Annotated in this window: 106 protein-coding genes and 3 tRNA genes (1 of these 109 cut by a window edge); 72 read left to right on the top strand and 37 right to left on the bottom strand. The window is 65.2% G+C overall.

From position 1 onward, the window contains the following. On the bottom strand, positions 1–687 hold a 687-nt coding region (locus HTS88_RS07275; protein WP_174176868.1), incomplete at its 3' end, for an ATP-binding cassette domain-containing protein. A gap of 129 nt (positions 688–816) precedes the next feature. Beyond that, the gene (locus HTS88_RS07270; RefSeq protein WP_174176866.1) at positions 817–1800 is read right to left on the bottom strand and encodes a DNA-3-methyladenine glycosylase family protein; all 984 of its coding nucleotides are present in this window, start codon (positions 1798–1800) and stop codon (positions 817–819) included. 160 nt (positions 1801–1960) lie between these two features. Here HTS88_RS07270 and HTS88_RS07265 point away from each other — a divergent pair, with 160 nt between their 5' ends. Next, entirely contained in the window at positions 1961–2368 is a 408-nt protein-coding gene (locus tag HTS88_RS07265) for a VOC family protein (protein WP_174176884.1), read from the top strand. A 2-nt stretch (positions 2369–2370) separates the two neighbouring features. On the opposite strand, the gene HTS88_RS07260 is transcribed toward HTS88_RS07265, so the two are convergent. After that, complete coding sequence (locus HTS88_RS07260) at positions 2371–3537, bottom strand: ArsB/NhaD family transporter (protein ID WP_174176882.1); 1167 nt, start codon at positions 3535–3537, stop codon at positions 2371–2373. A 144-nt stretch (positions 3538–3681) separates the two neighbouring features. Between HTS88_RS07260 and HTS88_RS07255 the strand changes: the two genes are divergently transcribed. After that, positions 3682–5067: a cystathionine beta-synthase gene (locus HTS88_RS07255; protein ID WP_174176864.1), complete on the top strand. Its 1386-nt coding sequence runs from the start codon at positions 3682–3684 to the stop codon at positions 5065–5067. 42 nt (positions 5068–5109) lie between these two features. After that, positions 5110–6273: a cystathionine gamma-synthase gene (locus tag HTS88_RS07250; protein ID WP_174176862.1), complete on the top strand. Its 1164-nt coding sequence runs from the start codon at positions 5110–5112 to the stop codon at positions 6271–6273. 104 nt (positions 6274–6377) lie between these two features. Here HTS88_RS07250 and HTS88_RS07245 read toward each other — a convergent pair whose 3' ends face one another. From HTS88_RS07245 to HTS88_RS07235, 3 genes are read right to left on the bottom strand one after another with little or no spacing between them, the layout of a single operon-like run. Beyond that, on the bottom strand, positions 6378–7295 hold the full coding sequence (locus HTS88_RS07245) for a carbohydrate ABC transporter permease (RefSeq protein WP_174176860.1): 918 nt from the start codon (positions 7293–7295) through the stop codon (positions 6378–6380). Next, positions 7292–8257 (bottom strand): carbohydrate ABC transporter permease, encoded by a 966-nt coding sequence (locus HTS88_RS07240; protein WP_174176858.1) that lies wholly within the window; start codon positions 8255–8257, stop codon positions 7292–7294. The genes HTS88_RS07245 and HTS88_RS07240 overlap by 4 nt, the downstream gene beginning before the upstream one ends. Then, positions 8254–9594: an ABC transporter substrate-binding protein gene (locus HTS88_RS07235; RefSeq protein WP_174176856.1), complete on the bottom strand. Its 1341-nt coding sequence runs from the start codon at positions 9592–9594 to the stop codon at positions 8254–8256. The genes HTS88_RS07240 and HTS88_RS07235 overlap by 4 nt, the downstream gene beginning before the upstream one ends. A 146-nt stretch (positions 9595–9740) precedes the next feature. Between HTS88_RS07235 and HTS88_RS07230 the strand changes: the two genes are divergently transcribed. Both HTS88_RS07230 and HTS88_RS07225 read left to right on the top strand, forming a co-directional pair. After that, complete coding sequence (locus tag HTS88_RS07230) at positions 9741–10403, top strand: TetR/AcrR family transcriptional regulator (RefSeq protein ID WP_174176848.1); 663 nt, start codon at positions 9741–9743, stop codon at positions 10401–10403. Between the two features lie 4 nt (positions 10404–10407). After that, positions 10408–11181 carry an SDR family oxidoreductase gene (locus HTS88_RS07225; RefSeq protein WP_174176846.1) on the top strand — a complete coding sequence of 258 codons (774 nt, stop codon included), beginning with the start codon at positions 10408–10410 and terminating at the stop codon, positions 11179–11181. On the opposite strand, the gene HTS88_RS07220 is transcribed toward HTS88_RS07225, so the two are convergent. Genes HTS88_RS07220 through HTS88_RS07205 form a run of 4 tightly spaced genes read right to left on the bottom strand, consistent with a single transcriptional unit; the run spans position 11182 to position 15683 of the window. Continuing rightward, positions 11182–12357, bottom strand: coding sequence for an acyl-CoA dehydrogenase family protein (locus HTS88_RS07220; protein WP_174176844.1), 1176 nt, complete (start codon positions 12355–12357; stop codon positions 11182–11184). Beyond that, entirely contained in the window at positions 12354–13859 is a 1506-nt protein-coding gene (locus HTS88_RS07215) for an APC family permease (RefSeq protein WP_174176842.1), read from the bottom strand. Before HTS88_RS07215 ends, HTS88_RS07220 begins: the two co-directional genes overlap by 4 nt. Before the next feature lie 13 nt (positions 13860–13872). Continuing rightward, positions 13873–15084, bottom strand: a complete 1212-nt coding sequence (locus HTS88_RS07210; protein ID WP_174176839.1) for a glutathionylspermidine synthase family protein — start codon at positions 15082–15084, stop codon at positions 13873–13875. 2 nt (positions 15085–15086) lie between these two features. Then, complete coding sequence (locus HTS88_RS07205) at positions 15087–15683, bottom strand: DUF1190 domain-containing protein (protein WP_174176837.1); 597 nt, start codon at positions 15681–15683, stop codon at positions 15087–15089. A 181-nt stretch (positions 15684–15864) separates the two neighbouring features. Here HTS88_RS07205 and HTS88_RS07200 point away from each other — a divergent pair, with 181 nt between their 5' ends. From HTS88_RS07200 to HTS88_RS07170, 7 genes are all read left to right on the top strand, one after another. Next, positions 15865–16533 carry an MOSC domain-containing protein gene (locus HTS88_RS07200; RefSeq protein ID WP_174176835.1) on the top strand — a complete coding sequence of 223 codons (669 nt, stop codon included), beginning with the start codon at positions 15865–15867 and terminating at the stop codon, positions 16531–16533. Positions 16534–16925: 392 nt separating this feature from the next. Further along, positions 16926–19073 carry a DEAD/DEAH box helicase gene (locus HTS88_RS07195; RefSeq protein ID WP_174176833.1) on the top strand — a complete coding sequence of 716 codons (2148 nt, stop codon included), beginning with the start codon at positions 16926–16928 and terminating at the stop codon, positions 19071–19073. Positions 19074–19387: 314 nt separating this feature from the next. Then, positions 19388–19459: transfer RNA gene (locus HTS88_RS07190), tRNA-Thr, on the top strand. A gap of 61 nt (positions 19460–19520) precedes the next feature. Then, positions 19521–19594: transfer RNA gene (locus HTS88_RS07185), tRNA-Met, on the top strand. A gap of 234 nt (positions 19595–19828) precedes the next feature. Further along, complete coding sequence (locus HTS88_RS07180) at positions 19829–21109, top strand: YjiH family protein (RefSeq protein WP_174176830.1); 1281 nt, start codon at positions 19829–19831, stop codon at positions 21107–21109. Between the two features lie 29 nt (positions 21110–21138). Beyond that, entirely contained in the window at positions 21139–21696 is a 558-nt protein-coding gene (locus HTS88_RS07175) for a dihydrofolate reductase family protein (protein ID WP_174176828.1), read from the top strand. Positions 21697–21789: 93 nt separating this feature from the next. After that, positions 21790–22446 carry an SDR family oxidoreductase gene (locus HTS88_RS07170; RefSeq protein ID WP_174176826.1) on the top strand — a complete coding sequence of 219 codons (657 nt, stop codon included), beginning with the start codon at positions 21790–21792 and terminating at the stop codon, positions 22444–22446. An 11-nt stretch (positions 22447–22457) separates the two neighbouring features. Here HTS88_RS07170 and HTS88_RS07165 read toward each other — a convergent pair whose 3' ends face one another. Further along, on the bottom strand, positions 22458–23684 hold the full coding sequence (locus tag HTS88_RS07165) for an ROK family protein (protein ID WP_174176824.1): 1227 nt from the start codon (positions 23682–23684) through the stop codon (positions 22458–22460). Positions 23685–23906: 222 nt separating this feature from the next. On the opposite strand from HTS88_RS07165, the gene HTS88_RS07160 reads away from it, so the two are divergent. The 9 genes from HTS88_RS07160 (at position 23907) to HTS88_RS07120 (ending at position 33821) form a co-directional block, all read left to right on the top strand. Then, positions 23907–25178, top strand: a complete 1272-nt coding sequence (locus HTS88_RS07160; protein ID WP_174176822.1) for an ABC transporter substrate-binding protein — start codon at positions 23907–23909, stop codon at positions 25176–25178. 23 nt (positions 25179–25201) lie between these two features. Further along, a complete protein-coding gene (locus HTS88_RS07155) occupies positions 25202–26113 on the top strand; it encodes a carbohydrate ABC transporter permease (protein WP_174176814.1) in 912 nt (303 codons plus the stop codon). Further along, positions 26113–27024, top strand: coding sequence for a carbohydrate ABC transporter permease (locus HTS88_RS07150; protein WP_174176813.1), 912 nt, complete (start codon positions 26113–26115; stop codon positions 27022–27024). The genes HTS88_RS07155 and HTS88_RS07150 overlap by 1 nt, the downstream gene beginning before the upstream one ends. 51 nt (positions 27025–27075) lie before the next feature. Further along, positions 27076–28755 (top strand): glycoside hydrolase family 13 protein, encoded by a 1680-nt coding sequence (locus HTS88_RS07145; RefSeq protein WP_174176811.1) that lies wholly within the window; start codon positions 27076–27078, stop codon positions 28753–28755. Positions 28756–28856: 101 nt separating this feature from the next. Beyond that, positions 28857–30569 (top strand): glycoside hydrolase family 13 protein, encoded by a 1713-nt coding sequence (locus HTS88_RS07140; protein WP_174176809.1) that lies wholly within the window; start codon positions 28857–28859, stop codon positions 30567–30569. 34 nt (positions 30570–30603) lie between these two features. Beyond that, positions 30604–31545: an aldo/keto reductase gene (locus HTS88_RS07135; RefSeq protein WP_174176808.1), complete on the top strand. Its 942-nt coding sequence runs from the start codon at positions 30604–30606 to the stop codon at positions 31543–31545. A gap of 167 nt (positions 31546–31712) precedes the next feature. Beyond that, positions 31713–32576 (top strand): HpcH/HpaI aldolase/citrate lyase family protein, encoded by an 864-nt coding sequence (locus HTS88_RS07130; RefSeq protein ID WP_066278004.1) that lies wholly within the window; start codon positions 31713–31715, stop codon positions 32574–32576. A 28-nt stretch (positions 32577–32604) separates the two neighbouring features. Continuing rightward, positions 32605–33549 (top strand): DUF2797 domain-containing protein, encoded by a 945-nt coding sequence (locus HTS88_RS07125; protein ID WP_174176806.1) that lies wholly within the window; start codon positions 32605–32607, stop codon positions 33547–33549. A gap of 47 nt (positions 33550–33596) precedes the next feature. Beyond that, entirely contained in the window at positions 33597–33821 is a 225-nt protein-coding gene (locus tag HTS88_RS07120; protein ID WP_174176805.1) for a DUF3188 domain-containing protein, read from the top strand. Here the strand turns inward: HTS88_RS07120 and HTS88_RS07115 are convergent. Both HTS88_RS07115 and HTS88_RS07110 read right to left on the bottom strand, forming a co-directional pair. After that, entirely contained in the window at positions 33809–35482 is a 1674-nt protein-coding gene (locus HTS88_RS07115) for a SulP family inorganic anion transporter (RefSeq protein WP_174176804.1), read from the bottom strand. The genes HTS88_RS07120 and HTS88_RS07115 overlap by 13 nt on opposite strands. Further along, on the bottom strand, positions 35479–35859 hold the full coding sequence (locus HTS88_RS07110) for an ArsR/SmtB family transcription factor (RefSeq protein ID WP_174176803.1): 381 nt from the start codon (positions 35857–35859) through the stop codon (positions 35479–35481). The genes HTS88_RS07115 and HTS88_RS07110 overlap by 4 nt, the downstream gene beginning before the upstream one ends. A 140-nt stretch (positions 35860–35999) precedes the next feature. On the opposite strand from HTS88_RS07110, the gene HTS88_RS07105 reads away from it, so the two are divergent. Genes HTS88_RS07105 through HTS88_RS07095 form a run of 3 tightly spaced genes read left to right on the top strand, consistent with a single transcriptional unit; the run spans position 36000 to position 38009 of the window. Next, the gene (locus HTS88_RS07105; RefSeq protein ID WP_174176802.1) at positions 36000–36461 is read left to right on the top strand and encodes an FAS1-like dehydratase domain-containing protein; all 462 of its coding nucleotides are present in this window, start codon (positions 36000–36002) and stop codon (positions 36459–36461) included. 2 nt (positions 36462–36463) lie between these two features. Next, entirely contained in the window at positions 36464–36901 is a 438-nt protein-coding gene (locus tag HTS88_RS07100; protein WP_174176801.1) for a MaoC family dehydratase, read from the top strand. Between the two features lie 40 nt (positions 36902–36941). Next, positions 36942–38009: a UDP-N-acetylmuramate dehydrogenase gene (locus tag HTS88_RS07095; protein WP_174176800.1), complete on the top strand. Its 1068-nt coding sequence runs from the start codon at positions 36942–36944 to the stop codon at positions 38007–38009. On the opposite strand, the gene HTS88_RS07090 is transcribed toward HTS88_RS07095, so the two are convergent. Continuing rightward, positions 37990–38487, bottom strand: coding sequence for a hypothetical protein (locus tag HTS88_RS07090; protein WP_174176799.1), 498 nt, complete (start codon positions 38485–38487; stop codon positions 37990–37992). The two genes, HTS88_RS07095 and HTS88_RS07090, sit on opposite strands and share 20 nt — an antisense overlap. A gap of 56 nt (positions 38488–38543) precedes the next feature. On the opposite strand from HTS88_RS07090, the gene HTS88_RS07085 reads away from it, so the two are divergent. Continuing rightward, positions 38544–39653 (top strand): winged helix DNA-binding domain-containing protein, encoded by a 1110-nt coding sequence (locus tag HTS88_RS07085; protein ID WP_174176797.1) that lies wholly within the window; start codon positions 38544–38546, stop codon positions 39651–39653. Positions 39654–39849: 196 nt separating this feature from the next. On the opposite strand, the gene asd is transcribed toward HTS88_RS07085, so the two are convergent. The 13 genes from asd to HTS88_RS07020 form a co-directional block, all read right to left on the bottom strand. Then, the gene (asd, locus tag HTS88_RS07080; protein WP_174176795.1) at positions 39850–40992 is read right to left on the bottom strand and encodes an aspartate-semialdehyde dehydrogenase; all 1143 of its coding nucleotides are present in this window, start codon (positions 40990–40992) and stop codon (positions 39850–39852) included. A gap of 134 nt (positions 40993–41126) precedes the next feature. Next, positions 41127–41528 (bottom strand): hypothetical protein, encoded by a 402-nt coding sequence (locus HTS88_RS07075; RefSeq protein ID WP_246256056.1) that lies wholly within the window; start codon positions 41526–41528, stop codon positions 41127–41129. A 34-nt stretch (positions 41529–41562) separates the two neighbouring features. Next, complete coding sequence (locus HTS88_RS07070) at positions 41563–42225, bottom strand: hypothetical protein (protein WP_246256054.1); 663 nt, start codon at positions 42223–42225, stop codon at positions 41563–41565. 19 nt (positions 42226–42244) lie between these two features. After that, positions 42245–43225, bottom strand: coding sequence for a WXG100 family type VII secretion target (locus tag HTS88_RS07065; RefSeq protein WP_174176790.1), 981 nt, complete (start codon positions 43223–43225; stop codon positions 42245–42247). Between the two features lie 106 nt (positions 43226–43331). Then, positions 43332–43550, bottom strand: coding sequence for an NF038396 family protein (locus HTS88_RS07060; protein WP_174176788.1), 219 nt, complete (start codon positions 43548–43550; stop codon positions 43332–43334). Positions 43551–43552: 2 nt separating this feature from the next. Continuing rightward, a complete protein-coding gene (locus HTS88_RS07055) occupies positions 43553–44137 on the bottom strand; it encodes a dihydrofolate reductase (RefSeq protein WP_174176786.1) in 585 nt (194 codons plus the stop codon). Next, positions 44134–44937 carry a thymidylate synthase gene (locus tag HTS88_RS07050; RefSeq protein WP_174176784.1) on the bottom strand — a complete coding sequence of 268 codons (804 nt, stop codon included), beginning with the start codon at positions 44935–44937 and terminating at the stop codon, positions 44134–44136. The genes HTS88_RS07055 and HTS88_RS07050 overlap by 4 nt, the downstream gene beginning before the upstream one ends. Before the next feature lie 44 nt (positions 44938–44981). Further along, on the bottom strand, positions 44982–45380 hold the full coding sequence (locus HTS88_RS07045) for a GntR family transcriptional regulator (RefSeq protein ID WP_174176782.1): 399 nt from the start codon (positions 45378–45380) through the stop codon (positions 44982–44984). Beyond that, positions 45377–47008, bottom strand: a complete 1632-nt coding sequence (locus HTS88_RS07040; protein ID WP_343044891.1) for a hypothetical protein — start codon at positions 47006–47008, stop codon at positions 45377–45379. Before HTS88_RS07040 ends, HTS88_RS07045 begins: the two co-directional genes overlap by 4 nt. Positions 47009–47104: 96 nt before the next feature. Continuing rightward, positions 47105–48073 carry an NUDIX hydrolase gene (locus HTS88_RS07035; RefSeq protein WP_174176779.1) on the bottom strand — a complete coding sequence of 323 codons (969 nt, stop codon included), beginning with the start codon at positions 48071–48073 and terminating at the stop codon, positions 47105–47107. An 11-nt stretch (positions 48074–48084) separates the two neighbouring features. After that, positions 48085–50334, bottom strand: a complete 2250-nt coding sequence (locus tag HTS88_RS07030; RefSeq protein ID WP_174176777.1) for an RNA degradosome polyphosphate kinase — start codon at positions 50332–50334, stop codon at positions 48085–48087. A 131-nt stretch (positions 50335–50465) separates the two neighbouring features. Further along, positions 50466–51437 (bottom strand): mycothiol synthase, encoded by a 972-nt coding sequence (mshD, locus tag HTS88_RS07025; RefSeq protein ID WP_174176775.1) that lies wholly within the window; start codon positions 51435–51437, stop codon positions 50466–50468. Positions 51438–51470: 33 nt separating this feature from the next. After that, positions 51471–52169 (bottom strand): winged helix-turn-helix transcriptional regulator, encoded by a 699-nt coding sequence (locus tag HTS88_RS07020; RefSeq protein WP_066277942.1) that lies wholly within the window; start codon positions 52167–52169, stop codon positions 51471–51473. Between the two features lie 339 nt (positions 52170–52508). Between HTS88_RS07020 and HTS88_RS07015 the strand changes: the two genes are divergently transcribed. The 5 genes from HTS88_RS07015 (at position 52509) to HTS88_RS06995 (ending at position 57215) form a co-directional block, all read left to right on the top strand. Continuing rightward, positions 52509–53276: a permease gene (locus tag HTS88_RS07015; protein ID WP_174176773.1), complete on the top strand. Its 768-nt coding sequence runs from the start codon at positions 52509–52511 to the stop codon at positions 53274–53276. 173 nt (positions 53277–53449) lie between these two features. Continuing rightward, the gene (locus HTS88_RS07010; RefSeq protein ID WP_104998656.1) at positions 53450–54058 is read left to right on the top strand and encodes a nitrobindin family protein; all 609 of its coding nucleotides are present in this window, start codon (positions 53450–53452) and stop codon (positions 54056–54058) included. A 98-nt stretch (positions 54059–54156) separates the two neighbouring features. Next, on the top strand, positions 54157–55242 hold the full coding sequence (ygfZ, locus tag HTS88_RS07005; protein ID WP_174176771.1) for a CAF17-like 4Fe-4S cluster assembly/insertion protein YgfZ: 1086 nt from the start codon (positions 54157–54159) through the stop codon (positions 55240–55242). Further along, on the top strand, positions 55239–55643 hold the full coding sequence (locus HTS88_RS07000; protein WP_174176769.1) for an ankyrin repeat domain-containing protein: 405 nt from the start codon (positions 55239–55241) through the stop codon (positions 55641–55643). The genes ygfZ and HTS88_RS07000 overlap by 4 nt, the downstream gene beginning before the upstream one ends. Positions 55644–55703: 60 nt before the next feature. Then, positions 55704–57215 (top strand): DHA2 family efflux MFS transporter permease subunit, encoded by a 1512-nt coding sequence (locus HTS88_RS06995; protein ID WP_174176767.1) that lies wholly within the window; start codon positions 55704–55706, stop codon positions 57213–57215. Here the strand turns inward: HTS88_RS06995 and HTS88_RS06990 are convergent. The 5 genes from HTS88_RS06990 to HTS88_RS06970 all read right to left on the bottom strand — a co-directional run bounded on the left by HTS88_RS06990 (position 57177) and on the right by HTS88_RS06970 (position 61353). Then, positions 57177–57893: a GNAT family N-acetyltransferase gene (locus HTS88_RS06990; protein ID WP_174176765.1), complete on the bottom strand. Its 717-nt coding sequence runs from the start codon at positions 57891–57893 to the stop codon at positions 57177–57179. The two genes, HTS88_RS06995 and HTS88_RS06990, sit on opposite strands and share 39 nt — an antisense overlap. Positions 57894–57973: 80 nt before the next feature. Then, positions 57974–58999 (bottom strand): ATP-dependent 6-phosphofructokinase, encoded by a 1026-nt coding sequence (locus HTS88_RS06985; RefSeq protein WP_104184350.1) that lies wholly within the window; start codon positions 58997–58999, stop codon positions 57974–57976. A gap of 151 nt (positions 59000–59150) precedes the next feature. Continuing rightward, positions 59151–59408: a PspC domain-containing protein gene (locus HTS88_RS06980; RefSeq protein ID WP_174176763.1), complete on the bottom strand. Its 258-nt coding sequence runs from the start codon at positions 59406–59408 to the stop codon at positions 59151–59153. A gap of 3 nt (positions 59409–59411) precedes the next feature. Beyond that, positions 59412–59696: a hypothetical protein gene (locus HTS88_RS06975; protein WP_217432282.1), complete on the bottom strand. Its 285-nt coding sequence runs from the start codon at positions 59694–59696 to the stop codon at positions 59412–59414. Position 59697: 1 nt separating this feature from the next. Further along, a complete protein-coding gene (locus tag HTS88_RS06970; RefSeq protein WP_174176761.1) occupies positions 59698–61353 on the bottom strand; it encodes a PspC domain-containing protein in 1656 nt (551 codons plus the stop codon). Positions 61354–61477: 124 nt separating this feature from the next. On the opposite strand from HTS88_RS06970, the gene HTS88_RS06965 reads away from it, so the two are divergent. Together HTS88_RS06965 and HTS88_RS06960 are read left to right on the top strand one after the other, a co-directional pair. Then, on the top strand, positions 61478–62908 hold the full coding sequence (locus HTS88_RS06965; RefSeq protein WP_174176759.1) for an ATP-binding protein: 1431 nt from the start codon (positions 61478–61480) through the stop codon (positions 62906–62908). Beyond that, a complete protein-coding gene (locus HTS88_RS06960; RefSeq protein WP_174176757.1) occupies positions 62905–63588 on the top strand; it encodes a LuxR C-terminal-related transcriptional regulator in 684 nt (227 codons plus the stop codon). The genes HTS88_RS06965 and HTS88_RS06960 overlap by 4 nt, the downstream gene beginning before the upstream one ends. Before the next feature lie 151 nt (positions 63589–63739). On the opposite strand, the gene HTS88_RS06955 is transcribed toward HTS88_RS06960, so the two are convergent. Beyond that, complete coding sequence (locus HTS88_RS06955; RefSeq protein ID WP_174176755.1) at positions 63740–64957, bottom strand: pyridoxal phosphate-dependent aminotransferase; 1218 nt, start codon at positions 64955–64957, stop codon at positions 63740–63742. A 278-nt stretch (positions 64958–65235) separates the two neighbouring features. Here HTS88_RS06955 and HTS88_RS06950 point away from each other — a divergent pair. The 9 genes from HTS88_RS06950 to rplL all read left to right on the top strand — a co-directional run bounded on the left by HTS88_RS06950 (position 65236) and on the right by rplL (position 71764). After that, positions 65236–65308: transfer RNA gene (locus HTS88_RS06950), tRNA-Trp, on the top strand. An 81-nt stretch (positions 65309–65389) separates the two neighbouring features. Next, complete coding sequence (gene secE / locus HTS88_RS06945; protein WP_104184345.1) at positions 65390–65674, top strand: preprotein translocase subunit SecE; 285 nt, start codon at positions 65390–65392, stop codon at positions 65672–65674. Positions 65675–65787: 113 nt separating this feature from the next. Next, the gene (gene nusG, locus HTS88_RS06940) at positions 65788–66591 is read left to right on the top strand and encodes a transcription termination/antitermination protein NusG (RefSeq protein WP_174176753.1); all 804 of its coding nucleotides are present in this window, start codon (positions 65788–65790) and stop codon (positions 66589–66591) included. Between the two features lie 128 nt (positions 66592–66719). Then, positions 66720–67151 carry a 50S ribosomal protein L11 gene (gene rplK / locus HTS88_RS06935; protein WP_003803853.1) on the top strand — a complete coding sequence of 144 codons (432 nt, stop codon included), beginning with the start codon at positions 66720–66722 and terminating at the stop codon, positions 67149–67151. A gap of 185 nt (positions 67152–67336) precedes the next feature. Further along, entirely contained in the window at positions 67337–68044 is a 708-nt protein-coding gene (rplA, locus tag HTS88_RS06930) for a 50S ribosomal protein L1 (protein WP_066277900.1), read from the top strand. Between the two features lie 211 nt (positions 68045–68255). Next, positions 68256–69305, top strand: a complete 1050-nt coding sequence (locus HTS88_RS06925) for a GNAT family N-acetyltransferase (protein ID WP_246256052.1) — start codon at positions 68256–68258, stop codon at positions 69303–69305. A gap of 7 nt (positions 69306–69312) precedes the next feature. Continuing rightward, positions 69313–70431 carry a GNAT family N-acetyltransferase gene (locus HTS88_RS06920; protein ID WP_174176749.1) on the top strand — a complete coding sequence of 373 codons (1119 nt, stop codon included), beginning with the start codon at positions 69313–69315 and terminating at the stop codon, positions 70429–70431. Positions 70432–70727: 296 nt separating this feature from the next. Further along, positions 70728–71312: a 50S ribosomal protein L10 gene (gene rplJ / locus HTS88_RS06915; protein ID WP_104184342.1), complete on the top strand. Its 585-nt coding sequence runs from the start codon at positions 70728–70730 to the stop codon at positions 71310–71312. Between the two features lie 77 nt (positions 71313–71389). Next, positions 71390–71764: a 50S ribosomal protein L7/L12 gene (gene rplL / locus HTS88_RS06910; RefSeq protein ID WP_066277893.1), complete on the top strand. Its 375-nt coding sequence runs from the start codon at positions 71390–71392 to the stop codon at positions 71762–71764. A 76-nt stretch (positions 71765–71840) separates the two neighbouring features. Here the strand turns inward: rplL and HTS88_RS06905 are convergent, their stop codons facing one another. Both HTS88_RS06905 and HTS88_RS06900 read right to left on the bottom strand, forming a co-directional pair. Next, the gene (locus HTS88_RS06905) at positions 71841–72338 is read right to left on the bottom strand and encodes an aminoacyl-tRNA deacylase (RefSeq protein WP_174176747.1); all 498 of its coding nucleotides are present in this window, start codon (positions 72336–72338) and stop codon (positions 71841–71843) included. Beyond that, positions 72338–73537 (bottom strand): acetyl-CoA C-acetyltransferase, encoded by a 1200-nt coding sequence (locus HTS88_RS06900; RefSeq protein ID WP_174176745.1) that lies wholly within the window; start codon positions 73535–73537, stop codon positions 72338–72340. The genes HTS88_RS06905 and HTS88_RS06900 overlap by 1 nt, the downstream gene beginning before the upstream one ends. Before the next feature lie 264 nt (positions 73538–73801). On the opposite strand from HTS88_RS06900, the gene HTS88_RS06895 reads away from it, so the two are divergent. From HTS88_RS06895 to HTS88_RS22350, 8 genes are all read left to right on the top strand, one after another. Next, positions 73802–74275 carry a hypothetical protein gene (locus tag HTS88_RS06895; protein ID WP_174176743.1) on the top strand — a complete coding sequence of 158 codons (474 nt, stop codon included), beginning with the start codon at positions 73802–73804 and terminating at the stop codon, positions 74273–74275. A gap of 293 nt (positions 74276–74568) precedes the next feature. Beyond that, the gene (gene rpoB, locus HTS88_RS06890) at positions 74569–78078 is read left to right on the top strand and encodes a DNA-directed RNA polymerase subunit beta (protein WP_079596667.1); all 3510 of its coding nucleotides are present in this window, start codon (positions 74569–74571) and stop codon (positions 78076–78078) included. Between the two features lie 118 nt (positions 78079–78196). Next, complete coding sequence (locus HTS88_RS06885; RefSeq protein ID WP_174176741.1) at positions 78197–82096, top strand: DNA-directed RNA polymerase subunit beta'; 3900 nt, start codon at positions 78197–78199, stop codon at positions 82094–82096. A 383-nt stretch (positions 82097–82479) separates the two neighbouring features. Beyond that, positions 82480–82854 carry a 30S ribosomal protein S12 gene (gene rpsL / locus HTS88_RS06880; RefSeq protein ID WP_009358312.1) on the top strand — a complete coding sequence of 125 codons (375 nt, stop codon included), beginning with the start codon at positions 82480–82482 and terminating at the stop codon, positions 82852–82854. Position 82855: 1 nt separating this feature from the next. Further along, complete coding sequence (gene rpsG / locus HTS88_RS06875) at positions 82856–83326, top strand: 30S ribosomal protein S7 (protein ID WP_026531948.1); 471 nt, start codon at positions 82856–82858, stop codon at positions 83324–83326. Between the two features lie 68 nt (positions 83327–83394). Beyond that, on the top strand, positions 83395–85509 hold the full coding sequence (fusA, locus tag HTS88_RS06870; protein WP_174176738.1) for an elongation factor G: 2115 nt from the start codon (positions 83395–83397) through the stop codon (positions 85507–85509). Between the two features lie 261 nt (positions 85510–85770). Continuing rightward, a complete protein-coding gene (tuf, locus tag HTS88_RS06865; RefSeq protein ID WP_056334246.1) occupies positions 85771–86961 on the top strand; it encodes an elongation factor Tu in 1191 nt (396 codons plus the stop codon). A gap of 101 nt (positions 86962–87062) precedes the next feature. Beyond that, positions 87063–87188, top strand: coding sequence for a protein BatD (locus HTS88_RS22350; protein WP_146072886.1), 126 nt, complete (start codon positions 87063–87065; stop codon positions 87186–87188). A gap of 30 nt (positions 87189–87218) precedes the next feature. On the opposite strand, the gene HTS88_RS06860 is transcribed toward HTS88_RS22350, so the two are convergent. Further along, entirely contained in the window at positions 87219–88655 is a 1437-nt protein-coding gene (locus tag HTS88_RS06860) for a GH1 family beta-glucosidase (protein WP_174176736.1), read from the bottom strand. 411 nt (positions 88656–89066) lie between these two features. Here HTS88_RS06860 and rpsJ point away from each other — a divergent pair, with 411 nt between their 5' ends. From rpsJ to map, 23 genes are all read left to right on the top strand, one after another. Beyond that, a complete protein-coding gene (gene rpsJ / locus HTS88_RS06855) occupies positions 89067–89375 on the top strand; it encodes a 30S ribosomal protein S10 (protein ID WP_003803825.1) in 309 nt (102 codons plus the stop codon). A 17-nt stretch (positions 89376–89392) separates the two neighbouring features. Then, entirely contained in the window at positions 89393–90043 is a 651-nt protein-coding gene (rplC, locus tag HTS88_RS06850) for a 50S ribosomal protein L3 (RefSeq protein ID WP_013601833.1), read from the top strand. Between the two features lie 4 nt (positions 90044–90047). Further along, positions 90048–90671 carry a 50S ribosomal protein L4 gene (rplD, locus tag HTS88_RS06845; RefSeq protein WP_174176734.1) on the top strand — a complete coding sequence of 208 codons (624 nt, stop codon included), beginning with the start codon at positions 90048–90050 and terminating at the stop codon, positions 90669–90671. Further along, positions 90668–90973 carry a 50S ribosomal protein L23 gene (rplW, locus tag HTS88_RS06840; protein WP_102975110.1) on the top strand — a complete coding sequence of 102 codons (306 nt, stop codon included), beginning with the start codon at positions 90668–90670 and terminating at the stop codon, positions 90971–90973. Before rplD ends, rplW begins: the two co-directional genes overlap by 4 nt. A gap of 29 nt (positions 90974–91002) precedes the next feature. Further along, on the top strand, positions 91003–91842 hold the full coding sequence (rplB, locus tag HTS88_RS06835; RefSeq protein WP_066277871.1) for a 50S ribosomal protein L2: 840 nt from the start codon (positions 91003–91005) through the stop codon (positions 91840–91842). A gap of 12 nt (positions 91843–91854) precedes the next feature. After that, positions 91855–92136 (top strand): 30S ribosomal protein S19, encoded by a 282-nt coding sequence (gene rpsS / locus HTS88_RS06830; protein WP_003803803.1) that lies wholly within the window; start codon positions 91855–91857, stop codon positions 92134–92136. 38 nt (positions 92137–92174) lie between these two features. Further along, on the top strand, positions 92175–92540 hold the full coding sequence (rplV, locus tag HTS88_RS06825) for a 50S ribosomal protein L22 (protein WP_009358304.1): 366 nt from the start codon (positions 92175–92177) through the stop codon (positions 92538–92540). Then, positions 92541–93374: a 30S ribosomal protein S3 gene (gene rpsC, locus HTS88_RS06820; RefSeq protein ID WP_013601830.1), complete on the top strand. Its 834-nt coding sequence runs from the start codon at positions 92541–92543 to the stop codon at positions 93372–93374. Beyond that, complete coding sequence (gene rplP, locus HTS88_RS06815) at positions 93375–93791, top strand: 50S ribosomal protein L16 (RefSeq protein WP_013601829.1); 417 nt, start codon at positions 93375–93377, stop codon at positions 93789–93791. It begins immediately after the preceding gene. A gap of 2 nt (positions 93792–93793) precedes the next feature. Beyond that, positions 93794–94123, top strand: coding sequence for a 50S ribosomal protein L29 (gene rpmC / locus HTS88_RS22345; protein WP_102975107.1), 330 nt, complete (start codon positions 93794–93796; stop codon positions 94121–94123). Further along, entirely contained in the window at positions 94120–94425 is a 306-nt protein-coding gene (rpsQ, locus tag HTS88_RS06805) for a 30S ribosomal protein S17 (RefSeq protein WP_013601827.1), read from the top strand. The genes rpmC and rpsQ overlap by 4 nt, the downstream gene beginning before the upstream one ends. Positions 94426–95093: 668 nt before the next feature. Next, positions 95094–95462 (top strand): 50S ribosomal protein L14, encoded by a 369-nt coding sequence (gene rplN, locus HTS88_RS06800; RefSeq protein WP_009358299.1) that lies wholly within the window; start codon positions 95094–95096, stop codon positions 95460–95462. A gap of 3 nt (positions 95463–95465) precedes the next feature. After that, a complete protein-coding gene (gene rplX / locus HTS88_RS06795; protein WP_102975106.1) occupies positions 95466–95828 on the top strand; it encodes a 50S ribosomal protein L24 in 363 nt (120 codons plus the stop codon). Beyond that, positions 95828–96409, top strand: a complete 582-nt coding sequence (rplE, locus tag HTS88_RS06790; protein ID WP_102975105.1) for a 50S ribosomal protein L5 — start codon at positions 95828–95830, stop codon at positions 96407–96409. Before rplX ends, rplE begins: the two co-directional genes overlap by 1 nt. Before the next feature lie 94 nt (positions 96410–96503). Further along, positions 96504–96902, top strand: coding sequence for a 30S ribosomal protein S8 (gene rpsH / locus HTS88_RS06785; RefSeq protein WP_041652213.1), 399 nt, complete (start codon positions 96504–96506; stop codon positions 96900–96902). 18 nt (positions 96903–96920) lie between these two features. Next, the gene (gene rplF / locus HTS88_RS06780; protein WP_104184331.1) at positions 96921–97457 is read left to right on the top strand and encodes a 50S ribosomal protein L6; all 537 of its coding nucleotides are present in this window, start codon (positions 96921–96923) and stop codon (positions 97455–97457) included. A 2-nt stretch (positions 97458–97459) separates the two neighbouring features. Continuing rightward, on the top strand, positions 97460–97843 hold the full coding sequence (gene rplR, locus HTS88_RS06775; RefSeq protein ID WP_079596676.1) for a 50S ribosomal protein L18: 384 nt from the start codon (positions 97460–97462) through the stop codon (positions 97841–97843). Next, entirely contained in the window at positions 97840–98562 is a 723-nt protein-coding gene (rpsE, locus tag HTS88_RS06770; protein WP_174176732.1) for a 30S ribosomal protein S5, read from the top strand. Before rplR ends, rpsE begins: the two co-directional genes overlap by 4 nt. Before the next feature lie 2 nt (positions 98563–98564). Further along, positions 98565–98771, top strand: a complete 207-nt coding sequence (gene rpmD, locus HTS88_RS06765) for a 50S ribosomal protein L30 (RefSeq protein WP_174176730.1) — start codon at positions 98565–98567, stop codon at positions 98769–98771. Further along, complete coding sequence (rplO, locus tag HTS88_RS06760; protein ID WP_174176728.1) at positions 98772–99260, top strand: 50S ribosomal protein L15; 489 nt, start codon at positions 98772–98774, stop codon at positions 99258–99260. Positions 99261–99474: 214 nt separating this feature from the next. Then, positions 99475–100785: a preprotein translocase subunit SecY gene (gene secY / locus HTS88_RS06755; protein WP_174176726.1), complete on the top strand. Its 1311-nt coding sequence runs from the start codon at positions 99475–99477 to the stop codon at positions 100783–100785. A gap of 5 nt (positions 100786–100790) precedes the next feature. Then, entirely contained in the window at positions 100791–101360 is a 570-nt protein-coding gene (locus tag HTS88_RS06750) for an adenylate kinase (protein WP_174176874.1), read from the top strand. A gap of 72 nt (positions 101361–101432) precedes the next feature. Further along, positions 101433–102260, top strand: coding sequence for a type I methionyl aminopeptidase (gene map / locus HTS88_RS06745; protein WP_174176724.1), 828 nt, complete (start codon positions 101433–101435; stop codon positions 102258–102260). A gap of 108 nt (positions 102261–102368) precedes the next feature. Here map and HTS88_RS06740 read toward each other — a convergent pair whose 3' ends face one another. Then, on the bottom strand, positions 102369–102371 hold the end of the coding sequence (locus HTS88_RS06740) for an ABC transporter substrate-binding protein (protein WP_174176722.1). Its footprint extends 1341 nt past the window's final position; the window shows 3 of its 1344 coding nt (coding positions 1342–1344); its start codon lies off the right edge, out of view; the stop codon is at positions 102369–102371.

Genomic DNA, 102371 nt, shown 5'->3' with positions numbered 1-102371 from the left:
CGCGAGGTTCGCCTTCAGCCGCGCGGCGGTGTCATCGGCAATGATCCTGCCGTGGTCGATGATGATGACCCGCTCGGACATGGAATCGGCCTCATCCATGTAGTGCGTGGTCAGCACAATCGTGGTGCCGTGTTCCTCGCGCATCCGCATGATGTGCTCCCACAGGTTGGCCCGGTTTTGCGGGTCCATCCCGGTGGACGGCTCGTCCAGGAAGAGCAGCCGCGGCGAGTGCATCAGCCCCAGCGCAACGTCCATTCTTCGCCGCTGCCCGCCGGAGAGCTTGAGGACTGTCCGCTTGGCGAGGTCCGCGAGGTCCAGGGAGTCCAGGAGTTCCCGGGCCCGGGCAAGGGCGTCCGCGGAGTTCATGCCGTAGAAGCGGCCCTGCATCACCAGCTCATCGATCACCCGGAAACTGTGGCCGCCGCCATTGCCCTGGCCGATGTAGCCGATCCTGGCCCGCACTCCCGCCGGATCCGCGGTGACGTCCACGCCGGCAACCCTGGCTGTCCCCGAGGTGGGCGTCAGCAGGGTGGTGAGCATCCGCAACGTGGTGGACTTGCCTGCCCCGTTCGGGCCGAGAAAGGCCACAAGCTCGCCCGGCGCGACGTCGATGTCGACGCCCTTGACGGCTTCCACTGTTTCTTTCCTGACCGTGAACGTCTTTGCCAGTTTGTCCGTGTGGATCATGCGTGACTCCAGAGGATGCGGCGTGCCGGGGCTCTGGAACGGGCTCCCTGGCGCCACGCTATACCCATCCCCGGCACGAGTCCACGGATGAATCGTGCACGTGCGTTGGGGCCGTGTCCCCGGCCGGCGTCAGTGCCGGCGGTGGTCCTGGATGGTCATCCGCGGACCGAACGTGGGTTTGCGGAAGCCGCTGCTTTGGATCATCCGCACCACCCGCTGGCGGTGCCCCGTCCAGGGTTCCAGCAGCCGGAGCATGCCGGCGTCATCCGTCCGGCGGCCGGTCAGCGCAGCCCCGACGTACGCGGCCAGGTGGTAATCGCCCACCGAGACGGAGTCGGGGCAGCCGTGCGTGCGCTGCACCACTTCGGCGGCCGTCCAGATGCCGATGCCGGGGATGGTCTGCATCCTGGCGGCCGCCTCCAGCGCCGGCAGTTCCGCCAGCCGTTCCAGCGCGACGGCAGAGCGCAGCGCCCGCATCACCGTCGCGGAGCGTTGCGGGCCCACCCCGGCCTTGTGCCACTCCCAGCTGGGGACCTGCAGCCACTGCGCCGCCGTGGGTGCCAGCACCAGGCCGGCGGGAGCCAGCGATCCAGCCATCGGCGCGGGGGATCCGTAGCGGTGGAGGAGGTACCGGTAGCCGCGGCGGGCCTCGATGACCGTGACTTTCTGTTCCAGGATGATGGGCACGAGCTGGTCCACCATGCGGCCGCTGGAGGGTAGCCGGACGGCCAGGCTTCTCCGCCGCGCTTCCCTGACCATGCGGGGGAGCGTGGCGTGGAACACCGGTTCGTCGAAGGCCGACCAATCGTCGTGCGCACCCAGGAGGCGCGGCACTGCCGCTGCCGCCGCGGCGGCACCCGGGCCCCAGGCCTGGACGTCCACCCGGTGCTCCATCTCCGCGCTGCCTGCCGGGCTGAGCCGGATGGTGGCGGGGCCCTCAGCTGTTGTGAAGGCGTTCCAGATGGCGCCGCCGTCCACCGCGAAGGACGGATCACTGTTGCCGCGCAGGAGCGGGCGGAGGGTCCGCACCAGGTCGTAGGGGCCACCCGGATACCACCGGAGGGAGGCGTCCGCGGCGGCCGCCAGCCGTGCGGGAACCTCTGCGATCGTCATTGAACCATCGTCCCACGGCACCCCGACAGTTTGCCCGCCGGCTCCGCCGTGCCGGTTCCCGGGCCCTTAACGGGCAGCGGACGGAGGACTAGAATCCCAGGTGTGGCGCGGGGCGTCCGCGCCCGTCCCTTCGAGATTCCAGAGATTCCAGGTGAGCGCAATGGGTGGAGTAGTACATTTCGAAATCCCCGCGGACGATCAGGAGCGGGCCAAGAAGTTTTACCAGCAGGCCCTGGGCTGGCGGATAGAACCTGTCCCTGGAATGGACTACAACATGGTGATCACCACCCCCATGGACGAGGCCACCGGGCAGCCGACAACCGCTGGTGCGATCAACGGCGGCATGATGGCCCGGGAGGAAAAGATCGCCAACCCCGTCATCACGGTGGACGTGCCGGATATCGATGCCACGCTGAAAACGGTCGAGGAGCTGGGCGGTTCTGTTGTTATGCCCAAGAACGAGATCCCCGGGATGGGCTATTTCGCCTACTTCAAGGATCCTGAGGACAACGTCATGGGCCTGTGGGAGAACCTGCCCGCTGACCAGCAGGCGCAGTCGGCCGGGTAGCGTCAGGGCATCCCGGACGCCACCCAGAGGGCCACCACCGCAAGCGGGACCGTCAGGGTTGCCACCACCAGACCGGCCAGGGCAAAACCGCTCCACTTGATCCGGACGTTCAGCGCCCGCAGCCGCTCATGCCAGAGCAGGGTGGCAAGGGACGCCCACGGGGTGACGAGCGGGCCAAGGTTGACACCGATCAGCAGGGCGGCCACCCGGGCAGGAGAGCCGGCCACCGGCTCAAGGGCCAGATAAGCGGGCAGGTTGTTGGCTGCGTTGGCCGCTCCGGCTCCCAGCGCGGCCAGGTGCAGGAGGGCGGGCAGGCTCTCGCCCTGGCCGGCCGCGCCGGCCAGGAGCGCCGTCAACCCGTTGGCATGCAGTGCCTCAACAACCATGAACAGTCCCACCGTGAGCATCAGCGGACGCCACGGAACCATGGACCACCGCAGCACGGAGGGTCGCCGCCGGAGGAAGACCACCAGCAGGAAGGCTGCGGCCAGCATGGCCGGATACTGCACGGGTATGCCGGACACCAGGGCGGGCAGCAGGACCAGGAGGGTGGCCGCGGCAATGACCAGCAACGGCCGGTCCCGCACTGCGGGGGACCGTTGCGGCCGGTACCGTCCCCGCAGGTCCTTGCGGAACGCCAGCCACAACAGGGCCAGCGGAACCACGACCCCCACCAGGGCGGGCGCCCAGACGGTCCCCGCAAAGCCCAGGGGGCTCAGCCCCAGCGCGTCCTGCGCCAGCAGGTTCGTCAGGTTTGACACGGGCAGCAGGAGCGAGGCGGTGTTGGCGAGCCAGATGGTGGTCAGGGCGAAGGGGAGCGGCTGGATGCCGGCATGGACTGCCAGGAGGACCACCACCGGCGTTACGAGCACGGCAGTGGTGTCGAGCGACAGGAAAACAGTGGAAACAGTTGCCAGGGCCACGACGAGGAGCCACAGCAGGAACACGCGGCCCCGGCCCAGCCCCGCGAGCCTGTCCGTGACAACCTTGAACAGCCCGGCCTCGTCCAGCAGTTCCGTCAGCAGGGACATCGCAAGCACGAAGGCGAGGATGGGAACGGCGCGGCCCGCCAGGGCGTCGAAAGCGGGCAGGGGCAGTGCCCCGGAGGCGAGGGATGCAACACCGGCCAGGAGCATCGCTCCGGGAAGGAGGTAGCTCCGGACTTTCATCGACCAGGCGAACTGCTGCACCGCCCCATGATCCCACCCGTGACTGCGCAGACCCTGTTGGAAACGGGCGCACCCGCGTGGCGTGCCGCCGCGGGCACAGGGCGCGGAAGGTGCCCGCGGCAGGGAAGCGGTAGCTTTATATCCATGAAGTACGCCCAGTCCATCCTGGACCTCATCGGCAATACCCCGCTCATCAAACTCAACCACGTGACGGAGGACATCAAAGCCACCGTCCTGGTCAAACTGGAGTACCTGAACCCCGGCGGGTCCATCAAGGACCGCATTGCGGTGAAGATGATCGAGGACGCCGAGCGGGACGGCAAGCTGCAGCCCGGCGGGACCATTGTTGAGCCCACGTCCGGCAATACCGGGGTGGGCCTGGCCCTGGTGGCCCAGCAAAAGGGCTACAAGTGCGTCTTCGTGGTTCCGGACAAGGTGGGTGAGGACAAGCGCGCCGTCCTGCAGGCGTACGGCGCCGAGGTGGTGGTGACGCCTACAGCCGTGCCGCCGGACAGCCCCCAAAGCTACTATGGCGTCTCGGACCGGATTGTCCGGGAGACCCCCGGTGCGTACAAGCCGGACCAGTTCTCCAACCCCGCGGCGCCCGGCAGCCACTACCAGACCACCGGCCCGGAGATCTGGCGCGATACGGACGGCAGGATCACCCATTGCGTCATCGGCGCGGGAACAGGCGGAACCATCACAGGCACCGGCCGCTACCTGAAGGAGGCATCGGCGGGCCGGCCGGCATCCGACGGCGGCGTGGTCAGGATCATCGCCGCCGACCCGGAAGGCTCGGTGTACTCCGGCGGCACCGGGCGCCCGTACTTCGTCGAAGGCGTCGGCGAGGACATGTGGCCGGCGAACTACGACAAGTCCATCCCGGACCAGGTGATCGCGGTCAGCGATGCCGATTCCTTCGCCATGACCAGGCGACTGGCCCGTGAGGAGGGCCTCCTGGTGGGCGGATCCTCGGGCATGGCCGTGGTGGCTGCGCTCAAGGCGGCGCGGGACCTCCCGGAGTCCGCGGTCGTCGTCGTGATCCTGCCGGACTCCGGCCGGGGATACCTGGCGAAGATCTTCAACGACCAGTGGATGCGCTCCTACGGTTTCCTCTCCGGCGGCGAGGAAACCTCCGTGGGGGAAGTCATCAGCTCCAAGAACGGCGAACTGCCGGACCTGGTGCACATCCATCCGAACGAGTCCGTGCGCGACGTCATCAACATCATGAACGAGTTCGGCGTCAGCCATATCCCGGTCCTGTCCCAGGAGCCGCCGGTGGTGATGGGCGAGGTGCTCGGCGCCGTGGACGAACGCACCCTGACCGCCAAACTGTTCCGCGGCGAAGCCAAGCTGACGGACAAGATCTCCGAGCACATGGGCCCCAAGCTGCCCGTCATCGGATCGCTGGAAACCATTTCCGCAGCCAGGGAACTGCTCTCGGACGTGGACACCGTGATGGTCACGTTCGTCGGCGCGCCGGTGGGCATCCTCACCCGGCACGACCTCCTGGCCTACCTCAGCAACTGACCTGCTTCACCCTGATACTGCTTCACCCAGACAAGGAGCATCATGTCCGTCCCCGAAAACCAAGGTTTCAACACCCGCGCCGTCCACGCCGGACAGGCCTTCGAGCCCCGCACCGGCGCGGTGGTTCCGCCCCTGCACTTCAGTTCCACGTACGCCCAGGACGGCATCGGCGGGCTCCGTGAGGGCTATGAGTACGGCCGCGGCGGCAACCCCACCAGGGACGCCCTGCAGGAACAGCTCGCCGCGCTGGAAGGCGGCACCCACGCCTACAGCTTCAGCTCCGGACTGGCCGCCGAGGATTCGCTCATCCGCGCCCTGACCCGCCCCGGCGACCACATAGTGCTGGGCAACGACGCCTACGGCGGCACCTACCGCCTCATCAGCAGGGTGCTGGGCGGCTGGGGGATCGGCAACACCCCGGTGGACATGGCAGACCTCGACGCCGTCCGGGCGGCAGTTGCCGCCAACAAGACCCGCTTCGTGTGGGTGGAGACGCCGTCCAACCCGCTGATGAAGATCACCGACATCGCGGCGCTCGCAGGGATAGCGCACGACGCCGGCGCCCTCCTCGTGGTGGACAACACCTTCGCTTCCCCCTACCTGCAGAACCCGCTCGCCCTGGGTGCCGACGTCGTGGTCCACTCCACCACCAAGTACATCGGCGGGCACTCGGACGTCGTGGGCGGCGCCGTGGTGGTCAATGATGCAGAGCTGGCGGAGAGGATCGGCTTCGTCCAGTTCGCCGTGGGTGCGGTTTCCGGACCCATGGACGCGTTCCTCACCACGCGCGGGCTGAAGACCCTGGGGGTCCGCATGGACCGGCACAGCCTCAACGGACAGGCCGTGGCCGAGTGGCTGCTCGAGCGGCCCGAGGTGGAGGCCGTCCTGTATCCGGGCCTGCCGTCCCACCCGGGCCACGAGCTTGCCAGGAAGCAGATGCGGAGCTTTGGCGGCATGGTTTCGGTGCAGTTCAAGGGCGGCGAGGCTGCTGCCCGGAAGGTGGCGGAATCGACGTCGGTGTTCACCCTGGCCGAGTCCCTGGGCGGCATCGAATCGCTGATGAACTACCCGTCCGAGATGACGCACGCCTCGGTCAAAGGCACCGAACTGGCGGTTCCGGTGAACCTCCTCCGCCTGTCCTGCGGCATCGAGGACGTCGAGGACCTGCTCGCGGACCTGGACCAGGCGTTCGCGGCCATCCCGTAGCCCCGCCGGTTAAACCCGGACGGCAGTTAAACCCGGACGGCACGTCGCGGCAGTCCCCGGAGCGAGGGGTTGCCGCGGCGTGCCGTCCTGCGTGAGGCAGGTTCCTACTTCACGGAACCCTCGGTGAGGCCGCCGCGCCAGAAGCGCTGAAGGACCACCATGGCGATGCTGAGCGGGATGATCGAGAGCAGCACGCCGCCGGTGGTCAGCTCGTAGAACTCAGGCAGCCGGTCCACCTGGCTCAGCCAGTTGTTCAGTCCGAGCGTGATCGGGTACAGCCCGGAGTCGGACAGCATCACGAGCGGCAGGAAGTAGTTGTTCCAGATTCCCACCAGCTGGAAGAGGAACACGGTGACCAGGGCGGGGGTGAGGACGCGCAGCCCGATGGTGTGGAAGATCCTCAGTTCGCCCGCGCCGTCCAGCCTGGCCGCCTCAATGAGTGACGTGTCCACCGTGGCCTGCGAATAGATCCGGCACAGGAACAGCCCAAACGGCGAGACGAGGGACGGCAGCAGCACGCTCCAGTACGTGTTGGCCAGGCCCAGCTGGCTGAAGAGCAGGAAAAGCGGCAAGGCGGTGGCCGTGCCGGGAACCAGTACTCCGCCCAGGATGGTTCCAAAGACCAGGTTCCGCCCGCGGAATTCGTACTTCGCCAGCGCGTAGCCGCCCGCCGCCGCAAAGTAGGTGGCCAGGAGGGCGCCGATGCCGGCGTACAGCACTGAGTTCAGGAACCACCGGATGAAGATGCCGTTGTCATAGCTGAGCACCTGCGCAAGGTTGTCCCACAGCGCAACGGTGGGGGCGAACCAGAATCCGTTGGTGGAGAACAGGTCCTCCGTGGATTTGGTGGCAGCGACCACCACCCAGTACACGGGGATGAGGAAGTACAGGGCAACCACCACGAGCACCGCTGTGACGATGATGGTGGACGGACGGCCTTTGCTGCCGGAACGCCTGGTCCCTGCAGCAGATGTGCGGGCCGGGGAAGCCGTTGTCGACGGCGGGGTCACGGTAGCGGTCATGATGACTTCCTGTTCGTGAATTTGAGGAAGGCGAAGGACAGGACGAAGGCGGCCACGGCTATCAGCACTGCCTGCGCCGCGGCCACGTTGTAGTCGTTGTAGGCGAACGCGGTGGTGTACGCGCTGAGGTTGGGCGTGTACTGGCTGTCGATGGCGGGGGCCACGGTCTTCAGGACCTGCGCCTCGGCGAAGAGTTGCAGCGTACCGATGATGGAGAACACTGTGGTGAGGACGAGGGCGGGCCGGATCAGCGGAAGCTGGATGCTGAGGGCCACCCGCCAGGTGGAGGCGCCGTCCACCTTCGCGGCTTCATACAGTTCCCCGGGTATGGCCTTCAGCTGGGCCACGATGATCAGCATGTTATAGCCGGTGTAGCTCCAGGTGACGATATTCGCAATCGACCACAGGACGGTGTTGGCACCCAGGAAATCGGGGGTCAGTCCCACCAGTGCCGCGACATCGAACAGCGGACTCAGCCCGGGGACGTAGAGGAACGACCAGAGGATTGTGGCGATGACCCCCGGTACGCCGTAGGGGAGGAAGTAAGCGGCACGGAAGAAGCCCGGCCACTTGGCGGACGCTGATTCGAGCATGAGGGCAAGCACCGTGCAGAGCAGGATCATCACAGGTACCTGCACCACGCCGAACAGGAGCATGCGTCCGATCGACGCCACGAAGCTGCCGTCAGCCAGGGCTTGTGCATAGTTGCTGAAACCGGCGAATTCACTCTTAACCCCGGCCTCGCCGAAAAGCCCGCTCCGGGTCACTTTGGTGAAGCTGGACAGGACTGCCACGAAAATCGGAAGGACGAACGTCAGGATGAACAGCGCCAGGAAGGGCGCCAGCAGGAGCCAGGGCGCGCGGGACGCAGCGCCTGTCCGGTCGCCGCGTTTGCCCGGCCGGGCGGGAGGCTGCGCTGACGGACCCCGCCCCGTCCGCGCGGTGGGTGATGTCGCTGTCATGACGCTTCCTTTCGAATGCTGAGGCCTTTGTTCCTGAAGACGGTCATGATCTGCTGTTCCGCCGCCGCCACCGAATCCACCAGGCTCGTTCCGGACGCCTTCTTCCGGAAGCCGTCGCTCAGAATGTTGAAGGACTGCTGGGTGACGGGCCACCAGGACCAGTCCTCATTCTGCTGCCGGGCCGCCGGCACGAAGATTTCCTGGTGGTAGCTTTGGCCGCCAAAGAATTCCGACGGCGCCTGCCGCGGAGTGCCGATGAAGTCCGGCGACGGCGACCAGCCGATGCCGCTGTTGGTGATTTCGGCGTCGATGCCTTCCCTTGACGTGGTCATCCACACCGCGAACTCGAGTGCTTCGCGGGGGTGCTTGCTGTTGGCCAGGATCGCTGCCGTGGATCCGCCAAGGTAGCTTGACCCGAATCCGCTGCCGTCCCAGGTGGGCATGGGCGCCACCCGCCATTTGCCGCTGCCGCCGCTGACGCCTTCAATAAGGGCATCTCCCCAGCTGCCGGACACCACGGAGGCAATGGTTCCCTTCGCGGCTGCAGCAAACCAGCCGGGAGAGTAGGCGCCGAACGCCGTCTGGACAAGGTCCTCGTCGATGGCCTGGTCGAAGAAGCGGGCAACCTTCATGGTGGCGTCGTCGGTCATGTTGATAACCCAGCCGTCCTCCTCAGGCCTGAGCCAGCTGGCACCGGCCTGGGCCGCGAACGCTGTGAACACGGAGGCGTCGCCCAGCGGGAAGCAGTCCAGGTAGACATCCTTTTTGCGCAGTTCGCGGGCAAGGGCCGCCCATTCGTCCCAGGTGCCGGGGTTCGTACCGCCCACCTGGTCCAGGACTGCCGGCTGGTAGAACATGGCCATGGGGCCGGAGTCCTGGGGGATGCCGTACACGCCGCCGGAGAAGCTGACTTGGCCCCACAGTGTCTGGTCGTACAGGTGCGCGTAGTCCTGGGCGCCGTACCGGGCCACGTCCACCAGGCCGTTGACCAGCATGAATTCGGGGAGGGACCGCATCTCCACCTGGGCAAGGTCGGGTCCGCCGCCAGCAGCCAGGGCCGAATAGAGCTTTTGGTACCCGCCGGCATTGCCGCCGGGAATCCATACGACCTCCACCTGGACCTGCGGATGGGAGGCGTTCCAGATGTCGGCCACTTTTTGTGCATCTTTGAGCCAGCACCAGTACGTCAGGGTGATCTTTTCCCCGCTGGCGGCCGGAGCGAGCACCGGTGCTGTGTTGACGGAGCGTATGCCTGGCGTGGCACAGCCGGACAAGAGCCCCATCGCTGCGGTGCCCAGGCCCGCACTCAGGAGTTGTCTTCGCGTGAATCGGGACATTTGCCTTCACCTCATCGTGTCGGATATGTGCCTAAAAGTGTGAAGCATGGCACTTTTTGTTCGGTTCGAGACAGGCTAACATGAAAACTCGAGTGCTCACTCGAGTTTTGGTTTATTGCGCATTACGGCGGGTACACTGGCTTGCCATGAGCACCAAGGATGGGCCGCAAGCTTCCCGCCGGGGACCCTACGCGAAGTCTGCGGAGCGGCGCCGGGCCATCCTGACCGCAGCCCACGCCGTGTTCGCCGCCCACGGGTATCGCGGCGGCTCGCTGCAGGACGTGGCCAACCACGCCGGCATGAGCCAGACGAGCCTCCTCCACTACTTCCCCTCGAAAAGCGATCTGCTCCTGGCAGTACTCAACTGGCGGGATTCCATCACAGGAGACGGTACCGCGCCGCCGGACCCGGAGGAATCACTTGCTGATGCCGTCCTCCGGCAGGCGCGCTTCAATGAAGATGTCCCGGGAGTCCTTGAGCTCTACACCGTCCTGTGCGGGGAAGCAGTCACGGAGGGGCATCCCGGGCGAGACTACTTTACGGAGCGCTTTGACCGGCTGCGGCGGAGCTACGCGCGCCAGCTTGCGCAGCTGGCCGGGGAAGGCCGGCTGCGCCCTGGTGTGGATCCGGACACTGCCGCCGCCTCATTGATCGCTCTGTGGGACGGCATCCAGACGCAATGGCTCCTGGCACCGGGGAGTGTGGACATGGCCGGCTGTCTCCGCGCGTACCTGGACCTGGTCCTGCTGCCTGAGGAGGACCAGGAGCGTGCATCGGCCGGGGCGCCTCCATTGGCGCCACTAGGCTGATCCCATGGAACCCGTGCCTTCAGCTACTCCTGCCCGCCCCGCCGCCCTCATCACCGGCGCAGGGAGGCTGGCCTCCATCGGCGCCGGCATCGCCCGGCACCTCGCCGCCGAGGGCTGGGACCTGGTGCTGGCCTACTGGCAGGACTACGACGCCCGGATGCCGTGGGGGACTCAACCGGACGACGTCGTGCGTTTGACTGCCGAGCTCGAAGCCATCGGCGCCCAGGTCCACGTGCTGTCCGCGGACCTCCAGGACCCCGCCGTGCCCGACCGGCTGGTGGCGGAGTCCGTGCAGCTGGCGGGCCCGCTGCAGGGCATGGTCCTGAGCCACGCCGAGTCCGTCGACTCGGGGATCCTGGACACCAGCGTGGAATCGTTTGAGCGGCACTTTGCCGTGAACACGCGGGCCAGCTGGCAGCTGATTGCCGCGTTCGCGCGGCAGGCAACGGACGACGGCGGCGCGATCGTTGCGCTGACCAGTGACCACACAGCGTTCAACCTTCCCTACGGTGCCTCGAAGGGGGCGCTGGACAGGATCGTCATTGCCGCCGCGCGGGAACTTGGACCGCTGGGCATTTCGGCGAACGTGCTGAACCCGGGCCCGGTGGACACGGGCTGGATGGACGATGAGGTCCGGGCAGCGCTGACGGCCCAGCAGCCCACGGGACGGCTGGGAACACCGGCCGACGTCGCAGGAACCGTGGGGTTCCTGCTCTCGCCCGCCGGCCGCTGGGTCTCCGGCCAGCTCATCAAGTCCGACGGCGGCTTCTCCGCCTGATCAGCGGAAAGCGTTGAAGCCGGTGATGTGCTGGCCAAGGACCAGGGTGTGGACTTCGTCCGTGCCCTCATAGGTGCGCACCGACTCCAGGTTGGCTGCGTGCCGCAGGGGCGGGTAGTCCAGCGTGATTCCGTTTCCGCCAAGGATGGACCGGGCTTCCCTGGCCACCGCGAGGGCTTCCCTGACATTGTTCAGCTTGCCCAGTGAGATTTGCTCGGGCCGCAGGGCGCCGGCGTCCTTGAGCCGTCCCAGGTGCAGTGCCAGCAGCGTGCCCTTCTGGATCTCCACCAGCATGTTGACCAGCTTTTCCTGGGTCAGCTGGTAGGCGGCCAGCGGCTTGCCGAACTGCAGCCGCTCCTGCGAGTAGGCCAGTGCTGCCTGGTAGGAATCCCGGGCGGCACCCATGGCGCCCCAGGCGATGCCGTACCGTGCCTCGTTCAGACAGGTAAAGGGGCCGCGCAGGCCACGCGCGGCCGGCAGCAGCGCCTCCGGACCCAGCCTGACGTCGTCGAACACCACATCACACTGGATGGAGGCCCGCATGGAGAGCTTCTGCCCGATGGGCGTGGCGGTGACGCCCGGCGTTCCCGCGGGAACCAGGAAACCGTGGACGCCGTCATCCGTCATGGCCCAGACCACCATCACGCCCGCCACCGAGGCGAGCCCTATCCATCGTTTGGCGCCGTTCAGCACCCAGCCGGCGTTGTCCCCGGCACCGTCACGGCGGGCGAACGTGGCCATGGAGGAAGGGTCGGAGCCGGCTGACGGTTCGGTCAGCGCAAAGCCCCCGATCACTTCCCCTGCGGCCATCCGGGGGAGCCACTCCTGTTTCTGGTCCTCGGAGCCCCACGTGTGGATGGCGGTCATGGCCAATGAGCCCTGCACCGAGACGAAGGTGCGGATCCCGGAATCGCCGGCCTCGAGTTCCATGGCGGCCAGGCCGTACTCGACGGCGGACCGGCCGGGGCAGCCATAACCTTCCAGGTGCATCCCCAGCACCCCGAGCTCGCCCAGTTCCGGCGCGAGTTCCAGGGGAAAGACGGCGTCGTCGTACCACCGGGCGATGTTTGGCCGGATCCGCTGGGCCGTGAAGTCCCGGACCTTCTGCTGGATTTCCTGCTCGCCGGGGGTCAGCAGGGCATCCAGGGCAAGGACGTCCGAGGGATCCGGGTTCACGGCTTCGCCAGGAAATAGCCGCGGGTGGCCGGCAGGAACCGGCAGGCCACAGCCAGCGCCACGCCCAGGGCCAGCAGCAGCACGCCACTGACGAAGGCCCCGCCGATCCCGAAGATCTGGGTGTCGCCGTAGGCTGGGTCCCACATCTGGACTGCCGAGATGAAGAACGCGGCCGTCAGGAGGAGCGCGCCCACGAGCGGCAGGATGCCCCGGAACCACAGGTTGCGTGCCGAATGCCGGAGGGTGCCGCGGAAGTACCAGAAGCACGCGAAACCGGTGAGCGCGTAGTAGAAGGCGATGAACAGGCTGATGGCGCTGATGGAATCGGAGAGCAGGTTCTCGCTCAGGAAACTCATGGCCACGTAGTAGGCGATGGCGGCCGCCCCCATGACCTGGGTGGAAAAACCCGGGGTCTGGTTCTTCGGGTGCACCTCGCCGAACCTGGCCGGCAGGGCACCGTGGACGCCCATAGACAGGGTGCCCCGTGCCGTGGGGAGGATGGTGGTCTGGGTGGAGGACAGGACGGAGGCAAGCACCGCGACGACAATCAGCCAGCCCCACGGGCCCAGCACCACGTCCCGCATGGCCAGGAAGACGTCGTCCTGGTTGGCCTCGTTGCCCAGGCCAATGCCTTCCGTGCCCACCGTGGCGTACATCATCACCAGGAGCGCCACGGAGACATAGATGGCCACCAGGATGAAGGCGGAGATCACCGCGCCGCGGCCGGGGGTGGTTGAAGGGTTCTCTGTTTCCTCATTGACTGCGAGGCAGGTGTCCCAGCCCCAATAGATGAAGAGCGCCAGGAGCGCGCCGTGCACCACGGCGCCGGGATCCGCAAAGGCACCCACCGGGTTGAACCATTCAAGATCGAAGGCCTGGATGGAGGTGTCGCCGGCGGCGGAACCCGCAACGATCCGCACCACAATGGCCAGGGCAAAGATGCCCAGGGAGATGTACTGCACATACGTCAGCACCCGCTGGACGTGTTCGCCCAGCCGGATGCCCCGGTAGTTGACCAGCGTCATCACGGCGATGAACAGGACCCCCGTTGCGGTCACCACTGCCTTGTTGTCCGCCAGGGAGCCGTCGCCCACCAGGAGCCACAGGTACTGGCCCGCCACCTGCGCCAGGTTGGCCAGGACCACGATGCCGGCGAGCGCCACGCCCCAGCCGCCCAGCCAGCCCGCCCAGGGGCCGAACGCACGCCGGGACCAGGTGAAGGTGGTGCCGCAGTCCGGAATGGCACTGTTCAGTTCGCGGAACGCATACGCGATGAAGAGCACGGGGATGAAGCCGAGCAGCAGGATCAGGGGAGTGTAGTTGCCGTTTACGGCCACGATGAGGCCCAGTGTCGCGGCCAGCGAGTACACCGGTGCCGTGGAGGCCAGACCCAGCATCACGGAGTCGCCGAGGTCGAGGATCCCGGCGCGGAGCCCCTTGGCCGGGACGGTGGCGCCCGGCGCGCCGCCCTGGCCGCCCGTCGTCGTAGTTCCTGTGCTCATGCTGTCACCGGGTTCATAGTGCGATACCTGCTTTGTTGGAGGAGGCCTCGGCCGAGAGCGGCGCCGGCGCGTCAATGGTGTTGGGCACAAAACGGCAGAAGTAGTCCGTGACCGGCCCATCCGATTCCCGGATGCCGCAGCCCACGGACTCGCCGTCCACCACCCACAGGCCCAGGACGGGATGGTTGCCGTCGAAGTCGGGCAGTTCCTGGTACTGCTGGTAGCACCAGCCCTCGCGGCCGTAGCCGCCGGGTTGCTCAAGGCTGATCCCCTGGGCATGGATTTTGATGTTGTCCCCTTCGCGGCCGTGCAGCGGCTTGGCCACCCATTCCTTGAGGGGACCCGGCTCGTTGAGGTAGGCCGGCAGCAGGTTGGGATGCTGCGGGTACAGATGCCAGAGGGCGGCGAGGAGCGCCTTGTTGGAGAGGAGCATTTTCCAGGCCGGTTCAACCCAGCGCGGATTGTGGGCGCGTTCCAGGAGCCGCTGCCCGAAGGGTTCCTTCATCATCAGCTCCCAGGGATAGAGCTTGAAGATGGTGCTGATCATGAAATTGTCCAGGTCCACGAACCGGTTCAGGTTGGGGTCCCAGCCGATGTCCGACATGTTGATGCCGATGGTGGTCCAACCTGCCTGGCTGGCCACGTCCCGCATGTAGGCAGCCGTCATCCAGTCCTCGCCGGATTCCTCGACTTCCGAGTGGGCAACGTGGAGGGTGCTCATGCCGGTGCGGTAGTGCACCTTTTTCCATTGCCGGATCAGGGCCTCGTGGATGCCGTTCCACTGGTCCTTTTCCGGGAAGACGTCCTGCAGCCAGAACCACTGCGCCACGGCCGCCTCGATCAGGCCGGTGGGGGTGTCCGCGTTGTATTCGAGCATCTTGGCGGGACCGCCCTGCCCGTCGTAGATGAAGTCGAAGCGGCCGTACACATCCACGTCCCCGGCCTGCAGGGACTCCGCGGCCAGCTCCAAAGCCTGCGGGCCAATGCCAATGTCTCCCATTGCGCCGGTGGCCAGGAACGTGGCCGCTTCCAGGCACATCCGGTGCATGTCCTCGGCCGCCACCTCGAGGGTCTCCACCTCGTCCGTGGTGAATTCGTAGTACGCGGATTCGTTCCAGTACTCGATCCGCCGCCCGTCGTCCATGGTGGTGGTGGAGAACACCAGGCCCTGTTCCTGGATCTTCTGCTTCCAGTCGGGCCTGGGCTCAGACAACAGCCGCTTCACGCTCAGCCCCCCACTTTGCTGCTGCCGCCGCTTGTGCCGCTCTTCGCGGTGGTACCGAAACCGCCGCGGCTGACGGTGCCGCCCTGGGTGCTGTACCCGGTGGACGCCTTGGCGCCTCTGGGAACGGTCCTGGTGTAGGTGGGGGCGGTTGAGCGGTTCTGCCCGACGGCGGGAACGAACGCGCCGCGGGAGAAAAAGTACCAGGCGTAGATGCCGCCGCTTCGGCCGGCAGAGCTGTTGCAGTTGGTGTCCTCCACGCGTTCGCCGGTTTCGTCGTTGAAACACACCTGGGCGTACTCGGGGTCATCCTGGTTGCTGGCCACCACAGCCGTGATGGTGCCGGCGAGCAGCGCCGTCACGCCCAGGCCCACCACCACGGTGCGCCGCTGCGAGCGTTTCTTCCTGGCCGCGGCCTCGTTGAGCTGCCTCTCCCGGTCGCGGGCAAACGGGTCCACCGGGGTAACAGGCTCGTTCAGCAGTTCAGGCCGGAGCTCCGGTTTGGGCACCTGCCAGGGGGGAGGCTTCGCGCCGGCCCGGCCGTCACCGTCAGGCTGGTTGCCGTTTGCCCGCCCGCGCTCCGGGTCCTTGTTCGGGTCCATGGCGTCCCCCTCAGTAGTCCACGTGAATTGGGCACAGCGCTGCACCCCCATTTGCAATCCTGAACTCAGCGTAGTCCCTGCCGGTGCCTGCTGCGAGTAGCGCAGCGGACAGCGGATGGGGGAGAAGTCCCCATCCCGGCAACTGCCGCCTGCCGGGGCTCGCGGACCCTACACTGGTGCCATGGAAACCGCCTCCGTTGTTGCCGTCTGCCGCGTCCATCAGCTCCTGCCGGACACGTCCAGCGTGGGCGTGACAGCCATCGACAAGCGTCCGGCAGAGGGGCCGGTCAAGGTTCACCGGCTGGGCCTCCAGGGCGACATCCAGGCGAACCGCGTCCACCACGGCGGTCCTGACCAGGCTTTGTACGCGTATTCGCAGGACGACGCCGATTACTGGGCCGGGGAGCTGCAGCGGGACCTGCCGCCGGGAATCTTTGGCGAGAACCTCAGGGTGGCTGGCATCGACGCCACGGGAGCGGTGATTGGTGAACGGTGGAAGATCGGCCTCAGCCTCGAAGTCGAAGTCACCTCGCCGCGGACGCCCTGCGCCACCTTCCAGCGCCGGATGCGGGAGCCGCACTTCGTCAAGAGGTTCACCGAGGAGGGCCGCGTGGGCACCTACCTGCGCGTCATCAGGACCGGCACCATCCAGGCCGGGGACCATATCCACCGGCTGTATGTGCCCAAGCACGGCATAACCGTGGGCAGGTGGTTCAGCGAACCTGACCTTGAGTCCATGGAGGCCCTGAAGGACGCCGACGCCGACGGCGAGATCCGCCTGCAGCAGCCGGAGTTCACGCAAAAGTTCGAGGCGCTCGAGCGGCAGTTGGGGCGGCAGCCGCGGCCCTGAGAGGCTGGAAGGCGGACTGTGTGCGCAAGCTCACCGCCGTCGTCGTACGTTCAATTTCCGCTGCGGCAGGTGCGTACCTTACACTTGAAACATCCCCCACTCCGGAAATCCCTTATTCCTGCCCAATTTTTGAGGCAGGACTGGCAAGTGTTGGGGCCCGCACAAGCGATGCGGGCATTTTCATAGGGAGAGCCGGCTAAAGAAAACGCTGTACAGACTGCTGGGATAGCAGCCAAGAGATGCAGCGGGAAGTCCTGCCACGGGATTGCGAAAGCGCCGGACTTCTGTGACCGGCCGGTCAATGTTTGCCCGGCATCCACGGCACACGTACTGCGGCTCCGCTCACCTCGGGTAGTGCCGCCTGGCCCCCTATGGATGAGGAACACTTCCCTATGCCCGAAAATCACAACGACGCCACCGCTGAAGCAGCAACTGCCAGCATCGAATTCACTGAGCCCGCTGCGCCCGCAGCCGAGGCCGCACCGGCACCTGCCGAAGCTCCCGCCGCCACGGCTGAAGAAGCCCCCGCCGCCCCCGCCGTCTCGGCTGAAGAAGCCCCTGCCGCCGCCGCTCCCGCCGCCAAGGCTGAGGAAGACGAAGAAGAAGGCATCAAGTTCGCCGACCTCGGCATCGACGGCCGCGTCCTCGCCGCCCTGCAGGATGTCGGCTACGAAAAGCCTTCCCCCATCCAGGCAGCAACCATCCCGCTGCTGCTCGAAGGCCGCGACGTCGTGGGCCTCGCCCAGACCGGCACCGGTAAGACTGCAGCATTCGCAGTACCGGCACTGTCCCGCCTGGCCGAGCTCCACGACCTCAATGGCCCGTCCCGCAAGACCCAGGCCCTGGTCCTGGCTCCCACCCGCGAGCTGGCCCTCCAGGTTGCCGAGGCCTTCACCTCGTACGCCAAGCACATCGACGACTTCACTGTCCTGCCCGTCTACGGCGGCTCCGCCTACGGCCCCCAGCTCGCCGGCCTGCGCCGCGGCGCCCAGGTTGTCGTCGGTACCCCCGGCCGCGTAATCGACCACATCTCCAAGGGTTCCCTGGACCTGTCCGAGCTCCAGTACCTGGTGCTGGACGAGGCCGACGAGATGCTGCGCATGGGTTTCGCCGAAGACGTGGAGCAGATCTTCCAGCAGACCCCGTCCGACCGCCAGGTTGCACTGTTCTCGGCCACCATGCCGAGCCAGATCCGCCGCATGTCCAAGCAGTACCTGAACAACCCGGCCGAGATCTCCGTCAAGTCCAAGACCACCACCGGCGCCAACACCCGCCAGCGGTACCTGCAGGTCATGGGCCCGCACAAGCTCGATGCCATGACCCGCATCCTTGAGGTTGAAGAGTTCGACGGCGTCATCGCCTTCGTACGCACCAAGATGGCTACCGAGGACCTGGCTGACAAGCTGAAGTCCCGCGGTTTCCAGGCCGCCGCGATCAACGGTGACATTCCGCAGCAGCAGCGTGAGCGCACCGTTGACGCGCTGAAGGAAGGCCGCATCGACATCCTCGTGGCCACCGACGTCGCGGCCCGCGGCCTTGACGTGGAGCGCATCAGCCACGTGATCAACTACGACATCCCGCACGACACCGAGTCCTACGTGCACCGCATCGGCCGCACCGGCCGTGCAGGCCGTTCAGGTGACGCCATCCTGTTCATGACGCCGCGGGAGAAGTACCTGCTGCGTTCCATCGAGAAGGCCACCCGCCAGCCCGTGGAACAGATGCACCTGCCGACGGCCGAGACCGTGAACACGCTCCGCCTGGGCAAGTTCGCGGAGCGCATCACGGAAACCCTCGCCTCCGAGGACGTCGCCCCGTTCCGCGACCTGATCGCCTCCTACGAGGAAGAGCACAACGTTCCGGCGTCGGAGATCGCCGCAGCCCTTGCCGTGATGGCACAGGGCGGGCAGCCCCTGCTGGTGAAGGAACTGCCTGCAGCTCCCGAGTTCCAGAAGCGCGAACGCTCCAAGGACGGCTTCGGCTCCCGCGGCCCCACCCGTGCGCTCACCGAGGGCAACGCCACCTACCGGATCGCCGTCGGACGCCGCCAGCGCGTCATGCCGGGCTCCATCGTGGGTGCCATTGCCAACGAGGGCGGCATTTCCTCGGCCCAGATCGGCGGCATCGACATCCGCTCGGACCACTCCCTCGTGGAGCTCCCGGCGGACCTGAGCCCCGAGCAGCTGCGTGCCCTGTCCCGCACCCGGATCGGCGGCGAGCTGATCCACCTCGAGCTGGACAACGGCCGCAAGCCGTCCGGCGACCGCGGTTCCTACCAGGGCAACCGCGGCGGTGACCGGGGAGGCAACTTCAAGGGCAACGGCGGGTTCAAGAAGGAATTCCGCAAGAACGACGGTGAGCGCTCCTCCGCTGACCGCGGCGGCCGCTCCTACAGCGAGCGTTCCTACAGCGCCGACAGCGGTGCCAACCGCGGCCAGGCCAGCGACTCGCGCTTCGGCGGCCACGGTGACGGCTCCCGCAAGCCCCGCCACGGCAACGAGGGCGGCCAGCGGGACTTCAACCGCAAGGGCAAGTGGTAAATCCGTCAGTTAGCTGACAAGGCGCCTGTGGGCCGGCTTTCGAGCCGGCCCACAGGCTTTTAAGGCGTGCGGCAGGTGAAAATCCGACGGCGGACGGCGGCGGGGAGTGTGGGGATCGACACATTCCCGCGACGGGGCCGCGGACAAGGGTCCCGCCCGGCCAGCCTGCGCTGGTCGCAGGGTTCCCGTTTCCCTGATTTTCCGGCATTTTTCGGCCGATAAGGCGCCCGTCGGACACCTGTTCCAGCCCCTCGCCGCCTGCCCGGACGCCGATTTGTTGGTGGGTAAATCTTCCGGTAGAGTATTTACTCGTTGCCCCCCTAGCTCAGTGGTAGAGCGCGTTCTTGGTAAGAACGAGGTCACCGGATCGATTCCGGTGGGGGGCTCTGGATGAGGGCCTGTGTCAAGGCGGTTTTGACCGGCTTGGCGCAGGTTTTTCTCATTCGTGGCGGTGTAGCTCAGTTGGTTAGAGCGCACGACTCATAATCGTGAGGTCGGGAGATCGAGCCTCCCCACCGCTACAGGCTAAGCCCCCGGAATCCCCGAGATTCCGGGGGCTTTCCTGGCTTAACCGAGGCCGTCCTGAACCGAGTCTCCTATCCAAGACTGCTTTGGCGTGCAGTCCATTGTTCCTGCCGGGGATTCACGGTGCGATGGTTCTGTCCACAAATTGCCGGTCCGGACAGGGCTGGCTGTAGTCAGGAGACAGACCTTTGGCCATCACCTCGCAAGCCCCGCGCACAGCCTCGCGGCACATGTGGAAGCTGTTTGTGTACAGCGGCATCGGCGCATTCATGTTCTTTGTGCCGGTGACGATCGCCGGCAAGAACACCATCATGCTGGACCACATCGTCTCATTCCTCCAGGCGGGCATCGCCCCGGTCCTGCCCTACTACGCGCTGGCCGTGATTATCGCCGGCGCCGCATACCCCTTCATCGCAGGAACCTGGAAAAGATCCGCGGTGGAGGTGGCCTTCTCCGTGCTGAAAGTGGTGGGGATGGTGGTGGGCTTCATGATGGTCTTCAAGGTCGGGCCCGCATGGTTGTTTGAACCGGGCATGGGGCCGTTCCTGTTTGAAAAGCTCGTCATTCCCGTAGGGCTGCTTGTCCCCATCGGCGCGGTGTTCCTGGCGCTCCTGGTCAGCTATGGCCTGCTGGAGTTCATCGGTGTCATGGTCCAGCGCGTGATGCGCCCCATCTGGCGAACCCCCGGGCGGTCCGCGATCGACGCCGTCGCCTCCTTTGTAGGCAGCTACTCTTTGGGCCTGCTCATCACCAACCGGGTCTACAAGGAAGGCAAGTACACCGCCCGCGAGTCTGCCATCATTGCCACCGGGTTCTCCACCGTGTCCGCCACGTTCATGGTGATCGTGGCAAAGACACTGGACCTGATGGGCCAGTGGACCGCCTACTTCTGGATCACGTTCCTGGTCACGTTCGTTGTCACCGCCATCACCGTCAGGATCTGGCCGTTGAACAGCATCCCGGACGAGTACCACCCCGAGGCCGTCCCGCAGCCGGAGGAGGACGTTACCGGGCGCCGGCTGTCCGTCGCCTGGCGTGAGGCCCGGCAGACTGTGGAGGCAGCGCCCCCGCTCGCCGTCAACGTGTGGACCAACGTCCGGGACGGCGTGCTGATGGCGATGGCCATTCTGCCCTCCATCCTCTCCATCGGCCTGCTGGGACTGGTCCTTGCCACCTACACTCCCGTGTTCGACTGGCTGGGCTTCCTCTTCTATCCCTTCACCTGGGCGCTGCAACTTCCGGAACCCATGCTGGTGGCCAAAGCCAGCGCCGTTGGCGTTGCAGAGATGTTCCTTCCCGCGCTCCTCGCCGCGGAGGCGGTCCCCGTGGTCAAGTTTGTTGTGGGTGTGGTGTCCGTATCAGGGATCATCTTCTTCTCCGCGCTGGTCCCGTGCATCATGGCCACGGACATCCCGATTCCGGTCTGGAAGCTGGTGGTCATCTGGTTCCAGCGGGTTGTCCTGACGCTGATCCTTGTGACCCCCCTGGCCTTCCTTTTGTTTCCCTCCTAAAAGCCCGGCGGGAGCGGCAGAATAGGCGCATGGCTGACCTCATCTACACCGGCATCACCTCACTGGACGGCTACCTGGCGGACAGCGACGGCAACTTCGACTGGAGTGCGCCCGATGAGGAGGTCCACGCCTTTGTCAACGATCTCGAGCGCGACGCCGGAACCTACCTTCTGGGGCGGCGCATGTACGAGGTCATGTCCGTGTGGGAAACGTTGGGAGGGCCGGACGACCCTCCCGTTATCCAGGACTACGGACAGATCTGGCGGGCGGCGGAGAAGATTGTCTTCTCGGAAACCCTGGAAGAACCATCCGCTCCGCGGACGACAGTCCGGCGCTCCTTCGATCCCGCCACGGTCAGGGACATAAAAGCGGATGCAAGGGGCAGTATCGGCGTGGGTGGCGCCACCCTTGCCGCGGCTGCGCTCCGGGCCGGGCTGGTGGACGAATGCCGGATCTTCCTCAACCCGGTGGCCGTGGGAGGCGGCCTGCGTTTCCTGCCGGACGGCCTGAACGTCCGGCTCGAACTCCTGGACGAGCGGCGGTTCGGAAACGGCGTTATGTACCTGCGCTACCACATCCGCGGCTGATACCGGCTGATACCGGCTGATACCGGCTGATACCGGCTGACGCCGACGCGCCGGTGGCGTGGCATCGGCGGGCCGGGGGAGCAGAATAGGGCCATGACCCGAATCGCAATCATCGGCGGCCACGGCAAAGTGGCCCTGCACCTGTCCAGCCTCCTCACGGACGAGGGGCACAGCGTCACCTCGTTCATCCGCAACCCGGACCATGCCGGCGACGTTGCGGAAACCGGCGCAACGCCGTCGGTCCTTGACGTGGAAAACGCGACGACGGCGGAGATCGCCGCTGCGCTGAAAGGCCACGACGCCGTGGTCTGGTCCGCAGGCGCGGGCGGCGGGGACCCGGCGCGCACCTATGCGGTGGACCGGGACGCCGCCATCCGGTCCATGGATGCCGCAGCGGAAGCCGGCGTGGCACGCTACGTGATGGTTTCCTACCTCGGAGCCGGCAAGAACCACGGCGTGCCGGAAAGCAACAGCTTCTTTGCCTACGCCGAAGCCAAGGCCGCTGCCGACGACTACCTGCGCAGCACGGGCCTGGAGTGGACCATCCTGGGCCCCGGAGCCTTGACTGACAAGCCGGGGAGCGGCCTGATTGACGTCGACCCGTCTCCGGAGGGCAGCCGCGAAACCTCCCGCAGCAACACTGCAAGTGTCGCCGTGGCTGTCCTGGAGATGCCGGAAACCGCTGGCAAAACCATTGGGTTCTCCGACGGCAGCCTGCCTATCGCCGCCGCCCTGGAGCCGCTGGCGTAACCTGGACCGCTTCAGGAAACGGGCTGGGCCGGTTTCCTGAAAGAAGCGGGATAAAGGTCCAGGGCGTGCTCTTCGACGTAGTCCAGTGCCAGGCGGATAGCGCCGATGGAAACGATGCCGTCTCCAAGGGAGGATGCCTCCACCCGGGGCGGAGTGAATGTGAACTTCGGCAGCTGCTCCTCGATGGCGGGAATGAGCGCGTGCGCAGAGGCCGCGACGCCTCCTGCGAGGACGACGAGCTCCGGGTTTGCCAGCGTGCTGACGGAACCGATGACACGGGCCATGCGCTGTGCCATCCGGTTGAGGACGTCCTGCGCCGCGTGGTCGCCGTTCCCGGCTGCGGCAAACACCATCCCGGCCGTGAGGCTGTCCGGGGCGTTGCCGCACAGCTCACGCAGCTGCGTGTCGGCGCCTGAGGCGAGCGCTTCCTGGCCCCAAAGCGACACATAATGCGCAATGCCGAGAGTGTCACCGACACCTTCGACATTGTCCAGGTATCCCAGCTCGCCAAAGCCGCCAAGCTGCCCGTGCAGCAGACGGCCCGATTCCAGGATGCCGGCGCCTAGACGGTCCCCCGTGAGCATCACGACCAGGTTGTCGACGCCCTGGGCCGTTCCCCGCCAGCGTTCAGCCAGTGCCGCCAGGTTGGCATCGTTCTCCAGGAGCACGTGCCAGCCGTGCCGCTCAGAGACAAGCCGGCGGACATCGAACGACTTCCAGAATTCCTGGACCGTGAGGACTTCGCCGTCGCGACTCACCGGGGCGGCGACGCCAACGGTTACAGCCAGGACAGAGTCCGCGGACACTCCCGCCTTCTCCAGGGCCTCCGCGGCGATCCGGTCCAGGACATCGGCGCGCTCGTCAGCGCCTACGTTGAACGCCCGGAAGGGCGTGGTTACCCTGGCGAGGGCGTTTCCCCCCATGTCGGCGACGATGGTGGTGATCTTGTTGGCCCCGATATCGATGCCCAGGACGCTGGCCGCGCGGTCGTCGAAAACGAACCTGCGCGCCGGCCTGCCTTTGATATATCCCTCGGCGCCCCGCTGGGTTTCCATTTCCCGGAGCCATCCGAGCCGCACCAGCTCATCGCAAATCGAGATCACCGTGGCCCGGGAAAGCCCGGTGGCGGCCATGAGGTCCGTGCCTGTCATGATGCCCGCCCCGCGCATTGCCTTGAGCATAGCGCTGGCGTTGACCCTCCGCACCAGCTGCGTTGACGGTGCAGTCTCAGTCCTCATCGGGCGCTCCCATTCTGGCCTGGTCACGGGACGTGAAGGCGATTCTAAATTTAGGTCATAAATATAGCCGAGGAAACATTCCCCTCAATGCTTGACGGTGCGCCCGCCGCCACCGCTATACTAACGATAGGAGCTAAATTTACGCCCTATATAAACTCTGCGGCACAGTCTCAGCCGTCCCCGCCGCCACGCGGCGTTCTGCCGCACCACGAAAGGACGAGGGTGTCTTTGAAATTGACGCGCACACTACGTACCGCAGCGCTGGGCTTGTGCCTGGCCCTGCTCGCCGGCCTCCTCTCAGGCTGCACCGGAGACTCTGGCAAGGAGACCATCCGGTTCACGTTTAGCAAGCGGGAAGCAATCGGCTTCATGACCAAGCTGGTGGCCGACTACAACGCCTCGCAGGACAATACAGAGGTCATCCTGGATACTTCCGGTGTCGACGTCGTTTCAGCGAGCTTTGTCCGGGGCAACCCGCCGGACATCGCGCTGGCGAACTACAACATGGAAACGGCCAGGTTCGTCCAGCGCGGTGCGCTGAGTGACCTGTCCGGAACCCAGGCTGCCACCCGGGTCCGGAAGGACCTGCAGCCACTGATGGACCAGTACGGCTCGTACCCGGGCCGGACCAGCGCCCTGCCGTACTCGGTCATGGCGTCGTCCGTGATCTACAACAAGGAAATCTTCGCCGCCCACGGCATCGAGGTTCCCAGGACCTGGAGTGAGTTGCTCGCGGCGTGCGACGCGCTGAAAGCCGCGGGAGTGACGCCGTTCTACGCCACGTGGAAGGACGACTGGACGGTGGCCCAGGGATGGTTTGACTACTCTGTGGGCGGCCAGCTGGACACCCTCGACTTCTTTGAAAAGCTTGCCGATGCCGGCACGGACGTCGGACCCGACTCGCCTGCGTCCTTCCAAAAAGACTTTGAACAGCCTGTAGAGAAGATGCTGAAACTGGCGGGCAGCTACGTGAACAAAGACGCCGCGAGCCGCGGCTACGGCGACGGGAACCTCGCGTTTTCCCAGGGCAAGGCAGCCATGTACCTGCAGGGCCCGTGGGCGTTCAGCGAGATCGCCAAGACTGCGCCCGATCTCCAGCTCGGAACCTTTCCACTGCCGATGACGGAAAATCCCGAGGACCTGCGCGTGCGGGTCAACGTCGATCTCGCGGCGTGGATTCCGGAGGAATCCAAGCACAAGGAGGCTGCGCGCGACTTCCTGGAGTATCTCTACCAGCCGGAAATCATTGAGGCGTACAACAAGTCGCAGCTGGGCTTCACGCCCACCATTGATGCGGACGCAGCCCCGGACCCGCGCATCGAGGGGATGGTGGAGTACTACGACAAGGGCTCTGTCTACCAGGGACCATCGGTGCTGGTACCCCGCACTATTCCCATCATGAACTACACCCAGGCGCTCGTGTTGGGCGCAGATCCTGCAGCCATGTTCCGCACACTCGACGCAGACTGGGCGCGCCTGGCCTTTCGCCAGTAGCCCAGAACAAGGGAGCCAGACACATGTCCACCACCACAGCAACCAGACGCGGGCAGGGACGCCCCGAAAGCCGCAGCCGGCGGAGGGTCGAACCGATCTTCTACTTCTTCCTCCTGCCTAGCCTTGTACTCTTTACGCTGGCGATCACGGTTCCAGGCCTCGTTGGCATCTTCTTCAGCTTCACGGACTCCATCGGAATCGGTGACTGGGAGTTCGCAGGCCTGACCAACTACATAGCAATTTTCAGCGATCCCGCCATCCTGCAGAGCTATCTGTTCACCTTCGGCTTCTCGATCGTCACCGTGCTTGTGGTGAACGTGATCGCCTTCCTCCTCGCCGTGGGGCTCACCTCGCAGATCCGCATGAAGACAGCGCTGCGAACCATCTTTGTTATCCCCATGGTGGTCTCCGGCATCATCATCGCCTACGTTTTCAATTTCCTGTTCTCCAACTCGCTGCCCTCTGCGGGTGCGGCGGCAGGCATCTCGTGGCTGGAGACGAGCCTCCTGGCAAACCCGGACCTTGCATGGATCGCCATTGTGGTGGTCACCGCCTGGCAGGCCGTGCCCGGGGCGCTGCTGATCTATATCGCCGGTCTCGTCTCAATCCCGGGGGACGTGTATGAGGCCGCGGAGATCGACGGCGCCAGCAAGTTCCAGCAGCTCCTGAAGATCACCGCTCCGCTTGTGGCCGGCTATGTGGTCATCAACATCATCCTCGGCTTCAAGGGCTTCCTGAATGCGTACGACATCATCGTCGGTCTCACGAACGGCGGCCCGGGAACCTCAACAAGAAGCATCGCGATGACCGTCATCGCCGGCTTCAACGGCGGCGACTATGCCTACCAGATGGCCAACGCCACGATCTTCTTCGTCGTCGCTGTCCTCATCTCTCTCCTGCAGCTTTCGCTGACTCGCGGACGGAACACACTCTAATGACCACACCAGCCACCCTCACCGCCGAGGAACTCCACCGCACCGAACCAGTTCCCGCCGGGAGCGGACGACGACGCCCAGGCATCAAGGTCGAGCGGGTGAACTGGCCGGGGACCATCATCCTGGTCCTTTGTGCCGTCACGGTTCTGCTCCCGCTCTACGTGACCGTGTCCATGGCTTTCAAAACCCAGGGGCAGGCTGTGGACGGCAACGCCTTCTCCTTCCCTGCGCCGTTCAGCATCGACGGCTTCGTCCAGGCGTGGACGTTGACGAACTTCCCCGTCGGCGCCGCGATGTCGCTGCTGGTCACGGCCGGGACCGTCGCAGCAACGATCGTGCTGGCCGCATTCGCCTCGTATGCGATTGTGCGCAACTGGGAACGCAGGCTGTTCCGGTACTCCTTCTACTACCTGCTCGCAGCGATGTTCATCCCGTTTCCGGTCGTAGCCCTGCCGCAAATCCAGTTGACCGGCCGCCTGGGCCTGGACAACCCGATGGGCGTCATCCTGCTCGCCACAATGTTCCAGTTGAGCTTCAGTGTGCTGCTGTTCACGGCGTTCCTGCGGTCCATCCCGCTCGAGTTGGAAGAGAGCGCCCGCATTGACGGCGCCACCACCTGGCAGACCTTCTGGCAGCTGATCTTCCCCCTGCTGGCGCCGATGAGCGCCACGGTCGGAATTTTCGCCTTCCTTTACGCCTGGAACGACTTCATGATGCCTTCCCTGATCATCTCCGACCCGGCACTGCAAACCCTTCCGGTCCGGCAGAACCTGTTCCAGACCCAGTTCAGCAACAACTACCACGTGTCCTTTGCGTCCTATCTGATGGCCATGGCACCGGCCATCGTGGCTTACCTCTTTACCCAGCGGTGGGTCATGGCCGGCGTCACGCAGGGAGCCGTCAAGGGCTAGGTGCAGCCGGCATGTAAACCATCACCAAAACCCCCGGAAAGGGGAAACCGCTTGTCCATCCTCGCCAGCCAGACTCACCATGCCGACAACGGACCCGCGGCCGCCACCACCTGGTGGCGCCAGGCCTCGGTGTACCAGATCTATCCGCGCAGCTTCGCCGATTCGAACGGCGACGGTATTGGGGACCTGAACGGCATCACCGCGAAGGTGCCGTACTTGAAGAGCCTGGGGATCGACGCCGTGTGGCTCAGCCCGTTTTACCCCTCGGCGCTCGCAGACGGCGGCTACGACGTGGACGACTACCGTAACGTCGATCCCAAAATCGGCAGCCTGGCAGATTTCGACGGGATGGCCGCGGCCCTGCACGCCGCCGGTATCAAAGTGATCGTGGACATTGTCCCGAACCACTCCTCCAACCGGCACGCCTGGTTCAAAGAAGCCCTGGCCTCGCCCAAGGGGTCAGCGGCCCGGCAGCGGTACCACTTCAGGGACGGGAAGGGCGGGAATGGCGAGCTGCCGCCGTCGGACTGGACAGCCGCGTTCGGCGGCCCGGCCTGGTCGCAGGTGGAAGACGGGCAATGGTATCTGCACACCTTCACTCCCGAACAGCCGGATTGGAACTGGGACAACCCCGAGGTCCGTGCGGACTTCCTCAGGACGTTGCGCTTCTGGGCCGACCGGGGCGTGGACGGCTTCCGCGTGGACGTGGCCAACCTCCTCGTCAAGGACCTGGGCTCCGACCTTCCGAGCAAGCAGGAACTTGAGGGCATGGACCGGACCTCCGGGACGCACCCGCTCATGGACCGCGACGAGGTCCATGAGATCTACGCCGAATGGCGCAAGGTCTTCAACGAATATGACCCGCCGCGCTTTGCCGTGGCGGAGGCGTGGGTGGAAACCGCCGAACGGCGCGCCAAGTACGCCTCCCCTGAAGGACTGGGCCAGGCTTTCAGCTTCGACCTGCTCCTGGCCGACTTCAACGCCACCCAATTCCGCACCATCATCACCGACAACGTCGCACAGGCACGCCTCACCGGCTCCACCACCACGTGGGTATTTTCGAACCACGACGTCACCCGCCACGCCACCCGTTACGGCCTCGAACCGCTCAACGGGCGGCCGGGGAAGCCGGGGGTGGACTGGGTCAAAGCGGGCGGCCCCCGCGAAGCGCTGGACGTGGAAGGAGGCCTGCGCCGCGCCAAGGCCGCCACACTGCTCATGCTCGCCCTTCCCGGCTCCGCATACCTTTACCAGGGGGAGGAACTGGGCCTGCACGAGGTGGCTGACATCCCCGCTGACCGGCGCCAGGACCCGTCATTCTTCCGGGGCGCAGAGTACGACGGCCTGGGCCGCGACGGCTGCCGCGTGCCCTTGCCCTGGACTCCCTCGGGACCATCCTTCGGCTTCGGTGCCAAGGGAGCCCACCTGCCCCAGCCGGACTGGTTCGCCGGCTATGCAGCCAGCACCCAGGAAACCGACAATCTCTCAACCCTGCAGTTCTACCGCCGGGCGCTGGCGCTGCGCCGTGAACTGCAAGGTGCGGAGACCCTGGAATGGCACCACAGCGGAGACGGCCAGGTGCTGCACTTCGTGCGCCCGGGCGGCTGGCACGTCGTGGCGAACTTCGGTCCTGCCGCCGTCGAACTTCCGGACGGCGAGGTCCTGATCTCCAGCAGCGGGATCGAGGCCGGCAGGCTTCCAGGAGAATCAACCGCCTGGCTCAGGGCCTGAGCCGGCGTCCTGCCGGAGCAGGCAGCGGGCTGTTGACCATGCCCGCCCGGTCGGCACATACTGGTCACTAGAAAATTTAGATACTAAATAAAAGGAGCGTTGTGAGCACCACCGCCACCCTGGCAACCCTGTCCGATTCCGACCGCCTGTCCGATCCGAACTGGTGGCGCCAGGCCGCTGTCTACCAGATCTACCCGCGCAGTTTTGCCGACTCCAACGGCGACGGCATTGGCGACCTCAAGGGCATCACCTCCAAGGTCCCGTACCTGAAGTCCCTGGGTATCGACGCCGTGTGGCTGAGCCCGTTCTACCCCTCGGCGCTCGCAGACGGCGGCTACGACGTGGATGACTACCGCGACGTCGATCCCAAGCTCGGCACCCTCGAGGACTTCGACGAGATGGCCAAGGCGCTGCACGGGGCCGGCATCAAGCTCATCGCGGACATCGTCCCCAACCACTCCTCGAACCGCCACGAGTGGTTCAAGGAAGCGCTGGCCTCGCCCAAGGGCTCGCCCGCCCGGGACCGGTACATCTTCCGTGACGGCAAGGGCCCCAACGGCGAGTTCCCGCCGTCGGACTGGGACTCCGTCTTCGGCGGCCCCGCCTGGGAGCGCATCACCGAACCGGACGGCACCCCCGGGCAGTGGTACATGCACATTTTCGCCAAGGAGCAGCCGGACCTGAACTGGTCCAACCGCGAGGTCCGCGACGACTTCCTCAAGACCCTGCGCTTCTGGTCCGACCGCGGCGTGGACGGCTTCCGGGTGGACGTGGCGCACGCCCTCACCAAGGACCTCACCGAGCCTCTGCTGTCCAAGCTGGAACTGAGCGCCGCCAACACCGGCGTGGACGGTTTCGACGACGGCACGCACCCCTTCTGGGACCGCGACGAGGTCCACGAGGTGTACGCCGAGTGGCGTGAGGTCTTCAACGAGTACAACCCGCCGCGCACCGCCGTGGCCGAGGCCTGGGTGCACGCCACCCGCCGCGCCCGCTACGCAAGCCCGCAGGGGCTCGGCCAGGCCTTCAACTTCGACCTCCTGCAGGCCGATTTCGACGCCGACGAATTCCGCGAGATCATCACCCGCAACCTGGCCGAGGCCACCGCAACCGGTGCCTCCTCCACCTGGGTGTTTTCCAACCACGACGTTGTCCGGCACGCCACCCGCTACGGCCTGCCGCAGGTCTCCAAGAGCAAGGCGGGCGCCAAGGGCCAGGACGGCAAGGAGTGGCTGCTTGCCGGCGGCCCCAAGGAACAGCTGGACGTGGAGCTCGGTGAACGCCGTGCCCGCGCCGCAACCCTCCTGATGCTGGCGGTTCCGGGCTCCGCCTACCTGTACCAGGGTGAAGAGCTGGGCCTGCAGGAAGTGGCGGAGATTCCCGAATCCGAACGCCAGGACCCCTCCTTCTTCCGGAACAGGGGAGTGGAGATCGGCCGGGACGGCTGCCGCGTGCCCCTTCCCTGGAAGGTGGAAGGCACCTCCTTCGGATTTGGCGACGGCGGCGCGCACCTGCCGCAGCCGGACTGGTTCAGCAAGTACGCCGTGGAGGCGCAGGACGGCACCGAAGGCTCCACCCTCGAGCTGTACCGCACCGCCCTGAAGCTGCGCCACGAGCTCCAGGCGGATGAGGACCTGGAATGGGTGGAGAACGCCAACCCTGAGATCCTGCACTTCCGCCGTCCGGGCGGCTGGCAGTCCGTGACCAACTTCGGGGACACCGCCGTCGACCTCCCCGAGGGGACCGTCCTTGTCAGCAGCGCACCGCTGGAAGACGGCAAGCTGCCCGGCAACACCACAGCATGGCTGCGCTGATGCCTGCACCCGTCCCGGACGGGCGGCCTGCCTGATGCAGGAACTCATTTATGGCTGCATGGGCCTGGGCGGCAGCTGGTCCGGCGAGCCGCACGGGACTGAACATGTGGACCAGGCCGCGGCAGCCGTCGAGGCCGCGCTGGATGCCGGGATCACCCTCTTCGACCACGCGGACATCTACCGCAGCGGCAAGTCTGAGGCCGTGTTTGGTGAGGTTCTGGCAGCTGAACCGGGGCTGCGCGGCCGGATCAGGCTGCAGACCAAATGCGGCATCCGGCTGAACGAGCGCGGGCTGCAGACGCACTACGACCTCAGCCGGGATGCCATCCTGGAACGGGTCAACGGCAGCCTGCAGCGGCTGCGGACGGACTATGTGGACATCCTCCTGCTCCACCGGCCGGACCCGTTGGCGGATCCGGCGGAGGTGGCCGCCGCCGTCGGGCAGCTGATGGCAGAAGGCAAGGTCCGGCAGCTGGGCGTGTCCAACATGTCCGCGGCGCAGATCGAGGCGCTGCAGGACCGGCTGGACACCCCGGTGGTGGCGAACCAGCTGGAGATGAGCCTGCTCAAGCGGGCCTGGCTGGAGAGCCAGGTGCTGGTCAACCACGCCGAGCACCTGGACTACAGCTTCCCGCACGGCACCCTTGAGTACTGCGTGCGCAACTCCATCACGCTGCAGGCCTACGGTTCGCTGGCGCGCGGCCTGTACACCGGGGCGGAACCGGAAAGTCTCGCGTCAGCAGATGCCGCCACCGCTGAGCTCGTGGCCCGGCTGGCGGGGGAGTACGGCAGCACCGGAGAAGCCGTCCTGCTGGGATGGCTGATGAAGCATCCGGCGGGTATCGCGCCGGTGATCGGGACGGTCAACCCGGAACGGATCCGTGCGTGTGCCGACGCTGCCCGCGTGGCCCGGGAGATGACCCGGGCTGACTGGTACGGGCTCTGGGTGACGGCACGGGGCAGCAACATCCCCTGACCCACCCCAACTAGGTAGCAGCAGGTGTCGTTTTGAGCGCTCAAAACGACACCTGCTGCTACCTGCTTTCCCGCAACTTCCGGTCATTTGGGGTTTAGTTCGTATTGATCCCCACAAGCAGGCCATTTTCTTCGGCGTCGGGGTTGCGGGGCGGATACGGTAGATACATGACGTCTACCATCGCCACCGAGACCGTAAGGCCGGAACGCAATATCCCAGCAGAAATCGCCCGTTCCTGGCTTCTGGTCAATGCCATGAAGACAGAGCTGTTCGACCAGTCCGCGGTGTCGCGAGCTGACTCGATCATCCTGGATATTGAAGATGCCGTGGACCCGTCGCAGAAGGACCACGCACGGAACAACGTGGTTGACTGGCTGACCGCCGGCGGCAAGGCCTGGGTCCGCATTAACGATGCCACCAGCCGCTTCTGGGCTGATGACCTGGCGGGCCTCCGCGGCACGCCGGGGCTCCTGGGTGTCATGCTGGCCAAGACCGAGTCCGCAGACCAGGTGACGGAGAGCTTCCACCGCATGGACGGCAAGACGCCGGTCATCCCGCTGGTGGAGTCCGCGCTGGGCATCGAGGAAGCGAACAACATCGCCAAGGCACAGGGCGCCTTCCGCCTGGCGTTCGGTTCCGGCGACTTCCGCCGCGACACAGGCATGGCAGCCACGCCCGAGGCCATGGCCTACCCCCGCGCCAAGCTCGTCGTCGCCAGCCGCGTCGGCAACCTTCCCGGCCCCATCGACGGGCCCACCGTGGGCACCAACCACCCCATCCTGCGTGAGCAGACCGGCATCACCGTGATGATGGGCATGACCGGCAAGCTCTGCCTGGCCATTGACCAGACCCCCGTCATCAACGAGGTCATCAGCCCCACGCCCTCGGACGTCGCCTGGGCCACGGACTTCATGGCGGACTTCGAGGCCAACGGCCGCGTCATCCGTGACGGCTCCGACCTGCCCCGCCTGGGACGCGCCGAAAAGATCATGAAGCTCGCGGTAGCCTTTGGGGTGCAGCCGGCGCTGTAGTCCACACGCTTTCACTTCAGGAGACCCCGTGACCGATACCCGTTATCTGGTCCACGGGGTCTTTTGGCCTGCGGCTCCTGGGGCGGCAGCGGGCGGAAGTGCCGGTCCTGGCCCGTACCTCCGCCTTCAGGCGCCGGACGGCACCTTCCGCGAGGTAACGCTCGACGCCGGGACGCGCCTGGGCTTCCGGCTCGCCGCCGAGGGGAAACACTGCCTCGGCCACCATGTGGTGCACGGCCCCGCCCACCGGGACCACGTCCTCTGCGCCAGGCGGGCCCCCGCCGTCCGGGGGCACCAGTGCGAGCGGTGTTTCGTGGTGGATGACTCCCGGCTTATCCATGACTTCCACCGGGACGGCCGGGTCCCGCCCGGGCTGCGCAGCTACCTGATGCAGCCGCACTGGCTCTACGTCGCCACCTTCGCCAACGGCGCCAGCAAGGTGGGCACGGCCGCGGAGCTCCGCAAATGGCAACGCCTCGCGGAGCAGGGAGCCGTGGCGGCGTGCTATGTTGCCCACGCCGCCGACGGCCGCGTGGTGCGGATCCTCGAGGACCTGGTCACGCGCGAGGCGGGGCTTCCGCAGCAGGTCCGGTCCGCAGCCAAGGCTGCGGCGCTGGCTTCCCCGGCCCCGGCAGGCTGGCTCAGGGGCCATAACGCAGCCCTCGCCGCTTCCGCCCGCGGAGTGGTCTCCCGGTCCGGCGCTGAAGGATTCCACGTGGTGGAGGAGGACTGGAGCAGGCCGGCGCTGGCCGGCCTGCTCTGCTCCGAGGGCCGCCGGCACCTGTATCCGCACGCCCTCGCGGCCGGCTCCCACGGCTTCACCATTACTTCACTGTGCGGCAGCTTCGCCCTGGCAGCCATCGATGGGACCGGGCTGGAATTCGTGGTGGATCTCGGCCGGCTCAAGGGCCGCAGCATCGAACTGGGACAGTACAGTTCCGAGGTGCCGGCCGTCCAGGAGGCGTTGTTCTGAGCCTGCGTTTCTGCAACCAGCGGCGTGGCCCCCGGTAGACTGTCCGGGTGCTGAACGAATTCTGGGCCACCGCGCCAACCCGCTATAAAGTCCTGGTTTTCAGTGCGATGGGACTGATCGCCGTCGGAATCATCCTCAACCTGGTGGGCAACACCAGCGGCAATTCCGGCCTTGCCACGGCATCCCTGCCGGTGATCGGCCTGGGCCTGGTCCTGCACATTGCAGGGATTGTGGTCCGCGGGCAGGCGATCCGGAAGGGCTACAAGCGGTAGGCGGCGTTCCGGCGAACGTGGCTGCGGGCGTGTTCCACGGCGTCCCCGAGGTGCTCGAAGAGGTGCTTGTGGTGCCGCAGGGACCGGATCACTCCCACGTTCGTTACCAGCTGCAGGTGGTCCGGCCGGACGCCCTTGAGTAAAACGGTGATGCCCCGGAGCTCCAGCGCGGAGACCACCTCCACCAGTGCATGCGCGCCCGTGGCGTCGAGCATCCGCAGCTGGGAAAGCCTGATGATGGCCACCTGGACATCCTTGACCTGGCTGATCTCCTGCAGGATCCGTTCGGCGGCGCCGAAGAACATGGCCCCGTCCAGCCGGAGGACGGCGATGTGCTCGTCACCCTCGGCGCGCGGACCGGGGATCTCCTCCCGCTGCACGCTGCTCAGCGAGGCGAACGTGCGCAGGGCAAAGAGGGCTGCCGCCGCGAGCCCTATCTGGATGGCAACGATCAGGTCGAACGCCACCGTGATAATTGCCGTCAGGATGAAGACGGCGGCGTCGGACCTGGTGGAGCGGAGGATCGCCGCCACGGTCCGCCGGGACACCATCCGAACGGCAGTGACCATCAGGACCCCGCCGAGGGCTGCCAGCGGAATCCGGCTGACCATGCCCGAGGCGAGGTAGACAATCGCCAGCAGGACCACGGCGTGGACAGCGGCGGCCAGCCGGGTCTTGGCACCGGACCGGACGTTCACGGCCGTCCGCGCGATGGCCCCCGTGGCGGGCATGCCGCCGAAGAGGCCCGCAGCGATTGACGCCAGGCCCTGGCCCGTCAGCTCCCGGTCCGGGCTGTACGGCCCACTCGGCCTGCCATCCGGCCCGGTCATTCCTGCCGCAACCCGGGCGGACAGCAACGACTCGATGGCCGCAAGGCAGGCGATGGCCACCGCGGGCATGGCCAGGCTGCCCAGCAGATCCAGGTCAAAGGCGGGAACCGCCGGAGCGGGCAGGGCATGCGGCAGGGGGCCGATCCTGGGGATCTCCAGCCGGAACAGCTCGGCGGCCGCCGTGGCGAGGAGCACCGCGATCAGGCTGGCCGGCAGTGCCCTGAGCAGCTTCTGCACCAGGACCATCACGACGGCGACTCCCGCCACGACTGCGAGGGTCAGCAGGGCAGTCGAGACGGTTGCGGCGGATGCGGCTTCCACTGCAGCGATGAGGGTGTTGTGTCCCGGGGCGGCGGACGTGCCGGTGGCGGGCGGAACCTGCTGGAGGAAGATAATGGCGGCGATCCCCAAGGTGAAGCCTTCCACCACCGGCCAGGGGATGAAAGCGACCGCCCGGCCCAGGCCGCTGAATCCCAGGACACAGACCAGGAGCCCCGCCATCAGTGACAACGGGGCCACGCTGCCTGGGCCGTGCAGTGCCACCACGGGCGCCAGCACCACAACCATGGCACCCGTGGGGCCGGAGACCTGGACGGGTGATCCGCCCATCACGGCTGCCACCAGGCCGGCGACGATCGCGGTGATGAGCCCGGCCTCCGCGCCCACTCCCGAGCTGACGCCGAACGCGAGGGCCAGCGGCAGGGCCACAATGCCCACCGTGATGCCGGCCAGCAGGTCGGTCCGCCACGATGTTCCGAGTCCCGCGTAGTCCAGTTTCGAGGGCAGGAACCGGCTGGTGTGCCGCCTGGCCGTGCCCGCGTCCGGTTTCACAGGGCGGCCCCGCCGGCGAGGTGTTCTGCAGGCAGCTGCTGCGCCAGCCGGAGCTGTTCGTTTGAATCGGCAAGGGTGTCCAGGAGGAACGTCCGCGCGATGGCAAGCAGCTGGGCAATCCCGGGGTGCGCCAGCCGGTAGGTCACGGCGTTGGCGGTACGCACAGAGGTCACCACCTTGTGCTTGCGCAGCGTGGCCAGGTGCTGGGAGAGGTGCGAGGCTTCAAGCCCGGTCTCCGCCAGGAGGTAACTCACCGCGGCGGTTTCCTGTGGCGCCGCTGCCAGCAGCTCAAGGATGCGGATCCTTGCAGGGTGCGCCAGCCCCTTGAAGAGGTTGGCCTTGATCTCGTACAGCGGAGCCTGGGCGGAAGGCAGCATGGGAAGCTCCTCAACGTGACAGTGATGGCAGCTGGCCGGTTGCAGATGACGGATGGCCGGTGAATTGATGGATTGATGAAATCATCATATCAACGTCATGCAAGCCCCCTGCCGGATGCGGCAACGATAGGCTTGAGGCCATGACTATCAATCCGGACCTGCAGGGCCGAAGCTACCCTGCCGCAGAGGTGTACGACGTTGGCCGTGAGAAGATCCGCGAGTTCGCCCGCGCCGTGAAGGCCACCCATCCCGCGCACTTCGACGTCGACGCTGCCAGGGCCCTGGGCCACGGCGACCTGGTGGCTCCACCGACCTTCGCCATCATCGTCGCCCAGCGTGCCGACGCCCAACTCATCGAGGATCCGGAAGCCGGCATCGACTTCTCCCGCGTGGTCCACGCGGACCAGCGCTTCACCCACCACCGGCCGATTTTCGCCGGAGACCGCCTCGTCGCGGAGCTCCACGTGGACGGTGTCCGGGCCATGGGCGGTGGTGCGATGATCACCACCCGGTCGGAAATCTTCGCTCTCGGCGCGGATGATTCCCGCGAACCCGTCACCACCACGTCGTCGTCCATCCTGGTCCGCGGAGAGGGACAGTAACCATGAGCCTCAGCATCCACGAACTCAGCGCCGGCCAGGAGATCGGAAGCCGCACCATCGAGGTCACGCGCACCGATTTGGTCAAGTACGCCGGTGCCTCCGGTGACTTCAACCCCATCCACTGGAACGAGGCCTTTGCCACCAGTGTGGAACTGCCCGGCGTCATCGCCCACGGCATGTTCACCATGGGCTCCGCCGTCCAGCTGGTGACCGACTGGGCGGGCGACCCGGCCGCCGTCGTCGACTTCCAGACGAGGTTCACCAAGCCCGTCCTGGTCACCGACACCACGGGCACGCCCGACGCCGGCGCCACCATCGAGGTCAGCGGCATCATTGGAAAGCTCGACGCCGAGGCGAACACCGCGCGGGTGGACCTCACCGTCACAGCCGCCGGCCAGAAAGTCCTGATGAAGGCCCAGGCGGTCGTCAAACTGGCTTAGCCCGGGGGAGGCGGGAACACTTTCCCGATAGGGTGGACAGGTGACTTCCACCCTGCTCTCCCAGCTGACCACGGCCGCCGTCGGGGGCCCTGCCCACAAGTTCATCAAGGCCGGAACCGAAGCTGAGATCATCGACGCCGTCCGTGCCGCGGACGCCGCGGGGGAGCAGCTGCTGATCATCGCCGGCGGCTCCAACCTGCTGATTTCCGACGACGGGTTCCCCGGAACCGTGGTCCAGGTCGCCTCGCAGGGGTTCACCGTCAACGCGGAGGACTCCTGCGGCGGCGTGGCAGTGGTGGTGCAGGCCGGGCACAACTGGGACAAGCTGGTGGAGCACGCGGTCCGCCACGCCTGGTCCGGGGTTGAGGCCCTGGCCGGCATTCCCGGGTCAACGGGTGCGACGCCGGTGCAGAACGTGGGTGCCTACGGTGCCGACGTGTCCCAGACCATCGCGGCAGTGCGCACGTGGGACCGGGAACGGAACGCGGTAAAGACCTTCACGAACTCGGAGCTGCAGTTCGGCTACCGGGACTCCATCCTCAAGCAGACCACCGTCAACGGCTCACCCCGGTACGTAGTGCTGACCGTGGAGTTCCAGCTGCCCCTGGGCCGGATGAGCGCGCCGATCCGTTACGCGGAACTTGCCCGTGCCCTTGGCGTCGAGGTGGGCAAGCGCGCGTACTCGAACGATGTGCGCCGCGAGGTGCTCCGGCTGCGTGCCTCCAAGGGTATGGTGTGGGACCCGCAGGACCGGGACACGTACTCCACGGGCTCCTTCTTCACCAACCCCATCGTTCCGGCCGAGGTGGCGGCCGCCCTCCCCGAAGGCGCGCCCCGGTACCCTGCAGGGCAGGACGGGCTGGTAAAGCTGTCCGCCGCGTGGCTGATCGACCAGGCCGGCTTTGCCAAGGGGTTCGGGCTGGAACCGGGCAGCGTCAGCGGTGGACGGGCCTCCCTGTCCACCAAGCACACGCTCGCCATCACCAACCGCGGCTCAGCCACTGCCCAGGACGTGGTGGCCGTGGCGCGCGAGGTGCGTGCCGGCGTCGAACAGCGCTTTGGCATCCAGCTGCACCCGGAACCGCTGCTTATCGGCCTGGAGCTGTAGCACCCGCAGGATCGCCCGCCACGCCGGGGGCGTTGGCCCGGACCACCGCCGCCTGGCCCAGCAGGGCGGACGACCAGCCGGCGAGCACCAGGTAAATTCCCGTGAAAAGCCACACCAGTTGGCCCGGCAACAGCGGATTTGCGAGGCCTGACAGGATGCAGGCCACCAGTCCGCCGAGGGCGACGGCGAGGGACAGGACCCAGAGGACCTTCGCCGCGGGCGGGTGGTGCCGCCAGTCCCGGTATAGCCTGACGCCCTGGCGGCTGACGCTGATGCCCGGGAAAAGTACCGCATAGCCGCCGCCGAGGCTCAGGACGAGTGAGGGGAGCAGCAGCAGGGGATCGGACCGGCCGTCTCCGAGGAAGGTGGAGAACTGGAGCAGCCCCAGGCAGGATCCTGCCAGGACGCAGACCGTGCCGCCGGCCATCCACCACCTCGTTTTAAGCGCGAGCAACTGCCACAAACTCCCCAAAGTCATGCTTCTACCCTAGCGGTCCGTGACGGGCGGGCGGTGGCGCGTCCTAAGATAGGGCCATGGCTGCTGGCATGGGCCGTCCCGACGGCAGGATCGTGGGCAGGCTGCGGCTTGCCTCCCAAAGGCTTGCGGGTGGCGCGGACGGCGTCGGCTCGGTTGCGGACGCCGTGCGATGGATGACGGCGATGCAGGCCCAGGACCTGCAGGCCGCCATGTGGGCCGTGGGCGTGCGGGTGCCGGGATGCGGCCTCAGCGATGTCCGGTCCGCCCTGGACACCGGTGCCGTGGTCCGGTCGTGGCCAATGCGCGGCACGCTGCATCTCGTGGCCCCCGAGGACCTGCGCTGGATGCTGGACCTCACGGCTGAACGGCTCACCAAAAGCATCGCGGCCCGCCACCGGGAGCTGGGCATCACCTGGGCTGACGTTGAGAAGTGCCGGGATATTGCGCTGGAACACATCGCCGCCGGCGGTCCCGCCAGCCGTGCCGGACTGTTCCGGGTGTTCGACGCCGCCGGGCAGCCGACGCAGGGACAGCGGGGCATCCACCTCCTGGGGACACTGTGCCGGCACGCGTGGCTGGTGCAGGGGCCGCTGGCCAAGAACCAACAGCTGCTGGTGGCCTTCGATGACTGGATCCCGGTGTCGCGGAATCCGGAGCGGCAGGAGGCCCTGGGGGAGTTCGCGTTGCGGTACTTCCGCAGCCACGGGCCGGCAACCCTGGCGGATTTCGCGTGGTGGACGCAGCTGCCGCTGACGGAGGTGCGGGCGGCGTTTGAACCGGTCCGCGGGCAGCTGGTGGAACGGCAGTTCGGGGATGCTGTGCATTGGATGTCACCCGGGGCTGCCGCCCTGCTGGAGGCCGGGGGTCCGGGAGCGCGGTCCGTCCTGCTGCTGCCCGGCTTTGATGAGTTCCTGCTGGGATACAAGGACCGGACAGCCGTCCTGCCCCCGGAGTACTCCGACAGCATCGTGCCCGGCGGGAACGGCGTTTTCAAGAAGACCCTGGTGGCCGGGGGAGAAGTGATCGGCACCTGGGCGCGGGGCGGCACCAGCCGGGATGCCGCCGTCGTGCCCGAACTTTTCGACCACACCAGGCGCCTTGGCCCCGCCGCGCAGGCCGCCTTCGCCCGGGCAGCCAAGCGCTACCTCAGCTTCCTGGAGAGCTGACAGGGACGCTCTCTCACTTAATGTCGGTTCTTCACGAACGCTCTTTCACTTTCGCTGCTCAAGTGAGAGAGCGTCCCGGATTAACCCGCATCAAATGAGAGAGCGTCCGGGCCACGCAGAACGGCCCTGCCCCGCACGAACGGCTGGGCAGGACCGTTCGAGCGGGGCAGAGCCGCGGAAGCGCTGCCGAAACGGGTTACAGGTTCCCGGTGGCGATGTTGAGCATGCGGCGCAGCGGCTCGGCAGCGCCCCAGAGGAGCTGGTCGCCTACGGTGAAGGCGCTGATGTACTCCGGACCCATCTCCATCTTGCGGATGCGGCCCACGGGGATGTCCAGCGTGCCGGAGGCCGCCACCGGGGTCAGGTCCGCCATGGACGCTTCCTTGGTGTTGGGGACCACCTTGGCCCACTGGTTGTCCTCGGCCAGGAGCTTCTCGATCTCGGCGACCGGGAGGTCCTCGCGCAGCTTTAGCGTCAGGGCCTGGGAGTGCGACCGCATGGCGCCGATGCGGACGCAGAGGCCGTCCATGACCACGTGGTTGTCCTCGGAGGTGCCCAGGATCTTGTTGGTTTCGACTCCGGCCTTCCATTCCTCCTTGGACTGCCCGTTGCCCAGGTCCGCGTCGATCCAGGGGATCAGCGACCCGGCCAGCGGAACGCCGAACTGGGTGGCGTCGATGTCGGTGCGCTGGTGGGCCAGGACCTTGCGGTCGATGTCAAGGATGGCCGACGCCGGATCGTCCAGTTCCGTGCTGACCTCGGCGTTGAGCGTGCCGAACTGGCTGAGCAGCTCGCGCATGTGCCGTGCCCCGCCGCCGGAGGCCGCCTGGTAGGTCATGGAGGTGCCCCACTCCACGAGGTTGTTCTTGAACAGGCCGCCGAGGCCCATGAGCATGCAGGAGACGGTGCAGTTGCCGCCGATGAAGTCCTTGGTCCCGTTGACCAGGCCCTTGTCGATGACGTCCCTGTTAATGGGGTCCAGCACAATGATGGAGTCGTCGTTCATGCGCAGGGTGGAGGCGGCGTCGATCCAGAGGCCGTCCCAGCCGCGGCTGCGAAGCTCGGTGTGCACGCGCTTGGTGTAGTCCCCGCCCTGGGCGGTAACGATAATGGGCAGCTTCGCCAGGGTATCGACGTCGAACGCGTCCTCGAGCTTGCCGGCGCTGCCTCCTGCTGTTCCAGCGAAAGACGGCGCGGCACCTCCCGCGTTGGAGGTGGAGAAGAACACCGGGTTGATGTTGGCGAAGTCGCCCTCATCCTGCATGCGCTGCATGAGGACGGAGCCGACCATGCCGCGCCATCCGACCAGGCCGACGGAAGGGGTAGCTGCTGTAGTCATTCGTACAGTTTAGACTTCCGTTCCGGCAGCGCGCAGTCGGTTACGTCACGTCGTGGGCGGCTGCGGGGGTCTGAACGTACGACGACGGCACGCGGCTCACTGCCTGCAGGCCGTTGCGGGCGGCAGACTGTCCGTTACCGGTCGAACTGCCTGGCCGTGGGTTCCGGTATTCCCCGTTCCACCCTCAGCCGTTTGGCCTTGGCGGCAACCCCCGCCATCCGTGCCGCGTAGAGGACGCCGGCGGCCCCGGCGGCTGTAAGGATCAAGGCTCCCCACAGGGGATCCTGGCCCCTGCTGGTGGGGCCGGCCACCAGCATGATCGAGAAAACCGCCAGGGCAGCGAAGAACACGGCCATCACGAGGAACCCTCCTGCGGACCGCACCTGCGGGTGGGAGCTGGCGGTGACCACGCCGAGTTCGTCCTTCGCATAGCTGTGGAGCGCGCCATCCACCGTACGGAGCAGCACGCGCTTTTCCCCGCGCGCCAGGGCCTGCTCATGAAAGGTACGGACCTGATCGTCGGGTGTGGGTGCCATGCCCGGAGTATTGCTCGGATTGCCGTTCTGCATGCTAGTCCTGTCGGATCGATCGGATGTGGTCCAACACCTGGTTGTCGGTGAGGCCCGGAAATTCCCGGATGGGTTCGGAAGGGGCATCAAGATGGCCGTAGCCCACGGTCCAGCCCTTTTCGCTGCGTTTGACCAGCAGTTGCTTGCCGTCGGAACTGTCGAGCAGGCGGATGGTGGCTCCGCCGTCGGGGTTGTCTTCCAGATGCTTGCGCACAATAAAGAAGTTGGCTTCTGCCGGTGTGGTGTCCGGCCGTTGCGCCATCGCGAACCAGCTGAGGTAGGCCCGCGGCTGCAGCAGGATCCGGTATTCGGGTGACTCGACGGACAGGACGTTGTCCACGGAACCGGGCGTGAGCAGATTGATCTGCACCAGCTTCTCCGCCTCCGTCAAGGCATGGGTGACTGCTGCCACCGGGCCCTCCACGGAAAGCTCCCTGTCCGCACCCACCGTCGCTGCACCGCGGGCCACCAGGGAGGACGCTCCCGCCGAAAGGAGGGAGGCGTCGTCGAGTTCGCCTTCCAGCCGGAGTGCCTTGGCAGAGGCTTCGGTGGCCGGTCCGCGCCGCAGGTTCAGGAGCACGAGGAGCTCGGCGAAGCCAAAACCGATCGCGTCCGGAAACCCTTGGCCGGCGCTTGAGGACCTGGCTGTGGTTGTTTCAGTCACTGGTTGTTCTCCTCAGTTCTCAGAAGCCAAAAAAGTCGCCGACGGCGTCCACGCCGTCACTGATCGCGCCGCCAACTGCCTCGGCCCCATCGGCGATCTTATCCCCGACGTAGTTCACGGAATCATGGACGATGGGGACGTTGTCGTAGAGGGCAAGGGCGCCGCTGGCTACCATGCACGCAGTGCCGGCCGGCGGCGGAAGGAACGAACCGGCGCCCAACAGGGCCTTGGTGGTGGAGTAGGCGGCGGAGCCGTAATCGCCTTCCTGGAAGTTGTTGAAGGCGTCCAGGCTGTCCAAACCAACGCCCACAACGCCCAAACCCTTGCTGAACCCGTCGAGGTACTTGAAGGCGTTGGAGCCCTCGGCGAGGTCCAGGACCTCGTGGAACTTGCCTTCGAACAGGCTGTTGGACATGTTGAAGAATTTGCTGAACTCGTTGGAGTTCTGGAAGGCCCGCCATGCTGCCGGATCAAGGAAATCAGAGATGCGGGACTTGTGCAGCATGGCGGCGATGTCGAAGAGGCCCGCGCGGAGGTTCGGGAACGCCTTGGTGAGGCCATAGATGTCCCAGCCGTCGCGGAACGGGGAATCAGGGTCCGCGAGCCAGTCCGGTCCCCACGGATTTTCTGCTCCGGGGCGGCCTGTGCCCGGGCCTCCAACGCTGCCCGGCACGCCCGTGCTTTGCCCCCCGGATCCGCCGGTCCCGCCAGGCCCGCCGGCCCCGCCGGTGCTGCTCGCCTTGTCCTGTTCCTCGGCATTGGTGAGCAGGAGCTTTGATTCCTGCTTTAGGCGCGCCGCAGTCTTCTGCAGGAGTGCCCGGTGGCTGCCGTTCCAGTCCGAACGGAAGTGCTCGGCATCCTGGCCCTTCCAGGCCGGGGTGTTGTTGATCTGGCCGCTCAGCTGCGTGGACTGCTGCAGCAGCAGGTCAGCCGTCTTGCTGAACTGCCGTGCCAGCGTGCGCAGCTGGTCAACATCGGCGCCCCATAAATTTCCTGCCACCAGGCATCCCCCAATCTTTTGAACAGCGGTCCCTGACGCTGCAGGCCCAGCCTAGTAACAAACCCGGGACGCGCGCGATGGGGTGGTCTCCCCATCGTCGCAGGCGCTACCTGCGGTCGGAGTCCTCCAGCACGGCGGCCCTGCGTGCACGCAGCGCGAAGAAGGCGCCGAACGCGAACACCTGCGTAACCACCACCAGCACGATGGCTCCTGCGATCTTGTTGCCGCCCAGGATCATGGTGAGCCCAACGATTGCGGATAGGAGGGCCAGGAGCGGGAGCAGCATGTAGCCCAGCACAAAGAGGGTTTCCGGTTTCTTCAACATTCCTAGCCCTCAGTCCTTGACCATTTGGTGAATCTGTAGCGCGTGCCGTTCCCTGCTGTCATCCAGCCGTCCGGAGGGACGGAGGCGGCCGCCTCCCAACTGGTGCCAAGCTCGGGGGCGAATGTGTCGCCGTCGGCCTCCACATCGATGGTGGTGACCACCGCGACGTTGGCCAGCTCCGTTGACTGGCGGAAAATCTCGCCGCCGCCCAGGATCCAGACAGTGTCGCCGCCGTCCACGAACTGCGATTCCAGCAGTGCGTCGTCCAGGGAAGGAACCACGACGGCGCCCTCCGCCTCAGGTGTGTCGGCCCAGCTTTTCTGCCGGGTAATGACGATGTTGGTGCGTCCCGGCAGGGGCCGATACTTGTCCGGGAAGGACAGCCAGGTCTTCCGGCCCATGATGACCGGGTGCCCAGTGGTCAGCCGGGTGAAGTGCCTGAGGTCCTCGGGAAGGTGCCAGGGCATGTCCCCGTCCTTGCCGATGACGCCGTCCGGGGTCTGCGCCCAAATGAGGCCCACCCCGGTGATCGAGGCGGCTAGCTCTTCGGTGAAGGACTGGGGGTCCGTGAAGTTTTCGGTGCTCATACGGCGATCGGAGCCTTGATCGTGGGGTGGTGCCGGTAGCCCACCACCTCGAAGTCCTCGAGCGTGTAGTCGAAGATCGAGCCGGGCTTGCGGGTGATTTTCAGCTGCGGGTACTCGTAGGGCTCGCGTTCCAGCTGCTTGAGGACCTGGTCCATGTGGTTTTCGTAGATGTGGACGTCCCCGCCGGTCCAGATGAACTCGCCGGGCTCCAGGCCCACCTGCTGCGCCACCATGCAAGTGAGCAGTGCGTAGGAGGCAATGTTGAACGGCACGCCCAGGAACATGTCCGCGGAGCGCTGGTACAGCTGGCAGGAGAGCTTGCCGTCCGCCACGTAGAACTGGAAGAAGGCGTGGCACGGGGGCAGTGCCATGTCCTGCAGTTCGGAGACATTCCAGGCGGACACCACGTGCCGGCGCGAGTCCGGGTTGGACCTGAGGTTCTCGATCAGCTCCGCGATCTGGTCTATGTGGCCGCCATCCGGGGTGGGCCAGCTGCGCCACTGGACGCCGTAGACCGGCCCGAGGTCGCCGTCGGCGTCGGCCCACTCGTTCCAGATGGTGACGCCCTGGTCCTGCATCCACTTCACGTTGGTCTCACCGCGCAGGAACCACAGGAGCTCCACGGCCACGGACTTGAAGTGGACCCGCTTGGTGGTGATCAGCGGGAAACCCTTGGCCAGGTCAAAGCGGATCTGGCGTCCAAAAACGCTGGTGGTTCCGGTGCCCGTGCGGTCCGATTTGTGCGTGCCGGAGGCCAGGACATCGCGCAGGAGGTCTTCATAAGGCGTTGGGATGCTCACGGCTCAAGTCTACTGGGACATCACCGGGCGGCTGCGTGCTTGCATTACGTTGCGCCCTTTCCCAGCTTGCCGCGCAACACATCCAGCAGGACTTCGTCGCTCAGGTGGGCTGCCCGGCCGGCGGCGATGTAATGGTCGACGGCGGCCTGCACCGCTGCGGGGACGGGCACAGTTCCCCGGCCGCCCGGCCTGCCGGTGGCCGGGGCGGCGACGACGGTCCCGCCCCGCCGCCGGGAATCCACCAGCCCGGCAGCCTCCAGTTCCTTGTAGGCCCGGGCAACGGTGCCCGCTGCGACGCCAAGGTCGGCCGCGAGGCTTCGAACCGTAGGCAGGCGGCTCCCGGGGGCGAGAGCACCCAACGCGATCAGGGAGCTGATTTGCGAGCGTATCTGTTCGTAGGGAGGGGTTGCGGAGCGCAGGTCCACGGTGATCCCGGCGCTCATGTGGCCGGTTCCCTGGCAGGGTTGCGGCCGGAGGCGGGGGTGCGGGCGAAGCTGCGCACGGGAATCACGGCAATGACGATCCCCGCGGTGCACAACAGCACGCCGGTGAAGGGGGCCGCGTCCCAGGCCCAGGCCCAGGAGGCAGGTTCCAGGTCGAGTCCCCGGCGTATGTCCGGCCCCGCTGACAGCAGCAGCACGCCGGCCTGCACCGTGAAACAGGCCGCGAGCGTCCGGACCACCCTGTGCACGGTGATGGCGCGGAGCGCGGCGTCCAGCCCGGGGACCGCCGTCGGAATGCCCTTCCGGCCTTTCGCGGCCGCCAGGGGGACAACTGCGAGGAGCGCCACTGCAGCACACGCCCACAGGGTGGGAGCCCACGTCGGCAGGATGCCAAGTTCCGGTTGGACGGAGGCAGTCACCACCACGGCTGCGGCCAGGACGGTGAGGGCTGCGATGCCGGTGGTGAGCAGGGCCGGGCTGACCGGCTGCCGCGGCCACTCCCGCGGCGCTTGGGGGGTTCCGTAGTTGCGCTGGATCAGCAGTTCCCCTGCGGCCGTGACCAGCAGGACGGGCGCTGCCGCCATCGCCACCACAAGGGCGGGATGCCCCGTCACGGCCGCTGGAATGACCACAGCCACCAGGACCGGGACGAATGCGGCAAGCCCCAGGGCTGCGCCGAGGGACATGGAAAGCCGGGCGGCGGGGTGGGAGGCCGCTGCCGGCTCACGGGGTTTAAGCCCGCTGCGGTCTGCCCGGACCGCGGGGAGCCTGGGCGGCGCCCACCGCCACATGGCCAGCAGGATTGCGAGGTTTACCGCCCCGGCCGCGTTGATCCACCCGCCGGCAACAAGGGAAGGGTCGGGCCTCGCTGCGTGGTTGCCCGCAATGGCCGCCAGGCCCGAGGCTATGGTGGCCACGGTCCGCAGCAACCTGTTCATGGCAATGGTCCTGAGGAGGTTGTTTTCCCCGGTGTCCAGCGCCTCCAGCCGGCGGCGCCGCGTGATCAGCACCAGCACCAGCCAGGTTCCCACTGCCAGGACAAGGAGGGCAGGGCCGAGGTAGGAAGCCAGTTCGATGCCGGGGACCCGGCCGTCGCCGCCATACGTCACATAGGTGTGGACGGGGTCGGGGCGGGAGCTGTAGGGGACCGGATCGTAGCCGGGAAGCGTCGCCATCCAGCCGATCTGCAGGGCGGTCCCTGCAAACACCGCAAGGACGGTCCAGGCGAGTGGCCGGGGCAGGAAGTCGCGGACACGCCGCACTTCCAGGTCCGCCTGGCGCCGCGGGAGCCGTGGGCCGGGATAACTCAGCTGGCCGATGGCGTGCACGGCAAGGCACCCGAGAACCGGCCAGGCCAGGGCGGGCACGATCGCTGCGCTGCTGATGAGTGGCTGGGAGTCCGGATTAGCGTGCAGGATGCCGGCGTTTCCGGCCGGTTGGAGGGAACTGGCCAGCCATCCCATGATCCCCACCCAGAGTGCGTGCTGGGAGGCAGTGGCAGCGGACCCGCTGCCGGGTCCCCAGATGACCCACCGAAGCAGGAGGTAGCTGCCGGCCGCCAGCAGGAAGGGCCACACCACGGCCATGGGCGGAACATTGCTGAAAAGAGCTGCATCGGTAAACGGCACGTCATCCCCCAGAAGTGTGCATCAATGTACTAAGTCTTTGATACAAAGCCCTGGGGGTCAAGCGCAGCGCCGCTCCTGGGGGTGTCCCCTTATTGGCTAGTCGTCAAACGGCTTGAACTGCTCCACCGCCACGATCCGCCGCTTACCGCCGGGAGCCACATGGCACACCACCAGTTCGCCGGGGGACAGGTAGGGCTCCTTCGCCGGCAGGAGTGCACGCAGGTGCTGCGGCATGTGCTCAGCGAGCTGCCCGAACACGGTGGGCAGTGCCGGGCGGTGCGTGCAGACCGCCACCGCACGCTGCTTGTCGAACAGGGCTTCAACGACAGCGGCCGTTTTCTTCGGGCTGCGGGCATGCCGGTGCTCGGTCAGCGCCTCCGCGAGCTTCACCTTGGCACCAACCACCTTGGCGTAGGGTGCGACCGTTGCGGCGCACCGCAGCCACGGGCTGGTCACTACCCGAAGCGGCTTCCAGGCGTGCAGGAGCCGGCTCACCGCCTGCGCCTGCCGTGTGCCCGTGGCGGCCAGCGGCCGCTCCCCTTCCGCCTTGCTCCAGGACGAGCGCGGCTTTGCCTTGGCATGGCGAAGCACCAGGAGCGGCCACGTGTCCAGGTGCCCGCGCCTGTGGGCCTCCTCCAGGTACTGCAACGGCACGACGTCGGAGGGGTTGGACAGCAGCGCAGCAGCCTTTTCGGGGGCACACCACATGACGCTGTCCACCTCCTTGCCGTCGGGCAGCAGCCTCGCCCCGTTGGCTTTGACAGCCCAGTAATAGACCACTTTGAGGCCGGATGCCACGTGGTAGTGGATGGGCGGCAGCGGAATGCCCAGCTGGGCGGTGAGGCCGATTTCCTCCTGGACCTCCCGGACCGCGCACTCGGGGATGGTTTCGCCGTCGTCGATCTTGCCCTTGGGCCAGGACCAGTCGTCGTAGCGCGGCCGGTGGATCAGCAGGACCTCAAGCTTGTCCTTGACCACGCGCCACGGCACGGCGCCGGCAGCCGTGACGGCTACTGGTTCCCCCGGGTGGTCTGTCTGGTCTGCTACGAGTGCATCGCTCGACAAAACAGGAGCCCTTAACGCCGGCTCAGGCTGCGCTGCCGGGGGCGCGATGCCAGCAGCCAGGACTGGACATCCTCAAGGGGCTTGCCGTCGTCGGCGAGGTGGTGCCGGGTCCAGACGCCCTCATTGTCCAGGTGCCAGCTGGAGGTTTCCGGGGCCATGTAGCGCCGCAGCAGGTCAAGGACGTAGGTGATGTCGTCGGTGCTGGACAGCTGGACCAGGGCCTCCACCCTGCGGTCAAGGTTGCGGTGCATCATGTCCGCCGAGCCGATGTACACCACGGGATCCCCACCGTTGGCGAAGGCGAACACCCGGGAGTGCTCCAGGAACCTGCCCAGGATGGACCGGACGGTGATGTTGTCGCTGAGCCCGGGCACCCCGGGGCGTAGCGAGCAGATACCCCGGACCACCACGTCAACCTTTACTCCCGCCTGCGACGCGCGGTAGAGGGAATCGATGATGGCCTCATCCACCATGGAGTTGACCTTGATCTGCACACGGCCGGGGATTCCCGCGCGGGCATTGCGGATTTCGGTCTCAATCCGGTCGATCAGCCCTGAACGGACGGAACGCGGAGCCACCAGCAGTCTCTTGAACGTGGACTTGGGGGCGTAACCGGAGAGCTGGTTGAAGAGCTTGGACAGGTCCTCGCCCACCTGCTCGTTGGCGGTCAGGAGGCCCAGGTCCTCGTAGTAGCGGGCGGTGCGGGGATGGTAGTTACCGGTGCCGATGTGGCAGTACCGCCGCAGCCCGTCAACCTCCTGGCGCACCACGAGCGAGAGCTTGCAGTGCGTCTTGAGGCCAACGATGCCGTACACCACGTGCACGCCGGCCTGTTCCAGCTTCCGGGCCCAGGAGATGTTCGCCTGCTCGTCGAACCGGGCCTTGATCTCCACCAGGGCCAGGACCTGCTTGCCGGCCTCGGCTGCGTCGATCAGGGCGTCGACGATGGGGGAGTCGCCGGAGGTGCGGTACAGGGTCTGCTTGATGGCCTGCACCTTGGGATCGGCGGCGGCCTGTTCCAGGAACGCCTGGACCGACGTGGAAAACGAGTCATAGGGATGGTGGAGCAGGATGTCCCGGCGGCGCATGGCGGCGAACACGTTGGCGGCCTTGGACGTCTCAGACTCGTTCAGGTACCGCGACGTGTGCGGAACGTGCTTTGGGTAGTGAAGGTCGGCGCGGTCGATGCCGGCGATCACGGAGAGTCCCCTGAGGTCCAGGGGGGCCGGGACGGAATAGACCTCGGATTCCTCGACGCCGAGCTCGCGGATCAGCAGCGCGCGGATGTTCGGGTTGATGTCGTTGGTGACCTCAAGCCGGACGGGCGGGCCGAAACGGCGCCGCAGGAGTTCCTTCTCGAGGGCTTGGAGGAGGTTTTCGGCGTCGTCCTCTTCCACCTCCACGTCCTCGTTCCGGGTGACGCGGAAGCTGTGGTGCTCCAGGACCTCCATCCCGGGGAACAGCTTGTCCAAGTGGACCGCGATGACTTCCTCAAGCGCAATAAAGCGCGCCACGCGTCCGGCCACCGCGCCGGCGCGCGGACCGTCGATGGACATCAGGCGCGGCAGCTGGTCCGGCACCTTGACGCGGGCAAAGAGCTCCTTGTCGCTCACAGGGTTGCGCACCACCACGGCAAGGTTCAGCGAGAGGCCGGAAATGTAGGGGAAGGGGTGCGCCGGGTCCACTGCCAGGGGCGTAAGGATGGGGAACACCTTCTCGCGGAAGATCACGCTCAGCTGTTCCTGCGCCGCGTCGTCCAGCTCGTCCCAGTGCATGAGGTGGATGTGTTCGTAGGCCAGCGCCGGACGGATCTGCTCGGCCCAGACCTGCGCATGACGCTGCTGGAGCCGGTGTGCTTCGCCGCTGATCCTCTCCAGCACCTCAACAGGGCTCAGGCCTGCGGGGGAGGGAACTGCGAGGCCGGTGGCGATGCGCCGCTTCAGGCCTGCCACCCGGACCATGAAGAACTCGTCCAGGTTCGAAGCAAAGATCGACAGGAAGCTGACACGCTCCAGCAGGTGCAGCGTGGGGTCCTCCGCCAGTTCCAGGACACGGGAGTTGAAGCTGAGCCAGCTCAGTTCACGGTCCAGGAACCGGTCGGGGCGGATGTCGCCCTCCGGCTGCAGGTTCGGCGCAAACTCCGGGATGTCGATGCGGTCCTGGGTGGCGCGCGAGGCGGGAACTTCCGAGGAGCCGAAGCGGGCGCGGACCGGCACTGCGACGTCCTGGGACGTGACTGCTCCGGAAGGTTCCGGGTTCATGGCATCTCCTTTACCTGGCGGTTGATGCTGGCGCTTCCGGCCTGCGCGGGTACTGCTTCAACCTTACAAGCAATCGGTGCGCTGAAGGCCGTGCATTTCCCGCCCGGGAACCCGTATGTCACCCTGCCGGACTAAACCGTTGCCACCTGTCCGTACATGACGTCCATGTCCCAGCGGGTGAAGCCCAGGCCCCGGTACAGCGCAACAGCAGCCGTGTTCTCCGCGTCGGTGTACAGCATGACCGCGTGCAGCCCCAGGTCCTGGAGGTACCGGATGCCGGCAACCGTCAGGGCCTTGCCCAGTCCGATGCCCTGCGCTTCCGGCGCCACGCCCACTGCGTAGACCTCGCCGATGGCCGGGTGCGGGCCGTGCTTCGGATGGACCTTGGTCCAGTGGAAGCCCAGCAGCCGGCCCTGGCCGTCCTCGGCCAGGAGGAAACCCGAGGGGTCGAACCAGTCCTCGGCCATCCGGGCTTCGAGGTCGGCCCGGGTGAGGCTTCCCTGTTCAGGGTGGTGCGCAAAAGCGGCCCGGTTCACCGCCAGCCAGGCGTCCTCATCCTGGCCGGGCACGAAGGTCCGGAGGGACACGCCCTCCGGCAGGACGGCCCCGGGAAGGTCCGCCCCCGCCGTCGTCATCCTCATCTTCCACAGTTCGCGGACCGGGCCGAACCCATACCGGGCAGCCAGGTCCGCGGCGGCCTCATGGTTGCCGTGGGACCACGCTTTCAGCCCCTCCAGCCCGCGGCTGCCCTTGAGCGTACCCACCAGGCGGTCAGCCACGCCCTGGTTCCGGTAGCTGGGATGGACAGCGATCTCCAGCACGCCGGTGCCGTCGGGCTCCTCCACCACCACGGCGAATCCGGCCAGGTCCTGGCCGGTGGCGGGGTCGGAGTCCTCGTCCGGGGCGTACAGGGCCAGGGTCAGGGGGGACTGCCCAGCCGATCCGCCGGTGCGCAAGGTCACCAGGGTCTGCTCCGAAATGGAGGGGTTGCCGTCGGATTCCTCCGCCGCGGCCAGGAGGTTCCGGCAGTCCTTCAGGAGTTGCTGGTCTACCGCGCCCCGTTCTGTATGGACGGGCCACTTTTCAGGATGCGCTGGAGTCATGAGGCAAGGCTATACGGGATGCCGCAAGGGCGCTCAGGCCTCGGTAAGCTCGTCTTCCTGCTGCCGCACCAGGGTAAGGCGGTAGCCCACGTTGCGCACGGTGCTGATGAGGTTCTCATGGTCGGCACCGAGCTTCGCCCGCAGGCGCCTGACATGGACGTCCACGGTGCGGGTGCCTCCGTAGTAGTCATAGCCCCACACCTCGGTAAGCAGCTGCTGCCGGGTGAAGACGCGGCCGGGGTGCTGCGCCAGGTACTTCAGCAGCTCGAATTCCTTGAAGGTCAGGTTCAGCGGTGCGCCGTTCACGCGGGCGGTGTAGCTTGCCTCGTCGATGACGACGCCGGCTGCGCGGATCTCCGTCGGCGCGTCCTCATGGTCCGGGACGGCCCGGGCAACGGACAGCCTGATGCGGGCCTCCACCTCGGCGGGGCCTGCCGAATCGAGCACGATGTCATCCACGGCCCAGGCGGAGGAAACGGCCGCCATACCGCCCTCGGTCAGGATCAGGACCAGGGGAGCGCTGAGGCCGGTGGCTTTGAGCAGCTGGGTGAGCGAACGGGCGCCCACCAGGTCTTTCCGGGCATCCAGCAGCACGATGTCGCACGGATCGGTCTCCAGCAGGGCAGTGGGCTCGGCGGGAAGAATGTGGACCCGGTGGTTCAGCAGTTCCAGGGCAGGCAGGATGTCCACCGAAGAGCCAGTGCTGTTCGTCAAGAGCAGGATGTGCGACATTGTTCCTCCATGGGCCGTCCGCGCATCATTGGGCGACTGAACCGGGTTTTCACCGGCCGGTACTGGCTTCCTGCCTCCGGCGCATGGCCAGCGGAAAAGGGCCGGCCTGCCACCTCAGCAGTGAGCTTAGCTGAGCTTTGAGTATACCCGCAGGCCTGTCCGGAGCCACGGATCCGGCCCGGATAAAGGGACGTTTTGCGACATATCCCGTTCATATAAGGCAGGATTGAGCCAGGGCCCCGACGCCCTCCGCGAAGGGCGGCCCCGCCCTTCCAGGTCGACGCCAGGATGGGATTGCAGCGCAGTGAGTGCAGAAACTAAATCCAGGCCGGGCTCCGCATGACCGCGGAGCTGCAGGCACCGGCGCGGTCGTTGGGCTCATGGACTATCGGCGTCGTGGGGATGGCCGGCCTCGCTGCAATCATCGCGGGCGTCTACACCTCCCGTGAAGTCCTCGTGGCCGTTGCTGTTGCCATGGCTGCCGCCGTCGGCATCGGGTGGCCGCACTTCCTTCGGATTCCCGCCAAGAAGACCCTGGCCGCCGTGATTGCCGTGCCAGGGGCCGGGGCAGCGGTTGCTGCCGGCCTGGCCCCTGCCCCCGGCTACCTGGACTGGACCCCGGCGTTCATTGCCCTGGGCATGATGGCCGTCTTCATCGTGCAGCTGCTCCGCGGAACAGGCCAGGCCCAGCGCCTGGAATCCACCTTGGGCTGCTGCGCAGGGGTTCTTCTCGCCTGCCTGGGTTCCGGCTGGATAGCCGGGGCACGGTTCAACGGCGTCCGGGAGATGCTCCTGGTGGCGGCCATCAGCGCCGCAGTTGCGCTGCTGGCAGGCCTGATCCGCTGGCCGGACAGCGTCGTGGCGCCCCTGGGCATTGTGATGGCTGGCCTTGCGGGACCGCTCGCCGGGCTGGTGCTCTCGGACATCGCCGTCCTCCCGGCCGCCATCTTCGGCGTGGTGGTGGGCGCTGTGCTGGCGAGCTTCCGGCGGCTGGCCACCCTGCGGGGTGCGCCCCTGAACGTCCCCGCTGCGCTTAGCATGGGCCTTGCCCCTGTCTCGGCGGTGGGTTCTCTTGCCTACTTCATAGACAAACTCCTCATCTACTAACGCGTTAGGATGGCATCATGTCCGTACTTGCTTTTGAAATCTTCTTCCTTGTCCTGCTCGGCATCGCCAGCCTCGCCATGGCCTGGTTTGCCGGATTCGTGGTCTACCGCCTCTTCAAGGGCCAGAAGTAGACGCCTTTTTCCGGAGCTAGCCGATTTCCAGAGGTAGTCGCTGTGCCCATTGAGATTCCTACAGACCTGACTCCAGAACTCGTTCCGCTTTCCTGGCTCATTGGTGAGTGGGAGGGCCGCGGCCGCCTTGGCAGCGGTGACGAGGACTCGGAGCACTTCCTGCAGCACGTGTCCTTCACGCACAACGGCCTGCCGTACCTTCAGTACCGTGCGGAAAGTTGGCTGACGGACGACGACGGCACGCGCCTGCGGCCGCTCACCGTCGAGACAGGCTTTTGGGCGCTGGAGCGCAAACAGCTTGATGCCGACGGCGGCCCCGGCCTGATCCCCGCGGACATCGTTCCGGCGCTCAAGAGTGCGGACGAGGTGGAGGCCCTGCGCAACAGCGAGGGCGGCTTCGACATCTCGGTGTCCATCTCCCACCCCGGAGGCATTTCCGAGCTCTACTACGGGCAGATCAAAGGCCCGCAGATCCAGCTCACCACGGATATGGTGATGCGGGGGAGCCATTCCAAGGACTACAGCGCCGCCACCCGTATCTTCGGCCTGGTGGACGGCAACCTCCTGTGGCGCTGGGATGTTGCTGTTGGCGGCAAGGAAGGCAAAGGCCTGGAAGCGCATGCCTCGGCCTTCCTGAAAAAGGTTTCCTGACTCCTCCCGGTCCTTCGGCATGAAAGACGCAGGCGGCCCGGATCCACTCCGGCCTGAAAATCCGGAATACCGCCGAGCCCCAAGGACTTCTACTACATATGACTACTCCCAGCCCCCTGCTGTCGCGCCCGGGCGCCGTTGAGGCGGCCGGCGCGGACGCCGGCGTTGCCGCCCACTATGGTGAGCCCCTGCGCGAGCAGCGCGCCCTTGCGGCCGGAACCGCCGTCGTCGACCTCTCCCACCGCGGCGTTGTCACGGTAACCGGCCCGGACCGCCTGAGCTGGCTCAACACCCTTTCCTCGCAGCAGGTCGCCGGCCTGCAGCCGAATGAATCCAGTGAACTCCTCCTCCTGAGCGTGCAGGGCAGGATTGATTTCGACGCGCGGGTCATTGACGACGGCGCCACAACGTGGCTGATCGTCGAAGCTGCCGAGGCCGCACCCCTCGCCGGGTTCCTCAACAGGATGAAGTTCATGCTGCGGGTGGACATTGCCGATGTTTCCGCGGACTGGGCCGTTGTCGGCAGCACGAAAGCGGTCCCGGAATGGTCCGGCCTGCTGGCCTGGCAGGACCCGTGGCCGCACGTGGGGGCCGGGGGCTACTCCTATGCGACCATCCCGGAGGCCAGCCACCCCGGGCTCGACCGCCCGTGGTTCGAATACCTCGTTCCGGCTGATGACCTGGAGAAGACGGTCGCGGGGCGTCCCCTTGCGGGCGTCCTTGCCGCCGAAGCGCTGCGCGTGGCAGCCTGGCGTCCCCGGATCGGGGCGGAAACGGATGACAAGACCATCCCGCACGAACTTGACCTGCTCCGTACCGCGGTGCACCTGGCCAAGGGCTGCTACAAGGGCCAGGAAACCATAGCGCGGGTGCACAACCTCGGCCACCCGCCGCGCCGCCTCGTGTTCCTCCAGCTTGACGGATCCCAGCACACCCTGCCGGAGGCCGGCAGCCCGGTCCTGGCGGGGGAACGCAAAGTGGGGACGGTGACGTCCGTGGCCCAGCATTACGAGATGGGCCCGGTTGCGCTGGCAGTCATAAAACGTTCGGTCGCCGCGGATGAAATACTGACGGTCCTGGACGGCGACGAGCCATACCCTGCCGCCCAGGAACTCATCGTTGCCCCCGACGCCGGCCAGGTGGTGGGGCGCCAGACCGGATTCCTTAGGGGGCCACGACCATGACGGACAACGTTCAGCCCGGCCCAGGGCCCGACGACGACGCGCTGGCTTTGGCGCACACGCTCTTCCAGGCTGCCAGGGAGGGGGACACGGCGCTGCTCCGTGCCTACCTGGACGCGGGCGCTCCCGCCGCCCTGACCAATTCGGCAGGGGATTCCCTCCTCATGCTGGCCGCCTACCATGGCCACGCGGAAACCGTGCAGCTCATCCTGGAACACGGCGCCGAGCCCGGCACCGCCAACGACCGCGGCCAGACTCCGCTCGCGGGAGCGGCGTTCAAGGGCTACACCGATGTGGCCAGGGTCCTGCTGGATGCCGGCGCCGACCCCGATGCCGGAGCGCCGTCGGCCCGCGCCGCCGCCCAAATGTTCGCCCGCCAGGAGATCCTGGACCTCCTGGCCTAGGCGGGACCCAGCCGTTCACCCCGGTCCCGCCCGGCAGTAACCACCTGACGAAGGATGACCGTGGAAAACGTAGCAAAACCCTGGCCGGCCCTGTGGTCCCTGGTGATCGGGTTCTTTATGATCCTGATCGACACCACCATCGTGTCCGTGGCGAACCCGCGGATCATGGAGGGCCTGGACGCGGACATCAACTCGGTCATCTGGGTTACCAGCGCCTACCTTTTGGCCTATGCGGTCCCGCTGCTCATCACGGGCAGGCTGGGTGACCGCTTCGGCCCGAAGAAGCTGTACCTCTCAGGCCTGGTGGTCTTTACCCTGGCGTCGCTGTGGTGCGGGCTGTCCGGCGACGTGGAGACACTCATCGCGGCCCGCGTGCTGCAGGGGCTCGGCGCCGCCATGATGACGCCGCAGACCATGGCGGTCATCACCCGCATTTTTCCGCCGGACCGGCGGGGCGCGGCCATGGCCATCTGGGGTGCCACCGCCGGCATGGCCACCCTCGTGGGCCCCATCCTGGGCGGGGTCCTGGTGGACGGTCTCGGCTGGGAATGGATCTTCTTCATCAATGTCCCCATCGGCGTTGCCGGTTTTATCCTCGCCCTGCGCAACGTACCGGCCCTCAGCACCCACCCGCACCGGTTCGACATCCCCGGCGTGGTGCTGAGCGCCGTCGGACTTTTCCTCCTGGTGTTCGGCATCCAGGAAGGCGAAACCTACAACTGGGGCACCATCGCCGGGCCCGTGACTGTGTGGGGGCTCATCATCGCAGGCCTTGCCGTGCTGGCACTTTTTGTGGTCTGGCAGCGGTTCAACAAAGGCGAGCCGCTGCTGCCCCTGGCCCTCTTCCGGGACCGTAACTTCTCCCTGGCCAACATCGGAATCACCACCGTCGGCTTCACCGTGACCGCGTTCAGCCTGCCGCTCATCTTCTACTACCAGCTGGTCCGCGGCCTCACGCCCACCCAGTCCGCGCTGATGATGGTGCCCATGGCACTGATCTCGGGCGGACTGGCGCCGGTGGTGGGGAAGGTCATCGACAGGGTCAACCCGAAATTCATCACCGCAGCGGGCCTGGTGCTGATGGCCGTTGCCCTTGTATGGAACTCGGCCCTGATGCAGCCGGACACCCCCATCCTGCTGTTCCTCCTGCCCAGCGCCGTCCTCGGATTCGCGAACGCAGGCATCTGGGCTCCGCTCAGCACTACCGCCACCCGCAACCTTCCCCCGCGGCAGGCCGGGGCCGGGTCCGGCGTGTACAACACCACGCGGCAGATCGGCGCCGTGCTGGGCAGCGCCGCCATTGCGGTGCTGATCCAGGCGCGGCTGGCCGCGGAGCTTCCGGCCGGTGGCCCCGGCGGGGGAGCGGGCGAGGGAATGGCCCTGTCCGGAGGCCTCCCCGAGGCCCTCCACAGCGGATTTTCGACGGCGATGGGCCAGTCCATCCTGCTGCCTGCCGGGGTCATCCTGGTAGGCGCGGCCGTGGCGCTGTTCTTCGCCAAGCCGCAGCCGGTTCAGGGCTGGGGCGTGCCGGGGTCAGCCAAGGTGGACGCTGGTCTGGATTCCGCCGGCTGACAAGCCGAGCTTCCGGGCCAGCGCCAGGGAACCTGTATTGCTGACGTCCGTCCGCCACTGGAGGGTCAGGCCCGCCGCGAGGGCCTCGTGGGCGGCAATCGAGGCTGCCAGGGAGCCCAGTCCGCGCCGGCGCCATTCAGGGTCCACCAGGACGCCAAGATGCGCCAGCAGCCCTTCCCACTCCGAGTAGGCTCCGCAAGCCAGGGGCACCCGGCGCCCCTCCAGTTCATGGACGATCGTGTAGCGGTTCTCCAGGTCTGAAAGGCCCACTTCGTTGACGTCGTCGGGCGGGCACCGGCCCTCAAGCTCGATCGCCTCGGCGTTGCCGTGCGAGACGGTCATTTCCTCCGGCGGCTGCCTGAGGGGCAGGTCGTCCGCAAAAAAGAGTGCGGCTGCCCCCAGCCCGTGCCCGCCGTGCGACCTGGTGAGGGTCAGCAGGGTGACGTGCTGCGCCATTTCCTCGTCGGGGATGTCCGCCGCGGTGTCGATGACCCACTGGGGACCCACCAGCGCCGAGCTGCCGAACAGCCGGACGAACTCGACGGTCCGCGCCGACTCGTCGGCGCGGACTATGCGTTCCCCGGAGGCCAGGGCGGAGCTGAAGGCGTCATCATCCAGCCCCAGGCGCCGGGCCCACGCAAGCTGGATGATGGCGGCCGAACCGGGGTCGAGTGTCATGCTCCCAGCCTAGGGCGGGCAACCGGTCCCGTTGGGGAGGACACATCGGCCGCAGCCACTCTTCAGGTATGCCGGACGGCTCAGCCGAACAGGACGGCAGCTTCGTCGTAGCGGTTCTGCGGGACGGTCTTCAGCTTGCCCAGGGCTTCCTGGAAGCCCACGTGCTCGATGTCCGTTCCCTTGAGCGCCACCATGGTGCCCCAGTAGCCCTCGACCACCGAGTCGATGGCCGCCATGCCCAGCCGGGTGGCCAGGACACGGTCGAAAGCGGACGGCACGCCGCCGCGCTGGATGTGGCCCAGGATGGTGGCACGGGTTTCAATGCCGGTCCGCGCTTCAAGCTCAGGGGCCAGCTGGTCCGCGATGCCGCCCAGGCGGGGCCGGCCGAAGGTATCCAGGCCGCGCTCGGAATGCGGGGTTTCCATGTGCTCGGGAACGAACCCCTCAGCCACGACCACCAGAGGCGCACGGCCACGGGCATGGGCCTCGTTCACCCACTCGGTGATCTGCTCGATGCTGACTTTCTGTTCCGGAATGAGGATGGCGTGGGCACCTGCAGCCATACCGGCGTGCAGGGCGATCCACCCGACGTGCCGGCCCATGACTTCGGCAATCATGCACCGGTGGTGCGACTCCCCGGTGGTCCGGAGCCGGTCGATGGCCTCGGTGGCGATCTGCACGGCGGTGTCGAAACCGAAGGTGTAGTCGGTGGCGTCGAGGTCGTTGTCAACAGTCTTGGGAACACCGACGATCTTCAGGCCGGCGTCGGTAAGCCGCTTGGCCGCTGCCAGCGTGCCCTCACCGCCGATCGCAATGATGGCATCGATGCCCAGGCGCTCCATGTGGGCCTTGATGACCTCGGGGCCGCCGCCGTTTTCGAACGGGTTGGTGCGGGAGGTACCCAGGATGGTGCCGCCCTGCTTGGCAATGCCGCGGACCATGGTCCGGGGGATGTCGATGATGTCGCCCTCAACAACGCCGCGCCAGCCGTCGAGGAAACCGACGAACTCGTGGCCGTGGATGGCAATTCCCTTGAGGACTGCTCCGCGGATCACCGCATTCAGTCCGGGGCAGTCGCCACCGCTGGTAAGGATTCCAATTTTCATGTCTCGCTCAAATCCTGGGGAGTGGGTTTACAGGCAGAGCGCCACGCTGAGCTCACATAGAGTCTAGTGCGGTGTGTGCGGTACGACACAAACTGGTTACACGAAGGGCCCCGCTCCAAGGTGGAGGAGCGGGGCCCTGTGTGGCGGTGTATCACGGGCGGTTCAGTGACCGCCTGTCGAGGAACGACTGCAGCGGGATGACGTTCCGCTGGTCCGGCAGGACAGCCCAGGCCACGAGGTAGAAAACGAAGGCGGGGCCGGGGAGGAGGGCAAAGAGGAGGAAGGCAATGCGGACGTAGGCCACATCCACGTTGAGTTTTGCCGCAATCCCTCCCAGGACGCCCCCCAGGATGCGCTGGGGTCCGCGTTTCAGGCCCAGGCCCCTGACGATGCTGAAGAATTTATCCATGGTTCAAGACTTCCGTGTTGTGGTGCCGTTGTCACTTTTCCTGGCGGAGAGGAGTCCTCCGACCACCAGGGCCGCACCCGCTCCGATCATGAGGCCGATCAGGACGTAGGTCCCATTGAGGGTGACGATTCCGAGCTGGGCGATGATGATCAGGGCTGCGAGGGCAACCACGATCAGGCCCCATACGATGGTTCCCACCCGCGCCCCGGAGGGAGGGGCGGAGTCGGTGCGTGCCGCCGCGGAGCTCCCCGGAATGTAGGGGTCCGGCGCCGGTGTTTGGCTGCTCATGTCAATTTCCTTCCTCGATGGTGACGTTGCTGACGGTGCCGTCGATCTCGATGACCAGGTGGCTGCCGGGCTTGTCGGTGTTGTAGCTGCTTTCGCGTGTGGTTGTCCCGCCGCGCTGGCTTCCGCCTTCCGCGAGGTTCCCCAGGGTCATATCTGCCCGGATGTCCACGGGCACGGAGTCAGGGATCACCACGGTGACATTGCTGGCGGTGAAGTCCAGGGGGACAAGCACCTCGGACTCAAGGGGGGCGTCCAGCGCGAGCCCGGTGAGGTCAACGGTTCCCCGTCCCGCCGTGATGTTCAGTCCTTCGCTTGCCTGCTGGATGCTCGTGGGGGCCCAGTCAACTTCCTGGAAGCGGACGCGCTCGCCGTTGTTGCCCACCACATTGAAGATTCCTCCCGTGATGAGGGCTGCCACCGCAAAGAACGACAGGATGCCCGAAGTGCGGCCGCGGAAGCCCAGAATGAGGATCCCGAGGCCCAGGACCGCCGCCGCGCTGGCCCATGCGATGGCGTTCGTAGAGTCACCGAGGTCGATGATGTTGGTGACGTCCAGGGCTTTCAGCCCCGCGCCGACGATCAGTGCGCTGCCGGCAGCGATGGCGACGGCGGGGGCCCCGGGGCCTGCGGGGCGCGCCTTGGGTGCCGGCGGAGGACCCTGCGGCTGCCAGGTGCTGCCCGCGCCTTTGTTGTCCCATCCGCCGCTTCCGGAGCCGCCGGCGCCGTAGGGGCTGCCGGTGAACGGGCCGGTCCCTGCAACGTCCGGGTACAGGGGCGCCGTTGCCGCCGAGGCTGCGGCAGAGTGCGTGGTGGTACCGGGGTATGGGGTGCCCGGGTAAGAGGTGGCGCCGGGTGCGGCTGCGCCCGCCGGTGTGCCCACCGCTGCTTTGTTGCGCTGCGCGAGGTAGTAGATCAGGTAGATGGCGCCGCCAACCCAGAAGAGGGTCCAGAGGAAGGCGCCGAAACCGTGGTTGCTCCAGCCCCAGAAGTCGCCGCCCAGCCCGCTGAAGCCGAGGATTACGGCGATCAGGGAACCGGTCATGCCGCTGGTCCACCGTCCGGCGCCGGCTTCCTGGACATGGATCCTTCCATCGGGCTCTGGCAGGAAGGCCCATGCCAGGCCGTAGAAAAGTACACCAATGCCCGCGAAAAGGGTCATCACGATGAAGACGCCCCGGACGATCAGCGGGTCGATACCCAGGCGCCGGGCGATGCCGCTGGAGACGCCGCCGATCCAGCGGTCCTGGCCGCGGGTGATCCCATGGCTGCGCACCCAGCCGAAGAAGTCGGTCTGCTGGGTGGGTGCACCGGCATACGGGTAGCTGCCGGCGCCCGGGCTTGCGCTGCCCGGGCTTGCGCTGCCCGGGCCGGAGCTGCCCTGGCCCGGGTACGCTCCGGCAGGCTGCCCGGCATAGGCCGCACCGGCGCCGTCGTACGCCGCGTCATCCCGCATGGACCGGTGAGAGGAGCCGTCCCCGTCGTCGTGCTCCGGTTCCTGCTCCGGGGCCGGACCCGACGCCGGCGGGGGAACAGGTGAGGGGGAAGGCACGGACTGGGAGCCAGCCGGCGGGAGGGGCTCGGTGGGGTTTTCGTTGTCCCGTTTGGGGAGGGGCTCCGTCGGGTGGCCGTCATCAGGGGTGGAGGTTTGCGAGTTCATGCTTCGATCCTTCCGCCTGCGGCGCTTCGGCTCTACTGGGGGACACCCTGAATGGTCCCTGAGAGGACCCCGGATCCGGCCGGATTGCGGGCCCGGGAACCCTGATCCGTGCTTGGATTGATCCATGACAACCGTGCCCGCCCGCCTCCCGCTGGTCCGCCGCAGCGACCGCTTCATCGCAGGCGTGTGCTCCGGCCTGGCCGCACACCTGGGCGTGCCCGTGGTCCACGTGCGGGTGGCAATGGTCCTTGCGTCGCTGGCCGGCGGTGCCGGCGTCGTCTTCTATGCCTGGTTGTGGATCATGGTCCCCACGGCTGACGAAAGCGCCCGGCGCCAGGCGCGCCGGCCGTCGTCGCCCATTGCACCGGCTGTCAGCCGGGAGACCGTGCCGGCCGCAGTTCCCTGGGCAGCGGCCCCGGCGGGTGGCGGCATTGACGGGATCGCGCCGCCCAGCAGGCCCGACGGCGGCCCACGGACGGATAATGCCTCTCCACGCGGCCTCGGATACCCCGCCCTGGGGGAAGCCGCAGCGTCCGCGTCCGAGCCCGTCCGGCCGCCCTGGTTCCGGTTCCGGGAGATGCGCTACGGCAAGGAAATCCTGCTCGGAACCGGGCTGCTGCTCGTGGCGGGCATCCTGATCGCCCAACTGCTGGGCGTGGATGTGCCACTGGGAACCCTGATACCCGCTGCGGCAGTGCTCGGCGGCGCCTCCATTGCCTGGATGCAGCTGGATGAGACCCGGCGGGCCGGGCTCGTGGACAAAACCAAGGCGGACCAGGCAGGGGGCTGGGCCCGGCTCGCGGCAGGGCTGGCGCTGGTGGTGGCCGGCGTCCTGGTGATGGTGTCCGGCTCCGGTTCCTGGGAGCAGACCTGGCTGGCGCTGCTGGCCTCGGTGGCTGTCCTCGGCGGGGTGGTGCTGGTCCTGCTGCCATGGGCGCTGAAGTTCTGGCGCGACCTGGAGGCGGAGCGGGCCGGCAGGATCCGGGAGACCGAACGGGCCGAGATTGCCGCCCACCTGCATGACTCGGTGCTGCAGACGCTGGCCCTGATCCAGCGTCGGGCGGCCAGCGAGCACGACGTCGTCCGGCTGGCCCGTGCCCAGGAACGCGAGCTGCGGGGCTGGCTTTTTGCGGATCCCGGCAAGGACGCCGGGCACCTGTCGGACCGGATCAAGGCCGTGGCAGCCGAAGTGGAGGACCTGCTGGGCAACGCCGTCGAGGTGGTCTGCGTGGGGGACACTGCCGTCACGGAGGGCCATGAAGCGCTGATCCAGGCCAGCCGGGAGGCCATGCTCAATGCCTCCCGCCACGGCGGCGGGACCGTTTCGGTCTACCTGGAGGCATCCGGCGGCCGTGCCGAGGTGTTTATCAAGGACCGCGGCCCCGGCTTCGACCTGCAGCATGTGCCGGAGGACAGGCTCGGGGTCAGGGAATCCATCATCGGCCGCATGAACCGCCACGGCGGTACAGCGGCAATCACCAGCAGCAGCGAAGGCACGGAGGTGCGGCTGGGCTTTCCCGCCGCCCCGCAGGACAGCACGGAAGGCAAGCCATGAACACAACGCAGGGACCGGGTTCGGATCCGGCCGCCAGGTCCGCCAGGGTGGTCATTGTCGACGACCACGCGATCTTCCGCTCGGGCCTGAAAGCGGACCTGGACCCCAGCATCCAGGTGGTGGGCGAGGCAGCCACGGTGGAACAGGCCATCGCCGTCATAGCACAGCAGCGCCCGGACGTGGTGCTGCTGGACGTCCACCTGCCCGGAGGCCTGGGCGGCGGGGGCCGTGAGGTTATCGCCGGTTCCGCAGCCCTGCTCCCTGCCACCAAGTTCCTTGCCCTCAGCGTCTCGGACGCGGCCGAGGACGTTGTGGCGGTAATCCGGGCGGGAGCACGCGGCTACGTCACCAAGACCATCTCGGGGGCGGAAATCACTGACGCCGTGTACCGGGTTGCCGGCGGTGACGCGGTCTTCTCGCCCCGGCTTGCAGGCTTTGTCCTGGACGCTTTTGGTACCGCCCCCGCGGACATCGCCGACGACGAACTGGACAGGCTGTCCGCGCGGGAACTCGAGGTCATGCGCCTCATCGCCCGCGGCTACAGCTACAAGGAAGTGGCCAAGGAGCTCTTCATCAGCATCAAGACGGTGGAAACCCACGTATCAGCGGTACTGCGGAAGCTGCAGCTCTCCAGCCGCCACGAGCTGACCAAGTGGGCCGCAGAGCGCCGCCTCCTCTAATCCCACGTCCCCAAACGCTCTCTCACTTGATGCGCCTTAACGCCAAACGCTCTCTCACTTGATGCGCCTTAACGCCAAACGCTCTATCACTCACCGGGAAGGGAGTGATAGAGCGTTTAGGGAATTCCTGCGTTAAGTGAGAGAGAGCGTCCTACTGGGCCTTGCCCAGGAAGTCCTGCAGCCGCTGCACGCCGGTGGCCAGGTCCTCGTCGCCGAGGGCGTAGGAAAGGCGCAGGTAGCCGGAAGGACCAAAGGCCTCACCCGGAACCACGGCCACTTCAACCTCGTCCAGGATCAGCGCTGCGAGCTCGGCAGAGGTCTGCGGGGTTGCGGTGCCGGAGGCGGTGGGAAACTCTTTGCCCAGCAGCCCACGGACATCGGCGTAGACGTAGAAGGCGCCCTTCGGCGTCGGGCATTCCACGCCGTCGATGGCGTTCAGGCCCGCAACGATCGCCTTGCGGCGGCGGTCGAATGCCACCTTCATCTCATCAACAGCCGTCAGCGGGCCGGAAACCGCGGCGAGGGCGGCGATCTGCATGATGTTGGAGACGTTGGAGGTGGCATGCGACTGCAGGTTGGTGGCGGCCTTGATGACGTCGGCCGGACCGATCATCCAGCCCACCCGCCAGCCGGTCATGGCATAGGTTTTGGCAACGCCGTTCAGGATCACCACTTTGTCGCCCAGTTCCGGCGCCGCGGTGGCGATCGAAGTGAAGGGAACGCCGTCGTAGGTCAGGTGCTCGTAGATCTCGTCCGTGACCACCCAAAGGCCCTTGGACGCTGCCCACTTGCCGATCTCCGCCACCTGCTCCGGCGAGTAGACAGAGCCGGTGGGGTTGGACGGCGACACGAACAACAGGATTTTCGTCCTGTCCGTAAGGGCTGCTTCGAGCTGTTCCACAGTGACCAGGTAGTCCTGCTCAGGACCCGCAAACACCTCCACGGGGACACCGCCGGCCAGGCGGATGGCCTCCGGGTAGGTAGTCCAGAACGGGGTGGGGACAATAACCTCATCTCCCGGATCAACCAGGGTGGCGAAGGTGTTGTACACGGCCTGCTTGCCGCCGTTGGTCACCAGGACCTGGGCGGCGTCCACTGCATAGCCGGAGTCGCGCAGCGTCTTGTCGGCTATGGCCTTCTTCAGCTCCGGCAATCCGCCGGCAGGGGAGTAGCGGTGGTACTTCGGCTGGCCGGCAGCTTCGATGGCGGCCTGGACGATGTAGTCCGGAGTGGGGAAGTCCGGTTCGCCCGCACCAAACCCAATAACCGGCCGGCCCGCTGCCTTCAGCGCCTTCGCCTTGGCGTCAACGGCGAGGGTTGCGGATTCGGCAATTGCGGAAATGCGCTGGGAAACGCGGGCGGCAGACATGGCAGGTCCGTTCTTCGCTTGCAGCCTGGGGGCTGGAATGTGGGATTCGACGAGTTCTACTCTATGCTGTTCACCGGACCCTCCGGGTTGCCGGTTTTGATTTGTGACTGTGTCCCGGTCACATGTCAGGCAGGCCGTCAGGCGGGGGCCGGAAATGGGCCGGTTCGACGAACACGAAGTTGTTGCGTAGACTGGTTCACCGGTGTTGAAACACGGATGATGACGTGCGCCCCAGCTCAGACTGGAGGCTCGTTGTCAGAGGGTGGAATTCACTCCATAGGGTAGTGGCGCAATTGGTAGCGCAGCGGTCTCCAAAACCGCAGGTTGCAGGTTCGAGTCCTGTCTGCCCTGCGCAAGCGCCCCGGGCGAAAATCCGGGGCAAGCGCAGCAACCATGGTTCTGTTCAGGGCCGGGTAATCCAACATTGCAAAGATGAGCGAGGACCAGGTGACCGAAACAGCTGCCAGCAGCTCCAAGGGCCGCCCAGCTAAGAAGGACGCCAAGGCAAACTTCTTCGCCCGCATTGCACTCTTCGTCCGCCAGATCATCGGCGAACTGAAGAAGGTTGTTGCACCCACCCGCAAGGAACTGATCAATTACACGCTCGTGGTGCTGGTGTTCGTGGGCATCATGATGGTCATCGTCAGCCTGCTGGACATCGGTTTTGGAACCGCCGTCGGCTGGGTCTTCGGCGGGACCGGCACCACGGACAGCTAACGCTGCACGGTCCGCAGGCCGCGTGTTCCTCCGGGATTCCCGGACGGAACGCCGGTGTGCGGAATTGAGCCATTTAAATAGGCATGTTAGGCAATGAGGAAGCAGGAGACCAAGTGTCTGAGCAGGAGCTCGAGGTAACCGAGACTGAGCTGGAAGAGTCCGCGGACGTCACGGCAGAAGCCGGTGACGAGTCTGAGGTTGATTCCTCCGCGCCCGAATCCGAGGACGCCGGTTCCGACTTTGACGCCGAGGCAGACGCCGGCTCCGAAGAGGAGTCCACTGACGCCCTCGCCGCTGCCGCCGCCAAAGCAGACGTTGACCCCGCCGAGGAGTTCAAGGCCAAGCTGCGCCGCCAGGAAGGTGACTGGTACGTCATCCACTCCTACGCCGGTTACGAAAACCGCGTGAAGGCCAACCTGGAAACCCGCATCCAGACCCTGGACATGGAAGATTACATCTTCGAGATCCAGGTGCCCATGGAAGAAGTCGTTGAGATCAAGAATGCTCAGCGCAAGGTCATCAACCGCGTCCGGATCCCCGGCTACGTGCTGGTCCGCATGGACCTCACGGACGCCTCGTGGGGCGCCGTCCGCCACACCCCGGGTGTCACCGGCTTCGTGGGTAACGCCCACAACCCCGTGCCGCTTCGCCTGGACGAGGTCTTCTCCATGCTTGCTCCCGTCTTCGAGGAAGAGCAGGCCGAGAAGGGCAAGCCGGTCAACAAGCAGAACCAGGCCCCCGTGGATGTTGACTTCGAGGTTGGCGAGTCCGTCATCGTCAAGGAAGGCCCGTTCGAGACCCTTCCCGCCACCATTTCCGAGATCAAGGTCGAATCCCAGACCCTCGTGGTGCTCGTATCCATCTTCGAGCGCGAAACGCCGGTTACCCTGGCGTTCAACCAGGTCACCAAGATCTGATCACCCAAGAATTCGTCCCGGGGCTGCCCGCTTAGCAGTACCGGAACGGCCGGCCGCCTTGCCATGGCGGCCACAAACCTGAGGCACGCTCCTGTGCCCCAGGACGTTATTGAGAGAAGGACCCTACATTGGCTCCCAAGAAGAAGGTCACCGGCCTCATCAAGCTGCAGATCCAGGCAGGTGCCGCTAACCCGGCCCCGCCGATCGGTCCTGCGCTTGGCCAGCACGGTGTCAACATCATGGAATTCTGCAAGGCGTACAACGCTGCGACGGAAGCCCAGCGCGGAAACGTCATTCCCGTGGAAATCACGGTCTACGAGGACCGTTCCTTCACGTTCATCACCAAGACCCCGCCGGCTGCAGAGCTCATCAAGAAGGCTGCAGGCGTCGCCAAGGGTTCAGCAACCCCGCACACCGTCAAGGTTGCCAAGCTGACCCAGGCACAGGTCAACGAGATCGCCTCCACCAAGATGGAAGACCTCAACGCCACCAGCCTCGAAGGCGCAGCGAAGATCATCGCCGGCACCGCCCGCTCCATGGGCATCACCGTCGAAGGCTAGCCGCTTCCGCCGCTTTGGTGTTGTGTCCCGCAATAAGGGCACGACGACGGGCGGCACCGCCGGGACACCGGCACCACCAAAACTGAAATGTTGGGAAACGGGCACGGATAACGAGCCCGCCCACCAACTGTGGCAGGGCCCAGCGCGGTCCGCAGACCACAACTGCACAAGGAGAAATAAGCAGCATGGCAAAGCGCAGCAAAGCATATGAGGCAGCAGCCGCCAAGATCGACGCGGAGAAGTTCTACGCGCCGTTCGAGGCAGTAACCCTCGCCAAGGACACCAACCCGTCCAAGTTCGACGCCACCGTTGAGGTTGCATTCCGCCTCGGCGTCGACCCCCGCAAGGCTGACCAGATGGTCCGCGGCACCGTCAACCTGCCCCACGGCACCGGTAAGGTTTCCCGCGTCCTCGTGTTCGCCACCGGTGACAAGGCTGAGGCAGCAATCGCCGCCGGCGCCGACTTCGTTGGTTCCGACGACCTGATCGAAAAGATCGCAGCCGGCTGGACCGACTTCGACGCCGCCGTCGCCACCCCTGACCTCATGGGCAAGGTTGGCCGCCTCGGTAAGGTCCTGGGCCCGCGTAACCTGATGCCGAACCCGAAGACGGGCACCGTGACCCCCGACGTCACCAAGGCCGTCAACGACATCAAGGGTGGAAAGATCGACTTCCGCGTCGACAAGCACTCCAACCTGCACTTCATCATCGGCAAGGTCTCCTTCGACGCCGTCAAGCTGGCCGAGAACTACGCAGCAGCGCTCGAAGAGGTGCTTCGCCTGAAGCCGTCCGCTTCCAAGGGCCGCTACATCCAGAAGGCCACGGTTGCCACCACCTTCGGTCCCGGCATCTCCGTCGACCCGAACGTCACCAAGGTTCTGACCGAGGCCTAAATCCTCGTCTGAAGCTCCTGCAGCGGAACCCGTCCGCCGCAACAAACCGCCCGGCACCTGTGCCGGGCGGTTTTGTTTAAGCTGCGAAACTATCCCGCCGCCGGTACCTTGTGCCTAAGCTGTAGGAATGGCTGACCCGGAGTCGGACACCTTCCCAGGGACCCCCACTGCACCCGTTATCACTGGCGTTAAGGTGCTTCCGGAACCCGGCATGAATGCCGCTTCTGCAGGACCCACAGCAGATCTCAGGGAATGCCAGGCCCTGCGGGTGGAGCACGAGCTCGCCCTGTGGGGCAACCTGGACCGCTGTCCCACCCTCCAGGAAGCTGCCGAGTTCTGGCAGGGCAACGAGTACGAGGAGCGGCAGCTCTTCCTGGCGAGGCTGAAGGGGGAGACCGTTGGCATGTGCTCGGTGGAACTGCCGCTCCGCGAGAACACCCACACCGCCGGCATCGACGTCCTGATTGCGCCCGTCCACCGGCGCCGGGGGCTGGGCAGGACGCTGCTGTTGCACGCCGAGTCGATAGCCCGGGAACGGGGCCGGACCTCCCTCTACGGATACCACGAGGTTCCGCTGGCCGCGGCGGACGGGAACCCCTTGCTCCCCGCAAAATCCGGTGCCGGGGGCCTGCCGGTCACCGAACCTGCAGTGGCCTTCGCCGCAGGTTCCGGCTACGAGCTGGAACAGGTGGAACGGTCCAGCCGGCTGGACCTTCCCGTTGCGCCGGAACTGCTGGACCGGCTGGAGTCGGAGGCAGCAGCGGGGGCAGGCGGCTACATCATCACGGGCTGGGACGACACCTGCCCCGAAGACCTGGTTCGGGCCTACGCGGTTCTCAAAGCCCGGATGAGCACGGACGTTCCCATTGCCGGGATGGACTGGGAGGGCGAGGACTGGGATGCAGCGAGGGTGCGGGAGGAGGAGCAAACGATGGCCCGCGGCGGCGTCCAGTCCGCGGTGACCGCCGCACTGCACAGCGCCACGGGGGAGCTGGTCGCCTACACGGTCCTCAACTGGCGGCCCGGTGTGCCGGCCTCCATTGCCCAGCAGGACACCCTGGTCACGGCCAAACACCGCGGCCGCCGCCTCGGCACGCTTATCAAGGTGGCGAATCTACGGCGTGCCCAGGGCAGATGGCCGTCGGCGCGTTCTGTGTTGACGTGGAACGCCAGTGAAAACCAACATATGCTGGCCATAAATATTGCCCTTGGATTCAGGCCGGCTGGTTATGAAGGTGAGTGGCAGAAACGGCTGGGATGATGCGCCTATGGCAAAAGACGTGAAGATCGAGCAGCTCTGGATCCCTGATTCACTCGAGGCGCCGGACGCTGCGGACTTCCTTGCCGCCGTCGAAGTGGGACGCAAAGTCCGCATGCAGACCTGGGGTAGCGACGACCTCGCCTACGGCCCCCTGGAAAAGCTGCTTGAGTTCGCGGATCCCTATGAGCGGCAGTTGATCCTGGTCGCCAAGGTCGACGGTGAGATCGTCGGCACCGTTGACATCGCCCTTCCCCTCACGGACAACCTGGACCTGGCGGAGTTCACCCTGGACATCCTGCCCGAGTTCCAGCGCCAGGGCGTCGGGAGGAAGCTGCTCCAGGCCGCCGAGCAGCTGGCCCGCAATGAAGGCCGCACCATGATCCTGGTGGACACCAACCATCCCGGGGCTTCCCTGCGCGAATTCGAACGTGCCCAGCTGGTCCCCGGATCGGGGCAGGGCTTCGTGCCGTTGGAGAGCCGCGAGGTGGAGTTCGCCCAACGCACCGGATACACCCTGCAGCACATTGAGCAGTTCAGTTCCTGCCTGCTGCCGCTGGACTCGAAGCTGGTGGCCGACCTGCAGGCCGAAGCGGAGGAAGCCAACAACGGCCGGTACCGGCTGCACCATTGGACGGACCGGTGCCCTGACCGCTGGCTGGAGGCCGTCGCCGTCCTGGAAAACCAGGCAGGCGCCGACGTCGACCCGTCGCTCCAGGTGCCGGTTGAGCAGGACATGGTGTTCGACGGCGCCATCCTCCGGGAGGCCGAAGACGTTGCCATTGCGCAGGGCCGGCGGACGGTGGTCACCGCCGTCGAGCATCTCGCCAGCGGGGCGCTGGTGGGCCTGACCACCATCACGGTGCTGGCCCACCGCGCTGACGTGGTTTTCCAGGACGATACCCTCGTCCTGCAGGAGCACCGCGGCAACAAGCTGGGACTCCTGATCAAGGTGGCGAACATGGAACGGCTGACGGAGCAGTTTCCGGATGCCCGGGTCATCTACACCTGGAATGCGCCGGAAAACCGATACCTCCTGACCGTCAACCAGCAATTGGGATTCCGGACCGCGGGCGTGACGGGAATCTGGCAGAAGGAGCTTCCGCACCTTCGCACCAGCAACAGCTGACTGCCGATTTGGCGGAGCGGCGGGACCTCCCTTAGACTGGGATGACCAAAGACCGTCGGTTGTTGGAAATCCACTCCCCTGAGCATGGCTCAACTCTGCAGTTCTGCGCGGGGGATAGAAGTGGTTTTCCGGACGAAGGACCCTCAACGCAGGGCGGCCGGCGCAGGTGAACGAAGCAAAGCTCCACGGTACAGCCGTGTTGAGCCAAGCCCCGTGCATCTGCGCGGGGCGTTTTTAGTTTTAGCTCTCTTGAGCGGGGACCGTCGAATACCGGCACTATCCCCGGAAGGAGGGTTATGGCAACGCCTACCAAGGTTTCAGCAGTAGCTGAGATCACTAACGATTTCAAGGAATCGAACGCCGCTGTCCTGACCGAATACCGTGGGCTCACCGTTGCACAGCTCAAGCAGCTGCGTGTTTCTCTCGGCCAGGACACCAAGTTCACGGTCGTCAAGAACACCCTGACCGCCATTGCAGCCAAGGAAGCCGGTGTCGAAGCATTCGACGGCCAGCTTGCCGGCCCCACTGCGATCGCGTTCATCAAGGGTGACGCAGTTGCCGCTGCCAAGAGCCTGACGGATTTTGCCAAGACCAACAAGCAGCTGGTCATCAAGACCGGTTACTTCGAGGGCAAGGCACTGAACGCCAGCGAGGTTGCCGCACTGGCAGCTCTCGAGTCCCGCGAGCTGCAGCTCGCCAAGGTTGCAGGCGTCCTCAAGGCCCCTGCTGCCGCCGCTGCACGCATCATTGACGCACTGCGCCTCAAGCTTGAAGAAGAGAACGGTGCACCGGCAGCTGCCGAGGCGCCCGCCGCTGAAGAAGCTCCCGCCGCAGAAGCAGAGGCTCCTGCAGCCGAAGCTCCCGCAGCTGAAGAGAACTAACTCTCTTTACCTCACAAGACTCCGGTGTGAAGCACGGCTGCGTGCCGCTGAACACCACAACAGGAAGGACGCCTACCATGGCGAAGCTCACCAACGAAGAGCTCATTGAAGCTTTCAAGGAACTGACCATCATCGAGCTCTCCGAGTTCGTCAAGCTCTTCGAAGAGACCTTCGAAGTTACCGCTGCTGCTGTTGCTGTTGCTGGCCCCGCCGGCGCTGCTGCTGAAGAGGTTGAAGAGAAGACCGACTTCGACGTCGTCCTCGAAGCTGCCGGCGACAAGAAGATCGCAGTGATCAAGGAAGTTCGCGCCATCACTTCCCTGGGCCTCAAGGAAGCCAAGGACCTGGTTGACAGCGCTCCCAAGGCTGTCCTCGAAGGTGCAACCAAGGAAGCTGCCGAGAAGGCCAAGGAGCAGCTCGAGGCTGCAGGCGCAACCGTTACCCTCAAGTAGTAACGCGCTTTTTCCTCAGGAAGCCCCGTCCACGTTTGTGGGCGGGGCTTCCTGCTTTAATGCGGTGCTTCCTGCTTTAAACGGGGTCGGAGATATCGGCTACAACAGCGTCCAGTGCTGCGGTCAGGGCGTCCGCGTCCACGAAGGCGCTGTAGCCGTGGGCGCCCGCACCCATCGAGATCCGGCGCCCGGTGATAGTGGCGTCCGCGTAGACCGGCCAGCTGGTGGAGCTGCCCAGCGGCGTAATGGTGCCTCGCTCGTACCCGGTCGCCTCCAGGGCCGTGTCCGCGGGCGGCAGCGACAGCTTGTTGACGCCCACCAGGGCCCGCAGTTTGGGCCAGGAGATCTGGCGGTCGCCGGGGATCAGCGCAAACAGGAAGGTACCGTCCTTGTGCTTGACCACCAGCGATTTGACGATGTCAGCGGGGCTGATTCCCAGAATGCCGGCTGCCTCTTCGAGGCTCCTGGCGGCCGGCCTTTCCACGATGTCCACCGCCAGCCCGCGGGCGGAGGCGTCGGCCAGGAACCGTCCGTGTCCGGCGCCGTCCGCCCCGTTCATGACCGGGCCGGCCATCAGTCGCGGTAGAGCAGGAGCGCTTCGCCCTGCCCGCCGCCGCCGCACAGCGACACGGCGGCTTTACCCGTTCCGCGGCGCTTCAGCTCATGCGCAGCATGGACGGCCAGCCGTGCGCCCGAGGCCCCGATGGGGTGGCCCAGGGCAATGGCGCCGCCGTGGATATTGCACTTCTCAAGCGGGTAGTCCAGGTCCTTGAGCGACTGGACGGCCACGGACCCGAAGGCTTCGTTGATCTCAATGAAGTCCAGGTCGGCTGTGGTCCAGCCTGCCCGTCCCAGGGCATTCCGGATGGCATTGGATGGCTGGGAGTGCAACGAGTTGTCCGGTCCGGCAACCTGCCCGGGTTTCCCGACGACGGCCAGGTATTCCAGGCCGTGTTCCTCGGCATAGCCGCGGGAGGCCAGCACCAGGGCTGCGGCCCCGTCCGACAGGGGAGAGGAGTTACCGGCGGTGATGGTCCCGTCGGTCACGAAAGCTGCGCGCAGCCCGGCGAGCGAATCCACGGAGGTGTTGGGTCGGACGCCCTCGTCAACGGAGACCACGAGCGGATCGCCCTTGCGCTGCTTGACGCTGACCGGAACGATTTCGTCGTCGAACGTTCCATTCTTGGCGGCCAGCGCGGCCCGCTGGTGGGACTGGGCGGCCACGTTGTCCTGCGATGTGCGGTCAATGCCCAGGGCAAGGTTGCGGGTCTCGGTGGACAAACCCATGGACTGCCCGTCGAAAGCGTCTGTCAGGCCATCATGCGCGGCAGCGTCCAGGGCCTGGATTGAACCGTAGGTCCAGCCCTGCCTCGAGCCGGGCAGCAGGTGCGGGGCCCGGGTCATGGATTCCTGGCCGCCGGCCACCACCACTGCCGCCTCGCCGCTACGGATCATCCGGGCGGCGTCGATCACCGCGGTCAGTCCTGACAGGCATACTTTGTTGATTGTCACGGCAGGGACGTCCCAGCCGATGCCGGCACCGATTGAACTTTGCCGGGCGGGGTTCTGGCCGGCACCTGCCTGCAGCACCTGGCCCATGATGACGGCTTCCACGTCGCCGGCATCCACGCCGCTGGCGTCCAGCGCGGCCTTGATGGCGCGGGAACCCAGTTCCACGGCGGTGAAGCTTGCCAGCTGCCCATTGATCCGGCCCTGCGGGGTGCGCGCTGCTGCGAGGATGACAACGTCAGTGTTGTCACGGGAGTTGCCCATGGTTATCTCTTCCGATCCGTTTTCCGGTGTAAGCCACCAAGGCTATCGTGACCCTGGTCACCTAAGTATTCAAACGCCCGGTACCGCATGGGCATTCCGTCCCTGGGCAGCGCGCTGCGGCCACAGTCCACTGCAGCTTCCGGGCGGGGGAGAGGTCCCCATCCCTTGAACGTGCGCGACGGCGGCGGCGTGCGTAGGGTGGACCGCGGACACTTGTGCAGGGGAAACAGTGGGTCCCTGCCCCGGGACGGTTGGAGCAGCAGCGTGAAGAAACTACTTGCCACAGCGGCAGCAGCGTCCCTCGCGGCGCTCACCGCCTGTTCCGTGTCGGTGCCCGACAACGACGCCGCCTCCGCGCCCCCATCCCAGCCGGAGCCAGGCCCCGCCCGTACCAGCGCCGCCGTCGGCGGCAGCGCCGGGACGCCGTCGTCGTCCCCTGCACAGGGCACCAAGGCAGCATGCGAGCTCTTCAACTCCCTCTTTGAACGCTACGCGGCCGTTCCTTCGGACGATTCCGAGGGCTATGAGGACGTCTACCTGCAGGCCGAAGAAGCGAAGGGCACGGTGTCCGGCGATCTTCGCGGCCTGTTCGCGTCGCTGAGCCTGCTGGCGATTGACCGCTCGGGTTCCGCCGGATCCGGCAGTGGGGCGGCGCAGGAGTCAGAGGACGCTGTCCGGGACGCCGTCTTCGCCAACGCCGGGACCTGCACGGACGCGGGGGTCACGCTGCGGCTGTAGTACCGAGGAGGCGCGAAAACCGGTGCTTGCATTCCGGCCGGACATGGGGTAGACACGTAGGCTGTTTTGCCGTATCGTAGATATTTGCGTCTTCCCTGTTTACCTTCAGCCTTCATATAGCGGTGGGCTTTGCCTGGCAGCTGACAATCAACGTGCCGTCAACCGCGTCACAGCATGGTCAGCGCGGGCCCCGGGTCATATAGCGGAACCGGATGGTAGCACTGCGGAGCATTCCGCAGGGTGCACAGCGGGGGAGATCTGAAAACGCCTGAAGGTCTGTGGAAGGATCCCTCTTGGTCGCCTCGAGCACCTCTAATAACGAAACCGCTAACACTGCCGACAGCACTGATGGTGCCACTCGCCGGCTCTCATTCGCAAAGATTCACGAACCTCTTGACGTTCCGAATCTGCTTGCCCTGCAGACGGACAGCTTTGACTGGCTGGTCGGCAACGAACGCTGGCAGGCACGCGTAGCGAAGGCTGTCGAAGAAAACGATCTCAGCGTCGCCACCACGTCCGGCCTGTCGGACATCTTCGAAGAGATCTCCCCGATCGAGGACTTCCAGGGCACCATGTCCCTGAGCTTCTCTGATCCGGAGTTCGCTGACCCCAAGTACACCATGGCCGAGTGCAAGGACCGGGACGCTACGTACTCCGCTCCGCTGTACGTCAAGGCCGAGTTCATGAACAACAACACGGGCGAAATCAAGCAGCAGACCGTGTTCATGGGCGACTTCCCGCTGATGACCGAGAAGGGCACCTTCGTGGTCAACGGCACCGAGCGTGTCGTCGTCTCCCAGCTGGTCCGCTCCCCGGGCGCCTACTTTGAGCGTGCCGCCGACAAGACCAGCGACAAGGACATCTTCACCGCGAAGATCATCCCGTCCCGCGGTGCCTGGTTCGAACTCGAAATCGACAAGCGCGACCAGGTCGGCGTCCGCCTCGACCGCAAGCGCAAGCAGTCCGTCACGGTCCTGCTGAAGGCCCTCGGCTGGACCGAAGGCCAGATTCTCGAAGAGTTCGGCCAGTACGACTCCATGCGCGCAACGCTGGAGAAGGACGCCACCGAGACGCGCGAAGACGCGTTGCTGGACATCTACCGGAAGCTGCGCCCGGGCGAGCCGCCCACCGTCGAGGCTGCCCAGTCCCTGCTGGACAACCTGTACTTCAACTCCAAGCGCTACGATCTGGCCAAGGTTGGCCGCTACAAGATCAACCGCAAGCTTGGCATCGACCGCTCCCTTGGCGACAAGGAAGCATCGGTCCTGCATGTTGAAGACATCGTTGCCATGATCAAGTTCCTCGTTGCGCTGCACGCCGGCGAGAAGACCATCAAGGGCACCCGTGACGGCCAGGAAGTGGACCTGCGCGTCGAAATCGACGACATCGACCACTTCGGCAACCGCCGGATCCGCGCCGTCGGCGAGCTCATCGAGAACCAGGTCCGCACCGGCCTGTCCCGCATGGAGCGCGTTGTCCGCGAGCGTATGACCACCCAGGACGTCGAGGCCATCACGCCGCAGACCCTGATCAACATCCGCCCCGTGGTTGCGGCCATCAAGGAGTTCTTCGGAACGTCCCAGCTGTCCCAGTTCATGGACCAGAACAACCCGCTCTCGGGTTTGACCCACAAGCGCCGCCTGTCGGCCCTTGGCCCGGGTGGTCTGTCCCGTGACCGCGCCGGCATGGAAGTCCGTGACGTGCACCCGTCCCACTACGGACGTATGTGCCCCATCGAAACCCCTGAAGGCCCGAACATTGGCCTGATCGGTTCGCTGGCATCCTACGGACGCATCAACCCGTTCGGCTTCATCGAGACGCCGTACCGCCTGGTCAAGAACGGCGTCGTTTCCGACGACGTCCAGTACCTGACGGCCGACGACGAGGCTGAGGTCCTGATCGCCCAGGCCAACGCGCCGCTGGACGAGAACAAGAAGTTCGCCGAAGAGACCGTCCTGGTCCGTGCCCGCGGTGGTGGAGGCGAGCCCGTCCTCGTTCCCGCCGAGGACGTCGAGTTCATGGACGTTTCCCCGCGCCAGATGGTGTCCGTGGCCACCGCCCTGATCCCGTTCCTGGAGCACGACGACGCAAACCGCGCACTCATGGGTGCCAACATGCAGCGCCAGGCCGTGCCGCTGGTCCGTTCCGAGGCCCCCTTCGTGGGCACCGGCATGGAGCGCGCCGCAGCCGTCGACGCCGGTGACGTTGTCATCGCCAAGAAGGCCGGTGTGGTCACCGAGGTTTCCGCCGAGCTCGTCATCATGCTCAACGACGACGGCACGGAGACCAACTACCGCATCAACAAGTTCGCCCGCTCCAACCAGGGCAACTGCTACAACCACCGTGTCCTGGTGAACGAAGGCCAGCGCCTGGAAGTTGGCGGCATCATCGCCGACGGCCCGGCAACGGACCAGGGCGAGCTCGCCCTCGGCAAGAACCTGCTCGTGGCATTCATGTCATGGGAAGGCCACAACTTCGAGGACGCCATCATCCTCTCGCAGCGCATCGTTGCCGAGGACGTTCTTTCCTCCATCCACATCGAGGAGCACGAGATCGATGCCCGCGACACCAAGCTTGGTGCCGAGGAAATCACCCGTGACATCCCCAACGTGTCCGAGGAAGTCCTGGCAGGCCTGGACGAGCGCGGCATCATCCACATCGGTGCCGAGGTTGAAGCAGGGGACATCCTGGTCGGAAAGGTCACCCCGAAGGGTGAAACCGAGCTGACCCCGGAAGAGCGCCTGCTGCGCGCCATCTTCGGCGAGAAGTCCCGCGAAGTCCGCGACACCTCACTGAAGGTTCCCCACGGCGAGTCCGGCACCGTCATCGGCGTGCGCGTCTTCGACCGCGACAACGATGACGAGCTGCCCCCGGGCGTGAACCAGCTGGTCCGCGTCTACGTCGCTGCCAAGCGCAAGATCACCGACGGCGACAAGCTCGCCGGCCGCCACGGCAACAAGGGTGTTATCTCCAAGATCCTCCCCGTTGAGGACATGCCCTTCCTTGCCGACGGCACCCCCGTTGATATTGTCCTGAACCCACTGGGTGTCCCGGGCCGTATGAACGTGGGCCAGGTGCTCGAAACGCACCTCGGCTGGGTTGCCAAGACCGGCTGGAAGATCGAAGGCGAGCCCGAATGGGTCAAGCAGCTGCCGAACCTGCCGCGCGAAAGTGGCCAGACCACTGTTGCAACGCCGGTGTTCGATGGTGCCCGCGAAGAGGAAATCACGGGCCTGCTGGACTCCACCAATGTGACCCGCGACGGCGAACGCCTGATCAACTCCTCCGGCAAGACCCGCCTGTTCGACGGCCGCTCCGGCGAGCCGTTCCCGGATCCGATCTCGGTCGGCTACATGTACATCCTGAAGCTCCACCACTTGGTGGACGACAAGATCCACGCCCGCTCCACCGGCCCGTACTCCATGATCACGCAGCAGCCGCTGGGTGGTAAGGCACAGTTCGGTGGCCAGCGCTTCGGTGAAATGGAAGTGTGGGCGCTCGAAGCCTATGGCGCCGCCTACACGCTCCAGGAACTCCTCACCATCAAGTCTGATGACATCCATGGCCGCGTGAAGGTCTACGAAGCCATCGTCAAGGGCGAGAACATCCCGGAGCCGGGTGTTCCCGAGTCCTTCAAGGTCTTGATCAAGGAAATGCAGTCGCTGTGCCTGAACGTGGAAGTTCTTTCCACGGACGGAACCACAATTGAAATGCGTGACTCTGATGACGCAGTCTTCACGGCTGCGGAAGAACTGGGCATCGATCTGTCTCGTGCAGAGCCCAGTTCCGTAGAAGAGGTCTAGAAGGAGGTTTACCGGGAGAGGCAAGCGGCCCCGCCGCGCTGTCCTTTCCCGGTAGCCCCTTCCCTCATCCCGCACCCAAGACTTCAGAATTTAGAGAACAAGAGAGAACAGGGACCATATGTCCAGCGAATCCTCCTTCGGCCTCATGCAGATCGGCCTCGCCACCGCGGAAGACATCCGTGGCTGGTCTTACGGCGAGGTTAAGAAGCCGGAAACCATCAACTACCGCACACTCAAGCCCGAGAAGGACGGACTCTTCTGCGAGAAGATCTTCGGCCCGTCCCGGGACTGGGAATGCTACTGCGGCAAGTACAAGCGCGTGCGCTTCAAGGGCATCATCTGTGAGCGTTGTGGCGTCGAAGTCACCCGTGCAAAGGTCCGCCGCGAACGCATGGGCCACATCGAGCTGGCCGCACCCGTCACGCACATCTGGTACTTCAAGGGTGTTCCCTCCCGCCTGGGCTACCTCCTCGACCTGGCACCGAAGGACCTCGAAAAGGTCATCTACTTCGCTGCCTACATGATCACCAGCGTTGACGAAGCCGCCCGCCACGAGGAACTGCCCAACCTGCAGGTTGAGCACGACATCGAGAAGAAGCAGCTGATCGACAACCGCGACTCCGACATCGCGGCGATAGCCCGCGACCTCGAAGGCGAGATTGCCCGCCTCGAGGGCGAAGGCGCCAAGGCTGCCGACAAGAAGAAGGCACGCGACTCCGCCGACCGCCAGATGGCCAACGTGCGCAAGCGCGCCGATGCCGACATCGAGCGCCTCGAGCAGGTCTGGGACCGCTTCAAGAACCTGAAGGTCGCCGACCTCGAAGGTGACGAAGGACTGTACCGCGAGCTGCGCGACCGCTACGGCATGTACTTCGAAGGCTCCATGGGTGCCGAAGCCATCAAGAAGCGCCTTGAAAGCTTCGACATGCAGGCCGAGTCCGACCTGCTGCGCGACATCATTGCCAACGGCAAGGGCCAGCGCAAGACCCGCGCCCTCAAGCGCCTCAAGGTGGTCAACGCGTTCCTGACCACCAACAACAGCCCGCTTGGCATGGTCCTCGACGCCGTCCCGGTGATCCCGCCGGAACTGCGCCCCATGGTCCAGCTGGACGGTGGCCGCTTCGCGACCTCCGACCTCAACGACCTGTACCGCCGCGTGATCAACCGCAACAACCGCCTCAAGCGCCTGCTTGACCTGGGTGCTCCGGAGATCATCGTCAACAACGAGAAGCGCATGCTTCAGGAAGCTGTTGACAGCCTCTTCGACAACGGCCGCCGCGGCCGTCCGGTCACCGGACCGGGCAACCGTCCGCTGAAGTCCCTGAGCGACATGCTCAAGGGCAAGCAGGGCCGTTTCCGCCAGAACCTCCTCGGCAAGCGCGTCGACTACTCCGGCCGTTCGGTCATCGTCGTCGGCCCGCAGCTGAAGCTGCACCAGTGCGGCCTGCCCAAGCAGATGGCCCTGGAGCTCTTCAAGCCGTTCGTGATGAAGCGCCTGGTTGACCTCAACCATGCCCAGAACATCAAGTCGGCCAAGCGCATGGTCGAGCGCTACCGTCCGCAGGTCTGGGACGTGCTGGAAGAGATCATCACCGAACACCCGGTGCTGCTCAACCGTGCACCTACCCTGCACCGCCTCGGTATCCAGGCGTTCGAGCCTCAGCTTGTTGAAGGCAAGGCCATCCAGCTCCACCCGCTGGTTTGTGGCGCCTTCAACGCTGACTTCGACGGCGACCAGATGGCAGTCCACCTGCCGCTGAGCCCCGAGGCCCAGGCTGAAGCCCGCATCCTGATGCTGTCCTCCAACAACATCCTGAAGCCCTCTGACGGACGTCCGGTCACCCTGCCCTCGCAGGATATGATCATCGGCCTCTACCACCTGACCACCAAGCGCAAGGGTTCGGCTGGCGAAGGCCGCATCTTCGGTTCTGTGTCGGAAGCCATCATGGCGTTCGATGCCCGCGAGCTGCACCTGAACTCGCAGGTCAAGATCCGCCTCGAAGGCTTCGTTCCGTACGCAGGCTGGGAAGCTCCGGAAGGCTGGGAGCAGGGCCAGCCCGCACTCGTCCAGACCTCCCTGGGCCAGGTTCTCTTCAACGAGACCCTGCCTGAGGACTACCCCTGGGTTGAAGCCGTTGCCGACAAGGGCGAACTGTCCCGCATCGTCAACGACCTCGCCGAGCGCTACCCGAAGGTGGTCACCGCGGCAACGCTGGACAACCTGAAGGATGCCGGTTTCTACTGGGCCACCCGTTCAGGCGTCACCGTTGCTATCTCGGACATCGAGGTGCCGGCCGCCAAGCCGGAGATCCTCGCCGGCTACGAGGAGCGCGCCGCCAAGATCCAGGGCCAGTACGACAAGGGCCTGATCGACGACGACGAGCGCCGCCAGGAACTGATCGAGATCTGGAACAAGGCAACCAACGAGATCGCCCAGGCAATGCGCGACAGCCTGTCACCGATGAACACCATCAACCGCATGGTGTCCTCCGGTGCACGTGGTAACTGGATGCAGGTCCGCCAGATCGCGGGTATCCGTGGCCTGGTGGCCAACCCGAAGGGTGAAATTATTCCCCGTCCCATCAAGTCCTCCTACCGCGAGGGCCTGTCGGTTCTGGAATACTTCATCGCCACGCACGGTGCCCGTAAGGGCCTGGCTGACACCGCACTGCGTACCGCCAACTCGGGTTACCTGACCCGCCGCCTGGTGGACGTCTCCCAGGATGTCATCGTCCGCGAAGAGGACTGCGGCACCGAGCGTGGCCTGGTCACGCCCATCGCCGTCGCCGACTCCAACGGTGAGCTGGTCCTGGACGAGAACGTCGAGAACAGTGCCTACGCACGTACGCTCGCCGTCGACGTCGTGGACTCCGAGGGCAAGGTCCTCGCAGCCGCCGGCACCGACTGCGGTGACGTGGTGATCGATGAGCTGTTCAAGGCAGGCATCACCGAGGTCAAGGTCCGCTCCGTACTCACTTGTGAGTCCAGCGTTGGAACCTGCGCACTGTGCTACGGCCGTTCACTGGCCACCGGCAAGACCGTGGACATCGGCGAGGCCGTCGGCATCATCGCCGCACAGTCCATCGGTGAGCCCGGTACCCAGCTGACCATGCGTACGTTCCACACCGGTGGTGCCGTCTCCGCCAGCGGTGGCGACGACATCACCCAGGGTCTGCCCCGTATCCAGGAGCTCTTCGAAGCCCGTACTCCGAAGGGTGTCGCACCGATTGCTGAAGCAGCCGGCCGCATCACCATCGAAGAGTCCGAGCGCCAGATGCGCCTGGTCATCACTCCCGATGACGGAACCGAAGAGATCGCCTACCCGGTGCTGCGCCGTTCACGCCTGCTGATCGAGGATGGCGACCACGTCACCGTCGGCCAGAAGCTGATCAACGGCCCGGTGGATCCCAAGCAGGTCCTGCGCATCATGGGTCCGCGTGCGGCACAGAAGTTCCTGGTGGACGAAGTCCAGGGCGTGTACCGCAGCCAGGGCATCGGTATCCACGACAAGCACGTCGAGGTTATCGTCCGCCAGATGCTGCGCCGCGTCACGGTCATCGAGTCCGGTGAATCGGACCTGCTGCCCGGCGAGCTCGCCGAGCGCAGCCGTTTCGAGGATGCCAACCGCCGCGTTGTGTCCGAGGGCAAGACTCCGGCTTCCGGACGTCCCGAGCTCATGGGCATCACCAAGGCGTCCCTGGCAACCGAGTCCTGGCTGTCCGCAGCTTCCTTCCAGGAGACCACCCGCGTCCTGACGCAGGCGGCCATGGAAGGCAAGAGCGACCCGCTGCTCGGCCTCAAGGAGAACGTCATCATCGGTAAGCTGATCCCGGCCGGCACGGGCCTCCCGCGCTACACCGAGGTCACCGTCGAGCCCACTGAGGAAGCAAAGGCCAACCTGTTCACCGGCCCCAGCGCGTTCAGTGACTTCTCGTACGACACCCTGGGTGGGGATGGAGCTCCCGAGTTCCACGCCATCCCGCTGGATGACTACGACCTGGGCAACGACTTCCGCTAAAGGCAGTTGCAGCCATGGGATGGTCCTTCACCGCAAGGTGGGGGACCATCCCCGTTTAAGCCGCCGATTAAGGCGTGGAGCCCGTCCATGCTAGACTTGTTACCAATTGTTATTGTGGCAGTGGATGAGTGCGCCGGTACCAGCCTTAGGGCTGAACCAGAGCGACGTTTCCGGTTTGCAGGGTTCTTGTGCAACGTATGCCACATTTTTGCATGCCTAGGGACCGTTGAAGACGCAAGTCAGGTCATTCCCTGCGTATGCGATCCGACTATTAAGGCTTCGCCTTCGCCGCCTTGGAGATCTTCTTCAAGGCCCAGGCGGCGGGGCAACGCAAAGGAGAGTGGCCGGAAGCGGCCACTCCGGATAAAACGGAGAACACGAGAGTGCCTACGATTAACCAGTTGGTCCGCAAGGGCCGCACGCCTAAGGTCTCAAAGACCAAGGCTCCCGCGCTTAAGGGCAGCCCCATGCGCCGCGGTGTTTGCACCCGCGTCTACACCACCACCCCGAAGAAGCCGAACTCGGCTCTGCGTAAGGTGGCACGTGTACGCCTCAACGGCGGCGTGGAAGTAACCGCCTACATCCCCGGTGTTGGCCACAACCTGCAGGAGCACTCCATTGTGCTCGTCCGCGGTGGTCGTGTGAAGGACCTTCCGGGTGTCCGCTACAAGATCGTCCGTGGCGCCCTCGATACCCAGGGTGTCAAGAACCGTAAGCAGGCACGCAGCCGCTACGGCGCAAAGATGGAGAAGAAGTAATATGCCTCGCAAGGGTCCGGCCCCCAAGCGGCCGCTCGTACTAGATCCCGTTTACGGCTCCCCGCTGGTCACCCAGCTCATCAACAAGGTGCTCGTTGACGGCAAGAAGTCCACGGCAGAGCGCATCGTCTACGGTGCCCTCGAAGGCGCCCGCGCCAAGTCCGGCGGCGACCCCGTAGCAGCCCTCAAGAAGGCCATGGACAACGTCAAGCCTTCCCTCGAGGTCCGCTCACGCCGCGTCGGTGGCGCCACCTACCAGGTTCCGGTTGAGGTCAAGCCGGGCCGCTCCACCGCCCTCGCACTGCGCTGGCTGGTTGGCTACTCAAAGGCCCGCCGCGAGAAGACGATGACCGAGCGCCTCCAGAACGAAATCCTGGATGCATCCAACGGTCTCGGTGCCGCTGTGAAGCGTCGCGAAGACACCCACAAGATGGCCGAGTCCAACAAGGCCTTCGCACACTACCGCTGGTAATACTCCCGGGCGCCGCCGGCTCAACCGAGCCGGCGGCGAACGCGTAGTCAATCCCAAAAGGAGACCCCGTGGCACAGGACGTGCTTACCGACCTTAGTAAGGTCCGCAACATCGGCATCATGGCCCACATTGATGCCGGCAAGACCACCACCACCGAGCGCATCCTGTTCTACACGGGTGTGAACCACAAGATCGGCGAAACGCACGACGGCGCTTCGACCACTGACTGGATGGAACAGGAAAAGGAACGCGGCATCACCATCACGTCTGCCGCCGTGACCTGCTTCTGGGAAAACAACCAGATCAACATCATCGACACCCCCGGCCACGTTGACTTCACCGTGGAGGTTGAGCGCTCCCTGCGCGTCCTCGACGGTGCCGTCGCCGTCTTCGATGGCAAGGAAGGCGTTGAGCCTCAGTCCGAGACCGTCTGGCGCCAGGCTGACAAGTACAACGTCCCGCGTATCTGCTTCGTCAACAAGATGGACAAGCTGGGCGCTGACTTCTACTTCACCGTAGACACCATCATCAGCCGCCTGGGCGCCAAGCCGCTCGTCATGCAGCTGCCGATCGGTGCCGAGAACGACTTCATCGGCGTCGTGGACCTGCTCTACATGCGTGCCCTCGTATGGCCCGGCGACGCCAAGGGCGACGTGACCATGGGTGCCAAGTACGAGATCCGCGAGATCCCGGCTGACCTCCAGGAAAAGGCCGAGGAGTACCGCGCAACGCTCGTTGAGACCGTTGCAGAGTCCTCCGAGGAACTCATGGAGAAGTACCTCGAAGGCGAAGAGATCTCGATCGACGAGCTCAAGGCCGGCATCCGCAAGATGACGATCAACTCCGAGCTCTACCCGATCTTCTGCGGCTCCGCGTTCAAGAACCGTGGCGTTCAGCCGATGCTCGATGCAGTCGTCGACTACCTGCCGAACCCGCTCGACGTCCCCCCGATGGTCGGCCACGATCCTCGCGACGAAGAGAAGGAACTGACCCGCAAGCCGTCCTCCGAAGAGCCGTTCTCCGCACTGGCCTTCAAGATTGCTGCGCACCCGTTCTTCGGCCAGCTCACCTTCATCCGCGTGTACTCCGGTCACGTGGAAGCAGGCGCCCAGGTGGTCAACTCCACCAAGGGCAAGAAGGAGCGCATCGGCAAGCTGTTCCAGATGCACGCCAACAAGGAAATGCCTGTTGAAGGCGCTACCGCCGGCCACATCTACGCAGCCATCGGTCTGAAGGACACCACCACGGGCGACACCCTGTGCGACTCCGCCAACCAGATCGTCCTCGAGTCCATGAGCTTCCCGGAGCCCGTGATCTCTGTTGCCATCGAGCCGAACACCAAGGGTGACCAGGAGAAGCTCTCCACCGCCATCCAGAAGCTCTCCGCTGAGGACCCCACCTTCCAGGTGTCCCTCAACGAAGACACCGGCCAGACCATCATCGCCGGCATGGGCGAGCTCCACCTGGACATCCTGGTGGACCGCATGCGCCGCGAATTCAAGGTCGAAGCAAACGTGGGCAAGCCCCAGGTTGCTTACCGCGAAACCATCAAGCGCGCCGTCGAACGCCACGACTACACGCACAAGAAGCAGACCGGTGGTTCGGGCCAGTTCGCAAAGATCCAGATTGCGATCGAGCCGCTGGACACGGCCGATGGCGAGCTGTACGAGTTCGAGAACAAGGTCACCGGTGGCCGCGTTCCCCGCGAGTACATCCCTTCGGTTGACGCTGGTATCCAGGATGCGCTGAACGACGGCGTCCTGGCCGGTTACCCGGTTGTCGGCATCAAGGCGACGCTGGTTGACGGCGCCTACCACGATGTTGACTCCTCGGAAATGGCGTTCAAGATCGCCGGCCGTATGGCTTTCAAGGAAGCCGCACGCAAGGCGAACCCGGTTCTGCTCGAACCGCTGATGGATGTCGAGGTCCGCACCCCTGAGGAATACATGGGTGAAGTTATCGGTGACCTCAACTCCCGCCGTGGCCAGATGCAGTCCATGGAAGATGCACAGGGCGTCAAGGTCATCCGTGCGCACGTTCCGCTGTCCGGCATGTTCGGCTACATCGGCGACCTGCGCTCCAAGACCCAGGGCCGCGCTGTGTACTCCATGACGTTCAACAGCTACGCCGAGGTCCCGAAGGCAGTTGCCGACGAGATCATCCAGAAGACCCGCGGCGAATAGTCCCCGGACTTTCGCAGCGAACAACCTCGGGTGCGCTTTTCGATCCAGGAAAGCACAGCCGGTGCAGGTGGCCGGGGCCGGTCGGATTCGTCCGGCCAAGCCGGTTCCGGCCATCTGCACGAACAGGCTCGAGGGACTAGTATTAGTTCCTGAATCTGCAATTTCACCAATCCAAAGCCCCCCAAGTAGACTTACCTGAGTTTCCGCCGCGACAAGCGCGGCTGAAGGGTATGTCATTTGAAAACGTTCTAGGAGGAACCTGTGGCAAAGGCAAAGTTCGAGCGGACTAAGCCGCACGTTAACATCGGCACCATTGGTCACGTTGACCACGGTAAGACGACGTTGACGGCCGCCATTTCCAAGGTGCTGTACGACAAGTACCCGGATCTCAACGAGAAGCGCGACTTCGCGTCGATCGACTCTGCTCCCGAAGAGCGTCAGCGTGGCATTACCATCAACATCTCCCACGTGGAGTACCAGACCGAAAAGCGCCACTACGCACACGTAGACGCCCCGGGTCACGCTGACTACATCAAGAACATGATCACCGGTGCTGCCCAGATGGACGGCGCTATCCTCGTGGTCGCCGCTACTGACGGCCCCATGGCTCAGACCCGCGAGCACGTTCTGCTCGCCCGCCAGGTTGGTGTTCCCTACCTGCTGGTCGCGCTGAACAAGGCCGACATGGTTGACGATGAGGAACTGCTGGACCTCGTTGAAATGGAAGTTCGTGAGCTCCTGAGCTCGCAGGGCTTCGATGGTGACGAAGCACCCGTGGTTCGCGTTTCCGGCCTCAAGGCCCTGGAAGGCGACCCCGAGTGGGTCAAGTCCGTTGAGGACCTGATGGCCGCTGTTGACGAGTCCGTTCCGGACCCCGTACGCGACCGCGACAAGCCGTTCCTGATGCCGATCGAGGATGTCTTCACCATCACCGGCCGTGGCACCGTTGTTACGGGCCGCGCCGAGCGTGGAACCCTCGCCATCAACTCCGAGGTCGAGATCGTCGGCATCCGCCCGGTCCAGAAGACCACGGTTACCGGTATCGAGATGTTCCACAAGCAGCTCGACGAAGCATGGGCCGGCGAGAACTGTGGCCTCCTGCTCCGCGGTCTGAAGCGCGACGATGTCGAGCGTGGCCAGGTTGTCGTCAAGCCGGGTTCCATCACCCCGCACACCGACTTCGAGGCCAACGTCTACATCCTCTCCAAGGACGAAGGCGGACGTCACAACCCGTTCTACTCCAACTACCGCCCGCAGTTCTACTTCCGTACCACGGACGTAACCGGCGTTATCACCCTGCCCGAGGGCACGGAAATGGTTATGCCTGGCGACAACACTGAGATGACCGTTGCGCTCATCCAGCCGATCGCAATGGAAGAGGGCCTCGGCTTCGCAATCCGCGAAGGCGGCCGCACCGTTGGTTCAGGACGCGTTACCAAGATCATCAAGTAATTATTGGTGAACTGAAGAACAGCCCCGCTGCTACTGCAGCGGGGCTGTTCTTTTTGGTTAACGCGTCCCTGATACTGTTGCTGGACCGAAAGGAGTTCATCATGGGCTGGCTTATTTTCCTGATCATCGCAGTTGCCGTCGTCGCCGGCGTGTTCTGGGCCAAGAAGCACTTCCGCAACGAAATCGACCGCGCCAAGCGGATCAACCGGGCAAACAAGAACCTTTAGCCGCTACCGCGGCAGGCAGGGACACCTCGGCTACGCGCCCTTGGCTTTCCGTGCCCGGCTGAGTGCCTGGTACCAGTAGAAGGACTTTTTTGGGGTTCTTTCCTGCGTCTCAAAGTCGACATGGACCAACCCGAATCTTTGGGAGTAGCCTGCCGCCCATTCGAAGTTGTCCATCAGGGTCCACACATAGTAGCCGCGCAGGTCCACGCCGGCGGCGATCCCGCCGGGGGCTGTTGCGTCGAGGGCAGCGCCCAGGTGCGTCGCCAGGTACGTTACCCGTTCCTCGTCCGCCAAAGTCCCCGAGACGGTGTCCGGTTCCGGGAAGCTGGCACCGCCCTCGGTGATGTATACCGGGGGGAGGGCATCGCCGTAGCGGTCGTGAAGTTCCTTCAGCAGGACGCCCAGATGGTCCGGGGCCACCGGCCACCCGAACCCGGTGCTGCTGTATTCCGGATAGCCCACCTCATGGAACGGCAGCCTTGCCACCGCCTTATGCACGTCCGCGGGAATGGACGCCGACCCCTTGCCGAGCGCCACCTTCACCGGGAAGTAGTAGTTGAGGCCGTAGAAGTCCAGGGGCTGGTGGATGGTGCGCAGGTCGGCGTCGGAGATTTTCCCGATGGATCGAAGCCATGGTTTGGCGTACAGGGGGAGCGAAGGGTAGCGGCCCAGGAGCACTGGATCCGCGTAGATCCTGTTCATGAGCAGGTCGTAGAGGTGCGCCACCAGCCGGTCGCCGATCTTTCGGCTTGCCGGCCGGACGGGGGCATGGAGGTTGGTGACGCCGATGCCGCCTGACACCCCGGCAGCGCGCAGGGCCTGCGCACCCAGCCCGTGGGCCAACAACTGGTGGTGGATGGAGGGGAGGGCGTCGAACATCAGCGCATGGCCGGGGGCGTGGACGCCGAGGGCATAGCCGTTCAGGGTCACGGATACCGGTTCATTCAGCGTGACCCACTGCGCCACGCGGTCCCCGAAACGCTCGCCCGCCGCACTGGCGTAGTCCCCAAAGCGTTCGGCGGTCTCGCGGTTCAGCCAGCCGCCGCGGTGTTCCAGCGGCAGCGGCGTGTCCCAATGGTAGAGAGTGGCCATGGGGGAGACTCCGGCAGCGAGGAGCTGATCGAGCAGCCGGTCGTAAAAGTCCAGGCCCTCCTTGTTGAACGCGCCCCGCCCGTCGGGCTGGATCCGCGGCCAGGACAGCGAAAACCGGTAGGAGTCCACGCCAAGGTCCTGGAGCAGCGCAACGTCTTCCGGCAACCTGTTGTAGTGGTCGCACGCCACGGCGGGGGAGTGACCGTCCATGATGGCTCCGGGCTTCTCGGCGAAGGCGTCCCAGCCAGAGGGGCCGCGGCCGCCGTCGGTCAGTGCCCCCTCAATCTGGAAGGCCGCTGCCGCAACCCCCAGGGTGAACGACGGCGGCATGCGGTTCGCCAGTTGGGTCGCCGATTCAGTGCTTTCCAGAGTCATTCCCCTATCATCCATTCGGAAATGTCCGTGGGCAATGGTCCTGCTAGGGGCACCGGGCAGGACGCTCCTGACGGGACCGATTCGCTTCTGGCCATAAATTCCGGCATACTAGATGAGTTGTTCAAGCGCTTCTTCGTGTCCCGATCCGGATAATGCCGGGTGTCAGGGTCCAAGTGGAAGACCAAACATAACCCACTCCCCATGGATAGCGGATTTGTATGCGTGAAAAGCGCGACACGCCCGACCGCGGGGGTCGGTTGCGCCGGCAAGGTGAGGAACCCGGATTCATCCGGATTCAGTTTGTGCGGCGGGTGGTAGTTACGACTTCAAATGCTTCGGCAGCCATACAACGAGAAATGAACAGGGCAGCCCTAATCAGGGGAAGCACAGACTGAAAGAGAGTCAGGCGACATGGCGGGACAAAAAATCCGCATCCGGCTGAAGTCATACGACCACGAGGTCATTGACGTTTCAGCACGGAAGATCGTTGAGACGGTCACGCGCGCAGGCGCAACGGTAGTGGGCCCCGTGCCGCTGCCTACGGAGAAGAACGTGTACTGCGTGATCCGCTCTCCGCACAAGTACAAGGACAGCCGCGAGCACTTTGAAATGCGCACGCACAAGCGTCTTATCGACATCATCGATCCCACGCCGAAGGCTGTTGACTCGCTTATGCGTCTCGACCTGCCGGCCGACGTGAACATCGAAATCAAGCTGTAGGGAGGTGCTGAGAGACTATGACCGCAACCCGTAACGTAAAGGGCCTGCTGGGCACGAAGCTCGGCATGACCCAGGTCTGGGACGAGAACAACAAGCTCATCCCCGTCACTGTGGTCCAGGCAGATTCGAACGTCATCACCCAGCTGCGCAACGCAGAAGCTGATGGCTACGTCGCCGTTCAGATCGGCTACGGCCAGATCGATCCCCGCAAGGTCACCAAGCCGCTGGCTGGTCACTTTGAAAAGGCAGGCGTCACGCCTCGCCGCCACGTCGTCGAACTCCGTACCGCAGATGCTGCTGAGTACGAGCTGGGCCAGGAGCTCTCCGTAGAGGTCTTCGAAGCCGGCCAGAAGATCGACGTCATCGGCACCACCAAGGGTAAGGGCTTCGCCGGTGTTATGAAGCGTCACGGCTTCCACGGCGTTGGAGCTTCCCACGGTGCCCACAAGAACCACCGTAAGCCCGGTTCAATCGGTGGCGCATCCACCCCGAGCCGCGTCTTCAAGGGCATGAAAATGGCCGGCCGCATGGGCGCCGTTCGTCACACCACGCTGAACCTCACGGTCCACGCGGTTGACGTCGAGAAGTCGCTGCTCCTTATCAAGGGTGCCGTCCCCGGCGCCCGCGGCCAGGTCGTCCTCGTACGCACCGCCGTGAAGGGAGCCTAGTTCAATGGCTAACACTGTCCAGGTTGACCTGCCTGCAGAGATCTTCGACGTACAGACCAACGTGCCGCTGCTGCACCAGGTTGTCGTTGCCCAGCTCGCTGCTGCTCGCCAGGGTACCCACAAGACCAAGACCCGCGCTGAAGTTTCCGGTGCAGGACGCAAGCCGTTCAAGCAGAAGGGCACCGGCCGCGCCCGTCAGGGTTCCATCCGTGCTCCGCACATGACCGGCGGTGGCATTGTCCACGGTCCCACCCCGCGTGACTACAGCCAGCGCACCCCCAAGAAGATGATTGCTGCCGCCCTGCGCGGTGCACTGTCTGACCGGGCACGCAACGGCCGTATCCACGTCGTCGCCGAGCTGGTAGAAGGCACCAAGCCCTCCGCCAAGGCTGCACTTGCAGCGCTGCGCGGTGTTTCCGACCGCAAGAACCTGCTGGTCGTCATCGAGCGCGCCAACGATGTTGCCGCACTGTCCGTGCGCAACCTCGCCGGTGTTCACGTTCTGTACGCAGACCAGCTGAACACCTACGACGTTCTCGTCTCCGATGACGTTGTCTTCACCAAGGCTGCCTACGACGCATTCGTTGCCGGCAAGGCAGTGGCAAAGAATGAGGAGGATGCCAAGTGAGTGCAGCCACCATCAAGGATCCCCGCGACGTCGTGCTTGCACCCGTCGTGTCGGAAAAGAGCTACGGCCTGATCGACGAGGGCAAGTACACCTTCCTGGTGGACCCCCGTTCGAACAAGACCGAGATCAAGCTGGCCGTGGAGAAAATCTTCTCCGTCAAGGTCGACTCGATCAACACCATCAACCGTGCCGGTAAGCGCAAGCGCACCAAATTCGGATGGGGTACCCGCAAGAACACCAAGCGTGCGATTGTCACCCTCAAAGAAGGCACCATCGACATCTTCGGCGGTCCGCTCTCGTAGCGGAGACCACTTTAACGAGGAAATAAATTATGGGAATCCGTAAATACAAGCCGACTACCCCGGGCCGTCGTGGCTCGAGCGTAGCGGACTTCACCGAAATCACGCGGTCGACGCCGGAAAAGTCGTTGGTACGTCCGCTGCCCAAAAAGGGTGGCCGTAACAACACCGGTAAGATCACCACCCGTCACAAGGGTGGCGGACACAAGCGCCAGTACCGTCTGATCGACTTCCGTCGTCACGACAAGGACGGCGTGGACGCCCGCGTTGCTGAAATTGAGTACGATCCGAACCGTACGGCTCGCATCGCCCTCCTGCATTATGTTGATGGCACCAAGCGTTACATCATCGCCCCGAACAAGCTGTCCCAGGGTGACTTCGTAGAGGCCGGCGCCAACGCTGACATCAAGCCTGGCAACAACCTGCCCCTGCGCAACATCCCCGTGGGTACTGTTATCCACGCAGTTGAACTGCGTCCGGGTGGCGGCGCCAAGATGGGCCGCTCCGCCGGCGCATCGATCCAGCTCGTTGCAAAGGAAGGCCGTTTCGCCCAGCTGCGTCTGCCTTCCGGCGAAATCCGCAACGTTGACGTGCGCTGCCGCGCAACCGTCGGCGAGGTCGGCAACGCCGAGCAGTCGAACATCAACTGGGGCAAGGCCGGCCGCATGCGCTGGAAGGGCGTCCGCCCGACCGTCCGTGGTGTCGCCATGAACCCGGTTGACCACCCGCACGGTGGTGGTGAGGGTAAGACGTCCGGTGGACGTAACCCCGTCAACCCCAACGGTCAGCGGGAAGGCCGCACCCGCCGCCCCAACAAAGAGAGCGACAAGCTTATTGTTCGTCGCCGTCGTACTGGCAAGAACAAGCGATAGGAGCCTGGACACATGCCACGCAGCCTGAAAAAAGGTCCTTTCGTCGACCAGCACCTCTTTGTGAAGGTAGCCAGGGAAAACGAAAAGGGCACCAAGAACGTCATCAAGACCTGGTCCCGCCGTTCGATGATCATCCCCGACATGCTCGGACACACGATCGCCGTACACGACGGACGCAAGCACATCCCGGTGTTTGTCACTGAGTCGATGGTCGGGCACAAGCTCGGCGAATTCGCTCCCACGCGGACATTCCGCGGCCATGTCAAGGACGACCGTAAGGGCAAGCGCCGCTAGGCGCCTGCACTTACGTCAAAGACGAGAGAAGGAAAGCAATGGAAGCCAAGGCAATTGCGCGCCACATCCGCGTAACGCCTATGAAGGCCCGGCGCGTCGTCAACCTTGTTCGTGGATTGCAAGCGAATGAGGCTCTGGCAATTCTGAAGTTTGCCCCCCAGGCAGCTTCAGAGCCGGTATTCAAGGTAGTACAGTCGGCAATCTCCAACGCCCGGGTCCTCGCGGACCGCGACGGCGTTGCGTTTGACGAAGGTGACCTCATCATCAGCGAAGCGTTTGTTGATGAAGGCCCGACCATGAAGCGGTTCCAGCCGCGTGCCCAGGGTCGCGCATTTCAGATCAAGAAGCGCACCAGCCACATCACCGTGGTAGTCGCTACCCCGGAGAAAGAGGAGGCTCGCTAAGTGGGACAGAAAGTAAACCCGCACGGGTTCCGACTCGGCATCACCACCGATCACGTATCGCACTGGTTCGCTGACAGCACCAAGGCCGGCCAGCGGTACAAGGACTTCGTTCGCGAAGACATCCGCATCCGCCAGCTCATGTCCACGGGCATGGAGCGCGCCGGTATCGCCAAGGTTGAGATCGAGCGCACCCGTGACCGCGTCCGCGTGGACATCCACACGGCCCGTCCCGGCATCGTCATCGGCCGCCGCGGAGCAGAAGCAGACCGCATCCGCGGCGAGCTCGAAAAGCTCACCGGCAAGCAGGTCCAGCTGAACATCCTCGAGGTCAAGAACCCCGAGATGGAGGCACAGCTTGTTGCCCAGGGCGTTGCTGAGCAGCTGACTTCACGTGTGGCATTCCGCCGTGCGATGAAGAAGGCCATGCAGTCCGCGCAGCGTGCAGGTGCCAAGGGCATCCGTATCGCCTGCTCGGGTCGACTGGGTGGCGCTGAAATGTCCCGCTCGGAGTTCTACCGCGAAGGCCGTGTGCCCCTGCACACCCTCCGTGCGAACATCGACTACGGCTTCTACGAAGCCAAGACCACCTTCGGCCGCATCGGTGTGAAGGTCTGGATCTACAAGGGTGACGTCACCGCCAAGGAACTGGCCCAGCAGGCCGCTTCCGCCCCGTCCCGCGGACGCTCCGGCGACCGTCCGGGCCGCCCGGGTGGCGCTGACCGTGGTGACCGCCGCCGTCGTAACGACCGCCCGGCCGCCGACGCAGCTCCTGCTGCAGAGGCTCCGGCAGCTGAGGCTGCACCTGCTGCAGCTGTAGAAGGAGGACAGGCTTAAATGCTTATCCCACGTCGAGTCAAGCACCGTAAGCAGCACCACCCGGGTCGTTCCGGCGCTGCTACGGGCGGCACCAAGGTCTCCTTCGGTGAGTACGGCATCCAGGCCCTGAGCCCGGCATACGTCACCAACCGTCAGATCGAGTCTGCCCGTATTGCGATGACCCGCCACATCAAGCGTGGCGGTAAGGTCTGGATCAACATCTACCCGGACCGTCCCCTGACCAAGAAGCCTGCCGAAACCCGCATGGGTTCCGGTAAGGGTTCACCGGAATGGTGGGTCGCAAACGTCAAGCCGGGCCGGGTTCTCTTCGAGATCTCCGGTGTCGAGGAATCGGTAGCCCGCGAGGCACTGCGCCTGGCAATCCACAAGCTCCCGTTGAAGGCACGCATTCTGCGTCGCGAAGGTGGTGAATAGAAATGGCAGTAGGATCCAAGGATCTGGCTCCCGCACAGCTGGACGGTTTCGACAACGAGCGTCTCGTTGAAGAACTCCGCAAGGCCAAGGAAGAGCTGTTCAACCTGCGTTTCCAGTCCGCCACCGGACAGCTGGAGAACCACGGTCGGCTGCGCGCGGTAAAGAAGGACATCGCCCGCATCTACACCGTTCTCCGTGAGCGCGAGCTGGGCATTCGTGCCGAGGTTGCCGCACCGGTTGTGGAAGCCAAGGAAGAAAAGAAGTCCAAGAAGGCAGCAACCAAGAAGGCCCCCAAGGCTGAAACGGTTGAGACCGAGGAGGATGCCAAGTGAGTGAAAAGGACGAGAACGTGACGGAAACTGCTACCGCAGCCACGGCTGAGCAGCGCGGTTACCGCAAGACGCGTCGCGGCTACGTGGTCTCTGACAAGATGGAAAAGACCATCGTTGTCCAGGTTGAGGACCGCGTGAAGCACGCCCTGTACGGCAAGGTCATCCGCCGTACCTCCAAGGTCAAGGCACACGATGAGAACAACACCGCCGGCATCGGCGACCTGGTTGTCATCGCCGAGACCCGCCCGCTGTCCGCCACCAAGAACTGGCGGCTCGTGGAAATCCTCGAGAAGGCCAAGTAGCACCTGCTGCTTCGGTATCCGGAAACCCCTGTTCCCTTTGGGAGCGGGGGTTTCCGCGTTAACCGGGGGAGTGCTCCGTCGTGGTGCCCGTCCTGGGGCCGTCACGCCGGGCACTTTTCCGGGGAGCGCACGACGGCGGCGCCGCTTCTTTGCGGGGGAGTGTCCCCTGTGGTGCGCCGAAAGGCTGCCGTGCGTGCCGCCGTCGTCCGCCCCCCGACGCTCTCTCACTTAACGTCGGCATTTCCCGATCGCTCTCTCACTTAACGTCGGCTTTTCCTGAACGCTCTTTCACTCTCCCGCGAGCGGCCATCGGGAGTGAGAGATGGTTTGCCCAAAAGGTGCTGGGAGTGAGAGGGGGCTGGCGGTGTTGCGGGGGAGCGCCGCCGGTGATATGGGGACTGGCCCGAACTGTGCTAGGATATTGAGTTTGTATGGCGCCTTTCGTGCGCCGTCATCAACCTCGTAAACAAGCGTGCCACGGCATAGTGCCCCCTTGCGCCCAGGACTGGTCCTGGACCGGATGGGAGCAACTGCTTCTGGCACGGGAGTTTAGGCCTGGTCTGGCAAAATCCAGGCAGGTCAAGAGACACCCCGATCAACCGTTCCGCAAGGCTCATTCCGTAGGAAGATTTTCGGTCTGAGAACCGGCGCGACGCAAGGAGTAAATAGTGATTCAGCAGGAGTCGCGACTCAAGGTCGCCGACAACACGGGTGCTAAGGAAATCCTTACCATTCGCGTTCTCGGTGGATCTGGCCGTCGCTACGCAGGCATCGGTGACGTCATTGTCGCCACCGTCAAGGATGCAATCCCGGGCGGCAACGTAAAGAAGGGCGATGTTGTCAAGGCAGTCATCGTCCGTACCAAGAAGGAACGCCGCCGTGCGGATGGTTCCTACATCAAGTTTGACGAGAACGCAGCTGTGATCCTGAAGGGCGACGGTGACCCCCGCGGTACCCGTATCTTCGGACCGGTTGGTCGTGAACTCCGTGACAAGAAGTTCATGAAGATCGTTTCTCTGGCTCCGGAGGTGCTCTAGTCCATGGCTTCTAAGATCAAGAAGGGTGACCTCGTTCAGGTCATCACTGGTGCCAAGGCTGAGCGCGGCGGCGACCGCGGCAAGCAGGGCAAGGTCCTGCGCGTGTTCACCGACACCAACCGCGTGTTGGTTGAAGGCGTCAACCGCGTAACCAAGCACACGAAGGTCGGTCAGTCGCAGCGCGGCACCAAGACCGGTGGCATCGAGGTTGTTGAAGCCCCGATCCACATCTCCAACGTGGCCCTGGTTGACCCGTCCACCAAGAAGCCCACCCGCGTTGGCTTCCGCACTGAAACCGTTGAGCGTAACGGCAAGCAGCGCGAAGTCCGCATCCGCGTGGCCAAGAGCTCAGGGAAGGACATCTAATGACTGAGACTCTCGAGACTCCGGCAACGAAGATCGTTCCTCGTCTGAAGACCAAGTACGCAGAATCCATCAAGAGCACGCTCATTGAGGAATTCAAGTACCAGAACGTCAACCAGGTTCCCCGCCTCGTGAAGGTCGTTGTGAACATGGGTGTTGGAGATGCCGCCAAGGACTCCAAGCTGATCGACGGCGCTGTCCGCGACCTCACCCAGATCACCGGCCAGAAGCCGCAGGTAACCAAGGCCCGCAAGTCGATCGCACAGTTCAAGCTGCGCGAAGGCATGCCCATCGGTGCACACGCTACCCTGCGTGGCGACCGCATGTGGGAATTCCTGGATCGTCTTGTCACCCTGGCACTGCCCCGTATCCGCGACTTCCGCGGACTCTCCGGCAAGCAGTTCGATGGCAACGGCAACTACACCTTCGGTCTGACCGAGCAGGTTATGTTCCACGAAATCGACCAGGACAAGATCGACCGCGTCCGCGGTATGGACATCACGGTTGTTACCACTGCCAAGACCGATGACGAAGGCCGCGCGCTGCTCAAGGCGCTTGGTTTCCCGTTCAAGGCCGAAGACTAATCTAACTACGTAAAAGGTCCGGCGGCATGGCTTCTGACTCCGGTCAGGAAAGCAGCACCGCGGAAACCGTTACGAGGAAGGGCACGAGCCCACCATGACAATGACAGATCCTGTCGCAGACATGCTTACGCGTCTGCGCAATGCAAACTCGGCATACCACGACACCGTGACCATGCCGTACAGCAAGCTCAAGGCACGCGTTGCCGACATCCTCAAGGCTGAAGGCTTCATTGCCGGCTGGAAGGAAGAGGACGCTGAGGTTGGCAAGAAGCTGACCATCGAGCTCAAGTTCGGACCGAACCGCGAGCGTTCAATCGCTGGTGTTCGCCGTATCTCCAAGCCGGGCCTGCGTGTTTACGCAAAGTCCACCAACCTGCCGCACGTGCTCGGTGGCCTGGGTGTCGCAATCCTGTCCACCTCTTCCGGCCTCCTGACTGACAAGCAGGCCGGCAAGAAGGGCGTGGGCGGCGAAGTCCTCGCGTACGTCTGGTAACGGGAAAGGAAGAGAATAATGTCACGTATTGGACGTCTCCCCATCACCGTTCCTGCCGGCGTTGAGGTCAAGGTTGACGGCTCTGTCGTCAGCGTCAAGGGCACCAAGGGCGAGCTGAACCACACTGTGGCCAGCCCGATCGAGGTCACCCTGGATGCAGACACCCTGACTGTCGCCCGCCCGAACGACGAGCGCGCCTCCCGTTCACTCCACGGCCTGACCCGCACTCTGATCTCCAACATGATCGAGGGCGTCACCAAGGGCTACGAGAAGAAGCTTGAAATCGTCGGTACCGGTTACCGCGTTCAGGCCAAGGGATCCGACCTGGAGTTCGCTCTTGGTTACAGCCACCCGGTCAGCGTCACCGCCCCGGACGGCATCACCTTTGCAGTTGAGACCCCGACCAAGCTCTCTGTTTCAGGTATCAACAAGCAGCAGGTCGGCGAGGTTGCTGCCAACATTCGCAAGCTGCGGAAGCCGGACCCCTACAAGGGCAAGGGCATCCGTTACGCCGGCGAAGTCATCCGCCGCAAGGTCGGAAAGGCTGGTAAGTAACCATGGCCATCTCAATTAACAAGAAGCGTACGAACAAGAGCAAGTCTGCTTCGCGCAGCCGCCGCCAGCTTCGTATCCGTAAGCGCATCTCCGGTACGGCTGTACGTCCGCGTCTGGTCGTCAACCGTTCCGCACGCCACGTATTCGTCCAGGTTGTCGATGACACCAAGGGCCTGACCGTAGCGAGCGCCTCCACTCTGGAAGCCGACCTTCGTGCATTCGACGGTGACAAGACCGCCAAGGCCAAGCGCGTTGGCGAACTGGTTGCCGAGCGTGCCAAGGCTGCCGGTATCGAAGCCGTTGTCTTCGACCGCGGTGGTAACAAGTACCACGGCCGGATCGCCGCCGTCGCTGACGGTGCACGTGAAGGTGGGCTGTCACTGTGACGGAAGCAAACAAGGAAAAGGACACTGTGTCTGCAGATCAGAAGGCTACTGAAGCCACAGCTGCCGCTGAGACCACTGCCCCCGCAGCTGCCGACGACCGCCGTGGCGGCGCTCGTCGCGGCGAGCGTGGCGACCGTGGCCAGGGCCGCGGCGACCGTGGTGGCCGTGGCGGCCGCGACGGCGGCCGTGAAGCCGAGAAGAGCCAGTTCGTAGAGCGCGTCGTCACCATCAACCGCGTTTCCAAGGTGGTCAAGGGTGGTCGTCGCTTCAGCTTCACCGCCCTGGTCGTCGTCGGTGACGGTAACGGCATGGTCGGCGTTGGCTACGGCAAGGCTAAGGAAGTTCCTGCCGCAATCGCGAAGGGCGTTGAAGAAGCTAAGAAGTCCTTCTTCCGCGTTCCCCGCGTTGGCAGCACCATCCCGCACCGCGTTCAGGGTGAGGCTGCTGCCGGCGTCGTAATGCTGCGTCCGGCATCCGCCGGTACCGGTGTTATCGCCGGTGGCCCGGTCCGTGCAGTACTGGAGTGCGTGGGCATCCACGACATCCTCTCCAAGTCGCTCGGTTCCTCGAACGCCATCAACATCGTTCACGCGACCGTTGATGCCCTGAAGCGCCTCGAAGAGCCGGCAGCAGTGGCAGCACGCCGCGGCCTGCCCCTCGACGAGATCGCTCCGGCGGCTCTGGTGAAGGCACTCCTGAACCCGAAGGCAGGTGCCTAGTTATGGCTAAGAACCTGGTTCCCTCCGACGTTCAGTTGGAGATCACTCAGATCAAGTCCGCCATTGGCGGCAAGCAGAACCAGCGCGACACCCTGCGGTCCCTCGGCCTGAAGCGTATCGGACAGACCGTTGTCCGCACCGCTGATGCCGTGACCGTGGGAATGCTCAACACGGTTCCGCACCTGGTAAAGGTAGAGGAGGCGAAGTAAATGGCAGAGAAGAAAACTGCTGACAAGGCACAGGCTGCTGAGAAGCAGAACGCCCTGAAGGTTCACCACCTGCGTCCCGCCCCGGGTGCCAAGACCGCCAAGACCCGTGTTGGTCGTGGTGAAGCATCCAAGGGTAAGACCGCTGGCCGTGGCACGAAGGGTACTGCAGCCCGCTACCAGATCAAGGCTGGCTTTGCCGGCGGCCAGCTGCCGCTGCACATGCGCCTGCCGAAGCTGCGCGGCTTCAAGAACCCGTTCCGGGTTGAGTTCCAGGTTGTAAACCTGGACAAGCTCAACGAGCTGTTCCCCGAAGGTGGCGCAGTCACCGTGGAGAACCTGGTCGAAAAGGGTGCCGTTCGCAAGAACCAGCCCGTCAAGGTGCTGGGCACCGGCGACATCACCGTCAAGGTAGACGTCACCGCCCACGCATTCTCGGCCAGCGCCGCTGAGAAGATTGCCGCAGCAGGCGGAAGCACCACCGCTCTCTAGAGCCGGTGGGCGCCAAGCCCGTTGTTGAACTCCCGGTCCTGGGGCTACCGCCCCGGGACCGGGAGTTTTTCCATCCGCCCGCCGTTTTTTCGCCGCCATCCGGCGCAGCGGCGCCACCGCGGATTGTTCGCAGGGCGCATACACCCGTTAGACTCGGTTGTCGGGATTTATAGATCCCCATCACACCACTCTTATTCACACCACAGGAGGACGCTTGCTTAGCGCATTTGGCCGGGCCTTTCGCACGCCTGATCTGCGACGCAAGTTGTTGTTCACGCTGGGAATCATCACCATTTTCCGCTTGGGTGCTTTCATTCCCTCGCCTGGTGTGAACTACCAGAATGTCCAGCAATGCTTGCAGAACGGTCAGACGGCAGAGGGGCTGTACCAGCTCGTTAACCTGTTCAGCGGCGGCGCGTTGCTCCAGGTGTCCATCTTCGCGCTGGGCATCATGCCGTACATCACGGCCAGCATCATCGTCCAGCTGCTCCGGGTGGTCATTCCCCGGTTCCAGCAGCTCTACGAAGAGGGCGCTTCGGGGCAGTCCAAACTGACCCAGTACACCCGCTACCTCACCATTGCGCTGGGCCTGCTCAACGCCACCACCCTGGTATCGCTTGCCCGTTCCGGGCAGCTGCTGCCGGGCTGTAACCTGCCGATCATTCCTGACAGCAGCGTTATCACCACCATCCTGCTCATCATCACCCTGACGGCCGGCACCGGCTTGATCATGTGGATGGGCGAGCTCGTGACGGAGAAGGGCGTGGGCAACGGTATGTCCCTACTCATCTTCACGTCCATCGCCGCCACGTTCCCCACCTCCCTGGGCGCCATCTGGAGCTCGCAGGGTCCCGGAACCTTCTTCATTGTCCTCGCGGTCGGCCTGCTCACCGTGGCACTGGTTGTCTTCGTTGAGCAGTCGCAGCGCAGGGTCCCGGTGCAGTACGCCAAGCGGATGATTGGCCGCCGCACCGTGGGCGGCACCAGCACCTACATCCCCATCAAGGTGAACATGGCCGGTGTTATCCCGGTGATCTTCGCTTCCTCAATGCTCTACCTCCCGGGCCTGATTGCGCAGTTCAACCAGCCCAGGCAGGGCGAGCAGCTCCAGCCGTGGGTCGAATGGATCAACAACAACCTGGTCCGCGGCGACCAGCCGATCTATATGGTGCTGTACTTCGCCATGATCGTGTTCTTTACCTACTTCTATGTCGCGATCACCTTCAACCCTGAAGAGGTCTCGGACAACATGAAGAAGTACGGCGGCTTCATCCCGGGTATCCGCGCGGGCAAGCCGACCGCTGACTATCTGCAGTACGTGCTCTCCAGGATCACCCTTCCCGGAGCCCTGTACCTGGGCTTCGTGGCGCTGATCCCGCTGGTTGCACTGGTGCTGATCAACGCAAACCAGAACTTCCCGTTCGGTGGCACCTCGATCCTGATCATGGTGGGCGTTGGCCTGGAGACCGTCAAGCAGATTGATGCGCAGCTACAACAACGTCACTACGAAGGGCTTTTGCGATGACGAGAATGCTGATTATTGGACCTCCCGGTTCCGGAAAAGGAACGCAGGCGGAGCGGATTTCAGAGCGCCTCGGCGTTGTGGCGATCTCCACCGGCGACATCTTCCGCGCCAACGTGAAGGGCGAGACGCCGCTTGGCATCGAGGCCAAGAAGTACATGGACAACGGCGACTTCGTTCCGGACAGCGTCACCAACAAGATGGTGCGGGACCGGCTCAGCGAGTCCGACGTCGAAACCGGCTTCCTGCTGGACGGCTACCCCCGCACCACCGCCCAGGTGGACTACCTGGACGAGATCCTCGCCAAGGGTGAGGAAAAGCTCGACGTCGTCCTGCAGCTGACTGCCGACGATGAGGAGCTGGTCCACCGCCTGCTCGGCCGGGCCAAGGAAACGGGCCGGAGCGACGACAACGAAGCCGTCATCCGCCACCGCCTTGACCTCTACCACGAGCAGACCGAAGCCGTGGTGGCGAAGTATGCCGAACGCGGCATCCTGACCCAGGTTGACGGTATCGGCGGCATCGACGAAGTCACCGACCGCGTCATGCAGGCCATCAAGGCGGCACAGGCAGCCTGATCCAGGCGAACGTATTCCGAGGCTCCTCCCGGCAACCGGGAGGAGCCTCAGCCATTTGAAAGAAGGAACCCCATGGCCTTTGGCCAGCCCCGCATCGAATACAAGACCAACGCCCAGATGCGCACCATGCACGAGGCAGGACTGGTCCTGAGCCGTGCACTGGACGCAGCCGTCGCCGCAGCAGTGCCCGGAGCCACCACCAAGCACCTCGACGACGTCTTTGCCGCTGTCCTGAGCGAAGCGGGCGCAAAGTCCAACTTCCTTGGCTACCACGGCTTTCCGGCCACCATCTGCACCTCGGTCAACGAGGAAGTGGTCCACGGCATCCCGGGCAGCCGGGTCCTCAACGACGGGGACATCATCTCGATCGACGGCGGCGCGATCGTGGACGGCTGGCACTCCGATTCAGCGAGGACCGTTATTGTAGGCACGGCCGACCCGGAGGACCAGCGACTCTCGGACGTGACGCGCGCGGCGATGTGGCACGGCATTGCCGCGCTGGCCACCGGAAAGCACGTGGGCGACATAGGGGCTGCAATCGACGACTACGTCTCGTCCGTTCCCGGCAAACCGCTCGGGATCCTCGAGGACTATGTGGGCCACGGCATCGGTTCCGAAATGCATATGGCCCCCGACGTGCTGAACTACCGCACCACCCACCGTGGCCCCAAGATCAAGCCGGGACTGTGCCTGGCGATCGAGCCCATGCTGGTCCGCGGCGGCATCGAAACCGCGGTCCTGGAAGACGACTGGACCGTGGTCACCACCGACGGCAAGCGGTCCTGCCAGTGGGAGCACTCCGTTGCGGTCCACGAGAAGGGCATCTGGGTGCTGTCAGCGCCCGACGGCGGCGCGGAGCACCTGGTGCCTCTGGGCGTGACGCCAGTACCCGTCCCGTAGCCCCGGGCCCACGGACCTCCAGTCCGTGGACTGCCAGCCCACGCAGAAGCGCCGGCTGCCGTTGTCATCCCAACCACGGCAGCCGGCGCTTCTTCCTTAAGGAGACACTCA

The sequence above is a fragment of the Pseudarthrobacter oxydans genome, from assembly GCF_013314975.1.
In the GTDB taxonomy this organism is placed as follows: domain Bacteria; phylum Actinomycetota; class Actinomycetes; order Actinomycetales; family Micrococcaceae; genus Arthrobacter; species Arthrobacter oxydans.
This window is presented reverse-complemented; position numbering and strand designations above follow the sequence as displayed.

Coding starts and splice junctions, on each gene's coding strand:
- rplP (WP_013601829.1), top strand. CDS start 93,375: ATGCTTATCCCACGTCGAGTCAAGCACCGTAAGCAGCACCACCCGGGT.
- HTS88_RS07260 (WP_174176882.1), bottom strand. CDS start 3,537: ATGAAAGTCCGGAGCTACCTCCTTCCCGGAGCGATGCTCCTGGCCGGT.
- asd (WP_174176795.1), bottom strand. CDS start 40,992: ATGACTACAGCAGCTACCCCTTCCGTCGGCCTGGTCGGATGGCGCGGC.
- HTS88_RS07020 (WP_066277942.1), bottom strand. CDS start 52,169: ATGTCGCACATCCTGCTCTTGACGAACAGCACTGGCTCTTCGGTGGAC.
- HTS88_RS07255 (WP_174176864.1), top strand. CDS start 3,682: ATGAAGTACGCCCAGTCCATCCTGGACCTCATCGGCAATACCCCGCTC.
- HTS88_RS06955 (WP_174176755.1), bottom strand. CDS start 64,957: ATGTCTGCCGCCCGCGTTTCCCAGCGCATTTCCGCAATTGCCGAATCC.
- rpsH (WP_041652213.1), top strand. CDS start 96,504: ATGACAATGACAGATCCTGTCGCAGACATGCTTACGCGTCTGCGCAAT.
- rpsS (WP_003803803.1), top strand. CDS start 91,855: ATGCCACGCAGCCTGAAAAAAGGTCCTTTCGTCGACCAGCACCTCTTT.
- HTS88_RS07075 (WP_246256056.1), bottom strand. CDS start 41,528: ATGGCACCCACACCCGACGATCAGGTCCGTACCTTTCATGAGCAGGCC.
- HTS88_RS07000 (WP_174176769.1), top strand. CDS start 55,239: ATGACGGACAACGTTCAGCCCGGCCCAGGGCCCGACGACGACGCGCTG.
- HTS88_RS07105 (WP_174176802.1), top strand. CDS start 36,000: ATGACTATCAATCCGGACCTGCAGGGCCGAAGCTACCCTGCCGCAGAG.
- HTS88_RS06975 (WP_217432282.1), bottom strand. CDS start 59,696: ATGAGCAGCCAAACACCGGCGCCGGACCCCTACATTCCGGGGAGCTCC.
- rplO (WP_174176728.1), top strand. CDS start 98,772: ATGGCAGAGAAGAAAACTGCTGACAAGGCACAGGCTGCTGAGAAGCAG.
- map (WP_174176724.1), top strand. CDS start 101,433: ATGGCCTTTGGCCAGCCCCGCATCGAATACAAGACCAACGCCCAGATG.
- HTS88_RS07270 (WP_174176866.1), bottom strand. CDS start 1,800: ATGACGATCGCAGAGGTTCCCGCACGGCTGGCGGCCGCCGCGGACGCC.
- ygfZ (WP_174176771.1), top strand. CDS start 54,157: ATGACTACTCCCAGCCCCCTGCTGTCGCGCCCGGGCGCCGTTGAGGCG.
- HTS88_RS07150 (WP_174176813.1), top strand. CDS start 26,113: ATGACCACACCAGCCACCCTCACCGCCGAGGAACTCCACCGCACCGAA.
- HTS88_RS07240 (WP_174176858.1), bottom strand. CDS start 8,257: ATGACAGCGACATCACCCACCGCGCGGACGGGGCGGGGTCCGTCAGCG.
- HTS88_RS06925 (WP_246256052.1), top strand. CDS start 68,256: ATGAATGCCGCTTCTGCAGGACCCACAGCAGATCTCAGGGAATGCCAG.
- HTS88_RS07110 (WP_174176803.1), bottom strand. CDS start 35,859: ATGCTGCCTTCCGCCCAGGCTCCGCTGTACGAGATCAAGGCCAACCTC.
- rpmC (WP_102975107.1), top strand. CDS start 93,794: ATGGCAGTAGGATCCAAGGATCTGGCTCCCGCACAGCTGGACGGTTTC.
- HTS88_RS06970 (WP_174176761.1), bottom strand. CDS start 61,353: ATGAACTCGCAAACCTCCACCCCTGATGACGGCCACCCGACGGAGCCC.
- HTS88_RS07165 (WP_174176824.1), bottom strand. CDS start 23,684: ATGAGGACTGAGACTGCACCGTCAACGCAGCTGGTGCGGAGGGTCAAC.
- HTS88_RS07215 (WP_174176842.1), bottom strand. CDS start 13,859: ATGAGCACAGGAACTACGACGACGGGCGGCCAGGGCGGCGCGCCGGGC.
- rplJ (WP_104184342.1), top strand. CDS start 70,728: ATGGCAACGCCTACCAAGGTTTCAGCAGTAGCTGAGATCACTAACGAT.
- HTS88_RS07265 (WP_174176884.1), top strand. CDS start 1,961: ATGGGTGGAGTAGTACATTTCGAAATCCCCGCGGACGATCAGGAGCGG.
- HTS88_RS06900 (WP_174176745.1), bottom strand. CDS start 73,537: ATGGGCAACTCCCGTGACAACACTGACGTTGTCATCCTCGCAGCAGCG.
- HTS88_RS07180 (WP_174176830.1), top strand. CDS start 19,829: ATGTGGAAGCTGTTTGTGTACAGCGGCATCGGCGCATTCATGTTCTTT.
- HTS88_RS07015 (WP_174176773.1), top strand. CDS start 52,509: ATGACCGCGGAGCTGCAGGCACCGGCGCGGTCGTTGGGCTCATGGACT.
- HTS88_RS07045 (WP_174176782.1), bottom strand. CDS start 45,380: ATGAGCGCCGGGATCACCGTGGACCTGCGCTCCGCAACCCCTCCCTAC.
- secE (WP_104184345.1), top strand. CDS start 65,390: ATGAGCGAGGACCAGGTGACCGAAACAGCTGCCAGCAGCTCCAAGGGC.
- rpsJ (WP_003803825.1), top strand. CDS start 89,067: ATGGCGGGACAAAAAATCCGCATCCGGCTGAAGTCATACGACCACGAG.
- rpsG (WP_026531948.1), top strand. CDS start 82,856: ATGCCTCGCAAGGGTCCGGCCCCCAAGCGGCCGCTCGTACTAGATCCC.
- HTS88_RS06885 (WP_174176741.1), top strand. CDS start 78,197: ATGTCCAGCGAATCCTCCTTCGGCCTCATGCAGATCGGCCTCGCCACC.
- HTS88_RS07250 (WP_174176862.1), top strand. CDS start 5,110: ATGTCCGTCCCCGAAAACCAAGGTTTCAACACCCGCGCCGTCCACGCC.
- HTS88_RS07195 (WP_174176833.1), top strand. CDS start 16,926: ATGCCCGAAAATCACAACGACGCCACCGCTGAAGCAGCAACTGCCAGC.
- rpmD (WP_174176730.1), top strand. CDS start 98,565: ATGGCTAAGAACCTGGTTCCCTCCGACGTTCAGTTGGAGATCACTCAG.
- HTS88_RS07055 (WP_174176786.1), bottom strand. CDS start 44,137: ATGAGCACCGAAAACTTCACGGACCCCCAGTCCTTCACCGAAGAGCTA.
- rplV (WP_009358304.1), top strand. CDS start 92,175: ATGGAAGCCAAGGCAATTGCGCGCCACATCCGCGTAACGCCTATGAAG.
- HTS88_RS06960 (WP_174176757.1), top strand. CDS start 62,905: ATGAACACAACGCAGGGACCGGGTTCGGATCCGGCCGCCAGGTCCGCC.
- HTS88_RS06965 (WP_174176759.1), top strand. CDS start 61,478: ATGACAACCGTGCCCGCCCGCCTCCCGCTGGTCCGCCGCAGCGACCGC.
- HTS88_RS07155 (WP_174176814.1), top strand. CDS start 25,202: ATGTCCACCACCACAGCAACCAGACGCGGGCAGGGACGCCCCGAAAGC.
- HTS88_RS07230 (WP_174176848.1), top strand. CDS start 9,741: ATGAGCACCAAGGATGGGCCGCAAGCTTCCCGCCGGGGACCCTACGCG.
- HTS88_RS07100 (WP_174176801.1), top strand. CDS start 36,464: ATGAGCCTCAGCATCCACGAACTCAGCGCCGGCCAGGAGATCGGAAGC.
- rplB (WP_066277871.1), top strand. CDS start 91,003: ATGGGAATCCGTAAATACAAGCCGACTACCCCGGGCCGTCGTGGCTCG.
- HTS88_RS07225 (WP_174176846.1), top strand. CDS start 10,408: ATGGAACCCGTGCCTTCAGCTACTCCTGCCCGCCCCGCCGCCCTCATC.
- HTS88_RS07060 (WP_174176788.1), bottom strand. CDS start 43,550: ATGTTGAAGAAACCGGAAACCCTCTTTGTGCTGGGCTACATGCTGCTC.
- HTS88_RS07170 (WP_174176826.1), top strand. CDS start 21,790: ATGACCCGAATCGCAATCATCGGCGGCCACGGCAAAGTGGCCCTGCAC.
- HTS88_RS07085 (WP_174176797.1), top strand. CDS start 38,544: ATGGCTGCTGGCATGGGCCGTCCCGACGGCAGGATCGTGGGCAGGCTG.
- HTS88_RS07090 (WP_174176799.1), bottom strand. CDS start 38,487: ATGACTTTGGGGAGTTTGTGGCAGTTGCTCGCGCTTAAAACGAGGTGG.
- rplL (WP_066277893.1), top strand. CDS start 71,390: ATGGCGAAGCTCACCAACGAAGAGCTCATTGAAGCTTTCAAGGAACTG.
- HTS88_RS06985 (WP_104184350.1), bottom strand. CDS start 58,999: ATGAAAATTGGAATCCTTACCAGCGGTGGCGACTGCCCCGGACTGAAT.
- HTS88_RS07135 (WP_174176808.1), top strand. CDS start 30,604: ATGCAGGAACTCATTTATGGCTGCATGGGCCTGGGCGGCAGCTGGTCC.
- rplR (WP_079596676.1), top strand. CDS start 97,460: ATGGCCATCTCAATTAACAAGAAGCGTACGAACAAGAGCAAGTCTGCT.
- HTS88_RS07130 (WP_066278004.1), top strand. CDS start 31,713: ATGACGTCTACCATCGCCACCGAGACCGTAAGGCCGGAACGCAATATC.
- HTS88_RS06750 (WP_174176874.1), top strand. CDS start 100,791: ATGCTGATTATTGGACCTCCCGGTTCCGGAAAAGGAACGCAGGCGGAG.
- HTS88_RS06860 (WP_174176736.1), bottom strand. CDS start 88,655: ATGACTCTGGAAAGCACTGAATCGGCGACCCAACTGGCGAACCGCATG.
- HTS88_RS07200 (WP_174176835.1), top strand. CDS start 15,865: ATGGAAACCGCCTCCGTTGTTGCCGTCTGCCGCGTCCATCAGCTCCTG.
- rplX (WP_102975106.1), top strand. CDS start 95,466: ATGGCTTCTAAGATCAAGAAGGGTGACCTCGTTCAGGTCATCACTGGT.
- HTS88_RS07175 (WP_174176828.1), top strand. CDS start 21,139: ATGGCTGACCTCATCTACACCGGCATCACCTCACTGGACGGCTACCTG.
- HTS88_RS06990 (WP_174176765.1), bottom strand. CDS start 57,893: ATGACACTCGACCCCGGTTCGGCCGCCATCATCCAGCTTGCGTGGGCC.
- HTS88_RS06905 (WP_174176747.1), bottom strand. CDS start 72,338: ATGGCCGGCCCGGTCATGAACGGGGCGGACGGCGCCGGACACGGACGG.
- rplD (WP_174176734.1), top strand. CDS start 90,048: ATGGCTAACACTGTCCAGGTTGACCTGCCTGCAGAGATCTTCGACGTA.
- rplC (WP_013601833.1), top strand. CDS start 89,393: ATGACCGCAACCCGTAACGTAAAGGGCCTGCTGGGCACGAAGCTCGGC.
- rplF (WP_104184331.1), top strand. CDS start 96,921: ATGTCACGTATTGGACGTCTCCCCATCACCGTTCCTGCCGGCGTTGAG.
- HTS88_RS07235 (WP_174176856.1), bottom strand. CDS start 9,594: ATGTCCCGATTCACGCGAAGACAACTCCTGAGTGCGGGCCTGGGCACC.
- HTS88_RS06980 (WP_174176763.1), bottom strand. CDS start 59,408: ATGGATAAATTCTTCAGCATCGTCAGGGGCCTGGGCCTGAAACGCGGA.
- HTS88_RS07245 (WP_174176860.1), bottom strand. CDS start 7,295: ATGACCGCTACCGTGACCCCGCCGTCGACAACGGCTTCCCCGGCCCGC.
- rplA (WP_066277900.1), top strand. CDS start 67,337: ATGGCAAAGCGCAGCAAAGCATATGAGGCAGCAGCCGCCAAGATCGAC.
- mshD (WP_174176775.1), bottom strand. CDS start 51,437: ATGACTCCAGCGCATCCTGAAAAGTGGCCCGTCCATACAGAACGGGGC.
- rplE (WP_102975105.1), top strand. CDS start 95,828: ATGACTGAGACTCTCGAGACTCCGGCAACGAAGATCGTTCCTCGTCTG.
- HTS88_RS07205 (WP_174176837.1), bottom strand. CDS start 15,683: ATGGACCCGAACAAGGACCCGGAGCGCGGGCGGGCAAACGGCAACCAG.
- HTS88_RS07030 (WP_174176777.1), bottom strand. CDS start 50,334: ATGAACCCGGAACCTTCCGGAGCAGTCACGTCCCAGGACGTCGCAGTG.
- HTS88_RS22350 (WP_146072886.1), top strand. CDS start 87,063: ATGGGCTGGCTTATTTTCCTGATCATCGCAGTTGCCGTCGTCGCCGGC.
- HTS88_RS06920 (WP_174176749.1), top strand. CDS start 69,313: ATGGCAAAAGACGTGAAGATCGAGCAGCTCTGGATCCCTGATTCACTC.